Origin of the sequence: Paraburkholderia caledonica (assembly GCF_000383275.1) — a bacterium.
Classification (GTDB): Bacteria; Pseudomonadota; Gammaproteobacteria; order Burkholderiales; family Burkholderiaceae; genus Paraburkholderia; species Paraburkholderia caledonica.
This window is the reverse complement of sequence record NZ_KB911041.1, coordinates 1-115343: the sequence shown is the minus strand read 5'-3', so window position 1 is coordinate 115343 and position 115343 is coordinate 1. Positions and strand designations below refer to the sequence as shown.

Annotated in this window: 107 protein-coding genes and 6 tRNA genes (1 of these 113 running past the window's edge); 44 read left to right on the top strand and 69 right to left on the bottom strand. The window is 62.7% G+C overall.

The window, feature by feature from the left end:
• Positions 1-696 carry the beginning of a transglycosylase SLT domain-containing protein gene (locus H281_RS0122645; protein ID WP_020069427.1) on the bottom strand. Its footprint begins 954 nt before the window's first position, so 696 of the gene's 1650 nt are visible here — the first part of the coding sequence; the start codon lies at positions 694-696; its stop codon lies beyond the left edge, outside the window.
• Between the two features lie 156 nt (positions 697-852).
• Complete coding sequence (gene gloB, locus H281_RS0122640; RefSeq protein WP_020069426.1) at positions 853-1644, bottom strand: hydroxyacylglutathione hydrolase; 792 nt, start codon at positions 1642-1644, stop codon at positions 853-855.
• Positions 1645-1663: 19 nt separating this feature from the next.
• Between gloB and H281_RS0122635 the strand changes: the two genes are divergently transcribed.
• The 5 genes from H281_RS0122635 (at position 1664) to H281_RS0122610 (ending at position 6331) form a co-directional block, all read left to right on the top strand.
• A complete protein-coding gene (locus H281_RS0122635; RefSeq protein WP_020069425.1) occupies positions 1664-2569 on the top strand; it encodes a class I SAM-dependent methyltransferase in 906 nt (301 codons plus the stop codon).
• Positions 2566-3012, top strand: a complete 447-nt coding sequence (gene rnhA, locus H281_RS0122630; protein ID WP_006051973.1) for a ribonuclease HI — start codon at positions 2566-2568, stop codon at positions 3010-3012. The genes H281_RS0122635 and rnhA overlap by 4 nt, the downstream gene beginning before the upstream one ends.
• Positions 3013-3091: 79 nt before the next feature.
• On the top strand, positions 3092-3826 hold the full coding sequence (gene dnaQ / locus H281_RS0122625) for a DNA polymerase III subunit epsilon (protein ID WP_020069424.1): 735 nt from the start codon (positions 3092-3094) through the stop codon (positions 3824-3826).
• Between the two features lie 48 nt (positions 3827-3874).
• Positions 3875-3949 (top strand) — tRNA-Val (locus H281_RS0122620).
• Between the two features lie 504 nt (positions 3950-4453).
• On the top strand, positions 4454-6331 hold the full coding sequence (locus H281_RS0122610; RefSeq protein WP_020069422.1) for an ABC transporter ATP-binding protein: 1878 nt from the start codon (positions 4454-4456) through the stop codon (positions 6329-6331).
• A 73-nt stretch (positions 6332-6404) separates the two neighbouring features.
• Here H281_RS0122610 and H281_RS0122605 read toward each other — a convergent pair whose 3' ends face one another.
• From H281_RS0122605 to H281_RS0122595, 3 genes are all read right to left on the bottom strand, one after another.
• Entirely contained in the window at positions 6405-6869 is a 465-nt protein-coding gene (locus H281_RS0122605) for a DUF2214 family protein (RefSeq protein ID WP_020069421.1), read from the bottom strand.
• A 151-nt stretch (positions 6870-7020) separates the two neighbouring features.
• Positions 7021-7875 (bottom strand): hypothetical protein, encoded by an 855-nt coding sequence (locus H281_RS0122600; protein ID WP_020069420.1) that lies wholly within the window; start codon positions 7873-7875, stop codon positions 7021-7023.
• 255 nt (positions 7876-8130) lie between these two features.
• Positions 8131-9195, bottom strand: a complete 1065-nt coding sequence (locus tag H281_RS0122595) for a glycosyltransferase family 4 protein (protein WP_020069419.1) — start codon at positions 9193-9195, stop codon at positions 8131-8133.
• Between the two features lie 671 nt (positions 9196-9866).
• Here H281_RS0122595 and H281_RS0122590 point away from each other — a divergent pair.
• A complete protein-coding gene (locus tag H281_RS0122590) occupies positions 9867-11738 on the top strand; it encodes an ABC transporter ATP-binding protein (RefSeq protein ID WP_027804859.1) in 1872 nt (623 codons plus the stop codon).
• 98 nt (positions 11739-11836) lie between these two features.
• Here H281_RS0122590 and otsA read toward each other — a convergent pair whose 3' ends face one another.
• Both otsA and otsB read right to left on the bottom strand, forming a co-directional pair.
• Positions 11837-13297, bottom strand: a complete 1461-nt coding sequence (otsA, locus tag H281_RS0122585) for an alpha,alpha-trehalose-phosphate synthase (UDP-forming) (protein WP_020069417.1) — start codon at positions 13295-13297, stop codon at positions 11837-11839.
• An 82-nt stretch (positions 13298-13379) separates the two neighbouring features.
• Positions 13380-14129 (bottom strand): trehalose-phosphatase, encoded by a 750-nt coding sequence (gene otsB, locus H281_RS0122580; protein WP_020069416.1) that lies wholly within the window; start codon positions 14127-14129, stop codon positions 13380-13382.
• A 360-nt stretch (positions 14130-14489) separates the two neighbouring features.
• Between otsB and H281_RS0122575 the strand changes: the two genes are divergently transcribed.
• The 3 genes from H281_RS0122575 to H281_RS0122565 are packed head-to-tail and all read left to right on the top strand — an operon-like array spanning position 14490 to position 16591.
• Positions 14490-15194 (top strand): SCO family protein, encoded by a 705-nt coding sequence (locus H281_RS0122575; RefSeq protein ID WP_408735243.1) that lies wholly within the window; start codon positions 14490-14492, stop codon positions 15192-15194.
• Positions 15195-15202: 8 nt separating this feature from the next.
• Positions 15203-15676, top strand: a complete 474-nt coding sequence (locus tag H281_RS0122570; RefSeq protein WP_027804857.1) for a copper chaperone PCu(A)C — start codon at positions 15203-15205, stop codon at positions 15674-15676.
• Positions 15677-15694: 18 nt separating this feature from the next.
• Complete coding sequence (locus H281_RS0122565) at positions 15695-16591, top strand: cytochrome c oxidase assembly protein (protein WP_020069413.1); 897 nt, start codon at positions 15695-15697, stop codon at positions 16589-16591.
• A gap of 77 nt (positions 16592-16668) precedes the next feature.
• Here the strand turns inward: H281_RS0122565 and H281_RS0122560 are convergent, their stop codons facing one another.
• From H281_RS0122560 to ltrA, 9 genes are all read right to left on the bottom strand, one after another.
• Entirely contained in the window at positions 16669-17181 is a 513-nt protein-coding gene (locus tag H281_RS0122560; RefSeq protein WP_020069412.1) for a GNAT family N-acetyltransferase, read from the bottom strand.
• An 88-nt stretch (positions 17182-17269) separates the two neighbouring features.
• Complete coding sequence (locus H281_RS0122555) at positions 17270-18250, bottom strand: sensor domain-containing diguanylate cyclase (RefSeq protein WP_020069411.1); 981 nt, start codon at positions 18248-18250, stop codon at positions 17270-17272.
• Positions 18251-18382: 132 nt separating this feature from the next.
• Positions 18383-19141: a TraB/GumN family protein gene (locus H281_RS0122550; protein WP_020069410.1), complete on the bottom strand. Its 759-nt coding sequence runs from the start codon at positions 19139-19141 to the stop codon at positions 18383-18385.
• 159 nt (positions 19142-19300) lie between these two features.
• Positions 19301-19374: transfer RNA gene (locus H281_RS0122545), tRNA-Cys, on the bottom strand.
• 98 nt (positions 19375-19472) lie between these two features.
• Positions 19473-19548 (bottom strand) — tRNA-Gly (locus H281_RS0122540).
• A gap of 68 nt (positions 19549-19616) precedes the next feature.
• A tRNA-Gly gene (locus tag H281_RS0122535) sits at positions 19617-19692 on the bottom strand.
• A 207-nt stretch (positions 19693-19899) separates the two neighbouring features.
• Positions 19900-20493 (bottom strand): CDP-diacylglycerol--glycerol-3-phosphate 3-phosphatidyltransferase, encoded by a 594-nt coding sequence (pgsA, locus tag H281_RS0122530; protein ID WP_020069409.1) that lies wholly within the window; start codon positions 20491-20493, stop codon positions 19900-19902.
• A gap of 117 nt (positions 20494-20610) precedes the next feature.
• Positions 20611-22830: an excinuclease ABC subunit UvrC gene (gene uvrC, locus H281_RS0122525; protein WP_020069408.1), complete on the bottom strand. Its 2220-nt coding sequence runs from the start codon at positions 22828-22830 to the stop codon at positions 20611-20613.
• 209 nt (positions 22831-23039) lie between these two features.
• The gene (gene ltrA / locus H281_RS0122515; RefSeq protein WP_020069406.1) at positions 23040-24740 is read right to left on the bottom strand and encodes a group II intron reverse transcriptase/maturase; all 1701 of its coding nucleotides are present in this window, start codon (positions 24738-24740) and stop codon (positions 23040-23042) included.
• Between the two features lie 1187 nt (positions 24741-25927).
• Here ltrA and earP point away from each other — a divergent pair.
• The 4 genes from earP to H281_RS0122490 all read left to right on the top strand — a co-directional run bounded on the left by earP (position 25928) and on the right by H281_RS0122490 (position 30399).
• Positions 25928-27166, top strand: a complete 1239-nt coding sequence (gene earP, locus H281_RS0122510) for an elongation factor P maturation arginine rhamnosyltransferase EarP (RefSeq protein ID WP_020069405.1) — start codon at positions 25928-25930, stop codon at positions 27164-27166.
• A gap of 460 nt (positions 27167-27626) precedes the next feature.
• Positions 27627-28184, top strand: a complete 558-nt coding sequence (efp, locus tag H281_RS0122500; RefSeq protein WP_020069404.1) for an elongation factor P — start codon at positions 27627-27629, stop codon at positions 28182-28184.
• Between the two features lie 259 nt (positions 28185-28443).
• Positions 28444-28650 carry a CsbD family protein gene (locus tag H281_RS0122495; protein ID WP_020069403.1) on the top strand — a complete coding sequence of 69 codons (207 nt, stop codon included), beginning with the start codon at positions 28444-28446 and terminating at the stop codon, positions 28648-28650.
• A gap of 369 nt (positions 28651-29019) precedes the next feature.
• Entirely contained in the window at positions 29020-30399 is a 1380-nt protein-coding gene (locus H281_RS0122490; protein WP_027804856.1) for a sigma-54-dependent transcriptional regulator, read from the top strand.
• A 143-nt stretch (positions 30400-30542) separates the two neighbouring features.
• Here H281_RS0122490 and nagZ read toward each other — a convergent pair whose 3' ends face one another.
• The 22 genes from nagZ to H281_RS0122380 all read right to left on the bottom strand — a co-directional run bounded on the left by nagZ (position 30543) and on the right by H281_RS0122380 (position 50823).
• On the bottom strand, positions 30543-31571 hold the full coding sequence (nagZ, locus tag H281_RS0122485; protein WP_020069401.1) for a beta-N-acetylhexosaminidase: 1029 nt from the start codon (positions 31569-31571) through the stop codon (positions 30543-30545).
• An 85-nt stretch (positions 31572-31656) separates the two neighbouring features.
• A complete protein-coding gene (gene acpS / locus H281_RS0122480; RefSeq protein WP_020069400.1) occupies positions 31657-32082 on the bottom strand; it encodes a holo-ACP synthase in 426 nt (141 codons plus the stop codon).
• A gap of 20 nt (positions 32083-32102) precedes the next feature.
• A complete protein-coding gene (gene pdxJ, locus H281_RS0122475) occupies positions 32103-32867 on the bottom strand; it encodes a pyridoxine 5'-phosphate synthase (protein WP_020069399.1) in 765 nt (254 codons plus the stop codon).
• Entirely contained in the window at positions 32864-33781 is a 918-nt protein-coding gene (recO, locus tag H281_RS0122470; RefSeq protein WP_020069398.1) for a DNA repair protein RecO, read from the bottom strand. The genes pdxJ and recO overlap by 4 nt, the downstream gene beginning before the upstream one ends.
• Positions 33768-34667, bottom strand: coding sequence for a GTPase Era (era, locus tag H281_RS0122465; RefSeq protein WP_027804855.1), 900 nt, complete (start codon positions 34665-34667; stop codon positions 33768-33770). Before era ends, recO begins: the two co-directional genes overlap by 14 nt.
• A gap of 52 nt (positions 34668-34719) precedes the next feature.
• Positions 34720-36090, bottom strand: coding sequence for a ribonuclease III (rnc, locus tag H281_RS0122460; protein WP_027804854.1), 1371 nt, complete (start codon positions 36088-36090; stop codon positions 34720-34722).
• A 186-nt stretch (positions 36091-36276) separates the two neighbouring features.
• Positions 36277-37170: a signal peptidase I gene (lepB, locus tag H281_RS0122455; protein WP_020069395.1), complete on the bottom strand. Its 894-nt coding sequence runs from the start codon at positions 37168-37170 to the stop codon at positions 36277-36279.
• Between the two features lie 18 nt (positions 37171-37188).
• The gene (gene lepA / locus H281_RS0122450) at positions 37189-38982 is read right to left on the bottom strand and encodes a translation elongation factor 4 (protein ID WP_020069394.1); all 1794 of its coding nucleotides are present in this window, start codon (positions 38980-38982) and stop codon (positions 37189-37191) included.
• Between the two features lie 150 nt (positions 38983-39132).
• The gene (locus tag H281_RS0122445) at positions 39133-39396 is read right to left on the bottom strand and encodes a glutaredoxin family protein (protein WP_020069393.1); all 264 of its coding nucleotides are present in this window, start codon (positions 39394-39396) and stop codon (positions 39133-39135) included.
• Positions 39393-40919 (bottom strand): DegQ family serine endoprotease, encoded by a 1527-nt coding sequence (locus tag H281_RS0122440; protein ID WP_020069392.1) that lies wholly within the window; start codon positions 40917-40919, stop codon positions 39393-39395. Before H281_RS0122440 ends, H281_RS0122445 begins: the two co-directional genes overlap by 4 nt.
• Before the next feature lie 35 nt (positions 40920-40954).
• A complete protein-coding gene (locus tag H281_RS0122435; RefSeq protein WP_020069391.1) occupies positions 40955-41998 on the bottom strand; it encodes a MucB/RseB C-terminal domain-containing protein in 1044 nt (347 codons plus the stop codon).
• Between the two features lie 4 nt (positions 41999-42002).
• On the bottom strand, positions 42003-42617 hold the full coding sequence (locus H281_RS0122430) for a sigma-E factor negative regulatory protein (protein ID WP_020069390.1): 615 nt from the start codon (positions 42615-42617) through the stop codon (positions 42003-42005).
• An 83-nt stretch (positions 42618-42700) separates the two neighbouring features.
• Positions 42701-43300 (bottom strand): RNA polymerase sigma factor RpoE, encoded by a 600-nt coding sequence (gene rpoE, locus H281_RS0122425; RefSeq protein WP_006051939.1) that lies wholly within the window; start codon positions 43298-43300, stop codon positions 42701-42703.
• A gap of 115 nt (positions 43301-43415) precedes the next feature.
• Positions 43416-43799, bottom strand: coding sequence for a protein YgfX (locus H281_RS0122420; protein WP_027804853.1), 384 nt, complete (start codon positions 43797-43799; stop codon positions 43416-43418).
• Between the two features lie 115 nt (positions 43800-43914).
• Positions 43915-45153: a beta-ketoacyl-ACP synthase II gene (fabF, locus tag H281_RS0122415; protein ID WP_020069388.1), complete on the bottom strand. Its 1239-nt coding sequence runs from the start codon at positions 45151-45153 to the stop codon at positions 43915-43917.
• A 231-nt stretch (positions 45154-45384) separates the two neighbouring features.
• Complete coding sequence (gene acpP, locus H281_RS0122410; RefSeq protein ID WP_004197638.1) at positions 45385-45624, bottom strand: acyl carrier protein; 240 nt, start codon at positions 45622-45624, stop codon at positions 45385-45387.
• Positions 45625-45774: 150 nt separating this feature from the next.
• On the bottom strand, positions 45775-46524 hold the full coding sequence (gene fabG, locus H281_RS0122405; protein ID WP_020069387.1) for a 3-oxoacyl-ACP reductase FabG: 750 nt from the start codon (positions 46522-46524) through the stop codon (positions 45775-45777).
• A gap of 71 nt (positions 46525-46595) precedes the next feature.
• Positions 46596-47531 (bottom strand): ACP S-malonyltransferase, encoded by a 936-nt coding sequence (fabD, locus tag H281_RS0122400; protein ID WP_020069386.1) that lies wholly within the window; start codon positions 47529-47531, stop codon positions 46596-46598.
• Positions 47532-47629: 98 nt separating this feature from the next.
• Positions 47630-48619 carry a beta-ketoacyl-ACP synthase III gene (locus H281_RS0122395; protein ID WP_020069385.1) on the bottom strand — a complete coding sequence of 330 codons (990 nt, stop codon included), beginning with the start codon at positions 48617-48619 and terminating at the stop codon, positions 47630-47632.
• Positions 48619-49725, bottom strand: coding sequence for a phosphate acyltransferase PlsX (gene plsX, locus H281_RS0122390; RefSeq protein ID WP_027776481.1), 1107 nt, complete (start codon positions 49723-49725; stop codon positions 48619-48621). The genes H281_RS0122395 and plsX overlap by 1 nt, the downstream gene beginning before the upstream one ends.
• Positions 49726-49897: 172 nt before the next feature.
• Entirely contained in the window at positions 49898-50077 is a 180-nt protein-coding gene (gene rpmF, locus H281_RS0122385; protein WP_006051932.1) for a 50S ribosomal protein L32, read from the bottom strand.
• A 101-nt stretch (positions 50078-50178) separates the two neighbouring features.
• A complete protein-coding gene (locus H281_RS0122380) occupies positions 50179-50823 on the bottom strand; it encodes a DUF177 domain-containing protein (protein WP_020069383.1) in 645 nt (214 codons plus the stop codon).
• 386 nt (positions 50824-51209) lie between these two features.
• On the opposite strand from H281_RS0122380, the gene H281_RS0122375 reads away from it, so the two are divergent.
• Complete coding sequence (locus H281_RS0122375) at positions 51210-51827, top strand: Maf-like protein (protein ID WP_027804852.1); 618 nt, start codon at positions 51210-51212, stop codon at positions 51825-51827.
• Complete coding sequence (locus tag H281_RS0122370; protein ID WP_020069381.1) at positions 51824-52543, top strand: SAM-dependent methyltransferase; 720 nt, start codon at positions 51824-51826, stop codon at positions 52541-52543. The genes H281_RS0122375 and H281_RS0122370 overlap by 4 nt, the downstream gene beginning before the upstream one ends.
• Before the next feature lie 93 nt (positions 52544-52636).
• On the opposite strand, the gene H281_RS0122365 is transcribed toward H281_RS0122370, so the two are convergent.
• The 4 genes from H281_RS0122365 to H281_RS0122350 are packed head-to-tail and all read right to left on the bottom strand — an operon-like array spanning position 52637 to position 55786.
• Entirely contained in the window at positions 52637-53641 is a 1005-nt protein-coding gene (locus tag H281_RS0122365) for a S49 family peptidase (RefSeq protein WP_020069380.1), read from the bottom strand.
• 42 nt (positions 53642-53683) lie between these two features.
• Positions 53684-54100 (bottom strand): Rieske (2Fe-2S) protein, encoded by a 417-nt coding sequence (locus tag H281_RS0122360; RefSeq protein WP_020069379.1) that lies wholly within the window; start codon positions 54098-54100, stop codon positions 53684-53686.
• Positions 54097-54756 carry an HAD-IA family hydrolase gene (locus H281_RS0122355; RefSeq protein ID WP_020069378.1) on the bottom strand — a complete coding sequence of 220 codons (660 nt, stop codon included), beginning with the start codon at positions 54754-54756 and terminating at the stop codon, positions 54097-54099. Before H281_RS0122355 ends, H281_RS0122360 begins: the two co-directional genes overlap by 4 nt.
• Positions 54749-55786, bottom strand: a complete 1038-nt coding sequence (locus H281_RS0122350; protein ID WP_027804850.1) for an RluA family pseudouridine synthase — start codon at positions 55784-55786, stop codon at positions 54749-54751. The genes H281_RS0122355 and H281_RS0122350 overlap by 8 nt, the downstream gene beginning before the upstream one ends.
• 733 nt (positions 55787-56519) lie before the next feature.
• On the opposite strand from H281_RS0122350, the gene H281_RS0122345 reads away from it, so the two are divergent.
• The 5 genes from H281_RS0122345 to H281_RS0122325 all read left to right on the top strand — a co-directional run bounded on the left by H281_RS0122345 (position 56520) and on the right by H281_RS0122325 (position 63510).
• Complete coding sequence (locus H281_RS0122345) at positions 56520-59843, top strand: Rne/Rng family ribonuclease (protein WP_020069376.1); 3324 nt, start codon at positions 56520-56522, stop codon at positions 59841-59843.
• 193 nt (positions 59844-60036) lie between these two features.
• Positions 60037-61146: a GTP 3',8-cyclase MoaA gene (gene moaA, locus H281_RS0122340; protein WP_020069375.1), complete on the top strand. Its 1110-nt coding sequence runs from the start codon at positions 60037-60039 to the stop codon at positions 61144-61146.
• Positions 61147-61154: 8 nt separating this feature from the next.
• Positions 61155-61793 carry a molybdenum cofactor guanylyltransferase MobA gene (gene mobA / locus H281_RS0122335; RefSeq protein ID WP_020069374.1) on the top strand — a complete coding sequence of 213 codons (639 nt, stop codon included), beginning with the start codon at positions 61155-61157 and terminating at the stop codon, positions 61791-61793.
• 59 nt (positions 61794-61852) lie between these two features.
• Positions 61853-63154, top strand: a complete 1302-nt coding sequence (moeA, locus tag H281_RS0122330) for a molybdopterin molybdotransferase MoeA (protein WP_020069373.1) — start codon at positions 61853-61855, stop codon at positions 63152-63154.
• Positions 63155-63234: 80 nt separating this feature from the next.
• Complete coding sequence (locus H281_RS0122325) at positions 63235-63510, top strand: hypothetical protein (protein ID WP_006053283.1); 276 nt, start codon at positions 63235-63237, stop codon at positions 63508-63510.
• Positions 63511-63628: 118 nt separating this feature from the next.
• Here H281_RS0122325 and H281_RS0122320 read toward each other — a convergent pair whose 3' ends face one another.
• The 5 genes from H281_RS0122320 to pncB form a co-directional block, all read right to left on the bottom strand.
• Positions 63629-65077 carry a DNA recombination protein RmuC gene (locus H281_RS0122320; RefSeq protein ID WP_020069372.1) on the bottom strand — a complete coding sequence of 483 codons (1449 nt, stop codon included), beginning with the start codon at positions 65075-65077 and terminating at the stop codon, positions 63629-63631.
• Positions 65074-66063, bottom strand: coding sequence for a 2-hydroxyacid dehydrogenase (locus H281_RS0122315; protein ID WP_020069371.1), 990 nt, complete (start codon positions 66061-66063; stop codon positions 65074-65076). The genes H281_RS0122320 and H281_RS0122315 overlap by 4 nt, the downstream gene beginning before the upstream one ends.
• 54 nt (positions 66064-66117) lie before the next feature.
• A complete protein-coding gene (locus tag H281_RS0122310; protein WP_027804849.1) occupies positions 66118-67545 on the bottom strand; it encodes a sodium:proton antiporter in 1428 nt (475 codons plus the stop codon).
• Between the two features lie 80 nt (positions 67546-67625).
• A complete protein-coding gene (locus H281_RS0122305) occupies positions 67626-68288 on the bottom strand; it encodes a LutC/YkgG family protein (RefSeq protein WP_020069369.1) in 663 nt (220 codons plus the stop codon).
• A gap of 127 nt (positions 68289-68415) precedes the next feature.
• Complete coding sequence (gene pncB / locus H281_RS0122300) at positions 68416-69612, bottom strand: nicotinate phosphoribosyltransferase (protein ID WP_020069368.1); 1197 nt, start codon at positions 69610-69612, stop codon at positions 68416-68418.
• Positions 69613-69907: 295 nt separating this feature from the next.
• On the opposite strand from pncB, the gene fdxA reads away from it, so the two are divergent.
• From fdxA to H281_RS0122260, 8 genes are all read left to right on the top strand, one after another.
• A complete protein-coding gene (gene fdxA / locus H281_RS0122295; RefSeq protein ID WP_020069367.1) occupies positions 69908-70231 on the top strand; it encodes a ferredoxin FdxA in 324 nt (107 codons plus the stop codon).
• A 117-nt stretch (positions 70232-70348) separates the two neighbouring features.
• Positions 70349-70424: transfer RNA gene (locus H281_RS0122290), tRNA-Asn, on the top strand.
• Positions 70425-70486: 62 nt separating this feature from the next.
• Positions 70487-70562 (top strand) — tRNA-Asn (locus H281_RS0122285).
• A gap of 249 nt (positions 70563-70811) precedes the next feature.
• A complete protein-coding gene (locus H281_RS0122280; protein ID WP_020069365.1) occupies positions 70812-71285 on the top strand; it encodes a CreA family protein in 474 nt (157 codons plus the stop codon).
• A 128-nt stretch (positions 71286-71413) separates the two neighbouring features.
• Complete coding sequence (locus H281_RS0122275; protein WP_020069364.1) at positions 71414-72244, top strand: helix-turn-helix transcriptional regulator; 831 nt, start codon at positions 71414-71416, stop codon at positions 72242-72244.
• A 127-nt stretch (positions 72245-72371) separates the two neighbouring features.
• Positions 72372-73052: an AzlC family ABC transporter permease gene (locus H281_RS0122270; RefSeq protein ID WP_020069363.1), complete on the top strand. Its 681-nt coding sequence runs from the start codon at positions 72372-72374 to the stop codon at positions 73050-73052.
• The gene (locus H281_RS0122265) at positions 73049-73378 is read left to right on the top strand and encodes an AzlD domain-containing protein (protein ID WP_020069362.1); all 330 of its coding nucleotides are present in this window, start codon (positions 73049-73051) and stop codon (positions 73376-73378) included. The genes H281_RS0122270 and H281_RS0122265 overlap by 4 nt, the downstream gene beginning before the upstream one ends.
• A gap of 322 nt (positions 73379-73700) precedes the next feature.
• The gene (locus H281_RS0122260; RefSeq protein ID WP_020069361.1) at positions 73701-74468 is read left to right on the top strand and encodes a DUF4088 family protein; all 768 of its coding nucleotides are present in this window, start codon (positions 73701-73703) and stop codon (positions 74466-74468) included.
• A gap of 151 nt (positions 74469-74619) precedes the next feature.
• Here the strand turns inward: H281_RS0122260 and H281_RS0122255 are convergent, their stop codons facing one another.
• From H281_RS0122255 to H281_RS0122245, 3 genes are all read right to left on the bottom strand, one after another.
• A complete protein-coding gene (locus H281_RS0122255; RefSeq protein WP_020069360.1) occupies positions 74620-76749 on the bottom strand; it encodes an ATP-dependent helicase in 2130 nt (709 codons plus the stop codon).
• Positions 76750-76967: 218 nt separating this feature from the next.
• Positions 76968-77249: a hypothetical protein gene (locus tag H281_RS0122250; protein ID WP_020069359.1), complete on the bottom strand. Its 282-nt coding sequence runs from the start codon at positions 77247-77249 to the stop codon at positions 76968-76970.
• A gap of 81 nt (positions 77250-77330) precedes the next feature.
• A complete protein-coding gene (locus H281_RS0122245; RefSeq protein ID WP_020069358.1) occupies positions 77331-77795 on the bottom strand; it encodes a hypothetical protein in 465 nt (154 codons plus the stop codon).
• A gap of 311 nt (positions 77796-78106) precedes the next feature.
• Between H281_RS0122245 and H281_RS0122240 the strand changes: the two genes are divergently transcribed.
• The 5 genes from H281_RS0122240 to fumC all read left to right on the top strand — a co-directional run bounded on the left by H281_RS0122240 (position 78107) and on the right by fumC (position 84727).
• The gene (locus tag H281_RS0122240) at positions 78107-78325 is read left to right on the top strand and encodes an RNA-binding S4 domain-containing protein (protein ID WP_011489423.1); all 219 of its coding nucleotides are present in this window, start codon (positions 78107-78109) and stop codon (positions 78323-78325) included.
• A 323-nt stretch (positions 78326-78648) separates the two neighbouring features.
• Positions 78649-80061: an MATE family efflux transporter gene (locus H281_RS0122235; RefSeq protein ID WP_020069357.1), complete on the top strand. Its 1413-nt coding sequence runs from the start codon at positions 78649-78651 to the stop codon at positions 80059-80061.
• A gap of 483 nt (positions 80062-80544) precedes the next feature.
• The gene (panS, locus tag H281_RS0122230; protein WP_020069356.1) at positions 80545-81504 is read left to right on the top strand and encodes a ketopantoate/pantoate/pantothenate transporter PanS; all 960 of its coding nucleotides are present in this window, start codon (positions 80545-80547) and stop codon (positions 81502-81504) included.
• Positions 81505-81661: 157 nt separating this feature from the next.
• A complete protein-coding gene (locus H281_RS0122225; RefSeq protein ID WP_020069355.1) occupies positions 81662-83311 on the top strand; it encodes a phospholipase D family protein in 1650 nt (549 codons plus the stop codon).
• Positions 83312-83326: 15 nt separating this feature from the next.
• The gene (gene fumC, locus H281_RS0122220) at positions 83327-84727 is read left to right on the top strand and encodes a class II fumarate hydratase (RefSeq protein WP_027804847.1); all 1401 of its coding nucleotides are present in this window, start codon (positions 83327-83329) and stop codon (positions 84725-84727) included.
• A 176-nt stretch (positions 84728-84903) separates the two neighbouring features.
• Here fumC and H281_RS0122215 read toward each other — a convergent pair whose 3' ends face one another.
• The 4 genes from H281_RS0122215 to H281_RS36935 form a co-directional block, all read right to left on the bottom strand.
• Positions 84904-85410, bottom strand: coding sequence for an acyl-CoA thioesterase (locus H281_RS0122215; RefSeq protein WP_020069353.1), 507 nt, complete (start codon positions 85408-85410; stop codon positions 84904-84906).
• Between the two features lie 224 nt (positions 85411-85634).
• A complete protein-coding gene (locus H281_RS34790; protein WP_020069352.1) occupies positions 85635-86795 on the bottom strand; it encodes a GlxA family transcriptional regulator in 1161 nt (386 codons plus the stop codon).
• Positions 86795-88078 carry an MFS transporter gene (locus H281_RS0122205; protein ID WP_027804846.1) on the bottom strand — a complete coding sequence of 428 codons (1284 nt, stop codon included), beginning with the start codon at positions 88076-88078 and terminating at the stop codon, positions 86795-86797. The genes H281_RS34790 and H281_RS0122205 overlap by 1 nt, the downstream gene beginning before the upstream one ends.
• A gap of 248 nt (positions 88079-88326) precedes the next feature.
• Positions 88327-88470: a hypothetical protein gene (locus H281_RS36935; RefSeq protein WP_020069350.1), complete on the bottom strand. Its 144-nt coding sequence runs from the start codon at positions 88468-88470 to the stop codon at positions 88327-88329.
• Positions 88471-88646: 176 nt separating this feature from the next.
• Here H281_RS36935 and H281_RS0122195 point away from each other — a divergent pair, with 176 nt between their 5' ends.
• A complete protein-coding gene (locus H281_RS0122195) occupies positions 88647-89360 on the top strand; it encodes an ArsR/SmtB family transcription factor (protein WP_020069349.1) in 714 nt (237 codons plus the stop codon).
• A gap of 151 nt (positions 89361-89511) precedes the next feature.
• Positions 89512-92100 (top strand): DUF6600 domain-containing protein, encoded by a 2589-nt coding sequence (locus H281_RS0122190; protein WP_020069348.1) that lies wholly within the window; start codon positions 89512-89514, stop codon positions 92098-92100.
• Positions 92101-92187: 87 nt separating this feature from the next.
• Here the strand turns inward: H281_RS0122190 and H281_RS0122185 are convergent, their stop codons facing one another.
• Entirely contained in the window at positions 92188-93159 is a 972-nt protein-coding gene (locus tag H281_RS0122185; RefSeq protein ID WP_020069347.1) for a thymidylate synthase, read from the bottom strand.
• Between the two features lie 232 nt (positions 93160-93391).
• The gene (locus H281_RS0122180; protein WP_020069346.1) at positions 93392-94786 is read right to left on the bottom strand and encodes a sigma-54 dependent transcriptional regulator; all 1395 of its coding nucleotides are present in this window, start codon (positions 94784-94786) and stop codon (positions 93392-93394) included.
• Between the two features lie 694 nt (positions 94787-95480).
• Here H281_RS0122180 and H281_RS0122175 point away from each other — a divergent pair.
• Positions 95481-95981: a dihydrofolate reductase gene (locus H281_RS0122175; RefSeq protein WP_020069345.1), complete on the top strand. Its 501-nt coding sequence runs from the start codon at positions 95481-95483 to the stop codon at positions 95979-95981.
• Between the two features lie 124 nt (positions 95982-96105).
• Here the strand turns inward: H281_RS0122175 and pmbA are convergent, their stop codons facing one another.
• On the bottom strand, positions 96106-97476 hold the full coding sequence (pmbA, locus tag H281_RS0122170) for a metalloprotease PmbA (protein WP_020069344.1): 1371 nt from the start codon (positions 97474-97476) through the stop codon (positions 96106-96108).
• Between the two features lie 256 nt (positions 97477-97732).
• Here pmbA and yjgA point away from each other — a divergent pair, with 256 nt between their 5' ends.
• Both yjgA and mog read left to right on the top strand, forming a co-directional pair.
• The gene (gene yjgA / locus H281_RS0122160) at positions 97733-98344 is read left to right on the top strand and encodes a ribosome biogenesis factor YjgA (RefSeq protein ID WP_027804845.1); all 612 of its coding nucleotides are present in this window, start codon (positions 97733-97735) and stop codon (positions 98342-98344) included.
• The gene (gene mog, locus H281_RS0122155; RefSeq protein ID WP_020069341.1) at positions 98325-98981 is read left to right on the top strand and encodes a molybdopterin adenylyltransferase; all 657 of its coding nucleotides are present in this window, start codon (positions 98325-98327) and stop codon (positions 98979-98981) included. Before yjgA ends, mog begins: the two co-directional genes overlap by 20 nt.
• A 1-nt stretch (position 98982) precedes the next feature.
• Here mog and orn read toward each other — a convergent pair whose 3' ends face one another.
• On the bottom strand, positions 98983-99594 hold the full coding sequence (gene orn / locus H281_RS0122150; protein WP_020069340.1) for an oligoribonuclease: 612 nt from the start codon (positions 99592-99594) through the stop codon (positions 98983-98985).
• A 144-nt stretch (positions 99595-99738) separates the two neighbouring features.
• Between orn and H281_RS0122145 the strand changes: the two genes are divergently transcribed.
• Genes H281_RS0122145 through H281_RS0122135 form a run of 3 tightly spaced genes read left to right on the top strand, consistent with a single transcriptional unit; the run spans position 99739 to position 102309 of the window.
• The gene (locus H281_RS0122145) at positions 99739-100998 is read left to right on the top strand and encodes a M48 family metallopeptidase (RefSeq protein WP_020069339.1); all 1260 of its coding nucleotides are present in this window, start codon (positions 99739-99741) and stop codon (positions 100996-100998) included.
• A complete protein-coding gene (rsgA, locus tag H281_RS0122140) occupies positions 100995-101987 on the top strand; it encodes a ribosome small subunit-dependent GTPase A (protein WP_020069338.1) in 993 nt (330 codons plus the stop codon). The genes H281_RS0122145 and rsgA overlap by 4 nt, the downstream gene beginning before the upstream one ends.
• Before the next feature lies 1 nt (position 101988).
• Positions 101989-102309, top strand: coding sequence for a putative signal transducing protein (locus H281_RS0122135; protein ID WP_027804843.1), 321 nt, complete (start codon positions 101989-101991; stop codon positions 102307-102309).
• A gap of 188 nt (positions 102310-102497) precedes the next feature.
• On the opposite strand, the gene H281_RS0122130 is transcribed toward H281_RS0122135, so the two are convergent.
• The 6 genes from H281_RS0122130 to rpsP all read right to left on the bottom strand — a co-directional run bounded on the left by H281_RS0122130 (position 102498) and on the right by rpsP (position 106831).
• Positions 102498-103436, bottom strand: a complete 939-nt coding sequence (locus H281_RS0122130; RefSeq protein WP_020069336.1) for a CobD/CbiB family protein — start codon at positions 103434-103436, stop codon at positions 102498-102500.
• A gap of 114 nt (positions 103437-103550) precedes the next feature.
• Positions 103551-104267, bottom strand: a complete 717-nt coding sequence (locus H281_RS0122125) for a CoA pyrophosphatase (RefSeq protein ID WP_020069335.1) — start codon at positions 104265-104267, stop codon at positions 103551-103553.
• A 91-nt stretch (positions 104268-104358) separates the two neighbouring features.
• A complete protein-coding gene (rplS, locus tag H281_RS0122120) occupies positions 104359-104745 on the bottom strand; it encodes a 50S ribosomal protein L19 (RefSeq protein ID WP_020069334.1) in 387 nt (128 codons plus the stop codon).
• Positions 104746-104891: 146 nt separating this feature from the next.
• Positions 104892-105659 carry a tRNA (guanosine(37)-N1)-methyltransferase TrmD gene (gene trmD / locus H281_RS0122115; RefSeq protein ID WP_020069333.1) on the bottom strand — a complete coding sequence of 256 codons (768 nt, stop codon included), beginning with the start codon at positions 105657-105659 and terminating at the stop codon, positions 104892-104894.
• Between the two features lie 38 nt (positions 105660-105697).
• Positions 105698-106456 carry a ribosome maturation factor RimM gene (rimM, locus tag H281_RS0122110; RefSeq protein WP_020069332.1) on the bottom strand — a complete coding sequence of 253 codons (759 nt, stop codon included), beginning with the start codon at positions 106454-106456 and terminating at the stop codon, positions 105698-105700.
• Positions 106457-106576: 120 nt separating this feature from the next.
• On the bottom strand, positions 106577-106831 hold the full coding sequence (rpsP, locus tag H281_RS0122100; protein ID WP_006400702.1) for a 30S ribosomal protein S16: 255 nt from the start codon (positions 106829-106831) through the stop codon (positions 106577-106579).
• A gap of 259 nt (positions 106832-107090) precedes the next feature.
• Here rpsP and H281_RS0122095 point away from each other — a divergent pair, with 259 nt between their 5' ends.
• Entirely contained in the window at positions 107091-108173 is a 1083-nt protein-coding gene (locus tag H281_RS0122095; protein WP_241077904.1) for a PQQ-dependent sugar dehydrogenase, read from the top strand.
• Positions 108174-108414: 241 nt separating this feature from the next.
• Positions 108415-108882 carry an NINE protein gene (locus H281_RS0122090; protein WP_020069329.1) on the top strand — a complete coding sequence of 156 codons (468 nt, stop codon included), beginning with the start codon at positions 108415-108417 and terminating at the stop codon, positions 108880-108882.
• A 21-nt stretch (positions 108883-108903) separates the two neighbouring features.
• Here the strand turns inward: H281_RS0122090 and H281_RS0122085 are convergent, their stop codons facing one another.
• Both H281_RS0122085 and H281_RS0122080 read right to left on the bottom strand, forming a co-directional pair.
• Positions 108904-110049, bottom strand: coding sequence for a PA0069 family radical SAM protein (locus tag H281_RS0122085; RefSeq protein WP_027804842.1), 1146 nt, complete (start codon positions 110047-110049; stop codon positions 108904-108906).
• Between the two features lie 85 nt (positions 110050-110134).
• On the bottom strand, positions 110135-110635 hold the full coding sequence (locus H281_RS0122080) for an Lrp/AsnC ligand binding domain-containing protein (RefSeq protein ID WP_013340120.1): 501 nt from the start codon (positions 110633-110635) through the stop codon (positions 110135-110137).
• Positions 110636-110800: 165 nt separating this feature from the next.
• Here H281_RS0122080 and H281_RS0122075 point away from each other — a divergent pair, with 165 nt between their 5' ends.
• Positions 110801-112117, top strand: coding sequence for a D-amino acid dehydrogenase (locus tag H281_RS0122075; protein ID WP_020069327.1), 1317 nt, complete (start codon positions 110801-110803; stop codon positions 112115-112117).
• Positions 112118-112233: 116 nt separating this feature from the next.
• Here the strand turns inward: H281_RS0122075 and H281_RS0122070 are convergent, their stop codons facing one another.
• The 3 genes from H281_RS0122070 to H281_RS0122060 form a co-directional block, all read right to left on the bottom strand.
• Complete coding sequence (locus H281_RS0122070) at positions 112234-114024, bottom strand: acyl-CoA dehydrogenase (RefSeq protein WP_020069326.1); 1791 nt, start codon at positions 114022-114024, stop codon at positions 112234-112236.
• Positions 114025-114132: 108 nt separating this feature from the next.
• Positions 114133-115068, bottom strand: coding sequence for an electron transfer flavoprotein subunit alpha/FixB family protein (locus tag H281_RS0122065; protein WP_027804841.1), 936 nt, complete (start codon positions 115066-115068; stop codon positions 114133-114135).
• Between the two features lie 31 nt (positions 115069-115099).
• The coding region (locus H281_RS0122060; RefSeq protein WP_027804840.1) for an electron transfer flavoprotein subunit beta/FixA family protein at positions 115100-115343 on the bottom strand (244 nt) is incomplete at its 5' end.

Genomic DNA, 115343 nt, shown 5'->3' with positions numbered 1-115343 from the left:
CATGCGCAGGCTTAGATAGTCTGTCGGCAAGCCCGCCGCTTCATTGCGCGCAATTGCGCGCTGCACGTTGCCCTCACCCCAGTTGTACGCAGCGAGTGCCAGTTGCCAGTCGCCGAACATGTCGTGCAAACGTGACAGATAGTCGAGCGCGGCACTGGTGGACGCCAGCACGTCGCGGCGCTCGTCCTGCCACATATTCTGCTTGAGGTTGTAAGTGCGGCCGGTGCCCGGCATGAATTGCCACATGCCGGCCGCTTTCGCCACCGACAACGCCTGCGGGCTATACGCCGATTCGATGAACGGCAGCAACGCGAGCTCGGTCGGCATATGGCGCGCCTCGAGCTCTTCGACGATGTGATACAGGTATTTCTGCGAGCGCTCAGTCATGCGCTGCACGTAATCCGGACGCTGCGCGTACCAGTTGACCTGCATGTCGACGAGGTCCGTTTGCAGATCCGGCATCTGGAAACCACGGCGAATGCGGCCCCATAAATCGGCGTCGGCGCTCGTCAACTGCGTGACGGAGCCCTGGTCGACATTGATCGTTTCCTTGGCGGTGGCTGTCTTGCGGAGTGCGTCGGCTACGGCTTGCTGGCTGGCGGGATTTGTTGCGGTGGTGGGGCTGCTCGTCGTTGGTCCCTGGCTCGCGCAGGCGGCGAGCGTCAGGACCAGCAACGCACTAAAGATAAATCGCATGAACGTCTCGGCTTCCACAAGGGCTGGAATTTGCAGCCGATAGTACGAAACCGTAACGTCTACGTCAATCGGAAATTGACCAAAATATCAAGCAAATCTAGGGCTTGGCGAATTCTTCCGATTCTTCGCTTGAGGAAGCGCCCAACTCGAACCCGGTCACCGGAAGCGGTTTTTCCACTCGCGCATCAATGTAAACGACGCCAGCCGGTCAGGTACGTCGGCATGCAACTGCTCCCGCAAGGTCGTCTGAATGGCGGGGTTGTCGGCACGCAGGAACGGATTCACGGCGCGCTCGTGAGCGATCGTCGTCGGCAGCGTGGGCACCTTGCGAGCCCGCAGATCGCTCGCCTTGTCTCGCCAGGCAAGCAGTTCGTCGTTGTCCGGATCGCAAGCGAGCGCGAAGCGGATGTTGGACAGCGTGTACTCGTGCGCGCAGTGCACTTCGGTCGCGCCGGGCAACGCTGCGAGCGAGTCGAGCGATGCGAGCATCTGGCTCGGCGTGCCTTCGAAGAGCCGTCCGCACCCGCAGGCGAACAGCGTGTCGCCGCAGAACACATGCGGTGTGCCGCCCGGGTCCGCCGCCTGAAAATAAGCGATGTGGCCACTCGTGTGGCCCGGGACCTCGAGTACGCTCAAATCGAGCGCGGGCGCAGCGATCGTCACGCGATCGCCATGTTTGAGACGGTGCGTGAGATGCCCGATCGCTTCGCCAGCGGGCCCGTAGACGGGAACGGCCTGGCCATTCAGCAGATCGGCTACCCCGCCGACATGGTCTTGATGATGGTGCGTGAGTAAAATAGCGCTCAGTCGCCAACCGCGCCTCGCCAGATAGGCGCGAACGGGAGCGGCTTCACCCGGATCGACGACTACCGCATGGTATCCGTCGGAAACGACCCAGATGTAATTGTCTTCAAACGCCGGGACCGGTACGTACTCGAGCGCATTCATAGGCGACGCATTCTTTGATATGACTGACCGAGCGATTATAGACTGGCCCGCCTGGACGGATTCGCCGCCCGGCCGCTACGTGCTGGAATGGGAACAGACGCAGCTCGACCGTGTGGTGTCGGACGTTTTCGGCTACCACGCGCTGCAACTCGGCCTGCCGCAGCTCGACGCGTTGCGCGAAAACCGCATGCCTTGCCGCGGGCTCGTGCTCGATGCCGCGAGCGGTGCGAGTGCACCTTATAGTTTCCCGCGCGCTCAGGCACTTGCCGGGAATGGCTCGATGGACGGCTTGAGAGACGGTTTGAGAGACGGATTGAGAAGCGCCCCGGGCAACGGCCCCATGCGCGGCGGACCAGCGCCGGCACCGCTGCCCTCGCCCGCCGGACGCAGCGCGGTCTGGTGCGATCTGCTCGATTTGCCGTTCGAAGCCCAGAGCGTCGATCTGATCGTGATGCCGCACACGCTCGAATTCACGAGCGATCCGCACCGCCTGCTGCGCGAAGCCGAGCGCGTGCTGATGCCCGAAGGCCAGTTGATCATTCTCGGCTTCAACTCGCTTTCGCTCTGGGGCGCGCGGCAATCGGTCGGCAAGATGACGGGCCGGCCGTTCGTGCCCGCCGCTGTCGATCTGATCGCCTTCACGCGTCTGAAAGACTGGATCAAGCTGCTCGGCTTCGACCTTGAACGCGGGCGCTTCGGCTGCTATCGTCCGCCGCTCGACAGCGATCAGTGGCTCTCCCGCTACGGCTTCATGGAAGCCGCCGGAGACCGCTGGTGGCCGATCTTCGGCGCGACCTACATGATCAAGGCGATCAAGCGCGTGCGCGGCATGCGCCTCGTCGGACCACTCAAGGTGAAAAAGCCCGTCCTCGCCGCGGGCCTCGCGCCCGCCGCTACACCGAACACACGCAACCATACTCAATGACAGCAAACATCATCGACATTTATACCGACGGCGCCTGCAAGGGCAACCCCGGCCCGGGCGGCTGGGGCGCGCTGCTGCGCTTCGGCGATCAGGAAAAAGAGCTGTTCGGCGGCGAAGCGAATACCACCAACAATCGCATGGAACTGATGGGCGTGATCTCCGCGCTCGAGGCGCTGAAGCGTCCGTGCAAAGCCGTTGTGCACACCGACTCGCAGTACGTGCAGAAAGGCATCAGCGAGTGGATTCACGGCTGGAAAAAGAAAGGCTGGGTCACCGCCGCAAAGCAACCGGTGAAAAACGCCGATTTGTGGAAGCGGCTCGACGCGCTCGTCGCGCAACATGAGATCGAATGGCGCTGGGTGCGCGGACATAACGGGCACCCCGAAAACGAACGCGCGGACCAGCTTGCGAATCGTGGCGTCGCGTCGCTCGCGGAATTGTGACCGTCGGCCGCCAGGCCGCGCGACCACCTTTCTCCCCGCTAATTTGCGGCTGCAATTTCTGAGGCAAAGCTAACTCAACATGCGTCAACTTATCCTCGATACTGAAACAACCGGCCTGAACGCCCGAACCGGCGACCGCATCCTCGAACTGGGTTGCGTCGAACTGGTGAACCGGCGCCTCACCGGCAACAATCTGCACTTCTATATCAACCCCGAGCGCGACAGTGATCCCGGCGCATTGGCCGTCCACGGGCTGACCACCGAGTTCCTGAGCGACAAGCCGAAGTTCGCCGAGATCGCCGACCAGTTTCGTGACTTCATTCAGGACGCGGACCTGATCATTCACAACGCGCCGTTCGACATCGGGTTCCTCGACGCCGAGTTCGCGTTGCTCGGCCTACCGCCCGTCAGCACCTATTGCGGCGAGATCATCGACACGCTCGCGCGTGCGAAGCAGATGTTCCCCGGCAAGCGCAATTCACTCGACGCTTTGTGCGACCGCTTCGGCATCAGCAATGCGCATCGCACGCTGCACGGCGCGCTGCTCGACTCGGAACTGCTCGCCGAAGTCTATCTGGCGATGACACGCGGCCAGGAAAGCCTTGTCATCGACATGCTTGGCGAATCGCACGGCAGCGGCGAAGCGCATGCGCCGCGCGTGGCCATCGACTCGCTGGACCTCGTCGTGATTGCCGCGAGCGACGAAGAACTCGCCGCACACCAGGCGGTTCTGGATGGCCTCGACAAAGCAATCAAAGGCACGAGCGTGTGGCGCCTCGAACCCGTGCCCGTGTCGGATGAGCAAGCTGCTTAAAAAGTGCTGGACGAGCTCTCAAATCCCCGGCATAATCTTGCTCTCTTCGGGTGGTTAGCTCAGCGGTAGAGCACTGCCTTCACACGGCAGGGGTCACTGGTTCGATCCCAGTACTACCCACCAGAATTTTGGTGTGTCGATCACCGAAGAAAAAAGGGCTTACGCAGCAATGCGTAAGCCCTTTTCCGTTTTGTGTTTTCCGTTTCGTCACGTCCGGTTTGCCTCGTCATTGTATTTCTCGCTGCTTGCATGTCGATATCTGTCGTCGGCACCACGGTGTGCGTGCGAGTCAACAACGAAACGTCGTCGATTGCGGCGGCAAAACAGTGCTGATATAGTCGGCTTTCGGGCATTTGCCCCGTCTACTCTCTCCACCTCATTGACTACAGGGAGGCGTCACATGTTCGCAGTGCATATGGCCATCCCTGACATGGTCCCACGACGTTGACTCGTCAACCGCGCAAGTCGGCCTGAAAAGGCGCTCTGCGCAATCCCAGATAGTTCGCAGCCGAGTCCGCAGGCTTATTGCCAGCAGTTTCATTGCCCTTAAGCGGCGCGCTTCGACTGTCTATCCACCTCGCTTCTGACTGGAACCCCGGTGCGCCATGCGCGAACGGGTTGTCGCAAATGACCAGAAAAAAACTCGACTTTCGCGGGCAAGCGTTCAAGGATGTCCTCGGCTTCACCTTCCGGCACTGGGCTCAACAGCCGTGGCGCATTGTCGTCATTTCTGCGCTTGTCATGCTCTCCGCCGTGGCGGACGTGCTCACGCCGATGTTCGCCGGCCATCTCGTCGACGCCATCGCATCCGGCCCGGCCGCACGTGCGAGCGCGTGGCATGCAGCCATCACGGCCTTCTGCGTTCTGGCCGCGCTGGGACTGGGCGCGACTTTGCTTCGGCAGGCCATGTACTTCAACATCATCAAGCTGACGTTGAAGATGATGAGTGAGATCGCCGCCAACGCATTCCATCGCGTGCAACGCTTTTCAACCGACTGGCATGCCAACAGCTTTGCCGGCTCCACGGTGCGCAAGATCACGCGCGGTATGTGGGCGCTCGATCTGCTCAACGACACGCTGCTGATCGCGCTGTTTCCGTCGCTGATCATGCTGGTGGGCGCGACGCTGCTGCTCGGCTGGCGTTGGCCGATGATGGGCGCGGTGGTCGGCGTCGGCTCGGTGCTTTATATCGCGGTGACTGTCGCGCTGTCGCTCGGCTTCGTGGCGCCGGCCGCACGCCTCGCCAACGCGTGGGACACGCGCATGGGCGGCGCGCTCGCGGACGCGGTCAGTTGCAACGGTGTGGTCAAGGCTTTCGGCGCCGAAGAGCGCGAGGAGTTGCTACTTGCGCGTGTGATCGGCAAGTGGCGCAACCGCACGCGCCGCACGTGGATTCGCGGCACGATCAACGGCGGCGTGCAAGGCGCGATGCTGGTGGCGATTCAGACCGCGATTCTCGGCGCCGCGCTGCTACTGTGGTTGCGCGGCGAGGCGAGCGTCGGCGACATCACTTTCGCTTTGACGATGTTCTTCATGCTGCAAGGCTACCTGCGCGAGGTCGGCATGCACATCCGCAACTTGCAACGCTCGGTCAACGACATGGAAGAACTCGTCTCGCTGGAGCGTCAGCCGCTCGGCATCGAAGATCGCCCGGCCGCCGGTCCGATCGTCATCGGCAAAGGCGAGATCCGCTTCGAGCACGTGACGTTTCATTATGGCGCGGACGCCACGCCGCTTTATCGCGACTTCTCCGTGCGCATTGCGCCCGGAGAACGCGTCGGGCTGGTCGGCCATTCGGGTTCGGGAAAGACCACCTTCATCAAGTTGATTCAGCGTCTTTACGACGTGTCAGAAGGCCGCATCACGATCGACGGTCAGGACATCGCGCAAGTCAGGCAGACGTCGTTGCGCAGTCAGATCGCCATCGTGCAACAGGAGCCGGTGCTGTTTCACCGTACGCTCGCGGAAAACATCGCGTATGCACGTCCGGGCGCGAGCCGCGCCGAGATCGAACACGCTGCGCAACTCGCGAACGCGCACGACTTCATCAGCGCGCTGCCCAATGCTTACGACACGCTGGTCGGCGAGCGCGGCATCAAGCTTTCGGGAGGCGAGCGCCAACGCGTGGCGATCGCGCGGGCGTTTCTGGCGGATGCACCCATCCTGATTCTGGACGAAGCCACGTCGAGCCTCGACAGCGAAAGCGAAGTGCTGATCCAGCAGGCGATGGAGCGGCTGATGCAAGGCCGCACGACGCTCGTCGTGGCGCACCGCCTTTCGACTGTGCGCGCGCTCGACCGCTTGCTCGTGCTCGACAAGGGCAAGGTAATCGAAGAAGGCAGCCACGAGACGCTGATCCGACTCGAGAACGGACTCTACCGGCGTCTGTTCGAGCGTCAGGCGCTGGAACTGATCAAGGGCTTGAATGAAGCGCCGGCATCGCACGAACGGCCCCGCGCGCGCAGCCACGCCGTGGACGATTCAAGCCTGCTGGTCAATGACTGAAGAGGGAAAGATGCGGCGTGTCTTGCGGAATATGTCTTCGTACAAGGCATATTCCGCCGGCGCGCCGCTATCGTTACACCGCGCCCGAGGGCAAACCGATGCCGCGGGCCATGCCGGTTGCCGCAAAGACCATCAACACGAGCAACACAGTCTGAATCACGCTCAAATGCGCATAGCGACGCGCGTTTTGCAGCTCCGGCGCAGCGCCTTTTCGTATCGATGCCCGCCAGCGCATTAACGCCAGCATCGACGGAACTTCCAGCACGAGGATTATCACGAGCAGCGTCATCTTGACGTGAAAGAGCGGCTCGTGGAGATAGTAATCGGCGCCCTTCTCATACGTGCCGAAAACGCGCATCAAGCCGGTGACGATCAACACGAGTGCGGAGAGGCCCCAGCGTGTATCGGCCCGGAATACCGAGCGGAGCGCGGCTGGCACCGCGGCACGGCGCAGCGCCCACGTGCGCCGCAGAATCGACGCAAGTGCGAAGCCATAGGCGAGCAGATGAAGAGCGGCAAGCAACCAGCGAACCAGCATAGCGACTCCTGCAAACGACACGGCACATCGATTGTTGTTTCACTCGCCCGCCGTCAGTACGGGCGGCATCGTTGTTTCATTATCGACCACGGCTTACTTTACAACGCGCGCAACCGTCGCTGCATGTGACCGACTGCACAAAACCTCTGCCTCAGACTTGCCGCAACGTGCTGTCGAGCGCGCGTGCGGCGACGCGATCCCCTTCGGTCGTCAGGGCCGCGCGAAATACGGTTTGCCGGTTGTGACCGGCCGCCGCGGGCGAATCCCACAGCAACTCGATTTTCGGACGCCGGCCAAACGCGGCTCGAGCAAGCGACGGAGCGCCGCTCGGGCCTGACGACGCAACGCCGGCGCCAGTGTCACCGGCGACGTGGAGCGCGATGACCGGCGTGGGCGCCGTCGCAGAGCGCGTGCCTGCCACGTCCGCCCAGCGCACGGAGAGTTCGCGCGCGTCGTACTGCCCCACCTTGCGACGCTCGGCCCATACGCTGACTGTGCGCGTAAGCGGATCGAGCGAGACGGCGTAGCGGCCGATCGCAAAACGGCGCGCAGCAATGTTGGTGCGCCACAGCGCGCGCGGACGGCAGATCCACAGAACGGCCGCGTACAGCGCGGGCGCCGCCAACAGCCAGCCGTTGGTCGCCGCCACGGCTTGCGCGGCACGGCGCCAGCCGGCGCTTACCGCAAAGGCGCTGACCGACCACATCGCGAACAGAAATCCCAGGAATGCGAAGAGCCGCAGCGCTTGCCGCAGCCATTGCGGCAGCGGATGAAAAGGACGCTCTGCGACCGCGCGTGCGCCAGGAAGAAAAATGAGCAGGAACAGGAAGACCAGGTTGATGCACGCCCACGGCGAGGACGCCATGGCCGACAGCGACGCGGTCAGATCCATCTCCGACATGGAAAACAGCCAGCGGGCGAGAAGCACGAGACCGATAGCGCGTAACGCGAAAATCGTTCCGGCGCCGGGCGCGGCATTCGCACGCGTCTCTTTCGTTCTCGCCAAGGCATCCTCCTGTCGTCGGCGGCGCCGCAGCCAATTTCGCGGCACGGCCATTATAGGGATATTACGAAGCCCGGCTCGCCGCCGCGTGCCTGAACCGCTTACTTTGCATCGCGGAACGCGAAAAACGCGGCGTGGATGCAACAACGCCCCGCGAGCGGCTTGCGCGCGGGGCGTTGCCGGGCGCTGACGAGACGCGTAGAAGACGCTCCTCCCAGCAAGCCCGTTCTCGGACCGGAGCTACCCGGCCCGGCTCAATCAGTTCGCGTTGACTTCACGCAGCACGGTACGGTGCTTCCGACGCAGCAGCTCTTCGTACGTAGCGACGTAGTTCTGCGCCATGACCTTCGACGAGAAGCGGGCTTCGAACGCCTTGCGCACCGTTTCGCGCGGCAGCGTATGCAGACGCTTGACCGCTGCGACAGCGCTGATTTCGTCTTCGACGACAAAGCCCGACACGCCGTTTTCGATCACTTCGGGCACCGAACCGCGATTGAACGCGATCACCGGCGTACCGCAAGCCATTGCCTCGATCATCACGAGACCGAAGGGCTCCGGCCAGTCGATCGGGAACAGCAGCGCGTGCGCGTTGCCGAGGAACTCGGTCTTCTCCGCTTCGCTGATTTCGCCGATATATTCGACGTGCGGCAGCGCCATGAGCGGCTTGATGACTTCGTCGTAGTAAGCGCGGTCAGCCTTGTCGAGCTTGGCCGCGACCTTGATCGGCATGCCGACCTGTTCGGCGATGCGGATCGCACGGTCCAGACGCTTTTCCGGCGAAATGCGGCCAAGGAACGCCAGATAGCTCGGCTTCACGTCCTTGATCGGCGTGAGCAGGTTTTCCGGCAGGCCGTGATAAACGGTTTGCAGCCAGTGAGCCTGCGGCAGCGGAATGCGCTGGTTGTCCGAGATCGACACGACCGGCACGTCCTTGAACGTGTTGAAGATCGGCTGCAATTCCGGCAGGTCGAGACGGCCGTGCAGCGTGGTCACGAACGGCACGGGCTGGCGTGCAAACAGCGAAAACGGGTAATAGTCGATGTGGAAATGCAGCACGTCGAATTCGTCCGCGCGGCGGCGCACTTCCTCGAGCAGCAGCATGTGCGGCGCCATCACGTCGCGAATGGTGGGGTCGAGGCGCAGCGCCTGCGGCCAGAACGCTTCGAGCTTCGCCGAGGTTTGCGAATCGCCGCTCGCAAAGAGCGTGACGTCGTGGCCCTGCTCGACCAGCGCTTCGGTCAGATAGGACACCACACGTTCCGTACCACCGTACAGCTTGGGAGGAACCGCCTCGTGCAACGGAGCGATTTGTGCGATTCGCATAATGAAGAACTCCTCGTAAAAAACCGGCAAAAGTACTGCGTTTGGTAAAAGCGACTCGCTTGCTCGCCAGGTCAGCCGGGCTGGACATGCCGGCGCGGGCCTTATTCTTTCGAGAAATCCTGCGATAGATCGCTTCGGGTTAGAGAGCCCGAACGGTGCTCACCGTTCATGCCTGTGCGGTAAACGCACAAACAACACGGACGTTGACAAACTGTCAGAAAATTCCGCGTGGGGCACAGAGCGCATGCATTATCGATGCCGAGCTTCACGCTGCACCACAACATTTCAAAGTCTTTACGTTGTTACAAAGGGGATACACTTTGCAAACCCTTGTTTTACAAGACAGTTCTACAGTAGCGACTGGCCGCCATCTGCGGCTGCCCCTGGTTCGCCCGCGGGATCTTGTAAGTTCTCGCATCAATCTTGCCGGTACCCGTTGAAGAGAATGCAAAGTCCCGGCTGAATGCAATTTGTAATTATATCTCGAAAACATTCCCCGACCGCGTGAACCACTGCCGCTGCAGTGAGTCGAGCAAGAAGTAGGTCGCGGACGTCCATCGCGACATCTATCGCGCCAAAAGCCCGGTTACACAGGGCGCAATCGCTTTTGCATGTTTACAATGCGAAGCATTGGCTTCGCCGCGAATCTTTTCGCGTGGCCCACGCTTTGCATGCACACCCCCGAACCTTATCAACCTCACGATCAATTGGAACATTTGACCATCGCCCAGCGCAACGCCCAGAACGCCAAGCTCGCGAGCTATGCGCATCGGCCCCTTGCGTTCCTTTTCCGCTTTATCCGCCGTCACCCGCTCGCTCACGCGACCGTGCTGTGCAGCGTGATAGCGGCCGTGGGCTGTGCGCTCGCTTCGCAATATGCGATCAAGCATCTCATCGACGTGCTCGGCGCTGGCCGGCATCATCCGGGGCCGCTGTGGGGCGCTTTTGCGATCCTGGTCGGGCTGATCGCCGCTGACAATCTGCTGTGGCGCGTCGGCGGCTGGGTTGCAGCCCACACTTTTGTCGCCGTGACCGGCGACTTGCGGCGCGACCTGTTCCAGTATCTGAGCGGACACTCGCCGACCTACTATTCGGAGAAGCAGCCCGGCATGCTGGCCAGCCGGATCACCGCGACGTCGAATGCGGTCTACACCGCCGAGAACACCACCGCCTGGAACGTGCTGCCGCCGTGCATCGCCGTGCTCGGCGCGATCTTCATGATCATCGCGGTGAACCCGCTGATGGCCGGCGGCCTGATGCTGTGCTCGGCCATTCTGTCGGTCGTGCTGTACAAGCTTGCCGGCCGCGGCTCGGCGCGCCACCACCATTTCGCGACCAAGGCGGCCTCGGTCGACGGCGAACTGGTCGACGTCATCAGCAACATGGGCCTCGTGCGCGCCTTCGGCATGACGTTTCGCGAACAGCAGCGCTTCGGTGCGACGGTCAAGGCCGAGATGGACGCGCGTCAGCAAAGCCTGCTTTACCTGGAAAAGCTGCGTCTGCTGCACGCCGTGATTACCGCGCTGCTGTCGGCCGGCCTGCTGGGCTGGGCGCTCGTGCTGTGGGATCAAGGTAAAGCGACGTCGGGCGACATCGTGCTCGTCAGCTCGCTCGGCTTCACTATTCTGCACGGCACGCGCGATCTCGCGGTCGCGCTGGTGGACGTCACGCAGCACGTGGCCCGTCTCGCGGAAGCCGTGCGCACCTTGCTCGAGCCGCATGGCATGCCCGACCGCGACGGCGCGACCGAGCTCGTGCCGCAGGGCGGCCGCGTCGACTTCGAAAGCGTGACGTTCGCCTATCCGCGCCGCCGGCCGATCCTCGATCATTTCGACCTGCATATCGAGCCGGGCCAGCGGGTCGGGCTGATCGGCAAGTCGGGCGCGGGCAAGTCGACCGTGCTCGCCTTGCTGCAGCGCTTCTACGAAACGCAAGGCGGCTCGATCAAAATCGACGGTCAGGACATCAACACGATCACGCAGGACAGCCTCCGCCATGCGATCGCGCTCGTGCCGCAAGACATTTCGCTGTTCCATCGCACGGTGTACGAGAACATTGCGTATGGCCGCCCCGAAGCGAGCCGCGAAGAAGTGCTGGCTGCGGCGCGCGAGGCCCGCTGCACCGACTTTATCGAAGCCATGCCGGAAGGCTTCGATACGATCGTCGGCGACCGCGGCGTGAAGCTGTCAGGCGGACAGCGTCAGCGGATCGCCATTGCACGCGCGATCCTGAAAAACGCGCCGATCCTGCTGCTTGACGAAGCCACGTCGGCGCTCGACAGCGCATCCGAAGAAGCGATCCAGAAGGCGCTCGACCGGCTGATGGTAGGCCGCACGGTGATCGCCATTGCGCACCGCCTGTCGACGCTCAATAACTTCGACCGCATTATCGTGATGAGCGCCGGCAAGGTGATCGACGACGGCAGTCCCGAAGAGTTGCGCCTGCGTCCCGGTCTGTATCGCGACCTGCTGTCGAAGCAATACGGCAAGGGCGCCACGCTGCATGTGGGCGGAAAAAAAGTCGACGAACAGCACGTTATCTGAGCCGCGCGCCGTCGAGAGAAACGCGTTTAGTCAAAGAAAAAAGCCGCTTTATCAAGCGGCTTTTTTTCGTTTTCCCGATCAGAACCGGCTCACCGCAGCTAGCCCGCGAGAACCTCGCGCGCGGTCTTCTTCCCCGAAGCGGTACGCGCCCGCCCGCTCCTGGTGCGGGTTGCACCACTGCCGCTCTGCAAGTCACGCAGAAAATTGTCGCGCCAGACCGAGACATTGTTCTCCCGCAACTGCGCCATCATGTCGCGATGACGCGCCTGGCGCTCCGCGAGCGGCATGTCGAGCGCTCTGGCAAGCGCATCGGCCATGCCGTCGATATCCACCGGATTGACGATCAGCGCACCGTCCAGCTCCTGCGCCGCGCCCGCGAAACGTGACAACACAAGCACGCCCGGATTCTCCGGGTCCTGCGCCGACACGTACTCTTTGGCGACCAGATTCATGCCGTCGCGCAGCGGCGTGACGTAGCCAACATGCGCCGTACGAAAGAGCGCGGCGAGCACCGAGCGCTCATATTGCTTATGGATGTACAGGATCGGCGTCCAGTCCAGCTCCGCGAAACGTCCGTTGATGCGGCCCGACTCCCCTTCCAGCTGCAGACGGATGTCCTGATAGGCATGCATGTCGGCGCGTGTCGGCGGCGCGATCTGGAGGAACGACACCTTGTTGCGTTGCGCGGTGGCGTGTTCCAGCAGACGCTCGAACGCGCGAAAACGCTCGACCAGCCCTTTCGAGTAGTCGAGACGGTCCACGCTCATGATCAGCTTGCGCGAATGCAGCGTAGCCTTCATCGTGCGCACCGGCTTGCCGCGCTCACCCGCCTTGGCCAGTTCGGCGATCTCGTCCGGATAGACGCCGATCGGGTAAGCCGCTGCACGCAACGTGCGGCCAAACGCATGGACTGCGAGCGGCCCGGCGGCCGACGCGTCGACTGTCCCGTTCGCCTCGTTGACGATGTAATCGCAAAACGCGCGCAGGTCAGGCGCAGTCTGAAAACCGAGCAGATCGAACGAACACAACGCCTGTACCAGTTCGCGATGCGGCGGCACAGCCAGCAGAACCTGCGAAGCGGGAAACGGAATGTGCAGGAAAAAGCCGATGCGATTCTTCACGCCCGCCGCGCGCAGCGCCTCGGCGAAAGGAATCAGGTGATAGTCGTGGACCCAGATTACGTCGTCTTCACGTAGCAGCGGCACGAGTTGCTGCGCCAGCCACGCGTTCACGCGGCAATAACCCTCGAAGTCATGCCGGTCGTACTGCAGCAAGTCGGCGCGGTAGTGAAAGGCCGGCCACAGCGTCGCGTTCGAGAAGCCGCGATAGTACTGGTCGTAGTCGCGGCGCATCAGAGCGATGGTCGCAAAAGTCACCGGGCCGCGCTCTTCGACCTTGATTTGCGGCTGGCCGGAGCTCAGCACGTCGCCGCTCCAGCCGAACCACATGCCGCCGGTCTCCTTGAGCGCGTCGTACACGCCGACCGCCAGACCGCCCGCCGCCGGACCGCCCTCCGAGATCGGCGCAACCCGGTTCGAAACGATAATCAGTCGGCTCATGAAACGCTGTCCCCGATGTAATGCCTTGTTGTCGCACTATGTCGTGTGCGTTGTAAATGTCCTGCGCCGCACACCGCGCCGCTCATCCTGCACGCGCTGCCGCAACGACCGTCTCGAGCCAGTCGAGCAGTGCGGAAACGGATTCGACGCGCGTTTGCGCGATCGTCTCGCCCGCGCCGACCTTGATCGACAGTCCGTTGCGCTCGTTGACGACGGCGAAGCCCTTCTCGTCAGTCAGGTCGTCGCCGGCAAAAACCGGCTTGCGTCCGACGAACGGCGGCTCGTCGAGGAACGCGCGCATGGCGCGGCCTTTATCGACGTCCTTCGGTTTGATTTCATAGACCATCTTGCCCGGCTGCAACACGTACGAGTTCGGATAATCCGCGACCAGCCGCTCGGTCGCCTCGCGCGCCGCCTGCTCGCGATCCGGCGCGTTGCGGTAGTGCAGCGCGAGCGCGGCGCCCTTGATCTCGAGCAGCATGCCAGGGTTGGCGTTGACCACCTCGGCCAAAACCTGCTCCATGCGCAGAAGGCGTTCATCGTGAAAGCCGATGCGTTGCGTGTCGCCGTTCGCATCGCGCCGCTCGGCGCCATGCAGACCGGCAATCGGCAGATCGGGCATGCCGAGAAAAGCGTCGATACTGTCGATGCCGCGCCCGGACACCACAGCGACCGCTCCATTGGTCAAGCGCCGCAGTTCGGCGAGTAGCTCGATGACGCGAGGTTGCACCTGAACGCCGTCCGGCGTGGGCGCGAGTTCGACGAGCGTGCCGTCGAAATCGAAGAAAAACGCGGTCTCGCCAGGAGACAGGAAAGCCGGAAGTGGTTGCATCGGGTATTTTGCCTTTCGGCCTTTCGCAGCCGGAAAAGTGTGCGCATCTTACCGCGCATCCATCAATTTTTCGAGAAAGAGAGCCGGGCCGCAAGCCGGATGGAGCAGCACGGCAGCGAGGTCGCGCCCCGTTCGCTGGCATTGCGTTCAAAACGGAAACGATCGGACTTCAACGGGCTTTCAGCCATGTGCGTCATATTGCCTCGCAAACGCTCTGCCCGTGGGCGATGAGCGACGCCTTCCGTCATTTTGCGATACAGTCGCAGCCAAACGGGACTTTGGCGTTACGACGATTTTCGTCCACTATCGCGAACCGCTCGCCGGCACAAGTTTGAGCGCGCGCACGCGAAAGCGTGCGCAATGCCCCGCTCTCCAATCGAGTCATTGATACCTGCTTTGTTCCCGAACATCTCACTGCAACGCTTGCAAGCGCACCCGGGGTCGCGGCCTCGGGAGAGCCGCGCGCGCCGGTTTCGCTCGACGATCACGACCGGCGCGCTCCTCGCCATGATCGCGCTTGCCGGCTGCACAAGTCACGCGGAGCCATGGCATCTGACGAACGTGGCGGGCCATTTGCCCGACCTCGACTTCACGCTGACAGGCGACGACGGGCGTCCGGTTAGCGGCGATTCGTTCAAGGGGCGCGCCTCGCTCGTCTATTTCGGCTACACGCATTGCCCGGACGTCTGTCCCGAAACCATGGGACGGCTGATGCAGGTGCTGGAAAAGCTCGGCCCCGACGCGCAGAAGGTGCGCATCCTGTTCATCACCGTCGATCCGGCGCGCGACACGCCGCAAGCTCTGCACGATTACGTCGGGGCGTTCGATTCCAAGCATGCCGAAGGACTGACGGGCAGCGACTGGCAGATCGAATCGCTCGCCAAGCGCTACAGGGTTGCGTATCAGATGGAAAAGCGCGACCCGAACGGCAATTACGAAGTCACTCATAGTTCCGCCGTCTACGTGTTCGACGCGCAAGGCCGCGCACGCCTGCTCGCCACCGACCACGACACTCCAGATGCGATCGCGCAGGACTTGCGCCGCATCGTCGATCAACGCTCCTGACTCAATCCATGACACAGATCCCAACGTCCAGAATGCGTACGCTCTCCGCCGTCGCCGGCGCTTTTGCCCTTTCGTTTGTTTTCGCGGCGACTGCCCACGCCGCCGGTGCGCAGCCGATCACCGCACAGAATGCCTGGGTCCGCTGGCTGCCGAACAACCTGCCGGCAGCGGGTTATGTGACGCTCGTGAATTCAGGCGACAAGCCCGTGGACCTCGTCGATATTTCGAGCCCCGACTACGGCGACGCGATGCTGCATCAGACAGTCTCGAACGGTTCGTCGCAGAAAATGGTGATGGTCGACAAGCTGACGGTTCCCGCGCACGGGCAGGTTGCAATCGCACCGGGCGGCTATCACGTGATGCTCGAAGGCGCGAAGCACAAGATCGCGCCGGGCGACACGGTACATCTGATGCTGAAGTTTTCGGACGGCGCAACGCTCGACACACCGTTCGCGGTGAAGTCGCCCGCGCAGACGAAGTAAGCACGGCAATCCGCGGCAATGAACCTGCTCTACTGGCTCGATCCCTGGGAATTTTCACCGACGGTCGTCCTCGCTCTGCTGCTGCCCGCAATCCTGTTCGTGCGCGGCGCGAGCAAGGCAAAGGTGTCGGTTGCGCGCCGCGTTTCCTTCTGGTTCGGGCTGGTGGCGTTATACGTCGCGTTGCACACGCGGCTCGATTATTTCTTCGAGCACGAGTTTTTCATGCATCGCGCGCAGCACCTCGTGCTGCATCATCTCGGGCCATTCTTTATCGCGCTGTCGTATCCGGGCGCGGCATTGCGCGCTGGCATTCCGTTCCGCTGGCGGCAGCGCTTCGTGCGGCCCGCGCTCGCGCTGCCGTTCGTACGAAAGCTGCTCGACGTCGTCATGCATCCGGTCGTCGCGGTGACATTGTTCGTCGGCCTGATTTACTTCTGGCTGATGTCGCCGGTCCATTTTGTCGCGATGCTCGACTGGCGGCTTTATCGCGTAATGAACTGGAGCATGGTGGTCGACGGCCTGCTGTTCTGGTGGCTCGTGCTCGACCCGCGTCCCGCGCCGCCGGCGCGCCTGTCGCCCGGCAAGCGTGTGCTGGTTGTGATCGCCGCGATTCCGCCGCAGATCATCCTCGGCGCGTTCATCTTTTTTTCGCCGCGAGAGCTATATCCGATCTATTCGATCTGCGGGCGCGCATTCACCTGGCTGAGCCCGATGCGCGATCAACAGATCGGCGGCCTGCTTCTGTGGATCCCAGGTTCCATGATGAGCGTGATCGGCGCGCTCGTGGCGTTGCGTCACTGGATGCGCCTCTCCGCACGCGGACGCGTGCGCAGCGAACGACGTGCGATGCCGGCAAACCCCACGCAAGCCGATGTCGCGAACACGGCTTCATCGACTGTCGGCTCTCACCGCTGACGTCTCGCCGATACCCCGCTAACGCCGCGCCCGCCTCGGGCAGGTGCGCCGGATCACCCCCGCACGCCGATGCACGCTCACGCCGAACGCATCCACACGTGGGGAATGCCGTCCTCTTCGTGAATCTCGGACACTGGCGCAAACCCAAAAGCGCCGTAGAAGCCTTGCAGATGTGCCTGCGCGTGCAAGCGGATCGGCGTGCCAGGCCACTGCGTGCGGATATGCGCTATCGCGCGGTCGAGCATCGCATTGCCGAGACCGATGCCGCGGAATTCCGCCGTAGTCAGTACCCGGCCGATTCGAATATCGCCGTCGTCGGCGTCGGGTAGGAGCACGCGCAGATAGCCAGCGAGCGGCGGTCGCGCGGCGCCCGTGGTTGCATCGTCCGTTGCGCCGAACGCGAGCAGATGCCATGCGTCGAGATCGAGACCGTCGATATCGCCATACAGGCAGTTCTGCTCGATCACGAAGACAGCGCTGCGCGCGGCGAGCATCGCGTAGACCTCGGCGCTCGTGAGTTCATCGAACGCCTTCCAGCGCCATTCGAGTTGCGCGAGCCTCGCGGCAGCGGTGTGTTGCGGTTCGGTCATGACAGGCTTTTGGAATGAAGCGCGCCGTCACCGACGGCGGCGAATGCACAATGATGCCGCGCGTCGCGGCACCGGAATAATCAATTGCTTACGCGCCTCGCGCGGCGCGCACTTTCGACGCCTGCTTGTGGCTATACATCGCGGCGTCGGCTGCGGTGAGCAATTCGGCGATGGAACCGTGCCGCCCGGCGTCGTACTGGATCTGCCCAACGCTAAAGCGAATCCGATAGCCGCGCTGATCCTGCGCATTGCGCTCGTCGAGCAAGTGCGTAAGACGCTCCGTCACTTCGCGCGTGGCGGCTTCGTCCGCGTCGCTGAGCAACGCGACGAACTCGTCGCCGCCGAGCCGCCCGATCACGTCGCTTTCGCGCAGCGCGGTGCGCAGTATGTCGGCAAAAGTCTTCAGCGCACGATCGCCCTCGGCGTGACCGAACGTGTCGTTGATTTGCTTGAAATCGTTGAGGTCGAAAAACAGCAGCGACGCCGGCTTGTTCAGGCGCTTGCAGACATTGAGCGCATGCTGGGCGAGCGCGGAGAATCCACGCCGGTTGGACAGCAGCGTGAGGTCGTCCAGCGTGGCGAGCTGCACGGCCGCCAGTTCCTGTTCGGCCATGCGCGCGAGATCGCGCAGCAGTTCGCGCTCTTCATCGTCGAGTTCGCGCGGCTTGACGTCGATCAGACACAACGTGCCCAGCTTGCTGCCGTTGGGCACCGTCAGCGGACAGCCGGCATAGAAGCGGATATTGGGCGATTCGGTCACGAGCGGATTGTCGTGGAAGCGGTCGTCGGCCAGCGTGTCGGGCACCGTGAGTATCTCGTCCGACACGATTGCATGCGCGCAGAACGAGACGTCGCGCGACGTCTCGCTCGCCGACAGGCCCACGCACGACTTGAACCATTGCCGGTCTGCATCCACGAGGCTAACCAGCGCGATCGGCACACCGAACAGACGCTTCGCGAGTCGCGTCAGGCGGTCGAAACGCTCTTCGGGCGAAGTATCGAGAATATTCAGCGCGCGTAACGTCTCCAGACGCGTGCTTTCATTGCCGGGAATGGGTGGCAGATGCATGGGGTGTCCTCTGAAACCATCGCGTGAAACAGCGAGTAGTGATCTGGTGATTGCTGAGTAATTTTTTGAGCGATTCGAGGCTTCTCGATCTGCGATTTTACGCGTGCGCACAAGTTCCCCATAGCGCCCCTGCTACTCGCCGGCAAACACCGGCTCGACGGATCGCGCAAGACGTTCGACGAGGTTGCCCGGTCCGCATAGATGAAGCGCGCCGACCACGACCAGAGTTCGTTCAGGCCGGTCGAGCAACTCGTTTATGCGCGCGGCCCACATGTGATTGCGCCCGTCCAGAATCGTGCGTCGGATATCGGGCAGATTGAACATGGGTGATTCGACGGCGATGCGGTGCACGGCTGACAGATCTCCGTCGAGCCACGCTTCATGCATGCGCTCGACCGTGCGCTGCGGCTCGCTGAGGTCGGCCATGAGCAACTCGAGTGCCGCGGCGACTGCATCGAGCGGAATCGATTCGAGCGCGCCGGCGACTTCCTGCGCTGTCTCCAGGTACTCATAGGCTTTGCCCTCGCCTGTCGCCCAGCGCAGCATGCGCGGCTCGACGCCCTCGACGAGCTGCTGAAACAACGTGGGCGCAATGATCAGCGCGGCCCACGGACGCAGATCGGCGAGCGGCGTGAGCGGGCCGTCAGCGGGCCAGGCCGCTTGCAGACGAGTCCAGGTGTCGGCGGAAAGGAAAGACGCGAGGCTTTGCGCGCCACGCTGCGGATCGGCTTTGAGAAAAGGAAGAATGGTCGGCGCGTCGGATTCGAAGACGAGCGCCTCGGCCCAGTCATAAGCTTGCTCGATCCACGGCGGCGTTCTGCGGCTCGACGCGGGAAAGAGATGCATGGAGCCAAGGAGGCGCACATTCGTGCCGGTGATGTGTAGGTACATGCACGTTGTGTGACAAGGAACAAACGTGCATTGTGCGCCATATCGTCCGCGCGGCGCAGCACGTCCGCAGCACGTCGATACGCACGAGCCCGCACTGGAATGCGGACGCAGAAAAAAGAAAAGCCCCGACATGGCGGGGCTTTTCTGCACTTCAACTACTGGAGGCGCGAGCCGGAGTCGAACCGGCCTAAACGGCTTTGCAGGCCGCTGCATAACCGCTTTGCTATCGCGCCGCAAGCGGATTGGAATCTAGCTGCAGATTCGCTGATTTGTCTCGTGGACAACCATCAGTCCACCAAACAAAAAGGGAAGCGCTGCTTCCCCTGATGTATGGAGCGGGAGACGAGGCTCGAACTCGCGACCTCAACCTTGGCAAGGTTGCGCTCTACCAACTGAGCTACTCCCGCATTGCACTGCTTCGCAACGCCTTGCACTTCTGAACTACATTACTGACCAACGCGCTGCTTCAAAAATCTGGAGCGGGAGACGAGGCTCGAACTCGCGACCTCAACCTTGGCAAGGTTGCGCTCTACCAACTGAGCTACTCCCGCGTATTGCTGCTTTTGTGCTGCTTAAAAAGGCCTACTGCGCCTTTCTTCCTTCTACTGCAACCGACGTTTCGAACTGCGTGCATCGGAGAAACGAGATTATGGAGAAACGACCGAAACGTGTCAACCCCTTTTGCCAATCTCTTTAACTGAACAGATTTCACTCATGACGTTCCCGCGAATCGCGTTCAATGCGCGCGCGCACGGCGCTCAGGCAGCCCCGCTGCGCTCGCGAATTTGCGGCCATGCGAGCTTCATGTAATACAGCATGGACCAGATCGTCAGGAATGCCGCGAGATAGATGAGCCACAAGCCCCACGTTCGTGTGTCGATCGTCACGCCGCCGCCGAAGGACAACGGACCGTTGAACAGCAGCATCGGAATAGCCACCATCTGGCAAACGGTCTTGAATTTACCGAGCGAATTCACGGCGACGCTCTTCGACGCGCCGATCTGCGCCATCCACTCGCGCAGCGCCGAGATCGCGATCTCGCGTCCAACGATCACGAGAGCAATCGCGGAGTCGATTCGGGCGAGTTGCACGAGCACCAGCAAGGCGGCGGTCACCATCAGTTTGTCCGCGACCGGATCGAGAAACGCGCCGAACGCCGACGTCTGATTCCATTTGCGGGCCAGGTAGCCGTCAAACCAGTCGGTCAGCGCAGCGAGCACGAAGATCGTTGCCGCCGCGAGATTACGGTGCGGGGGACTCATCATCATGTCGGGCAAATAAAACACGCCGACGACCAGCGGAATCAGAACAATCCGCAGCCAGGTCAGGAAAATCGGGAAATTGAACGGCATGGGCAGGCGCAGCGTCTGACGGGAGAGATGCAATTGTGCCGTGTCGCAGTGCGTGCCACAAGCAAAGCGGCGCCGGGAGCGACGCGCGCACCGCTTGCGCGACCCCCGCACCGCGATTCAGTGCAATTGCCGGTAGATCTGCTCGGCGAGCGCCTGGGAAATTCCTTCGACGCTCGCAAGATCTTCGACGCTCGCCGCGACCACGCCGCGCAGTCCGCCGAAGCGCGCCAGCAGCCGCTGACGCCGTTTCGCCCCCACACCTTCGAGTTCCTCGAGCCGCGACGTCTGACGCGTCTTGCCGCGTTTCGCGCGCATGCCGGTGATCGCAAAACGGTGCGCCTCGTCGCGGATCTGCGCGACCAGCATCAACGCTGCACTTTCCTTGCCGAGTTCGAGCGGCGTGCGGCCGTCCGCGAAAATCAGCGTTTCGAGGCCGACCTTGCGCCCCTCGCCTTTCGCGACACCGACCAGCATGCCCGTATCGAGCCCAAGCTCGGTGAACACCTGCCGCGCGATTTCCACCTGCCCCTTGCCGCCGTCGATCAACACGATGGTCGGCAAGATACCTCCCGACGCGACCGGTTCAGCGGCCTCGGGCGCGAGCGACGGGTCTACCGCCGCATCGCTTTGCAGATCGACGGCCTCGTCGGCGGCATTCGCAGCGGCCTGCGCGACCATTTTCTCGTAGCGGCGCGTGAGCACCTGGCGCATCGCCGCGTAGTCGTCGCCGGGCGTGATGCCGGTAATGTTGTAGCGGCGATATTCCGATGACTGCATCTTGTGATGGTGATACACGACGCACGACGCCTGCGTCGCCTCGCCCATGGTGTGGCTGATGTCGAAACATTCAATGCGCACGTGCGCGAGGTCGTCGCACTCCATGCCGAGCGTGTCGGTAAGCGCGCGGGTGCGTGCCTGTTGCGAGCCTTGCTCGGATAACAGTCGTGCGAGCGCGAGCCGCGCGTTCTGCTCGGCCATCGCGAGCCACGCGCGTCGTTGCCCTTGCGGCTGACGCAGCACGGTGACCTTGTGGCCGGCCTGCTCGATCAGCACGTCGACGAGTTCTCGTGTGGCAGGCGCGTGGCTGACCACCAGCACGGGCGGCACGCGATTGCCGAGATAATGCTGCGCGATGAACGCCTCGAGCACTTCCGACTCGATGCTGCCCGACGCGCTGTTCTTGCGCGGCTTCGCCGGTTCAGAACTGGAATCGGGGTTGGCATCCAGCGCGGCTGCGTCGCCCGCGTCACTTGCGTCGTCCGCGAGGTCGTCGTCATCTTCCGGCGGCAGTTCCTGTGCGATTGCAAGCGCGTCCGCGGTGTCCGACGATAGTTTGTCGCCGCTTATATCGCCGAGCGCGTTTTCCGCAGAAACCGAGCCTGCATCCGACGCGACGTCGACCAACACGTCGTCGTCGCCGTCCTCTTCGAGACCACCCTCTTCCGCCGTCAACGCACTTTCAACGTGCGCGGGGAAATACGCCTTGTCGCCGAGGTGCCGGCCGCCGCGCACCATCGCGAGATTCACGCAGACGCGGCCGCCCAGTGCGACCACCGCGAGAATATCGACATCACTATCGCTACCCACCTCAATGGCCTGCTGATGCAGCACCGTCGACAGCGAACTCATCTGATTGCGCACGGCCGCAGCCTGCTCGAACTTCAGCTCGCTCGCGAACGCATGCATCTTCTGCTCGAGTTCTTTCATCACTTCGCCCTGACGGCCGAGCAGAAAGCGCGACGCATTCGCGACGTCGCGCGCGTAATCTTCTTCGCCGATGTTGCCAACGCAAGGCGCCGTGCAACGGCCGATCTGATGCAGCAGGCACGGCCGCGTGCGATTGTTGAACACGGAGTCTTCGCACGTGCGCAACTGGAATACGCGCTGCAGGATCTGAATGCTCTCGCGCACCGCCCACGCGCTCGGAAACGGACCAAAGTACTGGTTCTTGCGATCCACCGAGCCTCGGTAATAGGCCATGCGCGGAAACTTGTGGCCGGTCAGCTTCAGGTACGGATACGACTTGTCGTCCCGAAACAGAATGTTGTAACGCGGCGCGAGCGCCTTGATCAGATTGTTTTCCAGCAACAGCGCTTCTGCCTCGGAGCGCGTCACGGTCGTCTCGATGCGCGCGATGCGCGTCACCATCATCGCGATGCGCGGTGACAGCTGCGTCTTCGTGAAGTAGCTCGAAACGCGCTTCTTGAGATCGCGCGCCTTGCCGACGTACAGCACCGCGCCGTGCGTGTCGTAATAGCGGTAGACGCCAGGCAGATGCGGCAACTGGGCGAGCACTTTTTTCGGCTCGAAAGCGATGTTTGCTTCGGGTTCGGTCATGCAGGATCGGCTGATGGAACTGTCTCGCGGGCGGTCGCCCCGTTTGGCCTCGAGTGGCCGCATCGGTTTCGCGCTCAAAGAAGTCCGGCGCGAGGAGATCGAACGGGTGCTTGTCGGGTAGCCCGACTTTCTTGCGAAAGCCGGGCCCCCCGAGAACCGTACGTGCGAGTTTCCCCGCATACGGCTCAAATCTACAAACAAAGTTCTGTCTACGACAGAACCGGCTTAGTTACAACCAGCTTACCAGCGTGCACTTGCTGGTGACAGTGCGGGTGGAGCAGCACCCGATTCGACAGAGCGTCGGTACCACCATGCATCCGATATTCCAGATGATGGTCGTGCCAGCCCGTCTCGTCCGTCAGCGCACAGCCACAATGCGCGCATAAGCCGCCTTGTGACATATACAGCGTCGCCCACTGCTTTCGGTAGCGCATTTGTTCCCACATACGCCCCTGCCGCAAGGTTTCGCCATATTGCTCCCATGTCGGATCAAAAGGGTTGAACTCGCCCTTGATCCGCGTGTGCCGTTTGATAGCCATACCACTAAGCTGGTACAGCTCATTCAGCCCCCAACTGCCGTCTTCGCGTTCCGTACGAACCGCAAACACCCAGTGCCGGGCACCGATAGAGTGAAAGTACTTCTGTTTCACCCACACAGCGCTCTTTTGCGGGTGCCTCCGCTTCGACCACCGCCAGAGCTTCCGAAAAATCAGATGCTCCATGCGGCTGTACGTCTGCTTGGCTGAGACCGGACGGTGATACTGCGCCCATCCGCGCAACATCGGGTTCAGCAGTTGGATTAGATCCCCCTGCTTTGCCGTTTTGTTGCCGCTGATCGTTTCCGCTACCTTGCGATAGAACGCTTGCGCGTTCTTCTTGCTCGGCTTGACGAGCAGTTTTCCCGAGTACTTCCGGAAATTCCACCCAAGGAAATCGAAGCCGTCATCAATGTGAGTGACGCGCGTTTTTGCCTCAGACAGTTGCAAGCCCCGAACAGCGAGGAACGCTTCCACCCAAGGCCTGACCACGCTTTCCAGTATCTCTCGCGAGTCGCCGGTAATCACGAAGTCATCCGCGTATCGCACCACATTGACCTTCAACTTCTTGGCCTTGACGATCCCGAATTTCGCACCGAGGTGCGCAACCAGTTCACGTTCCAGCCCGTTCAGCGTCACATTCGCCAGCGTCGGGGAGATGATCCCTCCCTGCGGCGTACCGGCCTCAGTCGCCTGTAGCTGACCCTTGTAAATCAGGCCAGCCTTCAACCACTTCCGGAGAATTTCCCTGTCCATGGGGACATGGTTTTCCAGCCAGTCGTGGTTGATGTGGTCAAAGCAGCCTTTGATATCCGCTTCCAGTACCCATCGGGACGAATCCTTCCGGGACGTGCAAGCACGTACCTGACCCATAGCATCAGCCGTCGAACGGTTTATCCTGAACCCATAAGAGTTCGGGTCGCTCGTCGATTCCGACACTGGCTCCAGAGCCAGCAGATACAGGGCTTGCATCGCCCTGTCCCGCATGGTCGGGATGCCCAGCGGGCGCTCCTTTCCATTGGCTTTGGGGATAAAGACTCTCCGTAATGGCAGAGGCTTGTATCCGCGCCGCTTCAACCCACCGATGGCCTCCCACCGGCTTTCAGGCGAATCCCACAGCTCGCGATCGACTCCCGCCGTTCGCGCACCCTGGTTCTGCGTAACACGTCGTACCGCATACAGCTTCGCGGACAACGTGCGAGTCAGCATCCGTTGCAGAGCTTTCACCCTGCGCCAGTCACTTTCCCGCGTCGCCTTCGCAATTCGAATCTGCATCCCTCTCACGTTCCGTTCAACCCGACGCCAATCGACAGCGTTCCAGTTGTCCGGCGCATGGGAAAGCGCAGACCCGGTCTTTCGACCAGATACTTTCATGCTGCTCTCCTACTTGGAAGAAGTCCCCAAGCAGAAGGCGCATCTCCCCCAGAGGGGCAGACACACCCCGCTGGGGAACAACAGACACCTAAACAGGAGCGCATGCGCCCCTATCTCGGACAAACACCTCAGTACGAACGAATGCGCTCGCACCTGACCAAGTTACTGAGGGTAGTCAGCCGCCTTGCGACGGTAGACCAGACGGAAGTCTGCCCGCTTTCGCGTGAGGTAATGTCTCAACCCCTATCCGGGCCATTACAGCCCGACATTCGCTTTTTCCGTCCTCCCATACCTGCACAATCATCAGCGTCCCTTACGGTTCGCCTGCCAGCCACAAAGACAGCTGGCAACCGTACAGGCTTACCACGTTCCCGGCATGTCACACGACCGACGTAGGTTCTGCCTATCCCCCGGTGGCTTAACAACGACGTAGCCCAAATTCTAAGTGGACTAACCAGCCACGTACCTTTTGGTTAGAGCCCGGTGTTCAAAGCAGCTTTGGCTCCTCACTGGTAACGAGGTTTATCAGCAGTTCACATACGTTAACCCTATCGGCCAGCCTAGCTCCTCGACCCCTTTGCTGCTAGGAGTGTCCAGACCAGTCCCTCGCGGGAATGGCCTGCCCGAAACATCCGGAGGCTACATTGTCAGAAGAGCTTCACACCCCACCGTTGCCAGTGACGCATGTCTTCCTAGGCTACTGCTGGTCGTACAGCAGGTTCACTATCCTCGCCTTACAGCTAACGAGGCCAAACAATGACACACCGAGCTTCCGCTCGTATCGGTTCGCGAATCCATTGCCAGTGACGGCGCAGGAATTGCATACATCACTCCGCCCAGTCGGCGGAGATGAAGCCGCTGACGGGGCGGAACCTGATGGTAATCAGGTCAATGCAATGCGAGCTCTCGGAGAATGTGCTTCACCGAGACTCGTATGGACGAGACCCAGCAAACCTCTACCGGCTCTCGCTTCGCTACAAGAGATACCCCGCTTCTGAGCAGTTGCGTCGAGGGACTCGCGCCCCTTCCCGATGCTCCGCGTGATATCTTCGCGACTGGTTAGGCTCATATAGACGCCTCCTTTGCCGCTAGTCGATGCCCCTTACGTTGGGGCTACCCGGACACGAGCGTGCGTGTCGCACTAGAATCGCCAGTTTAGAACATTCCGCGTCCGCCCGAGCCCGCCGATGCCCTCCACCGCGCCGCCATCCGACCCAACCGCCGACCCGACCGCCGACGCAGCCGCCGATCCAAGCGCCGCTGCGCCTCGCGAACCGTCCGCAGCGATCGCGTGCGATATTTTCTGCGCGGTGATAGACAATTTCGGCGATATCGGCGTGTGCTGGCGCCTCGCGCGTCAGCTTGCGAGCGAGCACGGGTGGCAAGTGCGAGTCTTCGTCGACGATCTGCATGCGTTTCAGAAACTGTGTCCGTCGCTCGCGCTCGATCGTGCACGGCAGACCATCGACGGGATCGTCGTCGAACACTGGCACGCGCCGACACACGCCGGCGACACGCTCGAAGTGGCCGACGTGGTGATCGAGGCGTTCGCCTGCGAACTGCCGCCCATTTACGTGGCTGCGATGGCGCAGCGCAAGCACCCGCCTGTGTGGATCAACCTCGAATATCTGAGCGCCGAGGACTGGGTCGCGGACTTCCACCTGCGGCCGTCACCGCATCCGCGCTATCCGCTCGTCAAGACGTTTTTCTTTCCCGGTCTCGGGCCGGGCACCGGCGGCGTGCTGAAGGAGCGGAGTCTGGATGCCGAACGCGCGGCGTTCGAGGCGTCGCCCGCGGCACGAGAAGCGTGGTGGCTGCGAGCCGTGGGACGCGCGCCGCCTGTCGGGGCGACTGTCGTCTCGCTTTTCGCCTACGAGAACCCGGCAGTCGACAACCTGCTCGAGCAATGGCGCGACAGTGTCGAACCTGTGGTGCTGCTTGTGCCCGAGGGCCGCATCTCCGGCGCGGTCGCGCGCTTTTTCGGAATGCAGTCGTTCAGCGCTGGCGCCCATGCGGAGCGCGGCGGATTGAGCGCTCACGGCCTCGCGTTCACCGAACAATCCGGCTACGACGCGCTGCTGTGGGCAAGCGACATCAATTTCGTGCGGGGCGAGGATTCGTTTGTGCGCGCGCAGTGGGCCGCCAGGCCCTTCGTCTGGCACATTTACCCGCAAGCGGACGACGCGCATCTGCCGAAGCTCGACGCCGCGCTTGAACACTACGGCCGCACGCTTCCCGTCGATGCCCGCGCCGCGCTCGCGCGCTTCTGGCACGCCTGGAATGGCGCCGGCGAGCCGGACTGGGCAGCGCTGCGCGACCACTACCCGGCGCTGCAGCGACGCGCGGTCGAGTGGGCCGGCGAACTCGCGCGAGTCGGCGACCTCGCTGGAAATCTGGCCTTGTTCACAAAAAGTCAGTTAAAATAAGCGGTTATCCAACGGCCGACGACGCAAGCGCGGCCCGATCGCAGCAAAAATCCTGGATTCAGTTGGCCTCGGTAGGCCTCAGTTGGCTTTTAGTCTCCGGCTGTTAACCGGTTCCCCCGGCATCGAAAGATGCAAATGCGATGCGTCACGCAAGCCGCATGTAATCGGTGGAGAAACGGCGGAGTAAAGCGCACTTCAGGAAACACGCTGCCGACCGGCGCCACTCGTGTACACGCCCGCATCGGGTAAAAAGCAGGTAACGGATTTGCGGGAATTGCGGAACGCGTCGCATCGGCTACGCCACTGGAACCCTCGCAGCAAGTCAACCGCGCTTCATGCACCGCTTCTCGCCGGGCCGTCTCATCGCGGCGCGGCGTAAAGCGCAGGAAACGTCGAAGCCGCTTGCGCCGTATGCCGTTGAGCACAAGTTGAAGCTACTTATTTCGTACAGGACAGTTTTATGAAGACCGCACAGGAACTCCGCACCGGCAACGTCGTGATGATCGGCGCAGACGCAATGGTCGTGCAAAAGGCCGAATACAACAAATCGGGCCGCAACTCCGCCGTCGTCAAGATGAAGTTCAAGAACCTGCTGACCGGCGCAGGCATGGAAAGCGTGTACAAGGCAGACGACAAGTTCGACGTCGTCGTGCTCGAGCGCAAGGAAGTGACGTACTCGTACTTCGCCGACCCGATGTACGTGTTCATGGACGCCGACTACAACCAGTATGAAGTCGAAGCCGAAATGATGGGCGACGCGATGAACTACCTCGAAGACGGCATGACTTGCGAAGTCGTGTTCTACAACGAGAAAGCCATCTCCGTCGAACTGCCGACCACGCTGGTCCGCGAAATCATCTACACGGAACCGGCTGTCAAGGGTGACACGTCGTCGGGCAAGGTGCTGAAGAATGCCAAGCTGAACACCGGCTTTGAACTGCAAGTGCCGCTGTTCTGCAACATCGGCGACAAGATCGAAATCGACACGCGTACGCACGAGTATCGTAGCCGCGCATAACCGCCGGCAAGCTGCCCCGCCAGCGCGACACAACGCGCTGGCAAAAATGAAAAGCGCCCAATTGGGCGCTTTTTCTTTTTTGTGCCGCCGAGTATCGTTGAGGAAAACTTTACCGGCAATTTTGTCCAAATTTCCGGTTGCAGCGTTCGATGTTGCCGTGTGGGCCGATGTAAGCCCTTGATATGCCAAGTCAAAGCGCGTTGGCATAGCTCATGCTAGAGACCCCATACCCAATACCTCTCGACTCCGGAGATACGAAATGAATAACGACATCGCAGAAGGCAAGTGGAAGCAACTGGTCGGCAAGGCAAAGGCTGCGTGGGGCGAACTGACCGACGACGAACTCACCAAGGCCGAAGGTCGCGCGGACCGTCTCGCAGGGCTGATTCAGGAACGCTATGGCAAAACTCGCGAGGACGCGGAGCGCGAAGTACGCCGCTTCTTCGACAGCAATCGGGATATCTGACAGCAAAAACAGCAGACGCGAAGTAAGCGTCGGCGTCCTTGCAGCGTTGCATAGTGACCGCAGGATGCCGGCGAATAGAACCAGGCGGGCCGCAGCGCTAACCAGCGCGCGGCGAATCGCCCGCTCAGATACAGAAAAGGACCAGAACTACGTGAGTCGACTCGCCGCCCGCTTCGCCCGGCGTCATGAATGCCGGGTATCGCGGTCATGCCGACCGGGAGGCCGCTTGCGCGCCGCCCGGCTGATGCTGACTTGCGTGGCGACGCATCCGACCGACAGTACCGGCCAGCCATCGTGCCCGCTTCGCCGCGCTGCGGTTCAGGCGCAGAAAAAGCGGCTATTTCATCCATTTATAAAGTTGCGCTCGCCATGCCACACGCTCTGATTGTTGAAGACGACCCCAATAGCCTGTCGGGCCTATCCGCGATTCTTGCCGCGGATGGTTTTTCCGTCGACACCGCGACGACCATCGCCGAAGCGCGCGCTGCGCTGACGCGCTTCATCCCCGACGTTGTTCTGGTCGACCTGAATCTCCCGGACGGCAGCGGGCTCGATCTGTTGCAGCATCTGCCCGCGCATCCGCCAGGCGGCGCACTGCCCGTGATCGTCATGACCGGCAATGCGACCGTGGAAAGCGCGATCGAAGGCTTGCGGCATGGCATCTGGGACTATCTGCTGAAGCCGGTCAACATTCCGCGCCTGCGCAGTCTGCTGGCGAGAATTCCGCGTCCGTATGAGTTGACTGAAGAAGTGCAGACGCTGCGCGCATCGTTGCGCCAGCTTGGGCGCTTCGGCTCGGTACTGGGTCGCAGCGCCGCGATGCAGCACGTGTACGACACGATCGAACATATCGCACCGACCGAAGCGGCCGTCCTGATTTCGGGCGAAGCCGGGACCGGCAAACAGGTGGCCGCCCAGACGATGCACGATATGAGCCGGCGCCGCAAAGGCCCGTTCGTCACGCTCGATTGCCGAAACGCGGCCAGTTCGCAGTTGCGGTCGCTAGATAGCGTGCTGTTCGGCCACGAACGCGGCGCGTTTAGCGGCGCCGATCAGCGCGAGCCTGGCCTTTTCGAGCAGGCGAGCGGCGGGACGCTTTTCATCGACGAGATCGCGGAGTTGCCGCGCGCGCAGCAGGAGGCACTGCTCCGCGCGCTGGATTCGCAGACCTTCATGCGGGTCGGCGGCACGAGTCAGGTCGTGACCGATTTCCGGTTGATCGCGTCGACGCGCAAGCCGCCGCGCGCGGCGGTCGCGGACGGCAGCCTCCATGAGGACCTCGCGCTGCGTCTCGAAGCCGCAGCGGTGACGCTGCCGCCGTTGCGCGAGCGCGACGAAGATCCTGCGCTGATCGCGCAGGCGATTGTCGACGACCTGAATCACGACGCCGCCGCGCGCGGCGTGTCCGACGTCGCGAAGCAGATTGGGCCCAACTTCCTGCGCGAATGCCTGACATACGAATGGCCGGGCAACGTGCGCGAGTTGCAGGACCGCGTGCGGCGCGCGTACCACGCGTCGGGCGACGTGCTGGAGTCGTTGCGCGCCGACGAAGCGGGCTCCGTCAACGGTCGCGATCTGAATGGCAGCCGCGTTCAGGTTACGGTCGGCACCCCGCTCGCCGATGTGGAAGAAATGCTGATTCGCGCGACGCTCGACGCGGTAGGCGGTACACGCCATCGGGCGGCGTCGCTGCTGGGCATCAGCCCGAAGACGCTGTACAACAAGCTGCAACGGATGCGGCTGAACTGACCGCCCGCTTCGCTTTGCAAGTCGAACCACTCGCAAAGCGGATCCGGGCGGCGCACATCGCATGCACGCGCGCAGATGACCAATGAACAACGGCGCCTCAAGCGAGGCGCCGTTTTGGTTTATCTACTGTCTTCGCGCGTCGCTCAGGCGAACACGCTGCGCAGCAAAGCCTGCGCTTGCAGATATCGCGGCTCCGCCACCAGCTTGCTCCACTTCAGCGCCTTGTCGCGCGGGCGCATGCGCTTAAGCCGCTGCTGCGATTCCTTCGATGGCGTAAAGCGCAATTCGTCGAGCACCTGTTCAGCTTTTTCAGGCTGATTGCAGATCAGCGCCATGTCGCAACCGGCCTGCAGCGCGGCAGTCGCGCCTTCGGTGAGCGTGCCGCCCTGGCGCGCGGCTTCCATTGAGAGGTCGTCGCTAAAAATAGCGCCTTCGAAGCGCAGCTTGCCGCGCAGGATGTCCTGCAGCCAGATGCGTGAAAAACCCGCCGGCCTGGAGTCCACCTGCGGATAGACGACGTGCGCCGGAATGACCGAGCCGAGCGACAGCCCAAGCCAGTCATATGGCGCTACGTCGTCGCGCAGAATCTCGTCGAGCGAGCGTTCGTCGACGGGCATCGCGACATGCGAGTCCGCGTGCGCGAAACCATGCCCCGGAAAGTGCTTGCCGCAGTTGCTCATGCCCGCGAGCGCAAGACCGTGGTTGAGGTTTTTCGCCAGCATCGCCACGACGCGCGGATCGCTATGAAACGCGCGATCGCCGATTACCTGCGACTGGCCGTAGTTGAGATCGAGCACCGGCGTAAAGCTCATGTCGATGCCGCAGGCGCGCAACTCCGAAGCGAGGATATAGCCAACTGCGGTCGTGACCTTGGTGGCATGCATAACGTCGCTGTCCCACAGCGCGCCGAGCTTGCCCATTGCGGGAAGCACGGTGAACCCGTCGGTTCGAAAGCGCTGCACACGTCCGCCTTCGTGATCGACCGCGATCAGCAAGTCCTCGCGAATCGCGCGAATCGAGTCGGTCAGCGCAATCAGTTGCGCCCGGCTCTCGTAGTGGCGCGCGAACAGAATCACGCCACCCGTCATCGGATGGGCGAGACGGCGCTTGTCGTCGTCGTTCAGCGTCTTGCCGACGACGTCGAGCATCACCGGTCCGGGATTGGTTTTCATTGATTTCCGCTTGAAGATTGCGTGAAGCAAGGAGAGACGCGACCGCGCGGGGCCGCGTTCACAATTATTTCTGGTTAGCCGCAGCTTAAGAGTCGGAGCCGTTCGCCTCTTGCGCTTGCGCACTTTCGGCAATCACGAACGACACGGCGTAATCGCGCTCGTCGGTGATCGTGACGCGCGCCGTGATGCCGCGCGCCTCGAGCCATTCGGCTAACTCCCCGGACGCGACCACCATCGGCTCGCCGCTCGGCTTATTGAGCGTTTGCAACGCGCGCCATGTCATGGGCCAGTGCATGCCGAGACCGATCGCCTTCGAAAACGCCTCCTTCGCCGAGAATCTCGTGGCGAGGAATGCGAGCCCGCGCGCGGCAGAACGGGCGTTGCGCGCGTGGTAGACACGCAGTTCGTCCGGGCCGAGTACCTTCTCGGCAAAGCGGCCGTTGGTGCGGGTCATGACCGCGGCCACGCGACTCACCTGAACGATGTCTGTACCAATACCGTAGATCGCCATAGGGGGCCGGCCCTTACGCGTTACGCACGTGCGCCGAGACGGGCGGCGACCATGATCGCCTTCATCTCGCGCACCGCGTTGTCCCAGCCCGCGAAAATCGCATGGGCGACGATCGCGTGACCGATATTCAGCTCGACGATGCCGTCGATCGCCGCGATCTGCTGGACGTTCGTGTAGTGCAGGCCGTGGCCCGCGTTCACCTTGATACCGAGCGTCGCGCCAAATTCGACCGCGCGAACCACGCGCTCGAATTCGCGTTGTTGTTCGGCTGGATCGTGCGCCTCGGCATAACGTCCGGTGTGCAGTTCGATTACCGGTGCGCCGGCTTCGTGCGCTGCGCGGATCTGCGTCTCGTCCGGATCGATGAAGAGCGACACGCGTGAGTTCGCGTCGGCCAGTTGCCTGCACGCAGCGCGCACGGCCTCGAACTGACCGGCGACGTCCAGACCGCCTTCTGTCGTCAATTCCTGGCGCTTTTCCGGCACGAGGCAAACGTCATGCGGTTTGACTTCGCAGGCGATGTCGAGCATCTCCTGCGTGACCGCGCATTCGAGGTTCATCCGCGTCTTGAGCAGCGGGCGCAGCGCGCGCACATCGGCGTCCACGATATGGCGGCGATCTTCGCGCAGATGCAGCGTGATGACGTCGGCGCCGGCTTCCTCGGCCATCAGCGCGGCGCGGATCGGGTCGGGGTACGAAGTGCCGCGCGCGTTGCGCAGCGTGGCGACGTGATCGATGTTCACGCCGAGATCAATTACATTCGGCGACGTTAGAAAGAAGCTCATAAGTTCTGCAAGTCGATCAGGATCTGGCGCGTCGCGAGCGGCGTGCCGCCAAGATAAGTGTTGAGCAGAAAGCGCATCAGCGTTTTGCTTTGCGCCACGGTCTGCGCGCGATGGTAATCGTCCTTTTCCATATCGAGCAAGGTTTGACCTGCAATCACCGGCCACTGCGACGGCAGATCGTCGGATGCTTCGCGCACGCCGCGCTCCGGATCGAACACATAACGGCTGCCGGCTTCCACCGCTTTGCGCGCGACGGTGCGATCGAGCGCCATCGCGTAACCGGTTTCGCGCAGCAACACGCGCTCGAACGAACGCAGCACCTGGACCGGCGGCTCGTCGTGCGCGAGACGCGTCATGGTGACGACATAGTGATGGAACAGTTGCGGATGCGGATCTTCGCGCGCGCAGAACTTCACGAGGAGTTCGTTCACGTAGAAGCCGCACAGCAGCGCGTCGCCTGTCAAAGGCAGCATGCCGCCGACCCATTCGGCGCCGGTCAGCGTACGTACCTCGCCTCTGCCGGACCACGACAGCGCGAGTGGCTGGAACGTCTGCAGCACGCCGCGCAGCGCGGAGTGCGGACGCTTCGCGCCCTTGGCGACGAGCGCGAGGCGGCCGTGATCGCGCGACAGCACGTCGATGATCAGACTCGTCTCACGATACGGATAACTATGCAAAACGAAGGCGGGTTGCTCGGCGATCCGGTATTCGGAAGCCGATGCGGAACCGCGCGAGGACCGGCGAGCCGGCGCCTTGCGAGGCGCGTCGTCGGGGCCTGTGTCGGAGGTACTTTTAGTGGAAGATTTGCGGCTGGCGCGAGCCGGCTTTGACGGTTCGCGCGACGGCGCAGCCGGCCCCGAGTCGTCCGGATCCGTGTCGGAATTCAGCGTGACCCACGCGTCATTCGTACCCATACGCACGGAGTCCTGCTTCGTTGTCGGCCCAACCGCTCTTCACCTTGATGAAGGTTTCCAGATAGATGGGTCCGTCGAACAGCTTCTCCATGTCGAGGCGCGCCTCGGTGCTGATCTGCTTCAGCTTCGCACCCTTCTGGCCGATGATCATGGCCTTGTGCGTGTCGCGCTCCACGAGGATCGTCGCGAAGATGCGGCGCAGGCGTCCTTCGGTTTCAAACTTGTCGATCAGCACGGTGCTCGTGTACGGCAGTTCGTCGCCGGTCCAACGGAAAACTTTCTCGCGCAGAATCTCTGCCGCGAGAAAGCGCTCGCTGCGATCGGTGAGATCGTCTTCGCCGTAAATCGGTGCGCCTTCCGGCAGATACGGCTTGACGGTGGCCATCAGGCGCTTGATGTCGTCCGGGTTCTTGGCCGACAGCGGCACGATCTCGCTGAACTGGCGCAGCGCGCTCACCTGCTGCATGAACGGAAACAGCGAGTCTTTATCCGACACACGATCGAGCTTGTTTGCAATCAGCAACGTGGGTACGGAAGGCGGAATCAGGTCGAGCACTTTCTGGTCGTCCGGGCCGAAACGGCCGGCTTCGATCACGAACAGGATCGCATCGACGGAAGTCAGCGTGGACGTCACCGCGCGGTTCAACGAACGGTTCAGCGCGCCGCTGTGCTTGGTCTGAAAACCGGGCGTGTCGACGAAAATGTACTGGACGTCTTCGAGCGTATGAATGCCGGTGATGCGATGGCGCGTAGTCTGCGCCTTGCGCGACGTGATACTGACTTTCTGGCCGACCAGCGCGTTCATCAGCGTGGATTTGCCAACGTTAGGGCGACCGACGATCGCGACCATGCCGCAGCGGAAACCAGTGGGAGTGGGAGCGTTCATATTGGGCTACGGCAGGTTCGGATCGACGCGCTCGGGTGGCGCACCGGGGCAATCAATGGCCCGCGTCGGCGACGCGCGTTTGTACCGCGTCGGCTACGCCGGGTTCGTTTTCGGTGGGGGCCGCGGTGTTCGTCGCGGGCGATACGGCGTCGGACGCCGGCTCGCGAGTGCGGGGCGGTTTGTCTACGTTGCGGACGGCGGCGGACTCTGCTTTTGGTTCGGTGGGCCTTGGGTCGACCGGCTTCAGGTCTGCGGACGAGGCGTTGGCGGCTTTTGGGTCGGCGGCTTTCGGGTCGGCGGTTTTTGACTCTGCTGGCTTGGCCTCGGCCGACTTCGCGTCCAGTTTGTCCGCCGGCTTGTCCCCTGCTGATCTTTCCGCCGATTTTTCGCCAGATGGCGCTACGGCTCTGTCCGATTTCTCGAACTTTTCCGCCCTATCGGCTTTCTCCAGCCGCTCGCCCTTGTCGCCACGTTCGACTCTTTCCGGGGCGCTGTACTCGACGTGCGCCGCGCGAATCACCGCCAGCGGCGCAGCCGCAACGGCAGTCGCCAACGCGCTGCGCTCCGCTGCGGGCTCTGTTCCGGACGTTACCCGCGGTTCTCCCCTCGCCGCTCCACGCTCGCTCTTACGATCCGGGCTGCGCAGGTCAAGCGCGGTCTGAACGCCAGTCACGCCGGGAACGATCTCAAGCTCGACGTTTTTCGCGGCGCGGGCGCCTTTTGAGCGCTTCGACTTGCCGACGACTGCCGGCGCGGCGGCGAGGACCTCGTCGAGCGCTTTTTTGGCCGCGGCCTGCTCAGCCGCGCGCCGACTGGCGCCCGAGCCAGAGACCTTCACGTCCAGCTTCGGCACCGTACACTCAACTTCGAATTGCTGATTGTGCGCTGCACCATGCGTAGCCACGACGGTGTACGTGGGCAACGCGATCTTGTGACCTTGCAGATATTCCTGCAAAAGCGTTTTCGCATCTTTGCCGAGCGTACGCGGGTCGATGTGATCGAGGATCGGCACGTAGAGCCGCTTAATGACTGTCTGGGCGGCTTCGAAACCGCCGTCGAGGAACACTGCACCCAGCACCGCTTCGAGCGTGTCAGCAAGGATTGACGGCCTGCGGAAGCCCCCGCTGCGCAGTTCGCCCTCCCCGAGCCGAAGTCCTTCGGAGATATTCAGGGCCTGAGCGATTTCGTAAAGCGATTGCTGTTTGACCAGATTAGCGCGAACGCGAGACAGGTCGCCTTCGTCCAGCTTCCCGAAACGTTGGAACAAAAGCGCAGCCACCGCGCAATTCAGAACGGAATCGCCTAGAAATTCGAGCCGTTCGTTGTGCGTGGAACTGTGACTGCGGTGTGTTAAAGCCTGGCGCAGCAATTCCGCATTGCGAAATTCGTAGCGCAGACGGCTTTCCAACGGAGATGAGGGCATGGGCAGAGTATAACGCGGGCGCCGGGCCGGGCGAAAACGCGGCCGGCCCGACGGGAAAAGCGTGGTGAAGCGACGTTAGAGGACTTTATGTAGCGATAACGCGCGGGCGCCCGCAGGGTCGTTCACGTGATCGCTGACTTCGATAAGCGATCACGTTCGCAGCGCGTCATGCAGTCGGCGCAAAACTTACTGGAACGAGCCGATGCGCTTGAGATTGCTGAAGTTCATCCAGATGAAAAACGCGCGGCCGACAATATTCTTGTCCGGCGCAAAACCCCAATAACGGCTGTCGGCGCTGTTGTCGCGGTTATCGCCCATCATGAAGTAATTGCCCGGCGGCACTTTGCAAATCACGCCGCGCGCGTTGTATGTGCAGTTGTCACGATACGGATAATCTTCCGCGCCGACGATAAACGGCGGCACCGCGGGATTGTTCAAAATTGCGTTCTTGCGGCCGTCGAGATTTTCCTCGAACTGTTTCGCGTAGCCAAGACGCTCCTCGTCGAGATAGTCGGGCAGCGGCGTTTCAGGCACCGGTTTGCCGTTGATGGTGAGCTGCTTGTCCTGATACGCAACCGTGTCGCCCGGCAAGCCGATCACGCGCTTGATATAGTCGACCGACTCGTCTTTCGGGTAGCGGAACACCACGACGTCGCCGCGCTGGAGCGGCCGGCCCTCTGTGATTTTCGTATTGACGATCGGCAGACGGATACCGTAATCAAATTTATTCACGAGGATGAAGTCGCCGACCAGCAGCGTTGGCACCATTGAGCCGGACGGAATCTTGAACGGCTCGACAACAAACGAGCGCACCACGAAAACCACCAGAATCACCGGGAAAAAGCTCGCGGAATACTCGAGCCACCACGGTTGGCGCAGCTTGTCGTCACGCAGACGCGCGCGCGTCTGCGCGGCGTTTTCGTCGGCGAAACGCTCACCGATACGTGCCTGCTGACGGTCGAACTCAGCGACCGCGGCTTCCGCCGCGCGCCGCCTTTGCGGCATGAACACCAGTTTGTCTGCGACCCATGCGACGCCCGTCAAAACGACGAGCACAAAAAGAATCAGCGCAAAATTCATAGGGTTCCGTTGTTCGTCTTATTTGTCTTCGACACGCAGGATGGCGAGGAAAGCCTCTTGCGGAATCTCGACGGACCCCACTTGCTTCATTCGCTTCTTGCCTGCCTTCTGCTTTTCCAGCAGCTTCTTCTTACGTGAAATATCGCCGCCGTAGCATTTTGCCAGCACGTTCTTACGCAATGCTTTAATGTTTTCGCGCGCGATGATATTCGAGCCAATCGTGGCCTGGATCGCAACGTCGTACATCTGGCGCGGGATCAGTTCGCGCATTTTCGCCGCGACTTCGCGGCCGCGGTACTGGCTCTGCGAACGGTGCACGATGACCGACAGCGCGTCCACCTTGTCGCCGTTGATCAGCATGTCGACCTTGACGACGTCGGACGCGCGATATTCCTTGAATTCGTAATCCATCGACGCGTAACCACGCGAGATCGATTTCAGCCGGTCGAAGAAATCGAGCACGACCTCGCCCATCGGGATCTCGTAGGTCAACTGCACCTGACGGCCGTGATACTGCATGTTGATCTGGTTGCCGCGCTTTTGCGTACACAGCGTGATCACCGACCCGACGTAATCTTGCGGCATGTACAGGTTCACGGTGACGATCGGCTCGCGCACTTCTTCGATCTTCGAGGGCTCCGGCATCTTGGCCGGATTTTCGACCATGATGGTTGTGCCGTCGCGTTGCAGGACTTCGTACACGACGGTCGGCGCCGTGGTGATCAGGTCCATGTCGAACTCGCGTTCGAGACGTTCCTGCACGATCTCCATGTGCAGCAGACCCAGGAAGCCGCAACGGAAACCGAAACCGAGCGCCTGCGAAACTTCGGGCTCGTATTGCAGCGATGCGTCGTTCAGCTTCAGCTTTTCAAGCGAGTCGCGCAGCGCGTCGTACTGGTTCGCTTCGACCGGATAGAGGCCGGCGAACACCTGTGGCTTCACTTCCTTGAAGCCCGGCAACGGCTCGGCAGCAGGCGCGTTCACCAGCGTGACGGTGTCACCCACCTTCGCCGCAGCCAATTCCTTGATGCCGGCGATAATGAAACCCACCTGCCCCGCCGACAACGATTCGAGGTTCTTGGACTTCGGCGTGAACACGCCAATGTGTTCGACCGGATACTGCGCGCCGGTCGCCATCATGCGGATTTTGTCCTTTGGACGCAGTGTGCCGTTGACGATACGCACGAGCATCACGACGCCGACGTAGTTGTCGAACCACGAGTCGATGATCAGCGCCTGCAACGGCGCTTCCGGATCGCCCTTCGGCGGCGGCACTTTCGCGATCAACGCTTCGAGCACGTCTTCCACGCCCTGGCCCGTCTTGGCGCTGCAATGCGTGGCGTCGGTTGCGTCAATACCGATTACGTCTTCAATCTCCGCGATTGCGTTCTCGGGATTCGCGGCCGGCAGATCGATCTTGTTGAGCACCGGAATGACGTCGACGCCGAGTTCGATTGCCGTGTAGCAGTTGGCGACTGTTTGCGCCTCCACGCCCTGGCTCGCGTCGACAACCAGCAGTGCGCCTTCGCACGCGGACAACGAGCGGCTGACTTCGTACGAGAAGTCGACGTGCCCCGGCGTGTCGATCATGTTCAGGTTGTAGACCTTGCCGTCGCGGGCGCGATAGGTCAGGGCCGCAGTCTGTGCCTTGATAGTGATGCCGCGCTCGCGCTCGAGGTCCATCGAGTCGAGCACCTGAGCTTCCATCTCGCGGTCGGACAAACCGCCGCAAATCTGGATGATGCGATCGGCAAGCGTCGACTTGCCATGGTCGATGTGCGCAATGATCGAGAAGTTACGAATATGATCCATTCAGTGCCGATCAAGCAAAAAAGGCGCGCTCGGACAATAGCGGAGCACGCCTTGTAAGTAGGTGAAAAACTTATCTATTTTAGCCGAAAAGGCCGACGCCCGGCGCATCTTGCAGGGCCTGGATGCAGAGACCGTCGACGAAAGACCGGCTCAGGAGGCCGCAGCGGTGCGGGCAGCCAACGCTTCACGCACCCGCGATTCGTCGAGACGGTAGTGACAAAGCTCGATTCCGTCGCACAACAGAACGGGTACCAGTTCGTTGTAGCGGGCTTCGAGCGAGGGGTCGCTGTCGACGTCGATGACTTCTATTTGCGCGCCGAACTCGGCCAGCAAGGGCTCGAGCGCGGCGCGCATGTCGTCGCACAAGTGGCACCACGCGCGCGAATAAAGCGTGAGCGGCGCCACCGTTGTCATTTCTGAGCGCTGCGCGGGCGAATCGGCACGAACTGAGTGTTCTCGCCGCGACGCACCAGCAGTGCGACCATCTTCTGCGAGTCCAGATGCGACGTCAGTTCGTCGAACTGCTTCGCGCTCGTGATATCCGTGTCGCCCACACGCAGGATGATGTCGCCCTTTTGCAGGCCGACGCGTGCCGCCTGACCGTCCGCGGCGTCAATCTGCACACCGTTGCGCAGTTTCAGCGCCTTCAGCTGATCGGACGGGATGTCGCTGACGGCCAGGCCGAGCGCATTCGTGGCCCGCTGCTTCGGCGCCTGTGGCTTGCGCTGATCGGCCTTTGCAGTCTTGTCCGGCTGCATCTCTGCGATCGTGACCGGCAGCTCGCGCGTTTGGCCCTTGCGCCAGACCGTAATGGTCGCCTTCGTGCCCGGCTTGGTATCGCCGACCATGCGCGGCAAGTCAGTAGCCGTATCGACCGAATGACCGTTGAACTTCAGGATGATGTCGCCTGGCTGCACGCCTGCCTTGTCCGCCGGACCGCCCGGCTCGACGCTGCTGACAAGCGCGCCCTGCGACTTCGGCAGACCGAGCGAATCAGCGACGTCTTTGGTCACTTCGCCGATCGCCACCGCGATGCGGCCGCGCACCACCTTGCCGGACGCTTTCAACTGATCGGCTACGCGCATCGCTTCGTCGATCGGAATCGCGAACGAAATGCCCATAAAGCCGCCGGTACGGCTGTAGATCTGCGAGTTGATGCCGATTACTTCGCCCTGCATGTTGATGAGCGGTCCGCCCGAATTGCCCGGATTGACGGCTACGTCGGTCTGGATGAACGGCAGATAGTCGCCCGTGTCACGCCCTTTCGCGCTGACAATGCCGGCCGTCACCGTGTTCTCGAGCCCGAACGGCGAGCCGATTGCGACCACCCACTCACCCACGCGAACCTTGTTCGAGTCGCCGATGGTGATGGTCGGCAGATTCGCCGCGCTGATCTTCACGACCGCGACGTCGGTGCGATCGTCCACGCCGATCAGTTTCGCCTTGAATTCGCGCTTGTCGGTGAGCGTGACGTAAATGGTGTCCGCGTCGTCGATCACGTGCGCGTTGGTCATCACGTAGCCGTCCGCCGACAGAATGAAGCCCGAGCCGACGCCGCTGTTCTGTTCAGGATCGTTGCTGTCCGGCGTGTCCTGGCTGCCACCACTACCGCCGCTGCCGCCATGGCCGCCATTGTCCCCGCCGCGCGGCGCGCCGGGAGATTGCGGCGACTGCGGCATCGGAATGCCGAAAAAGCGCCGGAAGAACTCGGACATGTCGCCGTCGTCCATGCCGGGCGGCAAACCGCCGCGCGCGCCACTGTTCGTCACGCGCGTGGTCGTGCGAATGTTGACGACCGCCGGACCGACTTTGTCGACGAGGTCGGTGAAGTCGGGCAGATTGGCTGCGGAGGCCGCTGACGCCGTATGCGGTGCGAACGGCAAACATGCCGCCACCACCGCGGCCGCGAGGAATTTGCGCACCGAGAAAGTCGTCATATCGTTGGAAGCCGAGGGATTCAGGATTCGGAGGATTACTTCGGAGCCTTGTATTCTATGGCAGACGCGAATTGCTGCAACGTGGTCTGGGGCACTTCTCCGAGCAGGGTAATCCAGAAGTCGCCGCGGCGCTTGACTAGTACGTGCGTAGCACCGGTACTGCCCGCGCCTTCCTTGCGCGTGTTGTTTTCAACCGGCTCGATGAACACCGAGATCGCGGCGAGGCCGTCGGAGAACACGGCCTGATCCACAGGAATGGTGGGCTGGCCTGCTTCGCGCGCCGCCATTGGGCGGCGCAGTTCACGGATCTTGCGAAAGCCCGGCACCGTCACGCCAAACTGCCAGCCCTGCGCGGCCATATCGACCGGTTCGATGGGCGGATGCACCACCGTCCAGCCCGCGGTATTGCGAATACCGTTGACAATGCCCGCCTTGTCGACGGGCACGCCGATGCGAATCTGCGAGAACGACAGTTGTTCGAGCACCTGACCGCTTGGATCGAGCGTTTGTGCGCGCAGCAGCAGGCCGGTTTTCTTGTCGGCCCACAGTTTGTAAGCGAATCGGTAGGCGTCTTTCGGATCGAGCTCGATCACCTGACTTTCGATGCCCGCAACGCGGTCGTCGCCGAGCAGTTTCGGCTCGTACACCGACAGGACCTGCTCGCCGCTTACGGCAAGCAGCGCCGGGAACGAGTCTTTGTTCTGGCGCTTTTCGACAACGCACAAATGCCGTTCCGGCACGAACGTATACAGCTCCTCATTGTGACGAAGCATCTTGCGTGGCTTGCCGTCGAGGCTTTCCAGCTGCTCGAATTCGCCGTCTGCCTTCGTCGCATAGTGCGCGATCCGCGACGTCTGGACGAAATTGCCCCGCTGATAGACAAACGCGCCTTCGTAGTTCTGTTGCTGCGCAGCCTGATGGATGCGATCCAGCAGATCGGCAGCGGTGCGGCGGGCGACGAGCGGGTCGTCGGTTTGTGCAAAAACCCGCGGTGTAGCGGACAACAACACAGCTGCGCAGAACAGAAATGCCGGCAGCCGCCCCCAGATAGTCGTTATATTCAACCGCGGAGTCTGCATCAAACTATTGGCCTTGCGTGGAGACTGCAGCAGCGCGGATCAGCGGCATTGAGCCCGGCATGACGGGTTGCTGCGCGAACTGCTGATGAGCTTCGAGATACTGGTCGAGACCCGCGTCGCGAATGATGTTCGCGTCTTGCGCCACCGGCACGGACGCCATGGCAACCTTTTGCACCGCGTCGCCGTGGGAGGAAACCGAAGCGACCTGCGTCGAGCCCGGCCCGCCGGGTACGCCCTGCAGTTGCGGCACGACGATCCACGTAAGCGTGGCGGCCGCGGCGGCCACCGCGAAGGCCGGCACCACGCGGCGACGCAGCGCTAGCAGACGGCGCGTAACCGGTATGGCTGCCGGCGCGAGCAAATGCGGCTCGCTTTCCAACCGGGCGGCGAATCCGCTGAGGAATGCGCTGCTCGCCGCGGCACCGACGGCGAGATCGTCGGAACGCAATGCGTCGCCGATCAGGTGATAGCTGGACCACGCGGCGCGATCTTCGCCGTCCAGCTCGGACAGAAACTTGTCCAGATTCAGATGCTCTTCGCCGAACAGCTCACCGTCGACAAAAGCGGACAGACGCTCGCCGCGCGAGCTGGCTTGCGATTGCATCGAGACCGACCCCATGATGCTCCCCATCTTACAAAGACCCCGTAGTGACACCACTAATCCAGATATTGCACCCGCGCCCCATTCGGCGCGCTAGTGACTTACCAGCGCTTGCCTTCAGGTGTGTCAAGCAACGGACGCAATTTTGCCGCAATGGCTTCGCGAGCGCGGAAAATTCGCGATCTGACGGTGCCGATTGGGCAGCCCATCATCTCAGCGATTTCCTCGTAGCTCAAACCTTCAATTTCACGAAGAGTAATGGCGGTACGCAGCTCTTCCGGTAAAACCGCCATCGCAGCATTGACCGTCTCAGCGATCTGCTTGCTCATCAACATCGACTCAGGCGTGTTGATATCCCTTAGTTGGTCGGCGTCCGAGAAAGTTTCAGCTTCTTCAGCATCTGCTTCGGTCGAAGTCGGCGCGCGCCGGCCTTGGGTCGCAAGGTAGTTCTTTGCCGTGTTGACCGCAATCCGGTACAACCACGTATAAAAAGCCGATTCCCCGCGAAATTGCGGCAACGCCCGATACGCCTTGATGAAAGCGTCTTGCGCAACGTCTTCTACTTCGGCGGGGTCGCGCACGAGGCGCGAGATTAGCCGGAGAATTTTGCGGTGGTATTTGGAGACCAGAAGCTCGAAGGCGGCCTTGTCGCCCTTCTGGACGCGCTCGACCAGCACCTGATCAATTTCTTTTTCGCTCACCTGATAAATCCGTTAACTTTGGGGCGCATGACGGGGGCACCATTGTAGCGTTCCCGTCGACGAGGCACGTTACGGAGGTCATGACGCGCGGTAACAGCGGTTACTTTCGTTACAGTCACGCGCCGGCGCGGCGCCGCCCGCGCACCGCGAGTTCGCGGAAAACGGCCGTCGGCACAGTGTCGGCGGGAACAAGAAGCGTTTGACGGCGACCTTCGTCTGGCGTCACTTCGAGCACCAGCAAACGGTCGCTCCAGTGCGCACAGCCGGCGATTCGACCGTAAACGAGCAGATTTCCGGCCCGGCCCCAGACAGAAATGCCCTCGCGTCCCATTCTGAGCGCCGCTGGCTGCGCCCGGTCGTGCCTGACCGCGCAAAGCGTAAGGAGCGCAAACACCGCAAGCGTCAACGGAACCGCCTGCCATGCGGTGAGCCACGACGCCATGCAGCTATACACCGCACACGACGCCGTCACCACGAAAGCAGCCAACGCAACGCGCATCGCGAAGGAACGCCGCAGCACGATTTAATGCGACGTTCCTCCGAAGCTGGCCGTATCACGGAAAAGCGCCGGCAAAGCCGGCGCCGTTGGCTGGCGCGTCACCCGTTGCGAGAGATCAGGCGCGCTTGAAGACGAGCGTACCGTTCGTGCCGCCGAACCCGAACGAGTTCTTCAGCGCGACGTCGATCTTCATCTCCCGTGCAGTGTTGGCACAGTAGTCCAGATCGCACTCGGGGTCCTGGTTGAAGATGTTGATCGTGGGCGGAGACACCTGATGGTGAACAGCCAGCACGGTAAACACCGACTCAAGACCGCCGGCGCCGCCGAGCAGGTGACCCGTCATCGACTTGGTCGAATTCACGACGATGTCTTTGGCATGGTCGCCGAACGCCCGCTTGATGCCGGTTGTCTCAGCCAGATCGCCGAGCGGCGTGGACGTGCCGTGCGCGTTCAGGTAGTTGACCTGATCGGCATTGATGCCGGCGTTCTTCATGGCCGCAAGCATGCAGCGGCGCGCGCCGTCACCGTCTTCGAGCGGTGCGGTCATGTGATAGGCGTCGCCGCTCATCCCATAGCCGCCGACTTCGGCGTAAATCTTCGCACCGCGAGCCTTCGCGTGTTCGTACTCTTCGAGCACCATCACGCCGGCGCCTTCGCCGAGCACGAAACCGTCGCGATCCTTGTCCCACGGACGGCTTGCCGTCGCCGGATCGTCATTGCGTTGCGACAGCGCGCGGGCCGCTGCAAAGCCGCCGATTCCGAGCGGCGACACGGTCGATTCCGCACCGCCCGCGATCATCACGTCTGCGTCGCCGTATTCGATCAGGCGCGAAGCCTCGCCGATACAGTGCAAACCCGTTGTACACGCGGTGACGATGGCGAGATTCGGACCCTTGATGCCGAACTTGATCGACAGGTGCCCGGAGATCATGTTGATGATCGACGCCGGCACGAAGAACGGCGAAATGCGGCGCGGGCCGCGATTGAGCAATTCGGTTTGCGTGACTTCGATCATCGGCAGACCGCCGATGCCCGAGCCGACCACGACGCCGATACGCTCCGAATTCTCGTCGGTGACTTCCAGGCCGCTGTCCTGCATCGCCTGGATGCCGGCAGCCACGCCGTAATGGATGAACGTATCCATGTGGCGCGCTTCCTTACCGGGGATGTAGTCCTCGATATTGAAGCCCTTCACCTCGCCGGCGAAACGAGTCGAGAAGTTCGACGCATCGAACTTCGTGATATTGGCAATACCCGACTTGCCGGCGACCAGATTGGCCCAGCCGTCGGCAACATTATTGCCAACAGGCGAAATCAGCCCCAGGCCTGTAACAACAACACGACGGCGGCTCACGGTAACCCCTTTTTCATAGATGACAAAAACAAAAGCCACAGCGGCCACAGGAACCTGACCTGTGTACCCTGTGGCTGTTAAGTCGGCAATCGCGCTGAAGAATGCGCTGTCAACATCGCTGGCTCCTGCACGGCACACCTCACGGCAAAAAATGGCGACCCCGCTGGCGTCGGCAACCGACACGGCAGGGCGTCATACGCCGCTAACGCATAAACGCAGGCGCGAATGACCTTAGGCCTTGACGTTTGCGCGAGCGTAATCGATCGCTTGCTGAACGGTGGTGATCTTCTCGGCTTCTTCATCCGGAATTTCCATGCCGAATTCGTCTTCGAGGGCCATCACGAGTTCAACCGTGTCCAGCGAGTCGGCGCCGAGGTCGTTCACGAACGAAGCTTCGTTCTTGATTTCAGCTTCGGCCACGCCCAGTTGTTCTGCGACGATCTTCTTGACGCGCTGTTCGATATTGTCCATTACCCCTCCAAGGGAAAGAAGTTCAAAAATACAGGTGCGCGCATTTTATCAGGTTTGACCCGGCAAAAAAGCGGCGCATCAGGTTGCTGTCAAGGCATGCGCCTTACGCGTTTGCAAACGCATCAAGGCGCGGATAGTAACCGAATTTGGTTACGACATGTACATTCCGCCGTTCACATGCATCGTCGTGCCGGTGATGTAGCCTGCTTGCGGCGACGCGAGGAATGCGACGGCGTGTGCGATATCTTCCGGGCTGCCGAGACGGCCCAGCGGAATCTGCGTTTTCAGCGCCGTTTGCTGCTCTTCCGGCAGCGTGCGCGTCATATCTGTATCGATGAAACCGGGCGCCACGCAATTCACGGTAATGCCACGGCTGCCGATCTCGCGTGCAAGCGCGCGAGTCATGCCGGCCACACCCGCTTTCGCCGCGGCGTAGTTGATCTGCCCAGGGTTGCCTGCCGAACCGACCACCGACGTGATATTGATGATGCGGCCGCCCTTCGCCTTCATCATTGGACGCAGCACCGCGCGCGACAGACGGAACACCGACTTCAGATTGGTGTCGATCACCGCATCCCAGTCGTCGTCCTTCATACGCATGGCCAGTTGGTCCTGCGTGATGCCGGCATTGTTCACGAGCACATGCAGCGCACCGAATTCCTTCACCGTGCCTTCGATCAGCGCTTCGGCAGCAGCCGCGTCGTTCACGTCGAGCACCGCGCCGCGCCCGCTTACGCCGGCCGCGTTGAACGCTTCGCTGATTGCCGCCGCGCCGCTTTCGCTGGTCGCCGTGCCGATCACCGTTGCGCCTTGGCGCGCGAGCTCCATAGCGATGGCGCGGCCAATGCCGCGCGAGGCGCCCGTTACGATTGCGATCTGCTTATCGAGATTCTTTTCCATCTGTCGGTCCGAATGCCCTTCGGAGGGCTGATTGATTGCTGATGCCTGTTGCTGTCTTTGCGATGCAGCGCTCAGCCTGCCGTAACGAGCTTGAGCGTTTCTTCCAGCGAAGCGGGATCGAACACGGACGCGCCGACCAGATTGCCGTCGATACGCTTCGTGAGGCCCGCAAGGACCTTGCCCGGCCCGCATTCGACGACGTGCGTGACGCCTTGAGCCGCCATGGCCTGAATGCATTCGACCCAGCGCACGGCGCCGGCCGCCTGGCGCACCAGTGCATCTTTGATCTGCGCCGGCTCGTTCACGATCGCGACGTCGACATTGTTGATGACCGGAATCGACGGCACCTGAACGTTGACGCTCGCCAGATACTCGCGCAATTGATCGGACGCCGGCTTCAGCAGCGACGAATGGAACGGCGCCGATACCGGCAGCGGCAGCGCGCGCTTTGCGCCCTTCGCCTTCGCCACTTCACAGGCTTTTTCGACCGCTGCCTTGTGGCCCGCGATCACGACCTGAGCAGGCGCGTTGAAATTGACCGCTTCGACGACGCCCGTGGCCGCCGCTTCGGCGCAAACAGCGCGCACAGTGTCGTCGTCCAGACCGAGGATCGCCGCCATGCCGCCTTCGCCGACGGGCACCGCCGTTTGCATCGCCTGCGCGCGGAAACGCACGAGCGGCACGGCATCGCGAAACGCGATCGCGCCAGCCGCGACGAGCGCCGTGTATTCGCCGAGACTATGACCCGCGACGATGGCCGGCGCGGGGCCGCCCGCCTGCTGCCACGCGCGATAAATCGCGTAGGCCGCGGTCAGCATGACCGGCTGCGTGTTCGTGGTGAGATTCAAATCTTCGGCCGGGCCCTCGGCGATCAGCTTGCCGATGTCCTGATTCAGCGCGTCGGACGCTTCCTGAACTGTCTCGCGCACAACCGCATGGTCGGCAAATGCGTTGAGCATGCCGACCGATTGCGAACCCTGTCCGGGAAAAACGAACGCAAATTTCATATCGTCCCCAAAATCGATTTAGTCAGATGTGAGGTGCGCGCGGCTCGAAAGCACGCGACGCATGGGCGCATGAAGAGCGCCGCCTGAAGTCGGCCCGCTTAGTAGCAAATGACCGACGCGCCCCACGTGAAGCCGCCGCCGACGCCTTCGATCAGCACGTTCTGGCCGCGCTTGATGCGACCGTCGCGGACCGCGACGTCGAGTGCGAGCGGAATGGACGCAGCCGACGTATTGCCGTGCTCGCCCACCGTGACGACCATGCGTTCCTGCGGCAAGCCGAGCTTGCGGCAAGTGCTCTGCATGATGCGGATGTTGGCCTGATGCGGAATCAGCCAGTCGATCTGATCGGCGGAAAGATTCGCTTTTTCGAGTGCCTCGACCGCGACCTTTTCGAGTACGTTCACGGCCAGCTTGAATACCGCCTGCCCGTCCATATGCAGGAACGCGCTACCGGCGATCACACCGCCGTTCACGTTGCCCGGCGTGCACAGAATGTTCGAATGACTGCCGTCTGCATGCAATGCGCTCGCAAGCACGCCCGGCTCGTCCGACGCCTGCAGGATCACCGCGCCGGCGCCGTCGCCAAATAGCACGCATGTGGTGCGGTCATTGAAATCGAGAATGCGCGAGAACGTCTCGGCGCCGACGACGAGCGCCGTGCGATGCTGGCCGCCGCGAATCAGACTGTCGGCCATAGCCACCGCGTAAGCGAAGCCGGAGCAGACGGCCTGCACGTCGAACGCCGCGCCGTGATTCTTGATGCCGAGCTTGTTTTGCAACAGGCACGCCGTGCTCGGAAACACGAAGTCCGGCGTGGAAGTGGCAACAATGATCAGATCGATGGATTGCGGGTCGATGTCCGCCGCTTCGATCGCACGCAGCGACGCGAACTGCGCGAGGTCGCTGGTTGTGACATCAGGATCCGCGAAGTGACGTGCATGGATGCCCGTGCGGGCCACGATCCACTCGTCGCTCGTTTCGACGCCTTGCTTCGCCAGACGCTCAGCGAGGTCCTGATTGGTGACGCGCGCGGGCGGCAGATAGCTGCCGGTACCGAGGACGCGGGAATAAATTGTCGATTGAGCCATTATGCCTTCGAGGATTGCGCAGCGTAGGGCTCGGCCGGCTGGCCTGCGATGGGGCTTGCGTGACCCGCACCGCTTGCGTCGCGCGCTGCCTGTTCAAGAGAACCCGCGTTCTCTTCCATCGCTTGCGCAAGGCGCTCCAGCACGCCGTTTTTGACGGCATCATACCCGCGTTTGATAGCCCACTCAAACGCGTAGGCATCGGCGGAACCGTGGCTTTTGATCACCAGTCCGCGCAGCCCGAGCAGCGCAGCACCATTATATTGCCGATGATCGACGCGCTTCTTGAAGCGCATCAACACGGGCAGCGCGAGCACCGCCATCACTTTGGTGAGCCACGAACGCCCAAACTCTTCCTTGATGATGTTCGACAGCATTTGCGCGAGGCCTTCAGAGGTCTTGAGCGCCACGTTGCCGACGAAACCATCGCACACGATCACGTCGACCGTGCCCTTGAAGATGTCGTTGCCTTCTACGTTGCCGTGAAAGTTAAGTGTGCTCGCGCGCAGCAACTCCCCGGCACGCTTAATGGTGTCGTTGCCCTTGATGACTTCTTCGCCAATATTCAGGAGACCAATGGTGGGCCGCTCACGGCCTTCCAGCGCCGACACGAGCGCGTGCCCCATCTCCGCGAATTGCAGCAGATGCTGCGGCTCGCAGTCGACGTTGGCGCCCAGGTCGAGCATCATGGTGTAGCCGTTCGGGTTCGGCAAAGCGGACGCAATTGCCGGGCGCTCGATTCCCGACAGCGTTTTGAGCACATAACGCGAAACCGCCATGAGTGCGCCGGTATTGCCGGCGGAAATGCAGGCTTGCGCCTCGCCTTCCTTGACGCGATTCAGCGCGACGCGCATGGATGAATCTTTTTTCTTGCGCAGCGCGACCTCGACCGGGTCGTCCATTGCAACGATCTCGGAAGCGGATACGACCGTCAGCGCCGGCAGGTCCTGAGCCTTCAACTTCTTCAGCTGCGCACGAATCGCAGTCTCAATGCCGACGAGCAGCAATTGCGCGTCGGGGTGCGAACGAACGAAGTTGACGGCAGCGGGAACGGTCACGGACGGGCCGTGGTCGCCTCCCATGCAATCTATCGTGAGCTTTACTGTCATGGAGTGCGGCGAATTTCAGGCGCTCTGCATGAGATCGCAGTAAGCGCTGAAGCTGCAACTGCGATCGACACAAAAAAGCGGCAAACGAATGCCGCCTTTTTGCCGAGCCGGGAAAATGTCAAGCGAGCTGATCGCCACGCGAAACGCCAGTTGGCGCAACGCAGTGAAACGATTAGTCGTTCTTCGTCTTGACGACTTTCTTGCCGCGATAGTAGCCGTTCGGGCTAACGTGGTGACGCAGATGCACTTCGCCCGTGCTCGGTTCCACGGCCAGCGGCGCTGCCGTCAGGAAATCGTGCGAACGGTGCATGCCGCGCTTCGACGGCGACTTCTTATTTTGTTGAACTGCCATGACTAACTCCTAAAAATTTTCCGAATTCTAACACAGCCCGACCCGGTGTCCGCCATTGGCCGAATGGCCAATGCGCCCGTATCGCGCTCCCATGCAACTGTTCAATGCTTCTTGTCGCCCGGCTCGCCGCGCTTGAGACTTTCGAGCGCGGCGAACGGATTCGGCCGCTCGGGCTCATCGCCCTCGCCTGCTTCGTCCAACGCGGCTTCGTCACCTTCGCCTTCGGCACCGGCCACACCCGAGACGAGACTTTCGTGCACCTCGGGACAGACCTCATGCTTGGGCACGAGCGGCAAAGAAAGCAGCAACTCTTCTTCGATCAAGTCGATGAGATCGAACTGGCGTGAGCCCACGATCACTTCGACTTCATCCTCGTCGAGCGGAAACTCTTCGGCTTCCGCCTCGGTGTTGACGATCCGATAAGTTGCGTCGACGTTGAACGCCTGCGAATACGGTGTCATGCATCGCTGACATTCGAGCCATGCAGCGCCGTGGATCGCCAACCTCAGATAAGGTTGAGGGCCCTCAGTGCCGTCGTCCTGCAATTCCGGCTGCGTCGCCCCTTCGGCTTGCCACGTGAACGCGGTGTCGCGCTCTAGCGCTTCTGCCGGGACTTCGTTTAACATGCGCGGCAGTTGCGAGACGCGCACGACACCCGCGGCCTGCCGTCCACTTCGCGCGAATTCGAACAGATCGAGTTCATGCGGGTCGGACAGACCTGCAGGTTTGCCAGGATGTTGAGTCATGTGCGCTCCTGCGTCGGCAATGATTTCGCCGGTTGCTTTCGTCGGCTAATTCGTCGGCTAATTTCGCCGGTTAAACACCGGCAACTCACGGGTCAATCAAGGGTAAATCACGGGGTGAATCGGTCCGCGAGAAGGCCGCGAAACTTGAGCGATGCACGATTGTATTGCCGCTAAACTGCATGACCGCAGCGACACCGCAGCCCTGCTTGCAGCTACCCTTCCGGCTCTCACCGCGTCACGCCCGGCGAGTCACGCCTGACGCAAGCATACCGATGAAAAGCCCAAAATCATATCCGCTTTGTCTTTTCGAGTCAAACACTTAAGCTCGTACCAGCGCGGCCTCCGCGCAACGTCGTACGTCCCGCCCTTTTAGCCGTTGATCGCCCATGCCAGACTCCCCACAAAGCCCGCCACGCGTCATTCTGGCGTCGAGTTCGCCCTATCGACGCGAGTTACTTGAACGCCTTCGCATTCCATTCGACGTTGCGGTGCCCGCGATCGACGAAACCACGCACGCCGGCGAAGCGCCTGACGCCACCGCTTTGCGGCTCGCCGAGGCGAAGGCTCGAGCGGTTGCCAGCGCGCTTCCCGCCGACGAAGCCGCCCTCGTAATCGGCTCCGACCAGGTCGCCACTTACGACGGCCTGCAAATCGGCAAGCCGGGGACTCACGACAAGGCGCTCGCACAATTGCAAGCAATGCGCGGCCGCGAGGTGCTGTTTCATAGTGCGCTGTGTCTTTTCGACAGCCGCTCGCGAACCGCCCAGAGCGTCGACGTGATCACCCGCGTGCGATTCCGCGAACTGCCGGACGCAGCGCTCGAAGCCTATCTTGTGGCCGAAACGCCGTACGACGTCGCCGGCAGCGCCAAGTCCGAAGGGCTCGGCATTGCGCTGCTCGAAGCCATCCATTCCGACGATCCGACTGCACTCGTCGGCCTGCCGCTGATTGCGCTCTCGGACATGCTGCTGACGGCGGGTTATCCGTTATTGGGGGCGCAATGAGCGGCACGCTTTATCTGATTCCCAATACGCTAGGCGAAGGCGATGCCGACGCGCTCGACGCCGTCCTGCCGGCCCCGGTGCGAGCCCGCGCCGCGGCGCTTCGGTACTACATCGGCGAAAACGCCAAGACCACACGAGCATTTCTGAAGAAGGTAGGCACCGAGCAGCCCATCCAGGAAATCGAGATCCGCGAACTGAACGTCAACACGCCGGCCGGCGAGATCGACAGACTGCTCGCGCCGGTTCTGGCCGGCACGGACGCCGGCCTCGTATCCGAAGCGGGTTGCCCTGCGGTAGCCGATCCGGGCGCGCTGCTGGTGCGGCGGGCGCATGAACGCGGAGTCAAGGTCGTGCCGTTCGTAGGGCCGAGCTCGATCCTGCTTGCGCTAATGGCTTCCGGGCTCAACGGCCAAAGTTTTGCTTTCCACGGCTATTTGCCGGTCGACGCGACCGAACGGGCCAAACGCCTGCGCGAGCTCGAACTGACATCGCGCAAAGGCAAGCAGACGCAGATCTTCATTGAAACGCCGCATCGCAACCGCGCACTGCTGGACACCTTGCTGGCAACCTGCGCGCCGTCGACACTGGTTTGTGTCGCTGTGGATCTGACGCTGCAAACGGAAACGATCCGCAGCCACACGGTGGCCGACTGGAAGAAGAAACCGGCACTCGATCTGCATAAACGGCCGGCGATTTTTCTGATACTGGCCGCTTGAACGAATCGGCCTCCCAGCCACTTCGATGCAAAAAAGCCCCACCCGGTCCGAACGACCGCGCGGGGCTTTTGCGACAGGCGGACCTCGTTTCGGTCAGCGCAAGTTGAGCTTGCCGCCCAGCGCCATCGCGTGCACGGCGCCATTGCCGACGGCCGCGCCGAATTTGCGCGCGACGCGGTCGGTGATGCTTTCTTTGACCGTGTAGTCGACGATCTCCGGCGCCTTGATAATCTCGCGCGCCACAAAGTTGGCGTCGCCAAAACCATCCGCGAGACCTAGTTCGACGCTCTTCTGACCGGTCCAGAAGAGCCCGGAGAACATATCGGGCGTTTCGTGAAGGCGTTTGCCGCGACCTTGGCGAACTGCGTCGATAAATTGCCCGTGGATCTGATCGAGCATTTCTTGCGCATGCTCGTCCATCTTCGGCGTTTCGGGCGAGAACGGGTCATAAAACCCCTTATTCTCGCCAGATGTATGCAGGCGGCGCTGGATGCCCAGCTTGTCCATGAGACCGGTGAAACCGAAGCTGTCCATCAGCACGCCAATTGAGCCCACGATGCTCGCCTTGTCGACATAGATCTTGTCGCCGGCAGCGGCAGCGTAGTAACCGCCCGACGCACACATGTCGCCCACGACGACGTAGAGCGGAATTGACGGATGTTTGGCACGCAATCGACGAATTTGGTCATAAATGATTCCCGCCTGCACGGGACTGCCACCCGGGCTGTTGCAGCGAAGAATCACCCCGGCCGTGCCCGCGTCGCCAAACGCACTTTCGAGCGCCGCGCCAACATCTTCGGCGTTTGCGTTCGTATCTGCGGAGATTTCGCCGTCAAGCGCGATCAATGCCGTATGACGGCCCGTAGCCGCCAGCTTGTCGCCGGAAAATATGAACACCGCCCAGATCACCAGTCCCAGCAAGACAAGAAACAGCAGACGGAAGAAGATTTTCCAGCGGCGAGCGGCACGCTGTTCGTTGATTGCAGCAAGCGCTATGCGCTCGAGCGCCGCGCGTTCCCAGCCGGGCTCGTCGGCGGAGACGCGGCTATGGCCACTCATAGCCGGTTCTTTCGTTTCAGGCGTCAAATTATCGGACATGCGTGCAGTGGAATTTTCGAGGAATACAGATCAAAACGCGGATCAGGACGCGGCGGGTTGCAATTCCCCGTCGGGAAGCCAGAAGACAGCGCGGCCCTCGGGCGTATCGCGCTCGTCTACTTTCAGGGCCCGCAGCCTGCCGCCGCGGCACGGACCGCCTACGCATTTGCCGGTATCCGGCGCGTAAATCGCCCCATGTGTGGCGCACATCAAGTATAAACCGGACGATTCGAAGAACTGACCCTCCGCCCAATCCAGTTCCATCGGAACGTGAGCGCAACGGTTCAGATAGCCGTGAGCACGTCCCTCGTAGCGCACGAAAAACACCACGACTTCATCGGCACCGATTCTGGCGGCACGCCGCACCCCCATTCCGCCGTCCACGAGTTCCCCGGATGCGCACACCCGCACCGCCTGAACAGTAGCCTCGCCCCCGCCCTCGCTCACGCCGGTGCTCATGCGTTCTCCCTCAACCAGGACGACAGCGCACCCACGCTGGAGGCGACATATTTCGGCGACAGCGCGCTCAACGACCCGGCCGGATGCGCGCCGTACGTCACGCCGACACCGGCGACGCCAGCGTTGATCGCCATCTGCAGATCATGCGTGGTGTCACCGACCATCACCGTGCGTACCGGGTCCTGCCCCAATTCGCGCGTCAATTCGTGCAACATGGCTGGATGCGGCTTGGAAAACGTCTCATCCGCGCAGCGGGTGCCGTCGAACAGACTGGTCAGCCGCACCTGATCGAGCGCGCGGTTGAGTCCAACGCGACTTTTACCCGTCGCCACTGCCAGCAGATAGCCCTGATCGCGCAACTCCTGCAGCATTTCGCGAACGCCGACGAACAACTCGGTGGTCTGATCTTTCACCAGATAGTGGAACCGGTAGCGCTCGGCGAGCCGCGGGTAGTCGCTCGGATCGAGCGTGGGCGCGGCGATTTGCAGCGCGTCGCGCAAGCCGAGGCCGATCACATAGCTCGCGGCTTCGTCCGCTGGAACCGGCAGACCGAGATCACGGCACGCTGCCTGGATACTGCGCGTGATGTGCGCGGTGGAATCCATCAGCGTTCCGTCCCAGTCGAAGACGATCAGGTCAAACTGCTCTCTAGCCATGCGGTGCCGTCTCCGGGTGTGACCCATTTCGTAATTCGTTGAGCTGCGCGATGAAATTGCGGCATTCGGCCGGCAACGGCGCCTCCAGTTGCAGCGGCGCGCCGGTTGCCGGATGCGTCAGCTTCAGCCGGTAAGCGTGCAGGAACATGCGCTTGAGCCCGGGCTTGGCATTTGCACGAGCCAGCGCCTTGTTCAGCGCGAAGTCGCCGTATTTGGCATCGCCGACGATCGGCAGTTCCAGATGCTGCAGATGAACGCGGATCTGATGCGTGCGGCCCGTCTTCAACTCTGCTTCGAGCAATGCGTAGTCGGGCCAGCGGTCGATCAGATTGAAGACCGTGTGCGACGCCAGACCGTCGGCCTGCACGCGCACGCGCCGCTCGCCGTCTGCGGTCAGGTATTTGTGCAGCGGTTCCTTGACGGCGCGGCGACGCCCCCAGTCGCTCGCCCATTCGCCATGAACGCACGCATAGTAGCGCTTATCCATCCTGTTCTCGCGAATCTGGTCGTGAAGATTCACGAGCGCCGAACGCTTCTTGGCGAGCATTAGGATGCCGGAGGTCTCGCGATCCAGCCGATGCACCAGTTCGAGGAATTTCGCCTGCGGCCGCGCCTCGCGCATCTGCTCGATCACGCCGAACGCGACGCCGCTGCCGCCGTGCACCGCGACACCCGCCGGTTTGTCGATGACGAGCAGGTGTTCGTCTTCGAAAATGGTCCGGAACTCAGCGCTCGGCACCGGCGCGTGCGCCACCGCCTCGTTGGGTTGCGCGACCCGGATGGGCGGCACGCGCACGAGATCGCCGAGTTCGAGCCGATACTGCGCGTCGATCCGGCCCTTGTTCACACGCACTTCCCCGCTGCGCAGGATGCGATAAATGTGGCTCTTGGGGACGCCTTTACAGACTCGCAACAGAAAGTTGTCGATGCGCTGTCCGGCCGCGCTGTCGTCGATCTCGATCACTGAGACCTGATCGCTCGCGACCGCGCTTGTCACCGATTTCTGGGATATTTTGCCTAACTCTTTCATTCTGAATATAATTTGCCCAGCAGTCTGCGGCGGCCGGCGCAGTGTCCGGAATTCGGGCGGATTGCGCAGGTGCAAGCGTAAATCGTTATTTTACTTGTGCCGGGGTCTGGTTGCTCACCCTGAAAATGAGATGCAACAAGTTGCACGCACGAAGTCAGCACCCGGCAGGGACGGCGCCCACAGGCGCGTTCGGTCAAGGTCGGCTTCGACGGTAACGGAATTTTGGTAAAAAAGAATTTAACTCTCAGCTTCGGTATCGGGCGTCTTACGTCCTGCTGTACGAAGCTGCGAGTTGCGAAAATACGGCGTGCGCCCATGGCGTCTTGTAGAAAGTACAAGACTTGGCGACGTCAAAATGAGGCGAGACACCCCCAGCAGGAAAAGACGCGCCGCTTGCGCGAACTTCCCGTTGCGGCACGACCGCAGCCTTCGACCCTCCGGTCACGCGCCCAGTTGGCGCACCGGCGAGAGGGGACGAAAGGCTTATGAAGGTCTGCCGGCAGAACCCGCGGCGTGTCGGGTCGTTATTTGAAGCCGTGTTCGCATGTGCCCTGCGGCACCGCGCTCCTTCTTTATGGAGCCGGGCCCCCTCAGGCAATTCTCCCGCCATTTTTCCCGCTCCAGCGTGCTTGTGAAAACACAATAAGGCGCGGCATGCCGCTGCCCGCTTCGCGCTCGCGACTGACAACCGCGAAGGCGACGCGCGCCGGCCGAGCCGCACTGGAGCCGTTCCATGAAACGCATGTTGTTCAATGCGACGCAGCAGGAAGAACTGCGCGTTGCCATCGTCGATGGGCAAAAACTCATCGACATCGACATCGAAACCGCCGGGCGCGAACAGCGCAAAGGCAATATTTACAAGGGCATCATTACCCGCATCGAGCCGTCGCTCGAAGCCTGTTTCGTCAACTACGGCGAAGACCGTCACGGTTTCCTGCCGTTCAAGGAAGTCGCCCGCCAGTATTTCCGCGACGGCGTCGACATGCGCTCCGCGCGCATTCAGGACGCGCTGAAGGAAGGTCAGGAACTGATCGTCCAGGTCGAAAAGGAAGAGCGCGGCAACAAGGGCGCAGCCCTCACCACCTTCATCTCCCTCGCCGGCCGCTATCTCGTTCTGATGCCGAACAACCCGCGCGGCGGCGGCGTGTCGCGCCGGATCGAAGGCGACGACCGCCAGGAACTGCGCGAAACCATGGCGCAGCTGCAATTGCCGGAAGGCATGAGCATCATCGCGCGCACGGCCGGCATTGGCCGCAGCGCCGAAGAGCTGCAGTGGGACCTGAACTACCTGATGCAACTGTGGCGCGCGATCGAAGCCGCGTCGCAAAGCGGTTCGAGCGGCCAGCCGATGCTGATCTATCTCGAATCGAGCCTCGTGATTCGCGCGATCCGCGACTATTTCCAGCCGGACATCGGCGAAATTCTGATCGACACCACCGAGATTCATGACCAGGCACGCGCCTTCATGGACATCGTGATGCCGGACAATGTCAGCAAGGTGAAGCGCTACCACGACGACGTGCCGCTCTTCTCCCGCTTCCAGATCGAACATCAGATCGAAACGGCGTACTCGCGCACGGTTCCGCTGCCGTCGGGCGGCGCGATCGTGATCGACCACACTGAAGCACTCGTCGCAATCGACGTGAACTCGGCCCGCGCCACGAAGGGCGCAGACATCGAGGAAACGGCCGCGCGCACCAACCTCGAAGCCGCCGACGAAGTCGCGCGCCAGTTGCGCCTGCGCGATCTGGGCGGCCTGATCGTGATCGACTTCATCGACATGGAGTCGGCCAAGAGCCAGCGCGAAGTCGAGCAACGCCTCAAAGACGCCCTCAAGCACGACCGTGCGCGCGTCCAGATGGGCAAAATCTCGCGCTTCGGCCTGATGGAACTGTCGCGTCAGCGTCTGCGTCCGGCCCTGTCGGAAGGCAGCCACGTGACGTGCCCGCGCTGTAACGGCACGGGCCACATCCGTGATACCGAATCGTCCGCGCTGCAAGTGCTGCGGATCATTCAGGAAGAAGCCATGAAGGAAAACACCGCGGCGATCCATTGCCAGGTGCCGGTCGAAGTGACCGCCTTCCTGCTGAACGAAAAGCGTTCGGAAATCAACAAGATCGAATCGCGCTTCAAGGTGAACGTCGTGCTGGTGCCGAACAAGCACCTGGATACGCCGCACTACAAGCTGGAACGTCTGCGTCACGACGACGCGCGCCTCGACGAACCGCGCGCTTCGTGGAAGATGGCCGAAGAAGCGGCTCGCGAGCTGGAGTCGGAAACCGGCTACAGCAAGCGGACCGAAGAAGTGAAGCCGAAGCAGGAAGCGGCGGTCAAGGGCATCACGCCCGAGAAGCCGGCTCCGAGCGCGCCGGTTCGACCGGTCGCAGCGCCGGCGCCCGTCGCTGTCACACAGGCGAGCGGCGGCTTCATCGGCTGGCTGAAGAATCTGTTCGGCATGCAGCCGGCGGCGCCGACGCCCGTTGCGCCTGCGGCTACCGAAAAACCCGCCCGTCCGCAACAGCGTGGCGAGCGTTCGGAGCGCGGTGAGCGCACCGGCGAACGCGGCGGCGATCGCAACCGTAATCGTCGCAGTGGCGCGGGTGGTCGCGATGCGGCAGCCCGTGGCGAAGCGACGAACGGCGGCCGTCAAGGCCAGCAGCCTTCGCAGCGTCGCGAGGAACGCGAGCCGCGCGAAGGCCGCGAGGTGCGTGATGCCCGCGAAGGCCGTGAGCCGCGTGAACCGCGCGAGGCTCGTGAACCTCGCGGCAACCGCGAAGCGCGTGAAGGCCGTGAACCCCGCGAAGCACGGGAACCGCGCGAAGGGCGTGACAACCGCGAGCGCGACAATCGCGGCGAGCGTGCTGAAACGGCCGAAGGCGCACAGCGTGGCGAGCGTCAGGAACGCGGCGAGCGCCGCGAACGTGGCGAACGCGCTGAGCGCGGCGAGCGCCGCAAGCCGCAGGCAGAAACCGCCGATGCGATGACCCAGGCCGAGGCGCAAACCGCGGAAGAACTGGCACTGGCGCAAAACCAGACGGCCGTTACTGACAACGCTGCGCCGGTCGATCAGGAAGCTGTGGCGCGTGACGGCGAAGAGCGTCGTCGTCGCCGTCGCGGCCGTCGCGGCGGTCGTCGTGAGCGTGAGGAAGACGTGAACGGCAACCTGGCGGCAGATGTCGCGGAAGCGGAAGGCGACAACGTCAACGTCAGCGACGACGCACCGGTGCGCACCGCGCATCAGCCGGTCCAATCGAAGCCCGAAGTGAGCGAAGCCCGGGAAGTGAAGGAAGTGGCGCCGGTGGAAGTCGTAGTTGCCGCCGTTGCAACCGAGACAGCTGTCGTCACGGAACTCCACGCTGCAACCGAAACGCCGGCACTCGCTGTCGAAAAGGCAGCGAAGACGGAAACGGTCGTGCCGGTCGCCGAAGTGCCGGCTGCTCCGGCTGCCGTCGAACCGGTCGTGCAGGCGCCTGTTGCACAAGCTGTGGCGCCGGTCGAACCGGCGCAGGCTGCACCGGCTGCGGCGGAGACGGTATCGCTCGTGGAACCGGTCGTTCGTGAAGAGGCTGCGGCTGTTGCGCCGGCGGCGGAAGCGCAAGCCGAGCAGGCTCACGTCGAACCTGCGGCCGCCGCTCCGGCGGAAGTGATCGCAGCTCCGGCCGCCGAGCCGGCACCGCAACCGCAGATCGTCGAGCAGAAACCGGTCGTGGCAGCAGTCGCACCGGCTGCGGACTCAGCAGCGGTCGAGCCGGCGCCTGTCGCCGCCGCGCCGCAAGCCGCCGAAGTCGCCGATGTGGCCGAAGCCACGCAGGCATCGCAAGCGCCGTCGGCGTCGCGCGCGTCGTTCAACGGCGGCGTCTCAGCTGAAGCCTTGAAGCCGGTGCTGGAGCAAGCCGGTCTTGTCTGGGTCAATACCGACGCCGACAAGCTGCGCGCAGCACAAGAAGCCGCTGCGCAAACGGTGAAACCGCCGCGCGTGGTGCGTGAGCGCAAGCCGTTGCCGCCGGTCGACTCGGCACCGATGCAGCAAGTGGAAACCGGGAAGCATCCGCAGTAAGCTTGCAACTCGCTTCGAAAAGCCCGCCCTCTCCGGCGGGCTTTTTGTTTTTTGCGCATGCGAATCGCATCCCCTCGCGAACTCCCTACCCTCCCCGTAAACCCCGACAGGGGTTGGCATCGCCCAGCCGTTTAAGGCATTTCCGATAGAATGAAGGAATCGCCCTATCCGTTTGGCACAACGCAAGTCACTCATGTCCCGACGCATCATCCCTGTTGCCGACCTCAGCGCGGCGCCGGTCATTTCCGGCCCGGTGCAGACGCCTAGCGGCGAACTGCACGATACGCTCGCGCGTCCGTTGCGAGACTTGCGCATTTCGGTGACGGACCGTTGCAACTTTCGCTGCGTCTACTGCATGCCGCGCGCCGTGTTCGACAAGGACTATGCATTTCTGCCGCACAGCGCGTTGTTGAGCTTCGAGGAAATCGAGCGGCTCGCGCGGCTTTTCGTCGCGCATGGCGTCGAAAAAATTCGCCTGACGGGCGGCGAGCCGCTGCTGCGCAAGAATCTCGAATTCCTGATCGAACGCCTCGCGCAACTCACTACGCCAGCAGGCCGGCCGCTTGATCTGACGCTCACCACGAATGGCTCGCTGCTGGCCCGGAAGGCGCGCAGCCTCAAGGATGCAGGCCTCACCCGCGTAACCGTCAGCCTCGACGCGCTCGACGACATGCTGTTTCGCCGCATGAACGACGCCGATTTCGCAGTGGCCGACGTGCTCGACGGAATCGCCGCCGCGCACGCCGTCGGCCTCGCGCCGGTGAAGGTCAACATGGTGGTCAAGCGCGGTACGAATGACAGCGAAATCGTGCCGATGGCGCGCCATTTCAAAGGCTCGGGCGCGGTACTGCGCTTCATCGAATACATGGACGTCGGCACGTCCAACGGTTGGAACATGACCGAAGTGCTGCCGTCGGCGGACGTGATCGCGCGCATCGACGAGCATTTCCCGCTTGCGCCGCTCGAAGCGCACAGTGCAGCCGAGACAGCGCAGCGCTGGGGCTATGCCGACGGCAGCGGCGAAATCGGTGTCATTTCCAGCGTGACCCGCGCGTTTTGTGCGAGCTGTACACGGGCGCGCCTTTCGACCGAGGGCAAGCTGTACCTGTGCCTGTTCGCATCGTCGGGCCACGACCTGCGCGCGCTGCTGCGTAGCGGGGCAACCGACGCCGAAATCGCAACTGCCGTCGCCGAAATCTGGCAAGGCCGCGGCGACCGCTATTCGCAATTGCGCGGCAGCAACGCGGCCGAAGCACGCGAGCAGGACGCACGGCGCGTCGAAATGTCGTACATCGGCGGCTGATCGCTGGGATGGGTCAAGCCGCGACGCCGACGCGCGAACAGATTACCGGCCTGCTGCTCGCGGGCGGTCGCGGTACACGCATGGGCGGCGCCGACAAGGGTTTGCAGACCTTGCACGGCGAGCCACTCGCCGGTCATGTGCTGAAGCGCCTTGCGCCGCAGACGGGCGCGCTGCTGATCAGCGCCAATCGCCACCCGGACGCTTACGCAGCACTCGGTGCGCCGTTCGGCGCAGAGATTGTCGCCGACACGTTGCCCGAATTCCCAGGGCCGCTGGCCGGTTTGCTGGCCGGTCTTCTCACTGCTCGCAGCGAATACCTGCTAAGCGCGCCGTGCGACACGCCCTGGCTCCCCGCCGACCTCGCCGCGCGCCTTGCTCAGGCCCTTGCTGCAAACGCAGCTGACATCGCCACCGTTACAACCGTTGACGCCGACGGAAATCGCTCGCTTCACCCGGTTTTCGCGCTGCTGCGAACCGGTGTCGCCGACGACCTCGCCGCCTACCTGGCCGCCGGCGAGCGGAAGGTGCGCGCGTGGTACGCGCGCCACAAGACCGTGGAAGTCGTCTTTACCGACGAGCGTGCGTTTTACAATATCAATTCGTTACAAGAACTCGCCGACCTCGAGCGTGATCGGGGCCCCGGCTGAATCCCGCTCCGCCGCACGGCAAGCGCCACCTAGCCGCCAGCCGCGACGTCCAGCTCTTCATGACCACGCATAACGAATTTTCCCGCTGCGTCGCGCAGTACGATCCTCATGCGCTACCTGTTTCGGCTGCCCAGGCGATTACTCGCCAGTGGGCGACGCCGGTTACGGCCGTCGAACGCGTGGCCTTGCGCGACGCCCTCGACCGCGTGCTGGCCGCAGACATCGTTTCGCCGATCGACGTGCCGTCGCACGTCAATTCCGCAATGGACGGCTATGCGTTCAACGGCGCCGCATTGCGAAGCGGCGCGCAGCCGGTCGAACTGACCGTCGTCGGCAAAGCTTTGGCGGGACATCCGTTTGCTGGCCACGTCGGAGCAGCGCAATGCGTGCGCGTCATGACGGGCGCATGCGTTCCGGAAGGCTGCGACACCGTGGTGCCGCAGGAACTGGTCGAGCGCAATGCCGACTCCGCTTCGATCAGCTTTGCAGCCGACGCGGTCGAGGCCGGTGCAAACCGGCGGCTAGCCGGCGAAGACCTCGCTCGCGGCCACGTTGCGTTGCATGCGGGCCGCATTATTCGCGCATCCGACCTCGGCCTGCTGGCTTCGCTCGGCATTGGCGAAATCAATGTTCGGCGGCGCTTGCGCGTCGCTTTCTTTTCCACTGGCGACGAACTGCGCTCTCTGGGCGAGCCGCTCGACCCGGGCGCGGTCTACGACAGCAACCGCTACACGCTCTTCGCCATGTTGCGGCGCCTGAACGTGGAAGCGCTGGATCTGGGCGTGATCCGCGACGAACCTGCCGCGCTCGAAGCCGCGCTGCGCAGCGCCGCGGAGAGTGCCGACGTGGTGCTGACCTCCGGCGGCGTTTCAGTCGGCGAGGCGGATTTCACAAGGCAGTTGTTGCAGACATTCGGCGACGTCGCGTTCTGGAGCCTCGCCATGCGCCCGGGCCGCCCTCTTGCGTTTGGCCGCGTATGGTCCGGCGAGCGGCCGGGTCTTGGACGACCTGCGTTATTCTTCGGTCTGCCGGGCAATCCGGTGGCCGTGATGGTGACGTTCTATCAGATCGTGCGCGAAGTGCTGCTGCTCATGTCGGGCGCCGCGCCGCAGCCGCTGCCGCTGATTTACGCGGCGAGCGTGCGGCCAATCCGCAAACGCGCCGGACGCACGGAGTTCCAGCGCGGCATAGCTTGCCAGGCCGCGAACGGCCAGTGGCAGGTCACGCCGACAGGCTCGCAAAGCTCCGGCGTATTGAGTTCGATGAGCGAGGCCAATTGTTTCATCGTGCTCGGCCATGAAGAAGGCGACATTGGCGAGGGCGAACGCGTCAGTATCATGCTGTTCCACGGCTTGATCTGACGTATCCGCCTCGTGGCGCTTTCATCCACGGTCATATTCAGCTTTACCCATTACCACTACGACATGCGGGTTTGACTTACATGAAAAAACAGATCTCGTTCATCGCACCGGGACAGACGGCCAAAGCACTTATCCTCGTCTATCTGACGTTCTCTGTGCCGATCGTGCTGCTCGGCGTGCTCGTCGCGTTCGTGCGCTACGGTTCTGTCGAACTGAGCACGGTGTTCAGCGCGCTGCTGTTGAATGCGATTCTTGGCTTCATCCTGCTGTGGATTGCATGCCACGCATACAACTGGGTTGCGTCGCGATTCGGCGGCATTGAAATCCAGTTGACCGACGCACCGGAAGAAGCCTGATGCGTGCCCCGCTCCGCGCCACTGCCGCCGCGCTCGCGGACGCGGCAGGCGCGGACTGCTGACGCGCACGCGCCGCGCCAGCGTTACTGCTCATTGCTTGTTGCTCATTGCTTGTTGCTTACTGCTCGTCGGGATCGACGCCCGGCAACGCGCCGCCTATCAGACCACTCGCCTCCTCTCCGGGCAGCGCCTCGACATCGCGCAGTTTGCGATTCATCACGCGGGTGCGCGTCTCAGCGGCTTCAATAGAACGCGTGACTGTTTCGAGTTGCGCTTTGGTCTTCGCCAGCACGTCGCCGAACTTGCCGAACTCCGTCTTAACCGCGCCGAGCACTTGCCACACTTCACTTGAGCGCCGCTCGATGGCAAGCGTGCGAAAACCCATCTGCAAACTGTTGAGCAATGCAGTCAGCGTAGTGGGGCCCGCAATCGTCACGCGGTAATCGCGTTGCAGCAGATCCGACAAACCTGGCCGACGCAGCACTTCCGCGTAGAGACCCTCGGTGGGCAGGTAAAGCAGCGCGAAATCGGTGGTGTGCGGCGGCGACACGTATTTTTCGGCGATGGCGCGTGCCTCTGCACGAATCCTGGCTTCCAGTGCACGCGAGGCTTCCTCCACTGCGGCGGGGTCGGCCCGTTCTTGCGCGTCGATGAGCCGCTCGTAATCTTCGCGTGGAAACTTGGCGTCGATGGGCAGCCATACCGGAGTGGCGGCACCGCCCGCCTCCACCCGTCCAGGCAGGCGGATAGCGAACTCGACGCGATCCGCGCTCTTCGGCACGGTGGCTACGTTTTTGGCGTATTGGTCGGCGGTGAGCAGTTGTTCAAGCAGCGCTTCGAGCTGCACTTCGCCCCACGTGCCGCGCGTTTTCACGTTCGTCAGAACCTTCTTCAGATCGCCGACGCCGGCCGCGAGCGTCTGCATTTCGCCCAGGCCGCGATGTACCTGTTCGAGGCGGTCCGACACGAGCTTAAACGACTCGCCAAGGCGTTGTTCGAGCGTGGCGTGCAGTTTTTCGTCGACGGTACGGCGCATTTCATCCAGCTTGCTGGCATTGTTCGCCTCGATGTCCTTCAGCCGCTGTTCGATGGTCGCGCGCACCTCGGCGAAGCGGCGATCGTTCACCTCCGTGAGTTGCCCAAGCTGCAGGCTGAGGGTATCGCCGAACTGCTTGAGCGAGCGTCCCTGTTCGTCACGCGCCTGCTGCGCCTGCTGCTGAAGGCTGTGACGCACTGCGTCCAGTTGCTGCGCGAATCCGTCGATCTTGCCGCCCTGCACAGTGGTCATGCTGCTGAATTGCGCGGCCAGCGTTTGCTGGAAATGCGCGAAGCCGCTGCTCTGCTCCGTACGCGACACGCGCGCGGTCTCGGTGATGTCATTGCGCAATTGCCGCTCGAGGCGCTCATAGGCATGTGCCTGCGCGTCGGCTGCGGTATCGATGCGATCGCTCAGCATTTCGAACTGCTCGTGCTCATTAGCGCGACCGTGGACTCGCATCATCAAGACCACGGCAAGCACGAGCGCGACCGCCAGCACCGCGACGGCCGCGACAAGAATCATCGTCATGCACGCGCCCGGCCGATAACTTCGGCATTGATCGGATAGGGTGGCCGACCGGCGCGCGGACCTTCGCCAAGGCCGGCAATCAGATTGTCCGCGGCGAGATTGGCCATTGCACGGCGCGTCGCCTCGGTTGCGCTCGCAATATGCGGCGTCAACACGATGTTCGGCACGCTCAGCAGATCGGGATTCAGATTCGGCTCGCCCTCGAAGACGTCGAGGCCGGCCGCGGCGATCTGCCCTGAGCGAAGCGCCTCGACGAGCGCTGCGTCGTCGACGATGCCGCCGCGCGCGATATTGGTCAGCGTCGCAGTGGGCTTCATCAGCGCGAGTTCGGCAGCGCCGATCGTGTGATGATTCTCCTTCGTATAGGGCAGCACGAGCACGACATGATCGGCGCGCCGCAGCAGGTCTTGCTTCGACACATATTCGGCATTCAGCTCGGCTTCGATCTCGGGCGCGACCCGGGAGCGGTTGTGATAAATGACCTGCATGTTGAAGCCCTTCGCGCGCCGTGCGAGCGCCTGGCCGATCCGGCCCATGCCGATCACGCCCAGCGTGGAGCCGTGGATATCGCCACCGAGAAAGCCGTCGTACGCCCACTTCTGCCACTTGCCCGCGCGCAGCCAGTGCTCCGATTCCGCAATGCGTCGAGCCGCAGCCATCATCAACGCCCAGCCAAAGTCCGCGGTCGACTCGTTCAACACGTCCGGCGTATTCGTGCCGAGCACGTTGGCTGCGTTGAACGCCGCCATGTCGAAGTTGTTGTAACCCACCGCCATATTCGATACCACGCGAAGGCGCGGCGCGGCCGCGAGAACCTCCGCGCCGACAGGATCGCCCGCGGTGAGTGCGCCGTCCTTGTCAACGAGACGGCGCTTCAGTTCTTCCGCGGACAGCACGTCGCCCTGGTTCCAGTCGACGTCGAAATACTGTTTGAGCCGTTCGATCACATCGGGAAAAATCGGACGGGCGACGAGGATCTTCTGCATTGCAATTCTCCGTATAGCGTGTCGAGTTCGACGGCCTCGGCTTCAGACTCGGTGTCAGAAAAACAGCCAACCAGTGACAAGAAAAAGCGGCAGCAACACCGCACCGGACCACCCCAGGTAAGCGAAAAAGCTCGGCATGCGAACACCGCGCGACTCTGCAATCGCCTTTACCATGAAGTTGGGCGCATTGCCGATATAACTGTTCGCGCCCATGAACACCGCGCCCGCCGAAATCGCCGCGAGCGTGGTGGCGCCGGTTGTCATGAGCGACGAAGCATCCCCGCCGGCCAGGTTGAAAAACACCAGGTACGTCGGCGCGTTGTCCAGAAACGAAGATAGCAGGCCCGTCGCCCAGAAGTACATCGCGTCGTGCGGTCGTCCTGCGGAATCGTTGACGAGATGAACCACGCCAGCAAACGCACCGGCTTCGCCCGCGCGCAGTATCGTGATGACGGGTGCAATCGTCACGAAGATGCCCGCGAACAACTTGGCCACCTCTTCGATCGGCGCCCAGTTGAAGTCGTTGCCCTTGCGAGCCGCACGCGGCGTCAATGCGAGTGAAAGCAACATGACGACGACGAGCGCGACATCGCGTACGGCGTTCTGCAAATCTACATGGGTTCCGAGCACATCGAAACTGACGCCGGGTTTCCACAGCCCGCTCATCAGAACGAGCCCGACAACCGCGCCAAGTAGCAGGAAATTCACCTTGCCGTCGATGCCGAGCGGCGAGTCGGGCGTAGGGTCAAGAAAACGGGAACGCTCTTCTTCACGCTGATGGAAATAGTGCGAGTCGAGGAAATAGAACGCTGTCAGTAGAACACCGCAAACGAACAACATGGGCAGCGCGAGATGCGTGGTAGTCCAGAAAAAGCCGACGCCCTGCAGGAAGCCCAGGAAGAGCGGCGGGTCGCCCAGCGGCGAGAGCGAGCCGCCCGCATTCGCGACCAGGAAAATGAAGAACACGACCACGTGCACCACATGCCGGCGATTGTCGTTGGCGCGCAGCAACGGACGGATGAGCAGCATCGCCGCGCCAGTCGTGCCCATTACGCTCGCGAGCAACGTGCCGAGCGCGAGAATCGTTGTGTTCAGGCGCGGCGTGCCGTGCAGATTGCCGCGCACACAGATGCCGCCCGCAACCGTGTACAGCGCAGTCAGCAACACGATGAAGGGAATGTATTCTTCGAGCAACGCATGCACTAGCGTGCCTAACGCGATGCCCCAACCGAATGCAAGCGCGAACGGCACGAGAAACACCAGCGCCCACGCCGCCGCGATCTTGCCAAAATGGTGATGCCAGAACGTGGGTGCGACGAGAGGAAAGAGGGCAATGGAGAGCAGCATGCCCGCAAACGGCAATCCCCAGAGCGCGGAAAGCGAAGCGCCTTCGAGTGTGGCGGCGCAGGCCACCTGGGGCCAGCTCGTCAGCGTCAGTGCAGCCACGAGCACCATGCACGTCGGCACGGCACGTCTAGTCATATGCCGGAGGTCCTTCTTTGTTGAAATGACTTGAACACCGCGGACAGTTACGCACGCGTGAAGACAAGCGTGGTTTTCACTCAGGCGCCGAGTACGACGATCACATGCACGCGATACGGCCCATGAGCGCCGAGCACGATGGTCTGTTCGATATCCCCGGTGCGCGAAGGTCCAGAGATGAAGTTGACCGCACGCGGAAGCTCGCCCCGCTCGCTGCGGATCAATACGAACGCTTCTTCGTGTCCCGCCACGATGCGCGAAGCCGGCACGATCGCGATATGCGTTTCCGGCAGCAGACCGGCTGACGCATAAGTGTCCGGACCGGACAGCAACACGAGCGAGCCCGTTTCGGCAGTCGCACAAAAGCAGCCGGTCAGGCCCACTACGTCACCGTCTTTCGGCTTGCGAAATTCAACTGCGAGGCCTGCGTCGTTCCAGCGCAGATCCTGCAGCGTTCCCCAGGCAATGGCTTGCAACGGCAACGCGTGATCGGCGAGATAGCGATACGCCGCGGCCGGCACGTCGCTGAGCGACGCTACCGTGTCGACGGTGGTCGCCATTTTCTGCGCTTCTTCAATGAACCGCCCGGTCAGGTCCGCAGGCATATCCGGGCGCGGGCCAGACGGATGGCGCGCCAGATAGTCCGCCGCCGCTTCCCGCTCGGACGGGGACGGCTCTGGTTCCCGGCCTTGCGCCGCGCGGATACGCGCCAGCATGTTGCGGCGGGCAATCGATGTGTCCATATGCGAAAGTCCTCGTGTCGATAGCCGTGCGATATGTCGGAATTATACCGGCCACCCTCCGCGCGAACACCCTGGCCGAACGGCATAGGAACTCTTCAGACGCGCGGAAACACGCGTGCGCAAGCCGTTAATTCGCGGACTCTTCCTCGGGCTGCGCGATGCCGAAAACCTGCCGCAGATACGCGAGATACGCCTTGTCCTCGCACATGTTCTTGCCCGGCGAATCGGACAGCTTCGCCACGGGCTGCCCGTTGCAGCGAACCATCTTGATCACGATCTGCAGCGGGTTATAGCCGAGGTCATTGGTCAGATTCGTGCCCACGCCAAAGGCGAGCTTGCAGCGTCCGCGGAAGCGCTCGTAGAGCTGCAGCACCTTGGGAATATCGAGCGCGTCGGAAAACACCAGAATCTTCGTGCGCGGATCGCAACGGTTCGCCTCGTAGTGCTGGAGCAGGCGCTCGCCCCAATCGAACGGGTCGCCCGAATCGTGGCGTGCGCCGTCGAACAGCTTGCAGAAGTACATGTCGAAGTCGCGCAGAAACGCCTGCATGCCATAAACATCCGACAGTGCAATGCCAAGGTCGCCGCGATATTCCTTCGCCCACATTTCGAAGCCGAAGATCTGCGAATCGCGCAGCCGCGGGCCGAGCGCCTGGCACGCCTGCAGATACTCGTGCGCCATGGTGCCGAGCGGCGTCAGGCTGTGCTTCATTGCGTAAAACACGTTGCTCGTGCCGGCGAACTGTTCGCCAAGGCCGTCTTTCAGCGTGAGGATCACTTCTTCGTGCCATTGCTTCGAAAAGCGGCGACGCGTGCCGTAGTCGGCAATCTTGCAGTCGGCAAATTCTGGCCGCGCGCCCAGAAGTTTCATCTTGTCCACCAGGCGCCCACGGCCTTCGCTGTAGTCCGGTTCCTGCTGCGTATTGCGGAAGTAGACCTCGTTGACGATGGCGAGCATCGGGATCTCGAACAGGATCGTGTGCAGCCACGGACCTTTGATCTCAATGTCGATCTCGCCGTTGTTCTTCGGCGACGGCTCGATCGAAATGTACTTCTCGTTCAAATGAAAAAGCGCGAGGAACTCGATGAAGTCGCCCTTAATGAAGCGCATGCGCCGGAGGTAGTCGAGTTCCTCGTCGGTGAAGCGCAGCTGGCAGAGCTTGCGCACTTCGTCGCGTATCTCGCCGATGTAAGGCACGAGGTCGACGTTCGGCGTGCGGCAACGGAAGCGATACTCGACGTTGGCCGCGGGGAAGTGATGCAGAACCACCTGCATCATCGTGAACTTGTACAGATCGGTGTCGAGCAGCGAAGTAATAATCATGATGGTGCGAACTGGACCGCAGGAAGTACGGAAGGCCTGACTCAACCCATGCATCGGGGCGCCTCGTGCGCGCCGGCTTGACGCATGTTACCCGAATGCGCCGTCATTCAGGCGCGAGCGCGGCCTGCCCTCGCGCCGCCGAGCGTGAACCCGTTACTCTTCGCGCACGCAATAAACTAATCACGAAAACATATAAAAGGCGTTGTGCGATGCTGCATGCGCCTCTTGACGTTACGTTACAATACCGCTTTTGGCGTTTGCGCCTTCCCTGATTCCGCATGCAGGAGCTGCCTGAATGACTCACGTTGTGACCGAAAGCTGCATCAAGTGCCGCTATACCGACTGCGTCGATGTGTGCCCGGTGGACTGCTTTCGCGAAGGTCCCAACTTCCTCGCGATCGACCCCGATGAATGCATCGACTGCGCAGTGTGCGTGGCCGAGTGCCCGGTGAACGCCATTTATGCCGAAGAAGACGTGCCGGGCGACCAGCAGAACTTCATCGAGCTGAATGCCGATCTCGCCAAGAACTGGCCGAGCATCACCAAGACCAAGGCGCCGCTGCCGGAAGCCGACGAGTTCAAGGACGTTAAGGAAAAGCTCGCCCTGCTCGCGCGCTGAGCGTTTGAGAGCCCGTCATACCTCCCGGTAGTTCGGATCAAATTGAGATGAACACAAGGTATTGACAGGCGCCAACGCTGCTTCTACAATTTCGCTTCTCTGCTGTTGTTTTTCTGTTCCTCGATAGCTCAGTCGGTAGAGCGCCGGACTGTTAATCCGTAGGTCCCTGGTTCGAGCCCAGGTCGAGGAGCCAAGAATTGCAAAAGCCCGTTAACCAAGACGGGCTTTTTTATGTAGATCAAGTTGTACTGCTGTTCCTCGATAGCTCAGTCGGTAGAGCGCCGGACTGTTAATCCGTAGGTCCCTGGTTCGAGCCCAGGTCGAGGAGCCAAAATTTTAAAGGCCCGCATCCGTGCGGGCCTTTTTGTTTTTAGCCTTCCTTCAGTTCCAGTCTTCCTTCAGGGCGCGCACCTCATTCGCGATCAGCGCGTCGCTCCCCGCTCATCAATTCACGGCGGATTTTCCAAGACTCGTCTGCCGAGCCGTTGCCGAACGTCTCGCCAATCTTCCCGCGGTATACGATGACAGCTTTGCGGCGCACACCGCGCCTCCAACGCTTCCTGCTCAATCCGGCCATCTCATGAAAATCACCACGTTGCAAATCGCGCTTGCAGTCGCCGCCGCCGCTGTGCCGGTCGCGCACGGCGAAGAAGTCGGCAGCGTCAATACGAACTTTCACATCACCGGTTCCGACCGGGTTGTCGTCGAGGCCTACGACGATCCTCTCGTTCAAGGCGTGACCTGTTACGTGTCGCGTGCGCGCACGGGTGGCGTGAAAGGCACGCTTGGCATCGCGGAAGATCCCACGGAGGCGTCGATCGCCTGCCGTCAGGTCGGAGCAATTCATTTCGCCGGTCCGTTGAAACAGCAAGCCGATGTGTTTTCGGTGAGCATGTCGCTAATCTTCAAGGCGTTGCATGTGGTGCGCGTGGTCGACACAAAACGCAACGCGCTCGTGTATCTCACCTACAGTGACCGGGTCGTCAGCGGCAGCGCGAAAAACAGTGTGAGCGCCGTGCCGATGCCGGCCGGCACCACCATCCCTGTGAAGTGACCAACCGCGGGTCAGCGCGGGCGACGTCCTACGAAAAAGCGCACGGCGCGCGCCGCCGAACGAAGCGCGCCGCCATGCCCGCAGCCGTCGCTCCGCGCTAAACTGACTGGCTGTACGAGAGCCATGCAATGACCGCCGTCCATCGTTTTCAGAATTCAGCCCGTTACTGGCGCACGCCGCTTCTGCCCGGTGCGGACCTGCTCACGGCTGAATATCACGACCACGAGTTCGCACCGCACTGGCACGATGCGTACACGATTCCCGTGATCGTCGCGGGCGCCGAAGGCTATCGGTATCGCGGTTCGGACTATGTCGCCGAAGCCGGAGGCGTGCCGATCATCAATCCGGGCGAACTCCACACGGGTTCGAAGGCAGTCGAAGCAGGCTGGCGCTATCGCGTAACGTACGCGCCGGTGCAGTTCATCCACGAACTCACTGATCAGATCGCCGGCAAGCCGCAGCCTTTGCCTTGGTTTGCACCCGGCGTGATCCACGATCCCGACCTCGCCGTGCGACTCGCGAACGCGCACCGTATGCTCGAAGCGGGCAGCGACGCGCTGGCGGCCGAAGCCGCCATGCTCGACGCGCTCTCCACGCTGCTCGTGCGCTATTCGCAAACGCTGCCCGAGCCTTCGCGCATGGCCGCCGACGACACCCGCGTCGCCGTCATGAAAGAACGTCTGGCAGGCGACCTGCTCGAACCGGTCACGCTCGCCGACGTGGCGCAGGCGGCCGGACTCTCGCCATTTCACGCCGCGCGCCTTTTCAACCGCGCGACGGGTCTGCCGCCCCACGCCTGGCGCAATCAGATACGCCTGCAACGCGCGCTTGCCCCGTTGCGGGCAGGCGTCGCGGTAACAGACGTGGCGGCCGCCAGCGGCTTTACCGATCAAAGCCATTTCACGCGGCACTTCCGCCGCATGTTCGGCGTGCCGCCCGGACGCTGGCAGGGACAGTGATCGTACGCAAGAACGTACAAGCCCGGCTCTGCCTGCCCCGTTATGCTTCCCGACTCATAGGAGGCAAGTTTTGACCCACTCAGTCCGTTTAAAGGAAGTCACCACGGGCGCGCGCGACATCATCCCGATGATGGTCGGCTCGGCGCCTTTCGGCGTCATTTTCGGCACGCTTGTCGCGTCCGGGCCGCTGCATCTGTGGCACGGCCAGTTGATGTCGCTCATCGTTTTCGCGGGCTCCGCGCAATTTATCGCGCTTGGGCTGATCGCGGGCCATGCGAGCTTCGCGGTGATCTGGGCCACCACGCTCGTGGTCAATCTGCGGCATGTTCTGTATAGCGCGACACTCGCGCCGCACGTCGCGCATCTTCCGGCCCGCTGGCGCTGGGCCCTCGGCGCGCTGCTCACGGACGAAGTATTCGCAGTCGCGTGGGAGCACTATCGGAATCGCGAGCCGGGCACCGTGGGTCCGCACTATTTCTTCGGCGCCGGTCTCGCGATGTATCTGAACTGGCAGCTCTGGACAGTCGCCGGCCTGCTGTTCGGCGCTGCCTTCCCCGGACTTCAATCGCTCGGACTCGACTTTGCGATGGTCGCCACTTTCATTGCGATCGTCGTACCGCAGCTCACCGCGTTGCGCTACATCGCGGCCGCGGTAACCGCGGGCACGCTGGCCTTCTTCTGGCAAGCGTGGCCATACAAGCTCGGACTGCTCGCCGCCGTCTTCGCGGGCGTCGTGGTCGGCGTACTGCTTTCCACGCCGGGCTTCGGCTTGCGGCGTGCGCGCCGGTCGGCGGAGGGATCGCGATGAACTACGTCGTTTTGATACTCGGCATGGCGCTCATCACGTGGGTGATCCGCGCCGCAGTCTTCATGCTCGGCGACCGGCTGGTGTTTCCGCCTCTGGTACGCACGGCGCTCGGCTTCGTGCCGGTCACCGTGCTGACGGCGATCATCGTGCCGATGGCGGTCTCGCCGCATGGCGCCGACACCGGTGCCGAACTGACGTGGCGCAATCCGCAACTGGTTGGCGCACTGGCCGCTGTAATCGTGAGCGCGCTGACGCGGCGGCCGCTCGTAACCATCGCCGTGGGCCTCACGGTGTTTTTCGTCTGGCAAGGCGTGATGCTGCGATAACGCGCGTGCGCTCCAGCACGTAAGGGCTCACTCACGCGGAAGCCGCCGGTGGCGAGGCTTCCGCGTTCAACGTCGGCTCCGGACGAGCGTCGCAATACCGTCCAGGCAGCGCGGCAAAGCCTGCCTCATATCCGACAAAACCCTTAAGTTTCCCGTTGATCCGCCGATATGCAGTCGAGGTCCGCTCGTCGGGATACGTCCCGCCAGACGCGGCAACAGGCAGGAATCAAACGCGCAGCCATTGCACGTCCAGTCTTCCGGGTCCGCTTGCGACCGGACGAACACGACGAGGCCGCGCGGCAGGACCAAACGGGATAGACACATGGGTCAAATTACCCTCACGCTCAAAGACGAGACGATTGCGACGCTGCGCAAGGATTTCGATGCATTTCTGCGCGTATCGCTGAAGCTCGATCCGCAGTTCGCGACGCCTTCGTTCGAGGACTTTTTGCGAGCGAAGCTGCTCGACAACATGGTGCCGCTGACCGAGCACGCCGTTCAGCGGATGTTGCAAGGCGGCCAGTATGCATGGGCGAAACGCACGTTGGACAAGGAGTTTCCTGACGTCGTCGCGATTCTGATGCGGCAGGCCGGGGAATTCGGTTTCGGCTTTGCAGCGCGCTCGGAGTGGACGCCGGAAGAGTTGGCCAAGCAATGTCGCGACTGGGCGGCGGCGATCGTCAAGGAAGCCGAAGGCGACGCGGTGCTGGTCGACCCGCTCTCGGCACAGATCAAGAGCGCGGTGCAGGATATCCAGGCGCTCGAGGAAATCATGCAGACGCCGGCATGGCGGCTCGTGGAATCGCTGCGTCAGCGCGTTTATGAAGCGAAGGTGGCGTGCGAAACGAGTGTGGGCAGCACCGCCCGCGAAAAGCTGGGCGAACTGCGCGGGCTGCTGCGGCTCGGCATTTCGCACGGCTCGTTCCAGAAGCAGGAAGCGCAACAGATCATGGAATATCTGCGCCTGCTGAAGCCGGAAATCTTCGTCGAAGAACCGTACGACGTGTTTTCGCGGATGGCGGCGTGGCTGCGCAACTTCTTCGTGCCGCCCCGCCCCGCCCCGCAACAGCAGCAACGGCAGTCGCGCTAACTCGGCCCAGCGTCTGCCCACCAGCAGCAGCTAGCGTGTAAAGCACGCTGCCTGCTGCCGAAAGCGATCCAGAGAGCCCTCCGGGAAGCTTCCGCACGGCTCCCAGCCCGTGCGGCATCGAGACCCGCCTCGCCGCCCAACTGAGCCGCGCTCAGTCCCACATCTTCCTGAGCCTTGCTCCGATTTCGATCTTTGCCTGCGCCGCCGCGGCAAGCCCCGCGGCCGTCGGCGCCCTGGGCACCGGCACGCGCGGCCATGCATACGCGTCGAACAAGGGCATCAGGTGCGCAGGGATAAAGCGCGTGCGCGACGCCCACACGTGACGATCGCCCATATGCGTCTGGTTGTGCACGTAAAAGCGCTGCGGCACGACGATATGCAGGTCTTCTTTTGCGCGCGTCATCGCCACGTAGAGCAGACGGCGTTCTTCGTCGATTTCCTCTTCGCTGCCGGTACCCAGATCGGACGGAATGCAGCCGTCGACCCCGTTCAGCACGAACACGTTGCGCCATTCCTGTCCCTTTGCCGAATGGATGGTGGACAGGATCAGATAGTCTTCGTCGATGAGCGGCACGCCCGATTCGTCGCTCGTGGCATCGGGCGGATCGAGCGTCAGTTCCGTCAGAAAGCGCTCGCGCGACGCATACGTGCCCGCAATGCTTTCCATCTGCAACACGTCGGCATGACGGATTGCGGCGTCCTCATGATTGCGCTCCAGATGCGGCTCGTACCAGCGCCTCACCATCTCGAACTCCGCAGGCCATGGCGTCTGCCGCCCATACACGCTCGACATCAGCCTGACGAAGGGATGCCAGTCCTCCTGCGCGCGAGGCGGCGGCGCGAACGCGGCGAGCGTGCCGCCCGCGGTGTCGGCGGGATTGCCCACGCCGGCTCGCGCGACGATTTCGTCGAGCACTCTCGCGGCCGTGGCCGGCCCCACGCCGGGCAATAACTGTACGACGCGAAAACCGGCCACCCGGTCGCGCGGATTCTCAGCCCAACGCAGCACCGCCAGTACGTCTTTCACGTGCACGGAATCGAGGAACTTCAGGCCGCCGAACTTCACGAACGGAATGTTGCGGCGCGTGAGTTCGATCTCGAGCGCCGCGCTGTGATGCGCGGCGCGAAACAGCACCGCCTGCGACTTCAGTGTCATGCCCTGCTCGCGCGCTTCCAGCACCTGCTCGACGATATAGCGAGCCTGGTCGGCCTCGTCCGCGACGGTGACGAGCCGGGGCCGTTGCGCCGACGACTTGTCGGTCCACAGGTTCTTCGTATATCGCTCGCTGGCCAGTTCGATCACCGCGTTCGACGCGGCAAGAATCGGCTCGGTCGAGCGGTAATTGCGTTCGAGCGTGACCTGAACCGCAGGCGGATCGAAATGCGCCGGGAAATCGAGAATGTTGCGCACGGTGGCGCCGCGAAACGAATAGATCGACTGCGCGTCGTCGCCGACCACGGTCAGGCCGCGTCCGTCCGGCTTCAGCGCGAGCAGGATCGACGCCTGCAGCCGATTGGTGTCCTGATATTCGTCGACCAGCACGTGATCGAAGCGCGCCGACAGATCGGCGGCAATTGCCGGCTCCGCGGCCATATGCGACCAGTAAAGCAGCAGGTCGTCGTAGTCGAGCACGCTCTGCTTCTGCTTCGCGTCGACGTAGGCCGCGAACAGCATGCGCAGATCGGCTTCCCACTCGCGGCACCACGGGAACGCGCTATCGAGCACCTGCCCGAGCGACGCACCGGTGTTCACGACGCGCGAGTAAATCGCGAAACAGGTTCCCTTAGCCGGAAAGCGCCGTTCTTTCGCCGACAAACCCAGTTCATGCCGCACCAGATTCATCAGATCGGCGGAATCCTCACGGTCGTTGATCGTGAAGGCCGGCGCAAGACCGATCAGTTCTGCATATTCGCGCAAAAGCCGCGCGCCGACGCTATGGAACGTGCCCGCCCATGTCAGCCCTTGCGCGAGCGCGGCGCGCGTGCCGAGCGCCGTCGTGGCAATACGTATGACGCGGCGTGTCATTTCCAGCGCCGCGCGACGCGAAAATGTCAGAAGCAGAATTCTGCGCGGATCAGCGCCCTTCACCATCAGATTGGCTACACGGTGTGCAAGCGTGCTGGTCTTGCCGGAGCCCGCGCCCGCAATGACCAGCAAGGCGCCCGGCGGTGAATGAGGCGTATCGGTGCCGAATTCGACGGCCTCGCGCTGCGCGTCGTTCAACTTCGCAAGCCAAGGGGCGGTATCGGACGGCGACGGCGTTTCTGCGACGGAAAGCACGGTGTTTTAAGGGCGTTGGATGGATCGGGAACGGCGACGCATACTGTATATCCATACAACCCGCGCTCACAAGCGCCCTTTTTTAGCGTGGCTGCTGCGCAGTCACGCGCACGCCGCCCCGCACGCCTACGAGCCGAACAAAAGCAACGGCCCGTGTGCTTTACGCAAACGGGCCGTTTCGTTGAGCAGGTCGCACCTGCTCATGAGGAAGCAGGAACCTACTGCTTCTTCGCGTCCTTCAGAGTGGCCTCGGCGTGCGCCTTGTCGGCGTCGGCTTGGGCTTCGGTCTTTTCCTTGTCGGCCTTGGCTTGCGCGACAGCCGCCTTCTTGTCTGCCTTGGCTTGCTGCTTCGCCGCCTTCTGATCGGCGTGCGTGACCGGCGCCGCGGCCGGATCGCTTGCCTGCGCAAATGCGGCCGACGACAGGCAGCCCGCGATCAGCAACGCGCAAAGCCGCGCGGTCGGGGATTTTGCGGAATTAGTAAATCGAGTGTTGCTCATGCGATTCCTCCTTACCAGTCTCATCAGGTCGAGTCGGGTTCGACGCCGCGGGCTAACCTGAGCCCGCGGCTCCGCCTGCCATTAGTGCTTAACTTCGCCGCCGTCGGTCTGGGCGCCTGCCTGACTTTGCAGGTTCATCTTCATTTCGTTGTCAGCGGCTTGCTTGTCCGCCTTCTTGTTGATCTTTGCGTCGCGCACCTGCTCCTTGTATTCGGACTTGGCAGCCTTCTGCTGTTCCTTCAGCTCGGCCTTCGACGCCTTCTTCGACGCGCGGTACTCCGCGTTAGCCTTCGCGTTGGCTTCGCGCTTTTGTACCAGCGGATCGGGCGAGCCCGAGGCCGTCAGGCGGGTCGGTGCCGGCGTTACCGGCTGCACGCCTTGGGCGGCAGGAGCGGCCGGCGCGACGTCGGCGCCGGGCGACTGAACCTGTACATGGGTATTCATGCCCGCAGCCGGTTGAACGGGCTGCGTGGTCTGCGCAACTGCTGCCGTAGCGGCGAATGCGGTCATGGCGGTACCGATCAGGAGCGTACGAATCTGGGTCATGGCAAATTCCTCTCTAGAGTTGTTGTGGCCGGGTCGAAACGCCCTGCATCGCGCTGCGGCGCGCTGGACGACCTCCCGGTCTGCTCATAGCCGAACTAGATCCGGCAAGCTTTCCTGCTGAGATGAACTTTACGAGTGAAGTCGTGTTGTGACGACCGGTGTTACGCAACGTTTCACTTTCCGACAAACGGATAACATCTGCTTGCATTTGCTTGCGATGCGTTCACGAAACACTGCGCGAGACAACGCGACTTCTTAGGGGCAAGCTTGTGCTTTATGATGCGAACCCCTTGCCTGAAGGTGCAATGCCCATGCCCAACCTCGATTTCACGCTCACCGGCGACTACGTCGAACTTCACAATCTGCTGAAGATCACGGGGCTCGCGGACAGCGGCGGCTCGGCGAAGATGATGGTGGCGGACGGAGCCGTCACTGTGGACGGCCGCGTCGAAACGCGTAAAACGTGCAAGATCCGCGCAGGACAGGTGGTACTGCTCGGCGACACGCGAATCGCGGTCCACGAAGCCTGACGTCCTGCCGCGCTGGTCCCACGAGATTCCGCAGGAAACTCGCGCACCAAAAATGTGCTTAATCCATCGACTTTGCAGCGGTCACGCAATAAGCTGTTGGTTTCGCTAGACGAACGGCCCCGCTGACATCGCCGACCGTGGGCTCGCCGGGAAACCCTGGCGAGCCGCCTCGATCGGCGTCATTACGAGGCTCGTGAACCGCCATGCGACCGCGAGCCCACGCGTCTCTCGTAGAGCGCGCTTCCGTTGCCTTCGGTGCTTCCAGTGCCGCGGCGGTCGCCAGCGGTCACGGCGTCGTCATTCCGTCAACTTTCACACGCTCCATGACTCAATCCGGCTTCACCCGGGTGGCCACCCGTCCGCCGACCTTGTCCCGCCACGCCGCCGACACCGCGCGGCTCGCCGCGCCGCTCGCCATCGCGCAGCTGTCGCAAATGGCCATGGGCGTCACCGACACGATCCTGCTCGGCTCTCTCGGACCGGACGCGCTCGCGGCCGGCGGTCTGGGCGCCAATCTGTTCTTCGTGGTCGTGACGCTGCTGCAGGGCGTGCTGACGTCGGTCAGCGTGAGCGTTTCGCATGCGCGCGGCGCGCAGGACGAAAGCCGCGTGCCGCACATCTACTGGACCGGTTTTGTGTTGTCGGTGTTGCTGTCGGTGCCGGCGTTTGCCTTGCTGTCGTTCGCGACGCCCATCCTGCTTGCGTTCGGCGAACCGGCGCTGCTCGCGCATAACGTCGGCGAGTATGCGGCGGTGCTGCGCTGGGGCGCGCTGGGCAGTCTGATCGGCGTCGGTCTGATGCGCTCGTTCCTGCCGGCGATCGGCGCGGCGCGGCGGCTCCTGTGGGTGTCGCTCGTCAGCGTCGGGGTGAACGGTTTTCTCAACTACGGGCTGATTCACGGCGCGTACGGGCTGCCGCGGCTCGGCTTCCTCGGCTCGGCGGCTGCGACGTCCATCACCGTCTGGCTGACCGCGCTCGTGCTGATGGCGCTGTTGCACCTGCGGCCGCGCTATCGCCATTTCGTGGTCGCCACGCGTCCCAACGTCCCGCTGATGGGCGAGCTGTTCGGTATCGGCTGGCCGGTGGCGATCACCTACGGCGTCGAATCGACGCTCTTCCTCGCGACAGGCCTGATGGTCGGGCTGCTCGGCGAGTCGCAACTGGCCGCACATCAGATCGCGCTGAACGTCGCGTCAGTGGCATTCATGGTGCCGCTCGCGATCGGCCAGGCGGCCAATGTGAGAGTCGGCTTCTGGTCCGGCGCCGGGCAGCCGCTCGCCGCGCGTCATGCGGGCTTCGTCGCGCTGGCACTCGGCGTCGGCTTCATGACGTTGTCGGGAATCGTGCTGATCGCCGCGCCGCATTGGATCGTCGGCCTCTATCTGCACCTGGACGACCCGGCCAATGCGGCGACGGTTACGCTCGCGAGTTCGCTCCTCGGCGTGGCAGCGATTTTTCAGATCGTCGACGGCATGCAAACGGTCGGATCAGGCTGCCTGCGCGGTTTGAAAGACACGCGCATACCAATGATCGCCGCTGCATTCGGTTACTGGGTGATCGGTTTTCCGACCGGCTATACGCTCGCCTTTCATGCCGGGCTGGGTGCTCGAGGTTTATGGTGGGGCCTCGCGGCCGGACTCGCGAGCGTCGCGCTGCTCATGACGCTGCGCTTTCACAAGCTAAGCTTGCGGCGCGTGCCGGTTGCGGCGGACGCGCCGCCTGCCGCATCGGTCTGAACGCGGGTAGCGGACTCGTCGTTGCAGGCACGCCCGCGCTGCGTGACAGGTCCGCTTGCGGACGGGAAATCCGCTCGGGCCCGGCGGCCGGTCTTGCCGCAAATGGGACAATGGCACAGCAAACCAACGTCGCGGTAAACCCGTTGCACGCGCAACCATAGAGCCAGCAAGCTGCCGCCCACAACGCTAAAATGCATGACTTCTTCGGTGCGTGTCGCGAACCCGCGTCCATCCACCGAAGCTCCGCTTGCGCGCCTCACAAAGGACCGCGCTGCCAGCAGGTCCACCATCCGCTGACAACCTGCCGTTCGCTTGCGACTCAACTGCAGCAACCGCGACATAGGGCGCGTCCCGCTCACAGGCACTCGCTGCAGTCCGTGAGGCGCCGCACCCGGCAGAGCGTCGCCGCCTTCAGCGCTGCGCCCGCTTGCGAACGACCAACCTCCGCTTCTCGCTATAAAACATAACCAAGGACCTTGCCCCATGCTTGCCCGCATCACCCGTCTTTTTCCCGTTTGGGCCGTGCTCATTTCGGTTGCAGCGTATTTCTCGCCGGCTTCGTTTACCGGCATCGCTCCGCACGTCACCACGCTTCTGACCATCATCATGCTGGCGATGGGCGTCACGCTGTCCGTCGCCGACTTTCAGCGCGTCTTCACACGGCCCGCGCCGGTGATCGCAGGCATCGTGCTGCATTACCTCGTGATGCCGCTCGCCGCCTGGGTCATCGCGAAAGCCTTGCGCATGCCGCCCGATCTGACCGCCGGCATGGTGCTGGTGGGCAGCGTGGCGAGCGGCACGGCATCGAACGTGATGATCTATCTGGCGCGCGGCGACGTCGCGCTGTCGGTGACGATCAGTGCGTTGTCCACGCTCGTCGGTGTCTTTGCGACGCCGCTTCTTACGCGTCTTTACGTGGATGCGTCGATCGCCGTCGACGTCCACGGCATGTTGATGAGCATCCTGCAAATCGTCGCGCTGCCGATCGTGGTCGGCCTCGTGGTGAATCACCTGTTCGGCAAGACGGTTCGCAAGATCGAGCCGGTGCTGCCGCTGGTCTCGATGGTCGCGATCCTGCTGATCATCGGCGCGGTGGTGGGCGGCACGCAGAAAAGCATTGCGTCCGTCGGCCTCGTGGTGATGCTCGGAGTGGTGCTTCATAACGGCATCGGCCTGCTCGGCGGCTATTGGGGCGGCCGTCTGCTAGGTTTCGACGAAGCCGTTTGCCGCACGCTTGCGATTGAAGTCGGCATGCAGAACTCGGGCCTCGCCGCGACGCTCGGCAAGCTCTACTTCACGCCAATTGCCGCGTTGCCCGGCGCGCTGTTCTCCGTCTGGCACAACCTGTCGGGGTCGCTGCTCGCGGGTTATTGGGCAGGGCGCCCGGCGAAGGGCTCGACGTATGCCGAAGGCGAACGCGGGCTGAACACCGAACGCGTCTGACGGTTTCGAGCCACCGCTCATCGCGGTCCCAGACGCCGCCGGCGTGCCGCGGTGCACAGTCCGGCGGCGCGATTCCCCTTAGAATGGATTTCTCGGCAGCGCGGCTGAAGCATCTGCGCTGCCGTTACGAAAAGCCTGAACAACAAGGGGAAAAAGCGTGCAGTGGCATACAGAACAAAAGCAGACCGCGACGCAACTTAAGCGCGCAATCCGCTCCGCCAGACATTTTTTCTTGCTGTGCTGCACGTCGGCATTTCTGACTGCGTGCGCAACCAAACCTCCCGCCACCGCGTTCGACCGCCCGGTCACTCACGCGTTATCACCGACCGAAAACACGCCGCTTCGCGCGGCGCTTGAACCGCTCGAAGCCGCTCATCCGGGGGAATCGGGTTTCCGTGTGCTCTCGAGCGGAACGGACGCACTGCAGATGCGCATCGCGCTCGCCCGCGCGGCGACGAAAACGCTCGACATGCAGTACTACATCGCGAACGAGGACACCACCGGCAAGCTGCTGCTCGGCGCCGCGCTGTACGCGGCGGATCACGGCGTGCGCGTGCGCATGCTGGTCGACGACCTGAACTTCAAGGACATCGACCGCATCATGGCGGGGCTCAACTCGCACAGCAACATCGAGATTCGCGTCTTCAATCCGTTCGGCAGCGCGCGTGAAGGTGTGTTCGAGCGCACTACGAATGTCTTCACGCAGATCGGCCACTTCACGCGCCGCATGCACAACAAGGCGATGATCGCAGACAACCAGTTGGCGATTGTCGGCGGCCGCAATCTCGGCGACGAATACTTTAACGCGAGCGAAGTCCTGCAGTTCCGCGACATCGACGTGCTCGCCGCCGGCCCGATCACCGCCGATGTCTCGGCGAGCTTCGACGATTACTGGAACAGCAGTGTCGCGTATCCTCTCGGCGTGCTGAACAAGCAGAAATTCGATCGCGAGGAACTCGATCAGACGCGCGACGACCTGCGCAAGCACTGGCGCACCAACGCCGATCCATACAACGCGAAGCCCTTGAACGCTACGCCGCTCGCCACGCAGATTGCGGGCAAGCAACTCGGCCTGACCTGGGCGCAAGCGGAGTTCAAGGCGGATCAGCCGGAGAAGATCGAGAGCCCGTCGCCCGACTACGTCAGTCCACCGATGAAGCGACTCGGCGAGCTCATGAAGGACGCGCACAAGGATTTCCTCGTCGTGTCGCCCTACTTCGTTCCGCACGACGCCGGCGTGACGGCGCTCGGCGCACTCACGCACCGGGGCGTGCGCGTAGCGATCCTGACGAATTCGCTCGCCGCCACCGACGCGGTCGCGGTGCAAGCGGGCTACAGTCCGTTTCGCGTGCCGCTGCTGCAACAGGGCGTCGAGTTATACGAGTTCAAGCCGCGCCAGGATACGCCCACGGCGGGAATCGCCGGGTCGCGTTCGCGCGCGAGTCTGCATGCGAAGACTTACGTGATCGACCGCCGGATTCTGGTGATCGGCTCGATGAACCTCGATCCGCGCTCGGCGCATCTGAATACCGAACTCGCGCTCGTGATCCACAGCCCGGAACTGGCTGCGCAGGTCGCCGACATTTTCGCCACCGCCACGGCGCCTGAGCGAAGCTACCGCGTGACACTCGCCGACGGCGCGCAGCTCGCCTATCTTCGTTCGATCGGCGCGCCGCTGTCCCCGCTCGTGTGGACCGATGTCGAAGACGGCACGCGCCGCACCTACATTTTCGACCCGCAGGCAGGGTTATACCGGAACGCGCTAACAGGGCTATTCTCCCTATTGCCGGTCAACGCAGAACTTTAAAAGCGGAGCTCAACCATGACTGAAGACGTACGAATGGAGCGCGATACGTTCGGTGAAATCGCTGTGCCGAACGCTCATTTGTGGGGCGCGCAGACGCAGCGCTCGTTGCAGAATTTCCGCATTTCCACCGAGAAGCAATCGCCCGAATTGATCACCGCGCTCGCCGTGATCAAGCGCGCCGCCGCCGAGGTCAACCTGGGCCTCGGCGTGCTGGACGAGACGAAGGCGCACGCGATCATGCAGGCGGCCGACGAGATCATCGCAGGCAAGCATCCGGATGAGTTTCCGCTCGCGGTCTGGCAAACGGGCTCCGGCACGCAGACCAACATGAATCTGAACGAAGTGATCGCGAATCGCGCGAGCGAGCTGCTCGGCGGCGAGCGCGGTGAAGCGCGCAAAGTGCATCCGAACGACGACGTGAATCGCGGCCAGTCGTCGAACGACGTCTTCCCCACGGCCATGCACGTGGCCGCCGCGCATGGCATCGTCAAGCATCTGCTGCCTGCGCTCAAGACGTTGCGCGACACGCTCGACGGCAAGGCGAAGGCGTTCGCCGGCATCGTCAAGATCGGCCGCACGCACTTGCAGGACGCAACGCCGCTCACGCTCGGTCAGGAGTTCTCCGGCTATGTCGCGCAACTCGACCACGGCATCCGCCATGTTGAATCGACGTTGCCGCATCTGTATGAACTCGCGCAGGGCGGCACGGCTGTCGGCACCGGTTTGAATGCGCATCCGCAGTTCGCCGGCAAGGTCGCGGCTGCCATCGCGAAGCTCACCGGCGTGCCGTTCGTGTCCGCGCCCAACAAATTCGAGGTAATGGCCGCAGCCGATGCGCTCGTCTTCGCGCACGGCGCGCTGAAAACGGTGGCCGCGAGTCTGAACAAGATCGCCAACGACATCCGCTGGCTCGCGAGCGGTCCGCGCTGCGGCTTGGGCGAACTGTCGATTCCGGAGAACGAACCGGGCAGCTCGATCATGCCGGGCAAGGTCAATCCCACACAATCCGAAGCCTTGACGATGCTGTGCGCGCAAGTGTTTGGCAATGACGTCGCGGTGAACATCGGCGGGGCGAGCGGCAACTTCGAGTTGAACGTGTTCCGGCCCATGATCGCGCACAACGTGCTGCAGTCCATCCGCCTGCTAAGCGACGGCGCTCTGAGTTTCAACGACAACTGCGCAGTCGGCATCGAACCCAACCGCGAGCGGATCGACGCGCTGCTTAACGAATCGCTGATGCTCGTGACGGCGCTCAATCCGCACATCGGCTACGACAAGGCCGCGCAGATCGCGAAGAAGGCGCACAAGGAGGGCACCACGCTGAAGGCTGCGGCGCTCGCGCTCGGCTATGTCACTGAGCAGCAGTTCGACGAATGGGTGCGGCCGGGCGATATGGTGGGCCATTCGGTGCCTTGATTGGCACCTGCCCGCTCCCACGCCTGACGCGCTGGGCGACTCGCGGTGAGTCGCCCAGTTTGATTCGATGCGTGTTTGATTCAGATTAGCCCGGACGGGAAAATCGGGCGCTTAGGCGGCAAAGGATCGCCGCCTGCAGTTTTGCCAGTGCACAGGTCAGGTCCGGCAAGGGTCGTTCAAACCTTGCCCTGCGCCACTTCTTCCGGCTTCAGCTCGACGATCGCGTCGAGCGCTTCCTTCACGTCCATCGCATACTTTGCGAGGCGCTTCTGTTCGTCGGTTTCCGGCACGAACGACGGCACCTGCACCGGGTGCCCGTTTTCATTGACCGCGACCATCACGACGAGACAATCCGTGGTTTGCAGCAACTCGCCGCCCTTCGGGTCGCCAGCCTGCACCGACACATGGATGTGCATGCTGGTGCGCCCTGTCGCCACCACGCGCGCGCGCAATTCGACGAGGTTGCCCACCAGAATCGGTCGACGGAAACGGATATTGCCGACGCTGACCGTCACGCAATAACGCCCCGACCACACCGCCGCGCACGCATACGCGGTTTCGTCGATCCACTTCATCAGCGCGCCGCCGTGCACCTTGCCGCCGAAGTTGACCGAGCTGGGTTCGGCGAGAAAGCGGAACGTGGTTTCGGAACGTTCCAGCGGCGCTGAGAGATGGCTACTCATCTTGACTCCGGTCAATCGGATGCATTGAAAGGAGGCGATTATACGAGCGCAATATTGACAGCGTGGCCACTTATCGGGCGGAAATGCGTGCAACGTCCATGCGCGCAGCCGGTTTCGGCGCGCCATCCGATCAGCCGGCTCATCGCTGTGGCCGCTGCAAGCTCGTACAGTGCCGCGGCGCTGGCCTGTTCTCCGGCTCGAACGGTCGCTTCGCGCGCAGTCGTTCAGCGCGCGTCGTCGCCGGCGCGGACAGGCGCCTCTCGATGGTTCGCCGACGCAGGCGCAGTCGCGGACATGAACCGTTCACGATACTCGAGCGGGAGCACGCCGAAGCGCCGCACGAACGCGCGCCGCAGATTCTGCTCGCTGCCGAAACCGCAATCGAGCGCGATGCGCTTCAGCGGCCGGCGCGATTCGGCCAGTGCCCGCGAAGCCGCTTCGAGGCGTAATGCGGACACGGTTTTCGCCGGCGTACGCCCGACCTCGTCGACGTAGCGGCGCGCGAAGGTCCGCGGGGTCATTCGCGCGTGCTCGGCGAGTCGCTCGACCGTGAGGTCCTCGCGCAAATGGGCGACCATCCAGCTATGCAAGGCCTCGAACGGCCCTCCCGCCGACGCCTGTGCCGCGAGCGCCGCGCTGAATTGCGACTGCCCGCCGGGCCGCTTCATGAAGACGACGAGGCGCCGCGCGGCTTGCATCGCGACGGCGTGGCCGAGGTCTTCTTCGATCAGCGCAAGCGCGAGATCGATGCCCGCCGTCACGCCCGCCGACGTCCAGACCACGCGTTCGCCGTCACCTCGGGCTCCCTCGGGGCCTGCGTCGCGGATAAAGATCGGATCGGCATCGACATGAACATTGGGAAAGCGGCGCGCGAGATGCGGCGCATCGCGCCAGTGTGTGGTCGCGCGGCGGCCGTCCAGCAGGCCGGCCGCCGCCAGATAGAACGCGCCCGTGCATACCGAGCACACGCGCCGCGCGCGCGGCGCATTGCGCCTGATCCACGCGACGAGTTCCGGCTGCAGCGTGCAATGCTGATCGACCGGAACGCCGGGGACGATCAGCGTGTCGATCGGCTCGGCGTCCAGTGAATCGAGTCGTTCGGTCACGACTGGCAGGCCCGGAAAAGTCTGCAAGACGCCGCCGTCGATCGAAGCGACTGTCGTGCGATAAGCGATCGGGCGTGCGGGCGAGTGCGTGGATGCAGGCACGGACGCATCCGCATGCGTGGCCGGGTTCGCCGGTATCGGCACCCGCCCACCGCCATCGCTCGCACCCTGCGCAGCGGCCATCGTCAGTTCGGCGCGCCAGAAGGCTTCCAGCGGGCCGCACGCGTCGAGCAGGACCAGATCGGGTGCGACGGCAAATACGATATGACGCACGCTCATTACGCGACCCCTCCCATCGCGCGCCGTCTGGACGACCGCGCATAGGCGAGCGTGGCGAGCGCCGCTGCGGCAAGCAGCGGAAAGATCGCCGCATTGATCGTCGCCCAGCCGAAGCGCGCCAGCAATTGCCCTGCGAATAGCGAACCGAGCGCGGAGAACGCGAACGTCGTGAATTCGCTGGTGGCCTGCGTCTTCGCCCGTTCCGACGGCCTGTACGACTGCGCGAGCAGCGTGGAGCCGCCCACGAACATGAAATTCCAGCCCACGCCGAGACACGCGAGCGCGGCGTAAAAGTGCGGCAGATCGGTCGAACGCAATGCGAAGACACCGCATAGTGCCGAGAGCGCAATGCCCGCGCCGATCACCGGCAGCACGCCGAAACGCTTGATGAGCCGCGCGGAAAAGAGAGACGGTGCAAACATGCCGACCAGATGCCACTGGATGATCGACGCGCCGTCGCCGATGCTGTGCCCGCACGCGACCGCCGCGATCGGCGTGGCGGTCATGACGAACGTCATCACGGCATAGCCGAGCGCGTTGTTCGCGAGCGCCGCGGCGAAGATCGGTTGCCGCACGATCTCCCTGAGCGCCCGTGCGGCGTCGTGGGTACTGGCCACGGCCGGCGCAGGCGCCATGTCGCGATAAAGCAGCATCAACAGGACAATCGACGCGAGTCCGAGTCCGGTGACGAGCGCGTAAGAGCCCGCGAACGTCACCGGCGCGAGCCAGTCTTTGCTCCACGCGGCGAGAAGCGGGCCGCAGACGGCCGCGACCACGCCGCCCGTGAGAACCGTCGAAATTGCGCGACTCTTGGCTTCGAGACCGACTGCGTCTGCGGCGGCGAGCCGGTAGTACTGCGCAAACGCCTGGAATACGCCGACCGTCGCGGTCCCCGCGCAAAAAGCCCAGAAGTCGTGATGAAAGATCGCCCACACGGACACAGCGCCGCCCAGCGCGCCGACGCTCGCGCCCAGCACGAAACCCGCGCGACGGCCGATGCGCGCCATCAGAAACGACGCGAAGATCGTCGTGAGCGCCGCAGCCACCGTGATCAGCGAGAAAGGCAGCGTGGCTAGCGCCTTGTCGTCGGCGAGCGTGTAGCCAACGAGGCCCGTCAGCGTGAGATCGATCGACACCGACGAGGTGTACAACGCCTGGCACACAGCCAGCACACGCGCGTCACGGCGTCCGTGCGGGCCGGAGCCGCGCGGATCCGCGGAAACGGCAGTGAAGGCAGAAGCGGCGGCGGATCGAGAAGACGAAGCTGGTGCGGCAGGCGGCATGGATCGGTCCCGGCAGCGAAGGTGGTCGAAGTGGTCGAAGTGGCAGGAGCGGCACAAGCGGCACAAGCGGCCCTCACACGCCGCCACGGCCTTAAGTCGCCTGACTGGCCTGACTGAGCCGAGCCGCCGAGTGCTCACTTGGCGAAAACCACATCGTCACATGACTGCGCGTGGCAGCAATGACAACGATGTATCAGTTTCTGCCAATTCGATGCTTGCCGAAAGGGGCAACGAGACCGACGACGCCTCTATTTGCGGAAGGTGATGCCTTCGTCGATCGTGCCGTACATGGTCACGCTGCCGGTACCCGCGCCCGCTGCCGAGCCGGAGCCGCCCTGAGCGCAGGCACCGAGCAAGACAATGCAAACGACAACGGCCAGAACTGTTTTCATGACTGCGTATCCTGCAAAGACAGGCTCCGATTCTAGCCTGGCGCTTTAGGCGCATGCGCCGCGCTGCAATCGACGGTTCACGTCAGGGTGAAACATCGAATGCATTTGCCAGGTAAAGTGGCTGCATCGTACGTTGCGCCCCGCGCATCGAAGACCGACAGATACGGAGACGCGTCATGCCCGCCAGCCTCGCAGACGAACAGAATCATTTTCCCGGCCTGAGCCGCATTGGCGCGCTCCTCGCCGATCCCGGCCGCGCAGCCATGCTGTGGGCGTTGATGGACGGCAGCGCCCGCCCCGCCGGCGAACTGACGATGATCGCGGGACTGTCGCCATCGGCGGCCAGCGCTCATCTCGCGCGCCTGACCGAGGGAGGCCTGCTCGCGCTCGAGGTGCGCGGCCGGCATCGCTATTTCCGCATTGCGTCGGCCGACATCGCGGCGTCCATCGAAGCGCTCGCCAACGTCGCGCAAGTCAGCGCGCCGCAGCGTCCGGTGCCGCGCCCCGTGCGCACCGTGCCGACCGACATGCGCTACGCACGGACCTGCTACGACCATATGGCCGGCGAGTTGTCCGTACGCGTGTTCGAGCGGCTCGTCGGACGCGGACTGCTGGCTTTGAACGGTGCGTCGCTCGAAGCCACACCGGAGGGTGCTGCCCGCTTCTCCGACTGGGGCATCGACCTGTCCGCGCAGCGCAGCCGCCGGCGCCGCTTCGCGTGCACCTGCCCGGACTGGAGCGAACGCCGTCCGCATCTCGGCGGCGCGCTCGGGGCGGCGCTGCTCGACTCGTGGGCCGCGCACGGCTGGGTCGAACGGACCGAACGGCCGCGGATCTTGCGCATCACGCCGGCCGGACACCGGCACTTCGACGCCTTCCTGGCCGAGTGACTGACCGCGCGCTCGGAGCCCGACGCCGCCTGATAGAGACCTTTTGTTACCAGTCGCCACCAGGCTTTACAAAAGTGGGCGTCTTGAAACAAACGGCGCGGGTACAGTGGTTCACGGATGCTGCACGTGCATCGTCCGTCGGAGAACAATCATGAGAACCACGACCTCACCATCGCCAACCTCGTCAACCCGTCGCACCATCGGCTACTCGCTGATCGCCGCAGCCGCCTTCCTGTTCGCCGCGCAGGCCGCGCTCGCGCAGCAAGCCGCGCCGGCGCCGCAGGGCGTCGCTACGGACAGCGATCCGCCCGGGCGCGTCGCGCGGCTGAACTACATGGCCGGAACCGTGACTACCGAGCCCGCCGGCGCCGCCGACTGGTCGTACGCGCAGATCAACCGGCCGCTCACCACCGGCGACCAGTTGTGGAACGATCAGAACGCGCGTTCCGAACTGCATATCGGCTCGACCGCCGTGCGTCTCGGCCAGTCGACAAGCCTGGATATCCTCGGTCTCGACGACAACAGCGCGCAGTTGAAGGTCGCGCAAGGGACGTTGTCGGCGCATGTGCGGGAACTGCCGCCGGGGTCGTCGTATGAAGTCGACACGCCGAATCTCGCGCTCGGCTTGAACGGCCCGGGTGACTACCGCGTCGACGTCGCGCCGGACGGCAGCAGCACCACCGTCACCGTTCGCAACGGCAATGCGACGGTTTATGGCGACGGCGCCCAGGTGCCGATCGCGGCCGGCCAGCAGATCCGCTTTGCCGGCACTTCTTTGCAAACGCTTGCCGACAATGGCGCGCCGGGCCCCGACGGCTTCGACCAATGGGCCGCAAGCCGCGACGCCGCCGAGAACCGCTCGGTATCGGCGCGCTATGTGTCGCGTGAAATCCCCGGTTATCAGGATCTGGACGCCAACGGTACGTGGCGCAGCAGCCCGCAATACGGCGAGGTCTGGGTGCCGCGCGCGACGCCCGCCGGCTGGGCGCCGTACCACGACGGACATTGGGTATGGCAGGCGCCTTGGGGCTGGACCTGGGTCGACGACGCACCGTGGGGGTTCGCTCCGTATCACTACGGCCGCTGGGCCTACGTCGACGACTCCTGGGCATGGGTGCCGGGCCCGGTCGTGGTCAGCGCGCCGCCGGTCTATGCGCCGGCGCTGGTGGCGTTCGTCGGCGGCGGTGGCGGAGGCGGCGGAGTCGACTGGGGCGTGAACCTGGCGATTGGCGGTGCGATGGCCGCGGGCGTCGCGTGGTTCCCGCTCGGACCGGGCGAACGGTGGCATCCGCACTGGGGCGACCACGATCACTGGAGCCCGCGCTACTACGAACGCGTCAATCAGACGACGGTCATCAACAACTACAACCGCAATATCACCAACATTCACAACACGTACGTCAACTACCGGGCGCCGCGCGCTGTGACGGCGGTTCCGGCGACGGCTTTCGTGCATGGACAGCCCGTGGGGCGCTTCGCGCAGAAGGTCGATCCCGCGCAGTGGCGCAATGCGCGGATCAACCCGGGAGCCCCGGGCATCGCGCCGGTGCGCGAGAGTTACGGGCCGGGTCTGCGCAACGCGAACTACCGGCCGCCCGCGGGGGTGATGACGCGTCCAGTCGTCGCGACGCGTAGTCCGTCGATGCCGCCCGCCTACCGCGATGGCCTCGCGCAGCGTTTCGCGCAAAGCGGTGGACGCGTGCCGGGCGCCGGGCAGCCGATCGTTCGGACGTCGGTCCCGGCGCGCATGTCGGGTGGGCCCGGTGCGTCGCCGGTGCAGAACGTGCGGGTCGTCCAGTCGCATCTTCCGGGACGAATGCCGGGGGCGGCGGCGGGAGCGCCAGTTCTTCAGCCGGGACCGGGCGGACAGGCCGCGCCGGGCACCACGGGCCAACCGCAGAACAACGTGCCGCAGGCTGGGCGCCGGCCAGGCGACGCGCCTGTCGCCGTTCAGCCGGGGCGCGCGGGTGCCCAGCCGGAGCGTCCCGGCGCGCCCCTGCGGTGGAATGGGCAGCAGGTTGGCGCAGCAGGTGCGCCGCCGAACGGCGTGCCGCGGCCGCCGCAGGCGAACGGCGGCAACCCGGGCGTGGCACAACAGCGGGGAGTGGTAGAGCAACCGGCTCGACAACCGGCTCAGCAGCAGGGCCAGTCAGTTGCCGCGGATGGACGTCACCAGCCCGCCTGGACGCAGCCGCATACGCCTATGGCCCAGCAAGCGCAGCAGGGTCGTCAGCGAGGCGGTGAACAGGCGCAGACGCCAAGGCCGGAGTGGTCGCAGCAGCCAGGAGGTCAGCGGAATCCAGCGATGCAGTCACGCGAGGTGCCGCGCCCCGTGGAGAATCCGGCGATGGGGCAACAGCCGCATGCGGCGCAAGATCAACGGCAGCCCGCACAGCACGCCGAAGCGGTCGAGCGGCCGCAGGTCCAACAGCAGCCACGTCCTGAACCACGTCCGCAACCGCAAGCCCAGCAGGCGCCTCGTCAGGAGTTTCATCCGCAGCAAGTGCAGCAGCCGCGTCCTGAGCCGCGTCCGCAACCGCAAGCTCAGCAGGCGCCGCGTCAGGAGTTTCATCCGCAGCAAGCGCAGCAGCCGCGTCCTGAGCCGCGTCCGCAACCGCAAGCTCAGCAGGCGCCGCGTCAGGAGTTTCATCCGCAGCAAGTGCAGCAGCCGCGTCCTGAGCCACAGCAGCACGGCGAGCAGCGCTCGGCCGGTGGCCACGACGAGCATCACAAGGGCTAAGCGCCCTTCCCTACGAGCAGTCTGCCGTCGGCAGAAAACAAAAAGCCTCCGCGATGGGAATCGCGGAGGCTTTTTCGGTCAGACGCGTCAGACAGCCATGGGTGCCGTGAGCGGCTCGTGATGCCGGTAGCCGACCAGCGAGAAATCCGACGGCTCTATCTTTTCCAGCCATTCCGGTTCGTACACGTGGGTCTTCGCGTAGTCCGGCACCCGCTCGGAAATGACGAGCTTGGGGCTTTCATACGGCTCGCGCGTGAGCTGCTGCTTCAGCATGTCCAACTGGTTCTCGTAGATGTGCGCGTCGCCGATGAAGTACGTGAACCACCGCGGCGTGTAGCCCGTCAAGCGTCCCACCAGGTGCAGCAGGGCGGCGCCTTCGGTCAGATTGAACGGCGTGCCGAGCCCGACATCGTTGCTGCGGATGTACAGGCACAGCGAGATTTCGCGCTTCGCCACATTCGGCAGGAACTGGTAGAGCAGATGGCAAGCCGGTAACGCGATCTGATCCAGAACCGCAGGATTCCACGCATGAAACAGGATTCGCCGGTCCGACGGATTCTGCATGATGGTGTCGAGGCACTGACGCAATTGATCGATCGCCTTGTACAGCAGCACCTTGCGGCTACCGTTCTCGTCGAATTCAGTGATCACCTGGAAACCGCGCGCGGTCGCATCCGCAAGCTGCGCGCTCGCACTGGCGTCGAGCACCTTGTAGGCCGGCCACTGCCGCCACTGCACGCCGTACACGTCGCCCAGGTCGTCGGGGCCCTCGCGATATGGATTGGCAAGCCACTGCGGATTCTGGTTGGCGTTCGCGTCCCACACCTTGCAGCCGAGGTCGCGGAAATCGGCCGCGCTGCGCGACGCGCGCAGGAAACCGACCAGTTCGCCCACGGCCGACTTGAATGCCAGCTTTTTCGTTGTGACCGCCGGGAAGCCCTGCTGAAGATCGAAGCGCAACATGGCGCCCGGCATGCTGATGGTACGGATGCCGGTGCGATTCTCCTGCCACGTGCCAGTGTCGAGAATCGTGCGGACGAGATCCAGGTATTGTTTCATGCGGGTTCCTTCGACGCGGTCCGCAAGCGGTGCGCCGCGAGATTGAGCGGAAAACCCGATTTTACCAAGCGCGGCCGGCGGGCGCCGACCGCTTGCGAGAGACTATGGAAGCAAGGCGGCCTGGTGCGACGAGCCCCGCGCGAAACCACGCGGAGGGCGACGCGTCGCGGGCCGTCCGGTCTACCGGCCGCTGCGGAGCGGCCAGCTCACAACAGTTGCGTGTGGCCGCGTTTCAGAGATGCGGCACCGATGCGGGCAACGTGCCGTGCGGCGACGCAAGCGGCTCGCTCTCCATATGACGCATGCCGTGCGAGCACAGCAGCCGGTACAGCGTGACACGCGAGATACCGAGTTCCTGGGCTGCGTCGCCAAGACGTCCACGGTGACGCAACAGTGCAAGCTCGATCGCCTGGCGCTCGGCCGCTTCGCGCGCCTGCGCGAGCGACACCGGCACGATCTCCACGTACTCGGCGAGTTCGAGATCGCGCGCCGTGATCGCGCGTCCTTCGGACATCACAATTGCACGACGCACGCGGTTGATGAGTTCACGCACGTTGCCCGGCCAGCCGTAGTTGTGCAAAGCGGCGATCGCGTCGGGTGCGAAACCGCGCAGACGCCGGCTCGCGTCTTTCTTGAAACGCTCCAGCATATGGCGCGCGAGCAGCTCGATGTCTTTGCCGCGCGCGCGCAGCGGCGGTTCGTCGATTTGCAGCACGCACAGGCGGTGATACAGGTCCGAGCGGAAACGTCCTTCGATCATGGCAGCCGTCATATCCACGTGCGTTGCGGAAATGATCCGCACGTCGACGTCGATCGCGCTATGGCCGCCCAGCCGCTCGACTTTGCGCTCCTGAAGGAAGCGCAGCAGGCTCGCCTGACTTTCGAGCGGCAGATCGCCGATTTCGTCGAGGAAAAGAGTGCCGCCGTTGGCCGCTTCCACGCGGCCGATCTTGCGCTGATTCGCACCGGTAAACGCGCCCCGTTCGTAGCCGAACAGTTCGGACTGCAGCAGATGCGGCGGAATCGCGCCGCAGTTGATCGGTACGAACGGCGCGTTGCGCCGCGCCGAGCGTTCGTGAATCGCAACAGCCGTCAGTTCCTTGCCCGTGCCCGACTCGCCCGAGATAAAGACCGGCGCGTCAGTCATCGCGACTTTGCGGATGGAGCGGAACAGCGCCAGCATTGCGTCGCACGACCCGACCATTTCACCTTCGGCGCCCTGCGATGCATCGTTCGAAGCGGGTTCGCCGAGCGAGATCATGCCGTATGCGTGACCGACGGAATCGACGATCCGGTCGCCGGAGTAAGGGACGGTCACATAGTCGAAACAATAATCGCGTACCAGACGGCGCAGCGCTGCGTCCTGGAGTTGCCCAGGCATGGTCGCGGCGACCCAGCCGACGTTCGGCATGGTCAGGCAGGATTCGAATGCTGCAATTTCATGCGGCTGGAAATGGCTCGATAAATCGAGCAGGCCACCCGCTGCCGAACCGGCGCGTACGGCCCGGCGCGCGTCGCGCGCCGATCCCACCACTTCGACATTCCAGCCACGCTGGTGGAAGCGGGTGTTCAGTTCCGCGCTTGGCTCTCGCGAAACGTAAATCAGTTGCCGCGTTGCGGGTTCCATTATTCAGATCCTCTCGTCAACGAACGTTAAGGATGATGCACGCACCTGAACCGCAATTCAGACACGCTGGCACATTCGGGATTCGCAAATAGCAAAAACCGAACGGCCATTCCATTCCGTGCGGACAGCTGATCCCCAGAAAGCGGCGTGTGTGTTTGAGACGGCCCGTTAGCGGGCTTTTTTTAAAATTGAAGCTCTTTCCGAGAGCTTACTATACGCGCGCGGCTTGGAAAACAATTATGCGAATTTAATCCGCCCGCCCTTGCCCAGCAAGGCGTCCACGCCGATAAATAAGTAATCAACTTACGAATTACGAAATGTGGAAGCGCTTTTCTCATACGTAGGAACGCAGGTAGATCGTACCGTTTCAATTAGCATCTAATAGGTATTTTCTTCTGGCGGGTTCAACCTGCATAGTTTCCTGTGCCACTACTTTATCTGATTGGTGACGGGAACGTTGTTCACCAATGCACCAATGGTTTGCGAGCGGTCCAAGATGTTCGCCAATCGCTATGTATAGGAAGACTCGCCACTCAATCGGCTTTTATTGCGCGGATTCAGCCGATGTCGCAGTACGCGCGGCATTTTTCGGCCGGTGCCGCTGGGCGTCGCCGCTCGATGGATCACGCCAGAGCGGCGGCCGGAGCGTGTGCGTCAGGTAGAATCAGGCGGGTTATGTTCCCTCTTCCATTCGATGACGACGCTCACCCTGATCGTTGCTCGCGCCAATAATGGCGTGATCGGCCGCGACAACCAGTTGCCCTGGCGACTCCCCGAAGACCTCGCGTTTTTCAAGCGGACCACCATGGGCGCGCCCATCATCATGGGCCGCAAAACGCATGAGTCGATCGGCAGGCCGTTGCCGGGACGCCGCAACATTGTCGTGACTCGCGATGCCGGTCGGCGCTTCCAGGGTTGCGACGCGGCCACCACGCTCGGCGAAGCACTCAAGCTCGCCGCGCAGGACCAGGCGCCCGAAGCGTTTCTGATCGGCGGTGCCCAGTTGTATGTGGAAGGGTTGCGTCTTGCAGACAAGATGATCGTCACGGAGATTTCCGCCGATTTCGACGGCGACGCGACGTTCCCGGCGGTCGATCCGAACGAGTGGGAAGAAGTCGCACACGAAACGCATCGCGCGCATGCACCGAACGATTTCGATTACGCGTTCGTCACATACAAGCGCAAAAGCCGGTGACGTAAGGCGCCCGAGCGCAGTGAAGCGCGCTGACAAAAGCGGAACGAAGCACGCCGAAAAAGCAGGACGCCACGCAAACTTGCGTGGCGTTTTCGTCTGTACCGCTACAACGCTGGAAAACCGCTTACTGCCCGGCGATCGTCATCCGTTCAATCAGCACCGAGCCCGTCTGCTTGGTGCCCCGAGTGATCGTGTCCGCGCCGATTGCTACGACATGGCGGAACATCTCCTGCAAGGTGCTCGCGACGGTGATCTCCTCGACCGGATACTGGATCTTGCCGTTTTCGACCCAGAAGCCGGACGCGCCGCGCGAATAGTCGCCCGTCACGTAGTTGACACCCTGGCCCATCAGTTCGGTCAGCAGCAGTCCTGTACCGAGCTTCCGCAGCATTTCTTCGAAGTCGTCTTCCGCTCGCGTGTTCGAGCTGAGCAGCGACAGGTTGTGCGAGCCGCCCGCGTTGCCGGTAGTCTGCATGCCGAGCTTGCGCGCCGAATAGGTCGAGAGGAAATAGCCTTCCACGACGCCGTCCTTCACCACCGAGCGCTGCCGCGTGCGCACGCCTTCTTCGTCGAACGGCGCGCTGCCCATGGCACGCGGCACGTGCGGATCTTCGACGATCTGCACATGCGGCGCGAACACCGGCTTGCCGAGACTATCGACGAGAAACGACGTCTTGCGATACAGCGCGCCGCCGCTCGTAGCCTGCACGAACGCACCGAGCAGACCCGCGGCGAGCGGTGCTTCGAACAGCACCGGCACCTTGCGCGTGTCGAGGCCACGCGCGCCGATGCGCGCAAGCGCGCGCTGCGCCGCGTAACGACCGACCGCTTCCGGGTCGGCCAGTTGCTCCGCGCTGCGCGTAGACGTGTACCAGTCGTCGCGCTGCATGTTGCGGCCGCTGCCGGCAATCGGCGCGCAGGCGATGTAGTGACGCGAGTACGGATAGCCGGCGAGGAAACCGCGCGACGTGGCAAGCACGAACTGCGAGTGCTGCGCCGACACGCTCGCGCCTTCCGAGTTCTTGATTTGCGGATCGGTGGCGAACGCGGCGTCTTCCGCGCGACGGGCGATTTCCACGGCTTCGTCGGCGGACAGATTCCACGGATGGTAGAGATCCAGGTCGCGCGGCTCGGTCTCGAGCAACTCGGCTTCGGCGAGACCCGCACAATCGTCTTCCGCCGTGAAGCGGGCGATGTTGTACGCGGCCGCGACCGTGTCCTTCAGCGCTTGTGACGAGAAGTCGGAAGTACTCGCGTTGCCGCGCTTGTTGCCGATGAACACAGTCACGCCGACCATCTTGTCGCGGTTATGTTCGATCGTCTCGACTTCGCCGCGCCGCACGGAGACGGACAGGCCGTCGCCTTCGGAAATTTCGGTTGCCGCGTCGGTACCGCCGAGCGACTTCGCGTGACGAAGGATGTCCGAGGCGATTTCCTTCAGTTCATCCTGGGTATGCGGAAAAAAGCGCTGCTTGACGTCCATGTCTGCTGCCATTGTCGTTGCCGTCCTGTTCGGGGCCGAGCGGCCCTTGGGTGTTCGCACATGCCGCGCTGTTCAGTGCGCCTCATATGCGCTGCTCGTATGCGCGTCAGTCTGCGTTTGCCGTGCGTTCGAGCGCACTCACGCATCCCGCGATCATATCAAGCTAAGCGCTGCTGCACCTGGCATTCGCTGCCCGCTTCCGGCGATGTCGGTCGCCGTTCACGGCGGCGCAGCCGGTTCGTCGGGCCTGGCACGCTACAATATCGGCATGACACGCAAAACCCGCATTCAACCCATCGAATCCGCCGAGCCGGAAGTCGACGAAAACGGCTACGACCGTCCGAGCAAGTCGCAGCTCAAGCGCGAAATGCACGAGCTGCAGGAACTCGGTTCGGCGCTGATCGCGCTGCCCAAAGACGCGCTCAAGCGCATGCCGATGCCCGAAAAGCTCGACGACGCCGTGCGCGAGGCGCGCCGCATCACCGATCACGAAGGCAAGCGCCGTCAGGTGCAGTACGTCGGGCGCGTGATGCGCTCGTTGCTGGACGAAGAAACCGCTGCGCTGCGCACCGCGCTCGACACGTATAACGGTGTCAACAAGGCGGAAACGGCCAAGCTGCACTGGATTGAGCGCACTCGCGAAAAACTGCTTGCCGACGACGCCGCGCTGACCGATTTCATCCGCCAGCATCCGAATGCCGATCCGCAGCAGGGCCGCACGCTGATCCGCAACGCCCGCAAGGAAGCCGAGCAGAATAAGCCGCCGCGTTACTTCCGCGAGTTGTTCCAGTGGATCAAGAACGCGGACGGACCCGCAGCGGCGAGCGATTCCGATGCCGGCGACGCCCTGGAAGACGACGATGACGACCGCGACGCCTGACACCAAGCTGAAGCGCAATCACCCCGACGAGATCCTGATCGGCCTCGTGTCGATCAGCGATCGCGCATCCACGGGCGTCTACGAGGACAAAGGCATTCCGGCGTTGCAGGAGTGGCTCGGCGCCGCGTTGAGTTCGCCGTGGCAGGTGGTCACGCGCCTCATTCAGGACGACGCGCCGACCATCTCGGCAACGCTCACGGAACTCGTCGATGAAGTCGGCTGCGATCTCGTGCTGACTACCGGCGGCACGGGCCCGTCGCGGCGCGACGTGACGCCCGAGGCCACGCTAGCGGTCGCGACGAAGGAAATGCCGGGATTCGGCGAACAGATGCGGCAGATCAGCCTGAATTTCGTGCCGACCGCAATCCTGTCGCGCCAGGTCGCGGTGATCCGCGAGACGGCGGATCACGCGGCGCTGATCGTCAACCTGCCGGGTCAGCCGAAGTCGATCAAGGAAACGCTGGAAGGCTTGCGCGATGCCGATGTCGAAACCGGCGGCACGGTGAAGGTGCCCGGCATCTTTGCGGCGGTCCCCTACTGCATCGACCTGATCGGCGGGCCGTACGTGGAGACCAACGCGGAAGTGGTGAAGGCGTTCCGGCCGAAGAGCGCGGTGCGCGCCCCCCGGCAGGCTTAGCTTATTCCGCGTTGAGGGAGGCGTCCGGCGTCGGCGGAATCAGGAAGTGCTCCCGGTAGTACTTCAGTTCGTCGATCGACTCGTGAATGTCGGCAAGCGCCGTATGCAGCGCGCGCTTCTGAAAACCCTTGTAGATTGCCGGCTGCCAGCGTCGGCACAGCTCCTTGAGCGTGCTGACGTCGAGATTGCGGTAATGGAAGAAGCTCTCCAGTTCCGGCATCCAGCGTGCCATGAAGCGGCGGTCCTGGCAGATCGAATTGCCGCACATCGGCGACTTGCCGGGTGGCACATGTGTGCTGAGAAAATTGCGAATCTGTTCGGTGGCATCGGCTTCGCTCACCGTAGATGCCTTCACGCGGTCGATCAGTCCCGACCGGCCGTGTGTGTTCTGATTCCATTGGTCCATTTTGGCGAGCGTCTCGTCGCTCTGATGAATCGCCAGAACCGGGCCCTCGACCATTCTGTCTAGTGTCGAATTCGTCACCACCACCGCAATTTCGATGATGCGGTCCGAATCCGGGTCGAGTCCGGTCATTTCCATGTCCAGCCAGATGAGATTCATGTCGCTGCGCACGAGCGGCAGCGGTTGCGCGGATTCGGGAATGTCGGTCATGAAGGGAGTCCTGATGGCCGGGCAGGAAGCTTGCGGGAAGCCCCATTGCTGCGGCGGTTGGTCGTTTGAGATGGTTTGAGCATGTCCCCGCTGCGAGGCGGGAAGAAACATATAATTCTCGCATAGATACCACGGAATCCACGGATGCCTACCCTGTACTTCACCGTTCTGTTCGTCGTCGCCGTCGTGGCGATGGTCGGCACCAAACTCTGGCTCGCGTCGCGGCAAATCCGCTTCGTCGCCGGCCATCGCGAGCAGGTGCCGAGCCAGTTTGCCGGCACTATCGCGCTGAGCGCGCACCAGCGCGCCGCCGACTACACCGTCGAGCGCACGCGTCTCACGATGATCGAGATCGTCGTCGGCGCCGCCGTGCTGATCGGCCTGACACTGCTCGGCGGCGTGCAGGCACTCGATCTGGCGATCACAGACTGGCTCGGCCGCGGCTACGTCGGGCAGATCGCACTGGTCGCGGCCGTGATCGCGATTACCAGCGCGATCGACCTGCCGTTCGATTACTTCCGGCAATTCGTTATCGAGCAACGCTTCGGCTTTAACCGGATGAGCAAGCGCATTTTCATCGTCGACCGGTTGAAGGGCGTCCTGCTAGGTGCCGCGTTCGGTCTGCCGTTGCTGTTCGTCGTACTGTGGCTGATGAACCAGGCGGGCAGTTTCTGGTGGCTGTGGACGTGGATCGTCTGGGTCGTCTTCCAGATGCTCGTGCTGGTGCTGTACCCGTCGTTCATCGCACCGCTTTTCAACAAATTCGAACCGCTCAAGGACGAAGCGCTGAAAAGCCGCATCGAGGCGCTGATGAAACGCTGCGGCTTCGCGGCCAAAGGCCTTTTCGTCATGGACGGCAGCCGCCGCTCCGCGCACGGCAACGCGTATTTCACCGGCTTCGGCGCGGCCAAGCGGATCGTGTTCTTCGACACGCTGCTGGCGCGCCTGTCGGGCAGCGAGATCGAAGCCGTGCTCGCGCACGAACTCGGCCACTTTAAGCGCCGTCACGTGATCAAGCGGATGCTGGTCACGTTCGCGCTCAGCCTCGCCATGCTCGCCTTGCTCGGCTGGCTCACGCAGTCCGTGTGGTTCTACGAAGGGCTGGGCGTGCGGCCGTCGCTAGTCGGCGGTAATAGCGGACTCGCGCTCGTGCTGTTCTTCCTTGCACTGCCTGTGTTCGTGTTCTTTGTGACGCCGCTCGGCAGTCTCACGTCGCGCAAGCACGAGTTCGAGGCCGATGCATTCGCAGCCACGCAAACCCGCGCGCAAGACCTCGTCAACGCCCTCGTCAAGCTGTATGAAGACAATGCGTCCACGCTGACGCCCGATCCGCTCTACACCGCGTTCTATTACTCGCATCCGCCTGCGTCGCAGCGGATCGACCGACTGTTGCGCCACGCATGAGCGGCCGCCCTCAGAAAGCGCCGCGCGCGCCGTCCAGCACGCGCGTAGGCGGCCTCGTGGTGGCCGCGCATGGCCGTCACTATCTGGTCGCGCCCGAAGACGGCGGCCCGATGCTCCAATGCTTCCCACGCGGCAAGCGCAGCGAAGTCGCGGTAGGCGACCGCGTGATCTACGAGCCCACTTCCGCCGACCAGGGCGTGATCGTCGAAATCGGCGAGCGGCGCAATCTGCTCTATCGTTCGGATCAGTACAAGTCGAAGCTGTTCGCCGCGAATCTCGACCAGTTGCTGATCGTGCTCGCGACAGAGCCGCATTTCAGCGAAGACCTGCTCGGCCGGGCGCTCGTCGCAGCGGAAGCCAACGAACTGAAGCCGTTGATCGTGCTGAACAAGATCGACGTGACCGATGCGCTCGAAGGCGCTCGCAAACGGCTGGAGCCGTACCGCGCGCTCGGCTACACGGTGGTGGAAGTGTCGATCAAGGCCCAACCCGAGGCCGCTCGCACCGCGTTGATCGAACATTTGCGCGGTCATTCGACGCTGTTGCTCGGCCAGTCCGGCATGGGCAAGTCCACGCTCGTGAATCTGCTGATTCCGGACGCCGAAGTCGCCACGCGCGAGATCTCGACGGCGCTGAACAGCGGCCGCCATACGACGACGTTCACGCGTCTCTATCCGCTGCCGCACTTCGCCCGCAATGACACAGCGGACAACGCGCACCATACTCGCAGCGTGGATGGCGAAGGCGGCGCACTGATCGACTCGCCGGGCTTCCAGGAATTCGGCCTGCATCATCTGACCGAAGGCCGGCTCGAACGCGCGTTTCCGGAGTTCCGGCCGCTCTTGCCCAATTGCCGCTTCTACAACTGCCATCACCTGCAAGAGCCGGGCTGCGCGATCCTCGAGGCGGTTGCCGACGGCCGTATCCGGCGCGAACGCCATGCGCTGTACGCGCAACTGGTGCACGAAGCCAGTCAGATCGTTCGCTGATATGAGGCTGATGCGCGCGCCGAACCTCATCATCGGACAGCATTGGGTCAATGTGCTGGCTGCGGCCGGCATTCCGTGTGAGTTGCACAACCGCTACCTGAACGGCGCGCTCGGCGATATTCCCGCCGATCAATGCGCGCCTGAGCTATGGCTCGTGGACGATCGCGACGAGGCCGTGGCGCGGCGCTTGATCGATGCGGCGTCGCAAGGTCCAGCGGCCGGTGCGCCGGGCTGGCAGTGCCGCCATTGCGGTGAGAGGCTCGAAGCGCAATTTACCGTGTGCTGGCAGTGCGGTACGGCGCGCGATCCATTGGACGGGTGATTCGCGCCTCCACAGTACGGACATGAGCTGATGCGCTTGATGCGCTTCATGCGATGCTGTTCAGACTGACGCGACGTGGTCGATGCTCGGTCTCAGCGGACCCTAGCTTTCAAAGCGCCCCTGAGCCCGGAGAAGGACGTAAAAAAAGCCGGGGCGACCCGGCTTTTTTTGTTCGCATGCGTGTGCGGTCAAGCGAGCCACACGGCGATTGTCAGCATGAGCAACAGGATCATCCACAACACGACTGCGCGCCACACCAGCCCGACGGCCGACTGCAGCGTGCGCGGCGTGCAATCGTCGCCGACTTGCATGGGACCGCCGTCGCCGGTGGCGAGCGCGTCGAGACTCGACGGCTCTGCGAGCGGCCCGCTCAGACGCGCGCCAAGCGCGCCGCTGCCGGCGGCCAGCAACACGCCGTCATTCGCATCCGGCCACTGACGCGCATGGTTACGCCATGCATAGATCGCGTCTTCGAAATTTCCGACAATCGCAAAGCCCAGCGACGTAAGCCGCGCCGGCACCCAGTCGATCACGAAAAATGCGCGCTGCGCAAAACTTGAAAACGCGATGGTACGGTCGTCGACCGGACGCGCCCACGTGCGCGACAAATATTCGGCGATGCGATACAGCACCGCGCCCGCCGGCCCGACCGGAATCAGGAACCAGAAGAACACGCCGAAAACGTGGCGATGCGACGCGACGACTGCGTGAATCAGCGTATGGCGCACGATTTCGCTGACCGGCATGTCGAGCGTGTCGAGACCGGTCCATTCGTTCAGAATTTCACGGGCGCGCGGCACATCGTCGTTATTGAGCGCGAGATGAATGTCCGTAAAGTAGTGGCTGAACTGGCGAAAGCCCAGCGTGAAGTACAGCACCGCGACGTTCCACAGGAACGCAAGCGCGAAATGGATGTTGTACAGAACGTAGTAGACGAGCGCGACGACGAGCGTCCACGGCACCACTACGACGAGCCACGCAAGAAGGCCGTGCTTGGGCTTGCCTGCATCGAATCCGTGCGCCGCCGACTCCGCGTGGTATTGAAGCAGCGCGGATACTGGATTGTTCGGCGACAGTGCGCGCACCTGTTCAATGATCAGAGCCAGCAATACCGAAAAAAAAGTCATGCGATGCGCCGTGCTTTTCGAGTTTTACGATTGTTTCATAACGATAGCACAGGGTCGGATGCCGCTGAGCGAGGTCGTTGCCAAACATCGGGCGACCGTGCGCGTCACCTCGCCTCAAGCCATTAGAAAGCGATAGAAATTGCGCAGCATGGCGGCCGTCGCGCCCCAGATGAAATAGTGGCTGCCCGTGCCGTCGTCTCTTTCAGCCGCTTCCAATGATGCGCCGCGCGGGTACGGCATCGCGAAGAAACGCCGTTCGCCTCCTTCGTACCGGAACACGCGTTCTTCGTGATGCGCCGGGTTCATCAGAAATGCGAGCGGCACTTCGAATACTTCTGCGACCTCCAGCGCGTCCGCTTTCAATGCGAACGGCGGATGCACGAGGCCGATTACGGGCGTCACGCGGAAACCGGTGCCTGTCAGATAGTCGGGCAGCGCGCCAAGCACTTCGACACGCGACGGCGCCAGGCCGACTTCCTCCTGCGCTTCGCGCAAAGCAGTGGCTGTGGCGTCTGCGTCGAACGGTTCCTGCCGGCCACCAGGGAAGCTGACCTGGCCTGCGTGATCGTTAAGATGGTCGGCACGCTGCGTGAGCAGCACCGTCAGGCCATTTGCGCGGATTACCAGCGGGACCAGTACAGAGGCGACACGCGGATCGCCCTGAGTATTGCGCCACGGCGCCTCGACGATCGGCTCGGGTGTCCAGCAAAGATGCTGCTTGAAACGGCGGCGCAGGCCATCGGGCGTAAGACGCTCCGCGGGCACTGGCGGCAAGTGGGCGCCGGTCGCTTCGACAGGCAACGTTTCAGGTTCAAAGGCGGGGCGGATCAACGGATCTCTCGAGTGAGCGGTAGAGGCGATGCCGCTATTTTGACCTGGCAAACAAAAAAGCACCCGCGAGGGGTGCTTTTTCTTACAGCATTTACGCCTGGGAAGCAGCGCGGTCTTTCGAGACCAGCTTTTCCTTGATTCGAGCCGACTTGCCCGAACGGTCGCGCAGGTAGTACAGCTTCGCGCGACGCACATCGCCACGACGCTTCACGACGATGCTTGCCAGCAGCGGCGAGTATGTCTGGAACGTACGCTCGACGCCTTCGCCCGACGAAATCTTACGGACGATGAACGACGAATTCAGACCACGGTTACGCTTGGCGATCACGACGCCTTCGTAAGCCTGAACACGCTTACGCGTACCTTCAACCACGTTCACGCTGACAATCACCGTATCGCCAGGAGCGAATTCGGGAATGGTCTTTTCGCCGAGGGCGCGCGCAATTTCTTCCTGCTCGAGTTTTGCAATCAGATTCATCACTGACTCCTAAGTCCATCTTGTCGGCGTTCGTACCTGCCTCGCATGAAAATGCCCGGCTACGGCCCCGATAGAGGATGGGTTCACATCAGGCGCCGTACACGCATGTACGGCGCCGCCTGGTGTCCGCTCGAAAGACCGAAGCTTTACGCCTTCGGCTCTTCCTTCGCGAGACTTGCAAGCCATGCCTCGTCGGCACGGCTCAACATCTTGTTTTTTCTAGCCTTGACGATCAGGTCAGGCCGCTTGTGCAACGTGTTTCGCAAGGCCTCGCGCCGACGCCACGCTTCGATCTCCGCGTGATGGCCGCCAAGCAGCACATCGGGCACGCGCACGCCTTGGTATTCCTCGGGCCGCGTGTAGTGCGGACAATCGAGCAGCACGTCGACAAAACTGTCCTGCACCGCCGACTGCGAATCATTGAGCACGCCCGGCAGCTGGCGCACGACCGCATCCATCAAGGCCATGGCGGGCAACTCTCCGCCCGACAGCACGAAGTCGCCAAGACTGACTTCTTCGTCCACAACGCGGTCAAGCAAACGCTGATCGATCGCTTCGTAGCGCCCGCACAGCAGAATCAGCCCCGGCTGCGCGGCGAACTTCATGACACGCTCGTGATTCAACGTGGCGCCTTGCGGCGACATCATCACAACGCGCGGCGCGCCGATGCCCTGCTCCGCCTGCGCCGCCCTGGCTGCGCCAATCGCATCTTCCAGCGGCTTGGCCAGCATGACCATGCCGGGGCCGCCGCCGTATGGGCGATCGTCGATTGTGCGGTAGTTGTCGGTTGTGAAATCACGCGGATTCCACGTTCGCAACCCATAGCGCTCCTGCTTTGCTGCCCGGCTGGTTATACCCCAGTCGGTCAGCGCACGAAACATTTCGGGAAAGAGCGTGACGACATCGAACTGCATCGCTCTCTCCGTTTTAGCGAACTCGATTTGCTGAACTATCAATAATCAGCTTCCCAGTCGACGATGATCTGCTTTGCCGCCTGGTCCACCGTTTTGACGAACACACCGACGAACGGGATCAAACGCTCGGCGGTGACCGGCTTGCCGACTTTGTCGGCTGCCGCATATTCGACGCGCAACACCGAATGCGCACCGTTGTCGATCATGTCTGCCACCTTGCCCAAGTTGACGCCGGCAAGGTTCACCACATCCAGGCCGAGCAGGTCGACCCAGTAGAATTCGTCGGCTTCCAGCGCCGGAAATTCGCTGCGGCTGATATAGACGCGAGAGCCGCGCAGTGACAACGCCGCATCACGGTCAGTGACGCCGCCCAGATGGGCCACCACACTGTCGCTATGCGTTTTCGCCTGCAATGACGGCGCCGACTGACGCTCGCGGCCTTTCATCAGCCACCAGCGCTTTGCACTGAGCAAAGCGTCGCCGCCATGGCCGGCATCCGCGTGAGCAGCTACCTTGACCCAGCCTTTGAGACCGTATGCGTCGACGATTGCGCCGACCTCGACCGCGTCGGCCGGCCAACTCTCCGCCGTTTCCGCGCGCATTGCTGCTGCCTCGGAACCGGCGTTTGCAACATTGGCTTTCGCCTTGCCTTCGGTCCGCTCGACCGGCTTGCGGACGAATGCACCGAATGGCGCCTGACCAGACGTCTTCGCACGTGAGCTCGCACCTTTCGGCGGCTCTTGTGTCGGCTCTTTGGTCTTTACGCGACCTGAACTGCCGGAATCACGCTCGGACATGATTGAGCCTCACAACGAACTTCGACGCCTGCTTCGGCAAAAAATCTTGCGTATCGGACTGCTCATGCGAGTTGCACGAGCCGCCGGGCAAACCGACGACGATCCGCATGCGAGCTACCATTAAGCAGCCGGCTGCGCCTTTTGCGCTTCTTTCACGAGACGCTGGACGGTCGGCGACAGTTGTGCGCCAACGCCTTGCCAGTACGTGAGGCGGTCTTGAGCGATACGCAGGGCTTCGCCCTTCGTAGCGACCGGGTTGTAAAAACCAACGCGCTCGATGAAGCGGCCGTCACGACGGTTACGCGAGTCGGTTGCGACGATGTTGTAGAACGGGCGCTTCTTGGAGCCGCCACGAGCCAAGCGGATGATGACCATACTAGAATCCTTGAAAACCGGGGTTCGGAACGACTGAAACACGCGATTATAGCGGGAAACTGACGCCATAACAAACACTTACCGGGATAAACTGAGCAGCGCGGTTGCGCCGCCCATACAGCGCGGGTGGTCGGCGGCGCCCAGAAGCCCAAACAACCTGACGGAACGCCTTGTGAAATCACTGTCCCGAGCCGCTCTCGTACTCGTCTACTTCGCCCGTCGGACCGCTAACGCCCCGCTCTGTCGCGGTTTTCGCACGGTGGCGGCGGCACTCCTGGCCTCCTTTGCGTGCAATGTGTTTGCCGCGCTGCCTATTGAACGCATCAAGCTGCCGGCCGGTTTTCGCATTGAGGTCTTGTCGGACACTGTACCGAGTGCTCGCGCCATGACGTTGTCGCCGAAGGGCGTTCTATATATAGGCAGTCTCGACGGCCATGTGTACGCGCTCCAGCTGCAGGACGGACGCGCAACCGCGCGCCATGTGGTGGCCTCGGGGCTGGAGACTCCGGTCGGCGTGGCCTGGCACAACGGCGCGCTGTACGTCTCCGCGGTGTCGAAGATTTTACGCTTCGACTCGATTGATACGCGCCTTAATGCGCCGCCCAAACCAGTCGTAGTGACGGACAAACTGCCGGGCGAGACTCATCACGGCGCGAAATTCATTGCTTTCGGGCCGGACGGCAAGCTTTACGTGCCGCAAGGCGCGCCCTGTAACGTCTGCGAGAAAGACCGCGACCGCTACGCGATGATCGGCCGCATGGACGCGGACGGCAATCATTACGAAGTCGTGGCGCGGGGTGTACGCAACACGGTCGGGTTTGCCTGGCATCCGGCGACGCACGAGCTATGGTTCACCGATAACGGTCGCGACCTGCTGGGCGACGACGCACCCGACGACGAACTCAACCGCGCCCCGCGCGTCGGCATGGACTTCGGCTTTCCGTACTGCCACGCCGGCGTCATTCCCGACCCGGAATTCGGCGAGGGTCACCCATGCAGCGCGTATACGCCACCCGTCGCCAAGCTAGGTGCGCACGTTGCCGCGCTCGGCATGCGCTTCTATAGCGGCTCCATGTTTCCGCCCGACTACCGCGCAAACATTTTCATTGCCGAGCACGGTTCCTGGAACCGAAGCAAGAAGTCCGGTTACCGCGTGATGCGCGTCGTCACGGAGCCGGACGGCAGTCATGCGCGTCAGGAAGTGTTCGCCGAAGGATGGCTCCAGCCGGGAGAAACCGTCTGGGGCCGCCCGGCCGATGTCCTGCCGCTGCCCGACGGGTCCCTGCTTATCAGCGACGACTACGCCGGCGCTATCTATCGCGTCACTTACTCTGCGCCTTGAACGCCCGTCTGGCCGCTCCACGTTTCAGTGGGTCAGCAGTCAATCTCGTCCCGCGGTGCGCGACACAGGAACCAGCAAGCCAGACGGCAACATGCCCGCGCCCCCTGAGGCCGTACGCCGCGTGACCGGCCGCACGCGAGCGGCGTAGAATGCGCGACGGTCCGCGGCAACGGTGTGCCCGCTCCATTGACCGCTCCTTCGGCCCGCGTTACTGACCGCCCGTTACTCTGCCCTCGCCTACATGTCCAAGCCAGTTCCGACCTCGACTTACTTTCGATCCAAAACTATCACCGCCGCACTGGCATTTTTCCTGGGCACCCTCGGCGCACATCGCTTTTACCTGTACGGACCGCGCGACCTTTTCGGCTGGGCTCACCTGATCGGCACGCTGATCGGCATTCCAGGCGCGATGTTGCTCGCGGCGAGTGAACGCACTTCAATGCTCGGCTGGGTCCTGGCGTTTCCTGGCGCGGTCTCGCTTCTGGCTGCATTCCTCGCCGCGATCGTCTACGGCCTGCGCCCTGACGAAAAATGGGACAGGCAGTTCAACGCGCACACGCAGCGCACGAGCCGATCTGGCTGGACCGTAATCTTCGTGGTGATCTTTTCGCTGCTGATCGGGGCCTTCCTGTTGATGACCGGCCTCGCCATTTCCTTCCAGACCTACTTCGAAGGGCAAGTTCAGGCGGCCAAAGCGCTTTCGCAATAATCCGGCGCGCCGCGCAATCCGCTAGAACAGATCGAGTTGCGGATTGTCGCGAACTGCCGCCGGAACCCGCTGCGCCTCGTTTCGCCGGAAGTGGGACATATCCAGAATGCCCCGGTCGCGCTGGTTCAGGCCTAAACGGCGCACCGCTTTGTGGAAACGCTGCTTGAGCAGATCGGCCCACAAACCTTCGCCCTTCATGCGGGCAGAAAAAGACGAGTCGTAGTCTTTACCACCGCGCATATCGCGCACGCGCGCCATGACCCGTTCAGCGCGTTCGGGAAAATGCGCAGCGAGCCAGTCTTTGAAAAGCGGTGCCACCTCCCACGGTAAGCGGAGCACGATATAACTCGCATTGCTGGCGCCCGCTTCCGCGCACGCCTCGAGCACGCGCTCCATGTCGGGCTCGGTGACAAACGGAATGACGGGCGCAATGCTCACGCCGACCGGAATGCCGGCCTCGCTCAATGCGCGGATGGTTCGCAGCCGCCGGGAGGGCGTAGCCGCGCGCGGTTCCAGCGTACGAGCGATATCCGCGTCTAGCGTAGTGATCGTGATCGCTGCCATAAACTGGCCCCGAGCCGCCATAGGCGCAAGCAGATCCAGATCGCGCTCGATCAGCGACGACTTCGTGATCGCTGCAAATGGGTGATTCCGCTCGCTAAGCACCTCGACCACGCGACGCGTGAGCCGCCAATCGCGTTCTGCGGGCTGCCAGGCGTCGGTATTCACGCCGAGCGCGATTGGCTCGGGCTCATACGATTTCTTCGAAAGTTCGCGCTCCAGCAATTCAGGCGCATTGACCTTCGCATAGATCCGGCTTTCGAAGTCGAGTCCCGGCGAAAGCCCGAGATAACTGTGCGTGGGCCGCGCGAAACAATAGATACAGCCGTGTTCGCAGCCACGATACGGATTGAGCGACACGCTGAACGGGATATCCGGCGAGCTATTGCGCGTGAGGATGCTCTTCGCCCTTTCCTCGAAAACCTGCGTACGCAGAACCTTCGGTGCTTCCTCTTCGTCCGGGACCCCAAGCCAGCCGTCGTCTACGGCTTCGCGGTGGTCGACTTCGTAGCGTCCCTGCAAGTTCGTTACCGCGCCGCGCCCTTTGCGAGGCGCTGGCGGTGCGATTGGAAACTCGCGGACGGAAGAGACGTGGGATTTGGTCACGGCTAGCAGGAGACTAATAAAAAACGGCGCAAAACACCTGTATAAATATACAGTGTTTACGCCGTTTGTCGAGCCCTGCGGAAAACTAGCGCGTGGCTTCGTCGCCGACGGGAATGGTCAGCGTTTCCTTGATTTCTTCCATCACGACATAGCTTTTCGACTGCACCGCGCCGGGGAGTTGCAGCAGGATGTCGCCCAGCAGCTTGCGGTAGTCGGCCATTTCGCCGATCCGCGCCTTGATCAGATAGTCGAAGTCACCTGACACGAGGTGGCATTCGAGCACTTCGGGGATTTTCTGAACTTCACGCCGAAACTGGTCGAACATGTTGCCGCTTTTGTGGTCCAGCGTGATCTCCACGAATACCAGCAGTGCCGCGCCCAGTTCCGCCGGATTCACGCGCGCGTAGTAGCCGGTAATGACGCCGTCGCGCTCCATGCGCTTGACGCGCTCGATACACGGCGTGACCGACAGTCCGACCTGCTCCGCGAGGTCTTTCATGGCCATGCGACCGTCCTGCTGCAGCAGACGAAGAATCTTGTGATCGAGCTTGTCGAGAGCTCGGACCGGCTGGCGCTGCGTACGCATAGTGTTTCTTCTGAAAATCGCAAAAATACAATAACAAAACCTGCAGGCTCGACCATAGTATAGCGGTTAACACTGGGCGAACCGCGTTACACCTCGTTAATCGCACGAATCCACGAACTAGCGAGCGCACCGCCCCCGAATTTTTGCGAATTTTCCGGAGCAGCTATGCGAGTCGTCGTTTTGGGCAGTGGCGTCGTCGGCGTGACAAGCGCGTATTATCTGGCACGTGCGGGTCATGAAGTGACCGTTATCGATCGGGAAGCCGGCCCGGCGCTCGAAACCAGTTTCGCCAACGCCGGGCAGATCTCGCCCGGTTATGCGTCGCCATGGGCCGCACCGGGCGTGCCGCTGAAAGCCGTCAAGTGGATGTTCCAGAAACACGCACCGCTCGCAATCCGCCTCGACGGCACGCAGTTTCAGCTGCAATGGATGTGGCAAATGCTGCAGAACTGCACCGAGTCGCGCTATGCGGTCAACAAAGGCCGCATGGTCCGTCTTGCCGAATACAGCCGCGATTGCCTGCAGGCGCTGCGCGCCGAGACCGGCATCCAGTACGAAGGCCGCACTGGCGGCACGCTGCAGGTGTTCCGCACGCAGCAGCAATTCGACGGCGCGGCGAAAGACATCGCGGTGCTGCGCGAAGCCAATGTGCCGTACGAACTGCTCTCGGCCGCCGAACTGGCGCAGGCGGAACCGGCGCTCGCCGCCGTCTCCCACAAGCTGACCGGCGGTCTGCGCCTGCCGGGCGACGAAACCGGCGACTGTCAGATGTTCACCACGCGCCTTGCCGCGCTGGCCGAGCAGCTGGGTGTCAAATTCCGCTACAACACGCCGATCGACGCACTCGCCATGGCCGGAGACCGCATTGCCGGCGTGCAATGCGGCAACGAACTGGTGCGCGCCGATTCGTTCGTGGTCGCGCTGGGTTCGTACTCGACGAAATTCCTGTCCGGTCTCGTGAAGATTCCGGTGTATCCGCTGAAGGGCTACTCGATCACGGCGCCGATCGTCAATGAAGCGGCCGCGCCCGTTTCCACGGTGCTGGACGAAACCTACAAGATCGCGATCACCCGCTTCGACAACCGGATTCGCGTGGGCGGCATGGCTGAGATCGTCGGCTTCGACAAGTCGTTGCGCCAGGCGCGCCGCGAAACGCTGGAACTGTGCGTGAACGACCTGTTCCCGGGTGGCGGCGATACGTCGAAGGCGAGCTTCTGGACCGGGCTGCGGCCTATGACGCCGGACGGCACACCGATCGTCGGCCGCACGCCGGTGGCGAATCTGTTCCTGAATACCGGCCACGGCACGCTCGGCTGGACCATGTCGTGCGGTTCCGGCCAATTGCTCGCCGACGTTATCTCGGGCAAGCAGCCTGCCATCAAGGCAGACGATCTGTCGGTACATCGCTATCTCGGCGACACCGGCAGCGCGCATCGTCCGGCTTATGCGCGAAGCGTGACTTCGAGAACTCGCGAGATTTGACGCATACCGCGTCGCCAGCCGGTTCGTGACTGCGCGAAGCGACTCGTCAAAAAACAAACGGCGCCTTTACAAGGCGCCGTTTGCATTTAAAGGGCACTGTCTAATGACAGACCGTGTCAGAACTGGTCCGCCGACAACGCGAGCACGCCCTCGTCGCCCTTCGCGCTGACAATCGACGCTTCGAGCGCGGACGCAAGCGGCAACACATGCTCCGCATAGAATTGCGCGGTCGCGATTTTCGCGCTGTAGAACGCCGGGTCTTCGTCGCGCTTCTGAGCGGCGACGAGCAGTGCGCGCGCCATCTGCCAGCCGCCGAGCACAATCCCGGCGAGCTTCAGATAAGGCACGCTGCCGGCAAATACGGCGTTCGGATCCTCTTTCGTGTTCGCGACGACGAAGTCGATTGCGGCGCTCAACGAGCGCTGCCCGTGCCCCAGATACTTTTTCATCGACTCGAACGCAGGCCCTTGCTGCGCGCCGAGCGATTCGACGGTCTCAGCGACGCCCGCGAGCAGCGACTTTGCAACCTTGCCGCCATCACGCACCGTCTTGCGGCCGATCAGATCGTTTGCCTGAATCGCAGTCGTTCCCTCGTAAATCGGCAGGATGCGGGCATCGCGGTAATACTGCGCGGCGCCCGTCTCCTCGATGAAACCCATGCCGCCGTGCACCTGCACGCCGAGGCTCGTCACGTCGATCGACAGCTCGGTACTCCAGCCCTTCACGATCGGCACGAGAAATTCGTAGATCGCCTGGTGGCTTGCACGCGTCGCTTCGTCCGGATGACGATGCGCGATATCGCAATGCCCTGCCGCGACGTAAGCGAGCGCACGCGATGCTTCCGTGAGCGCGCGCATTGTCGACAGCATGCGACGCACGTCAGGGTGCTGAATGATCGCGACCGGCTGTTTTGCAGAGCCGTCGACGGGACGGCTTTGTACGCGGTCCTTCGCATACGCGACCGCCTTCTGATACGCGCGATCCGACACGCCGACGCCCTGCATGCCCACGGCAAAACGAGCAGCGTTCATCATGATGAACATGTACTCGAGGCCGCGATTTTCCTCGCCGATCAGGTGCCCGATCGCGCCGCCGTGGTCGCCGAATTGCAGTACCGCTGTCGGGCTGGCCTTGATGCCGAGCTTGTGTTCGATCGACACGCAGTGCACGTCGTTACGCTCGCCGAGCGAACCGTCTTCATTGACCAGAAACTTTGGAACGATGAAGAGCGAAATGCCCTTCACGCCTTCAGGCGCGTTCGGCGTCCGTGCCAGCACGAGATGCGCGATGTTCTTCGCCATGTCGTGCTCGCCCCACGTGATGAAAATCTTCGTGCCGAAGAGCTTGAACGAATCGTCGCCTTGCGGCTCTGCGCGCGTGCGCACGAGCGCGAGGTCGGAGCCCGCTTGCGGCTCGGTGAGGTTCATCGTGCCGGTCCATTCGCCGGATACCAGCTTGGGCACATAGGTCTGTTTCTGCGCGTCGGTGCCGGCGGTCAGCAGCGCTTCGATCGCGCCGTCGGTCAGCAACGGACACAACGCGAACGACAGATTCGACGCGTTCAGCATTTCGATGCACGCGGTCGCGATCAGCTTGGGCAAGCCCTGACCTTCATAGTCGACGGGATGCTGCACGCCCTGCCAGCCGCCTTCGCCAAACTGGCGGAACGCTTCCTTGAAGCCCGGCGTCGCGGTGACCACGCCGTCTTTCCAACTGCTCGGATTGCGATCGCCTTCCACATTCAGTGGAGCGAGCACTTCGCCGCATAGTTTCGCCGACTCTTCCAGCACGGCCTGGGCGGTGTCCAGATTCGCGTCCTCGAAGCCTGGCAGCGTCGCGATCTGCTCGAGATCCGCCAGTTCTTTCATCACGAACAGCATGTCCTTGATAGGCGCCGTATAGCTCATTGTGTTCTCCTCCTGCCTTGATGGAAAAAGGGCGCCGGACTTGTTGGTCCCGCGCCCTTTATATGTCGCCTAACGCCTTTGAATGGCTTTTATACGGCGCCCGGACGCTTAGCCGAGTTCGCTGACGAGTTCCGGAACGAGCGTAAACAGATCGCCAACAAGGCCATAATCGGCAACGCTGAAAATCGGCGCTTCCGGGTCCTTGTTGATGGCGACGATCACCTTGCTGTCCTTCATGCCCGCCAGATGCTGGATCGCGCCGGAGATGCCGACCGCCACATACAGTTGCGGCGCGACGATCTTGCCGGTCTGGCCGACCTGATAGTCGTTAGGCACAAAGCCCGCGTCCACTGCTGCACGCGATGCGCCCAGCGCCGCATTCAGCTTGTCGGCCAGCGGCTCGAGAACTTTGGTGTAGTTCTCGCCGTTGCCCAGGCCGCGCCCGCCCGAAACGATGATCTTCGCCGACGTCAGTTCCGGACGATCCAGCTTCGTCACTTCACGGCTGACGAACTGCGAGATGCCCGCGTCCGCGGCTGCTTCGATCTTCTCCACCGTCGCATTGCCGCCTTCGGCTGCAACTGCGTCGAAGCCCGTCGTGCGTACGGTAATGACCTTGATCGGATCGGCCGACTGCACCGTCGCGATGGCGTTGCCCGCATAGATCGGGCGCTCGAATGTGTCGGGGGAATCGACCGCGGTGATATCGCTGATCTGCGCGACGTCGAGTTTCGCTGCGATACGCGGTGCGATGTTCTTGCCGTAGGCGGTGGCCGGCGCGAAGATGTGCGAGTAGTCCTTCGCGATGTTCAGCACCGTTGCTTCGACGTTTTCCGCGAGCCCTTCGGCCAGTTGCGGCGCGTCGGCCAGCAACACTTTGGAAACACCCGCGAGCTTCGCCGCCGCATCCGCTGCAGCCTGCGCATTCTGACCTGCGACCAGCACGTGAATATCGCCGCCGACTTTCTGCGCGGCTGCGATCGTATTCAGCGTTGCGCCCTTGATCGACGTGTTGTCGTGTTCTGCTATTACAAGATTCACCAGATTCGTCATTTCATTCGTCTCCGTGCGCTGCTCACAGCACCTTGGCTTCGGTCTTCAGCTTCTCGACCAGCGTCTTCACATCCGGCACCTTCACACCGGCGGAGCGCCTGGGCGGCTCGACAACCTTCAGCGTTTTCAGACGCGGCGCGACATCCACACCGAGGTCTTCAGGCCTGATCGTTTCGAGCGGCTTTTTCTTCGCCTTCATGATGTTCGGCAGCGTCACATAGCGCGGCTCGTTCAGGCGCAGGTCGGTGGTGACCACTGCGGGCAGC

Coding starts and splice junctions, on each gene's coding strand:
- uvrC (WP_020069408.1), bottom strand. CDS start 22,830: ATGACCGAACCCGAAGCAAACATCGCTTTCGAGCCGAAAAAAGTGCTC.
- dnaQ (WP_020069424.1), top strand. CDS start 3,092: ATGCGTCAACTTATCCTCGATACTGAAACAACCGGCCTGAACGCCCGA.
- H281_RS0122315 (WP_020069371.1), bottom strand. CDS start 66,063: ATGCAGAAGATCCTCGTCGCCCGTCCGATTTTTCCCGATGTGATCGAA.
- moaA (WP_020069375.1), top strand. CDS start 60,037: ATGTCCCGACGCATCATCCCTGTTGCCGACCTCAGCGCGGCGCCGGTC.
- rnhA (WP_006051973.1), top strand. CDS start 2,566: ATGACAGCAAACATCATCGACATTTATACCGACGGCGCCTGCAAGGGC.
- H281_RS0122190 (WP_020069348.1), top strand. CDS start 89,512: ATGAGAACCACGACCTCACCATCGCCAACCTCGTCAACCCGTCGCACC.
- H281_RS0122355 (WP_020069378.1), bottom strand. CDS start 54,756: ATGGCTAGAGAGCAGTTTGACCTGATCGTCTTCGACTGGGACGGAACG.
- H281_RS0122135 (WP_027804843.1), top strand. CDS start 101,989: ATGAGGCTGATGCGCGCGCCGAACCTCATCATCGGACAGCATTGGGTC.
- H281_RS0122310 (WP_027804849.1), bottom strand. CDS start 67,545: ATGACTAGACGTGCCGTGCCGACGTGCATGGTGCTCGTGGCTGCACTG.
- H281_RS0122130 (WP_020069336.1), bottom strand. CDS start 103,436: ATGACTTTTTTTTCGGTATTGCTGGCTCTGATCATTGAACAGGTGCGC.
- H281_RS0122550 (WP_020069410.1), bottom strand. CDS start 19,141: ATGTACCTACACATCACCGGCACGAATGTGCGCCTCCTTGGCTCCATG.
- H281_RS0122240 (WP_011489423.1), top strand. CDS start 78,107: ATGCCCAACCTCGATTTCACGCTCACCGGCGACTACGTCGAACTTCAC.
- H281_RS0122565 (WP_020069413.1), top strand. CDS start 15,695: ATGAACCTGCTCTACTGGCTCGATCCCTGGGAATTTTCACCGACGGTC.
- orn (WP_020069340.1), bottom strand. CDS start 99,594: ATGACCGACATTCCCGAATCCGCGCAACCGCTGCCGCTCGTGCGCAGC.
- H281_RS0122265 (WP_020069362.1), top strand. CDS start 73,049: ATGAACTACGTCGTTTTGATACTCGGCATGGCGCTCATCACGTGGGTG.
- mog (WP_020069341.1), top strand. CDS start 98,325: ATGACGACCGCGACGCCTGACACCAAGCTGAAGCGCAATCACCCCGAC.
- H281_RS0122610 (WP_020069422.1), top strand. CDS start 4,454: ATGACCAGAAAAAAACTCGACTTTCGCGGGCAAGCGTTCAAGGATGTC.
- H281_RS0122250 (WP_020069359.1), bottom strand. CDS start 77,249: ATGAGCAACACTCGATTTACTAATTCCGCAAAATCCCCGACCGCGCGG.
- H281_RS0122605 (WP_020069421.1), bottom strand. CDS start 6,869: ATGCTGGTTCGCTGGTTGCTTGCCGCTCTTCATCTGCTCGCCTATGGC.
- H281_RS0122145 (WP_020069339.1), top strand. CDS start 99,739: ATGCCTACCCTGTACTTCACCGTTCTGTTCGTCGTCGCCGTCGTGGCG.
- H281_RS0122180 (WP_020069346.1), bottom strand. CDS start 94,786: ATGGAACCCGCAACGCGGCAACTGATTTACGTTTCGCGAGAGCCAAGC.
- H281_RS0122275 (WP_020069364.1), top strand. CDS start 71,414: ATGACCGCCGTCCATCGTTTTCAGAATTCAGCCCGTTACTGGCGCACG.
- rimM (WP_020069332.1), bottom strand. CDS start 106,456: ATGTCCGAGCGTGATTCCGGCAGTTCAGGTCGCGTAAAGACCAAAGAG.
- H281_RS0122635 (WP_020069425.1), top strand. CDS start 1,664: ATGACTGACCGAGCGATTATAGACTGGCCCGCCTGGACGGATTCGCCG.
- H281_RS0122420 (WP_027804853.1), bottom strand. CDS start 43,799: ATGCGCGTTGCGTTGGCTGCTTTCGTGGTGACGGCGTCGTGTGCGGTG.
- H281_RS0122320 (WP_020069372.1), bottom strand. CDS start 65,077: ATGACGATGATTCTTGTCGCGGCCGTCGCGGTGCTGGCGGTCGCGCTC.
- H281_RS0122370 (WP_020069381.1), top strand. CDS start 51,824: ATGAGCGGCACGCTTTATCTGATTCCCAATACGCTAGGCGAAGGCGAT.
- rnc (WP_027804854.1), bottom strand. CDS start 36,090: ATGCCCTCATCTCCGTTGGAAAGCCGTCTGCGCTACGAATTTCGCAAT.
- H281_RS0122430 (WP_020069390.1), bottom strand. CDS start 42,617: ATGGGGTCGGTCTCGATGCAATCGCAAGCCAGCTCGCGCGGCGAGCGT.
- H281_RS0122375 (WP_027804852.1), top strand. CDS start 51,210: ATGCCAGACTCCCCACAAAGCCCGCCACGCGTCATTCTGGCGTCGAGT.
- H281_RS0122080 (WP_013340120.1), bottom strand. CDS start 110,635: ATGCGTACGCAGCGCCAGCCGGTCCGAGCTCTCGACAAGCTCGATCAC.
- H281_RS0122350 (WP_027804850.1), bottom strand. CDS start 55,786: ATGAAAGAGTTAGGCAAAATATCCCAGAAATCGGTGACAAGCGCGGTC.
- H281_RS0122175 (WP_020069345.1), top strand. CDS start 95,481: ATGACGACGCTCACCCTGATCGTTGCTCGCGCCAATAATGGCGTGATC.
- ltrA (WP_020069406.1), bottom strand. CDS start 24,740: ATGAAAGTATCTGGTCGAAAGACCGGGTCTGCGCTTTCCCATGCGCCG.
- H281_RS0122595 (WP_020069419.1), bottom strand. CDS start 9,195: ATGCGAATCGCACAAATCGCTCCGTTGCACGAGGCGGTTCCTCCCAAG.
- mobA (WP_020069374.1), top strand. CDS start 61,155: ATGGGTCAAGCCGCGACGCCGACGCGCGAACAGATTACCGGCCTGCTG.
- H281_RS0122075 (WP_020069327.1), top strand. CDS start 110,801: ATGCGAGTCGTCGTTTTGGGCAGTGGCGTCGTCGGCGTGACAAGCGCG.
- otsB (WP_020069416.1), bottom strand. CDS start 14,129: ATGCAACCACTTCCGGCTTTCCTGTCTCCTGGCGAGACCGCGTTTTTC.
- H281_RS0122090 (WP_020069329.1), top strand. CDS start 108,415: ATGTCCAAGCCAGTTCCGACCTCGACTTACTTTCGATCCAAAACTATC.
- H281_RS0122235 (WP_020069357.1), top strand. CDS start 78,649: ATGACTCAATCCGGCTTCACCCGGGTGGCCACCCGTCCGCCGACCTTG.
- H281_RS0122495 (WP_020069403.1), top strand. CDS start 28,444: ATGAATAACGACATCGCAGAAGGCAAGTGGAAGCAACTGGTCGGCAAG.
- panS (WP_020069356.1), top strand. CDS start 80,545: ATGCTTGCCCGCATCACCCGTCTTTTTCCCGTTTGGGCCGTGCTCATT.
- H281_RS0122260 (WP_020069361.1), top strand. CDS start 73,701: ATGGGTCAAATTACCCTCACGCTCAAAGACGAGACGATTGCGACGCTG.
- H281_RS0122380 (WP_020069383.1), bottom strand. CDS start 50,823: ATGACTCAACATCCTGGCAAACCTGCAGGTCTGTCCGACCCGCATGAA.
- H281_RS0122325 (WP_006053283.1), top strand. CDS start 63,235: ATGAAAAAACAGATCTCGTTCATCGCACCGGGACAGACGGCCAAAGCA.
- H281_RS0122195 (WP_020069349.1), top strand. CDS start 88,647: ATGCCCGCCAGCCTCGCAGACGAACAGAATCATTTTCCCGGCCTGAGC.
- H281_RS0122305 (WP_020069369.1), bottom strand. CDS start 68,288: ATGGACACATCGATTGCCCGCCGCAACATGCTGGCGCGTATCCGCGCG.
- pmbA (WP_020069344.1), bottom strand. CDS start 97,476: ATGGCAGCAGACATGGACGTCAAGCAGCGCTTTTTTCCGCATACCCAG.
- trmD (WP_020069333.1), bottom strand. CDS start 105,659: ATGCAGTTCGATGTCGTCACGCTCTTTCCCGAAATGTTTCGTGCGCTG.
- nagZ (WP_020069401.1), bottom strand. CDS start 31,571: ATGAAAACCAATCCCGGACCGGTGATGCTCGACGTCGTCGGCAAGACG.
- rpmF (WP_006051932.1), bottom strand. CDS start 50,077: ATGGCAGTTCAACAAAATAAGAAGTCGCCGTCGAAGCGCGGCATGCAC.
- H281_RS0122215 (WP_020069353.1), bottom strand. CDS start 85,410: ATGAGTAGCCATCTCTCAGCGCCGCTGGAACGTTCCGAAACCACGTTC.
- H281_RS0122395 (WP_020069385.1), bottom strand. CDS start 48,619: ATGGCTCAATCGACAATTTATTCCCGCGTCCTCGGTACCGGCAGCTAT.
- H281_RS0122280 (WP_020069365.1), top strand. CDS start 70,812: ATGAAAATCACCACGTTGCAAATCGCGCTTGCAGTCGCCGCCGCCGCT.
- H281_RS0122445 (WP_020069393.1), bottom strand. CDS start 39,396: ATGACAACGGTGGCGCCGCTCACGCTTTATTCGCGCGCGTGGTGCCAC.
- moeA (WP_020069373.1), top strand. CDS start 61,853: ATGACCACGCATAACGAATTTTCCCGCTGCGTCGCGCAGTACGATCCT.
- H281_RS0122270 (WP_020069363.1), top strand. CDS start 72,372: ATGATGGTCGGCTCGGCGCCTTTCGGCGTCATTTTCGGCACGCTTGTC.
- fabG (WP_020069387.1), bottom strand. CDS start 46,524: ATGGAAAAGAATCTCGATAAGCAGATCGCAATCGTAACGGGCGCCTCG.
- rsgA (WP_020069338.1), top strand. CDS start 100,995: ATGAGCGGCCGCCCTCAGAAAGCGCCGCGCGCGCCGTCCAGCACGCGC.
- H281_RS0122440 (WP_020069392.1), bottom strand. CDS start 40,919: ATGACGACTTTCTCGGTGCGCAAATTCCTCGCGGCCGCGGTGGTGGCG.
- H281_RS0122435 (WP_020069391.1), bottom strand. CDS start 41,998: ATGCAGACTCCGCGGTTGAATATAACGACTATCTGGGGGCGGCTGCCG.
- fdxA (WP_020069367.1), top strand. CDS start 69,908: ATGACTCACGTTGTGACCGAAAGCTGCATCAAGTGCCGCTATACCGAC.
- H281_RS0122570 (WP_027804857.1), top strand. CDS start 15,203: ATGACACAGATCCCAACGTCCAGAATGCGTACGCTCTCCGCCGTCGCC.
- H281_RS0122205 (WP_027804846.1), bottom strand. CDS start 88,078: ATGCCGCCTGCCGCACCAGCTTCGTCTTCTCGATCCGCCGCCGCTTCT.
- acpS (WP_020069400.1), bottom strand. CDS start 32,082: ATGGCGATCTACGGTATTGGTACAGACATCGTTCAGGTGAGTCGCGTG.
- H281_RS0122490 (WP_027804856.1), top strand. CDS start 29,020: ATGCCACACGCTCTGATTGTTGAAGACGACCCCAATAGCCTGTCGGGC.
- plsX (WP_027776481.1), bottom strand. CDS start 49,725: ATGACAGTAAAGCTCACGATAGATTGCATGGGAGGCGACCACGGCCCG.
- H281_RS0122575 (WP_408735243.1), top strand. CDS start 14,490: ATGCCCCGCTCTCCAATCGAGTCATTGATACCTGCTTTGTTCCCGAAC.
- H281_RS0122555 (WP_020069411.1), bottom strand. CDS start 18,250: ATGCATCTGCCACCCATTCCCGGCAATGAAAGCACGCGTCTGGAGACG.
- H281_RS36935 (WP_020069350.1), bottom strand. CDS start 88,470: ATGAAAACAGTTCTGGCCGTTGTCGTTTGCATTGTCTTGCTCGGTGCC.
- era (WP_027804855.1), bottom strand. CDS start 34,667: ATGAACGCTCCCACTCCCACTGGTTTCCGCTGCGGCATGGTCGCGATC.
- H281_RS0122185 (WP_020069347.1), bottom strand. CDS start 93,159: ATGAAACAATACCTGGATCTCGTCCGCACGATTCTCGACACTGGCACG.
- H281_RS0122345 (WP_020069376.1), top strand. CDS start 56,520: ATGAAACGCATGTTGTTCAATGCGACGCAGCAGGAAGAACTGCGCGTT.
- efp (WP_020069404.1), top strand. CDS start 27,627: ATGAAGACCGCACAGGAACTCCGCACCGGCAACGTCGTGATGATCGGC.
- yjgA (WP_027804845.1), top strand. CDS start 97,733: ATGACACGCAAAACCCGCATTCAACCCATCGAATCCGCCGAGCCGGAA.
- gloB (WP_020069426.1), bottom strand. CDS start 1,644: ATGAATGCGCTCGAGTACGTACCGGTCCCGGCGTTTGAAGACAATTAC.
- H281_RS0122070 (WP_020069326.1), bottom strand. CDS start 114,024: ATGAGCTATACGGCGCCTATCAAGGACATGCTGTTCGTGATGAAAGAA.
- H281_RS0122245 (WP_020069358.1), bottom strand. CDS start 77,795: ATGACCCAGATTCGTACGCTCCTGATCGGTACCGCCATGACCGCATTC.
- rplS (WP_020069334.1), bottom strand. CDS start 104,745: ATGAATCTGATTGCAAAACTCGAGCAGGAAGAAATTGCGCGCGCCCTC.
- lepB (WP_020069395.1), bottom strand. CDS start 37,170: ATGAATTTTGCGCTGATTCTTTTTGTGCTCGTCGTTTTGACGGGCGTC.
- H281_RS0122560 (WP_020069412.1), bottom strand. CDS start 17,181: ATGACCGAACCGCAACACACCGCTGCCGCGAGGCTCGCGCAACTCGAA.
- pncB (WP_020069368.1), bottom strand. CDS start 69,612: ATGATTATTACTTCGCTGCTCGACACCGATCTGTACAAGTTCACGATG.
- fabD (WP_020069386.1), bottom strand. CDS start 47,531: ATGAAATTTGCGTTCGTTTTTCCCGGACAGGGTTCGCAATCGGTCGGC.
- H281_RS34790 (WP_020069352.1), bottom strand. CDS start 86,795: ATGAGCGTGCGTCATATCGTATTTGCCGTCGCACCCGATCTGGTCCTG.
- pgsA (WP_020069409.1), bottom strand. CDS start 20,493: ATGCCGTTCAATTTCCCGATTTTCCTGACCTGGCTGCGGATTGTTCTG.
- earP (WP_020069405.1), top strand. CDS start 25,928: ATGCCCTCCACCGCGCCGCCATCCGACCCAACCGCCGACCCGACCGCC.
- recO (WP_020069398.1), bottom strand. CDS start 33,781: ATGGGTACGAATGACGCGTGGGTCACGCTGAATTCCGACACGGATCCG.
- H281_RS0122590 (WP_027804859.1), top strand. CDS start 9,867: ATGCACACCCCCGAACCTTATCAACCTCACGATCAATTGGAACATTTG.
- lepA (WP_020069394.1), bottom strand. CDS start 38,982: ATGGATCATATTCGTAACTTCTCGATCATTGCGCACATCGACCATGGC.
- fumC (WP_027804847.1), top strand. CDS start 83,327: ATGACTGAAGACGTACGAATGGAGCGCGATACGTTCGGTGAAATCGCT.
- rpsP (WP_006400702.1), bottom strand. CDS start 106,831: ATGGTCATCATCCGCTTGGCTCGTGGCGGCTCCAAGAAGCGCCCGTTC.
- acpP (WP_004197638.1), bottom strand. CDS start 45,624: ATGGACAATATCGAACAGCGCGTCAAGAAGATCGTCGCAGAACAACTG.
- otsA (WP_020069417.1), bottom strand. CDS start 13,297: ATGAGCCGACTGATTATCGTTTCGAACCGGGTTGCGCCGATCTCGGAG.
- pdxJ (WP_020069399.1), bottom strand. CDS start 32,867: ATGAGCTTCTTTCTAACGTCGCCGAATGTAATTGATCTCGGCGTGAAC.
- H281_RS0122360 (WP_020069379.1), bottom strand. CDS start 54,100: ATGAGCACCGGCGTGAGCGAGGGCGGGGGCGAGGCTACTGTTCAGGCG.
- H281_RS0122365 (WP_020069380.1), bottom strand. CDS start 53,641: ATGTCCGATAATTTGACGCCTGAAACGAAAGAACCGGCTATGAGTGGC.